General features: G+C 71.7%; 103 protein-coding genes and 3 pseudogenes (2 of these 106 running past the window's edge). 43 read left to right on the forward strand and 63 right to left on the reverse strand.

Translation table 11 applies throughout. The features are described from left to right. The 4 genes from AVL59_RS27925 to AVL59_RS27940 form a co-directional block, all read right to left on the reverse strand. Positions 1–649, reverse strand: partial view of a serine/threonine-protein kinase gene (locus AVL59_RS27925; RefSeq protein WP_067309698.1) — the 5' end (the start) only. The gene continues 1568 nt to the left of window position 1, outside the view; 649 of the gene's 2217 nt are visible here — the first part of the coding sequence; it begins with the start codon at positions 647–649; its stop codon lies off the left edge, out of view. A gap of 121 nt (positions 650–770) precedes the next feature. Further along, the gene (locus tag AVL59_RS27930; protein WP_067309701.1) at positions 771–1613 is read right to left on the reverse strand and encodes an oxygenase MpaB family protein; all 843 of its coding nucleotides are present in this window, start codon (positions 1611–1613) and stop codon (positions 771–773) included. Between the two features lie 9 nt (positions 1614–1622). Then, entirely contained in the window at positions 1623–2801 is a 1179-nt protein-coding gene (locus AVL59_RS27935) for an acyl-CoA dehydrogenase family protein (protein ID WP_067309703.1), read from the reverse strand. 83 nt (positions 2802–2884) lie between these two features. Beyond that, on the reverse strand, positions 2885–3259 hold the full coding sequence (locus AVL59_RS27940) for a four-helix bundle copper-binding protein (RefSeq protein WP_067317857.1): 375 nt from the start codon (positions 3257–3259) through the stop codon (positions 2885–2887). Between the two features lie 144 nt (positions 3260–3403). On the opposite strand from AVL59_RS27940, the gene AVL59_RS27945 reads away from it, so the two are divergent. Further along, complete coding sequence (locus tag AVL59_RS27945) at positions 3404–3769, forward strand: DUF6479 family protein (RefSeq protein ID WP_208870459.1); 366 nt, start codon at positions 3404–3406, stop codon at positions 3767–3769. A gap of 108 nt (positions 3770–3877) precedes the next feature. Here AVL59_RS27945 and AVL59_RS27950 read toward each other — a convergent pair whose 3' ends face one another. The 4 genes from AVL59_RS27950 to AVL59_RS27965 form a co-directional block, all read right to left on the reverse strand. Continuing rightward, the gene (locus AVL59_RS27950; protein WP_067309708.1) at positions 3878–4333 is read right to left on the reverse strand and encodes an RpiB/LacA/LacB family sugar-phosphate isomerase; all 456 of its coding nucleotides are present in this window, start codon (positions 4331–4333) and stop codon (positions 3878–3880) included. 365 nt (positions 4334–4698) lie between these two features. Further along, a complete protein-coding gene (locus tag AVL59_RS27955; protein ID WP_067309710.1) occupies positions 4699–5208 on the reverse strand; it encodes an inclusion body family protein in 510 nt (169 codons plus the stop codon). Between the two features lie 46 nt (positions 5209–5254). Further along, complete coding sequence (locus AVL59_RS27960) at positions 5255–7084, reverse strand: alpha-keto acid decarboxylase family protein (protein ID WP_067309712.1); 1830 nt, start codon at positions 7082–7084, stop codon at positions 5255–5257. Further along, positions 7081–9153 carry a flavin monoamine oxidase family protein gene (locus AVL59_RS27965; RefSeq protein WP_067309715.1) on the reverse strand — a complete coding sequence of 691 codons (2073 nt, stop codon included), beginning with the start codon at positions 9151–9153 and terminating at the stop codon, positions 7081–7083. The genes AVL59_RS27960 and AVL59_RS27965 overlap by 4 nt, the downstream gene beginning before the upstream one ends. Positions 9154–10740: 1587 nt before the next feature. Here AVL59_RS27965 and AVL59_RS27970 point away from each other — a divergent pair. Beyond that, complete coding sequence (locus tag AVL59_RS27970; protein ID WP_237281689.1) at positions 10741–11913, forward strand: globin domain-containing protein; 1173 nt, start codon at positions 10741–10743, stop codon at positions 11911–11913. A gap of 168 nt (positions 11914–12081) precedes the next feature. Continuing rightward, complete coding sequence (locus AVL59_RS27975) at positions 12082–13215, forward strand: nitric oxide synthase oxygenase (RefSeq protein WP_079147024.1); 1134 nt, start codon at positions 12082–12084, stop codon at positions 13213–13215. Positions 13216–13306: 91 nt separating this feature from the next. Here AVL59_RS27975 and AVL59_RS27980 read toward each other — a convergent pair whose 3' ends face one another. Next, entirely contained in the window at positions 13307–13702 is a 396-nt protein-coding gene (locus AVL59_RS27980) for an ArsR/SmtB family transcription factor (RefSeq protein ID WP_237281690.1), read from the reverse strand. A 118-nt stretch (positions 13703–13820) separates the two neighbouring features. Here AVL59_RS27980 and AVL59_RS27985 point away from each other — a divergent pair, with 118 nt between their 5' ends. The 4 genes from AVL59_RS27985 to AVL59_RS28000 all read left to right on the forward strand — a co-directional run bounded on the left by AVL59_RS27985 (position 13821) and on the right by AVL59_RS28000 (position 17429). Further along, entirely contained in the window at positions 13821–15056 is a 1236-nt protein-coding gene (locus tag AVL59_RS27985; protein ID WP_067309718.1) for an MFS transporter, read from the forward strand. A gap of 319 nt (positions 15057–15375) precedes the next feature. After that, positions 15376–16368 (forward strand): dihydroxyacetone kinase subunit DhaK, encoded by a 993-nt coding sequence (gene dhaK, locus AVL59_RS27990; RefSeq protein ID WP_067309721.1) that lies wholly within the window; start codon positions 15376–15378, stop codon positions 16366–16368. A gap of 46 nt (positions 16369–16414) precedes the next feature. After that, positions 16415–17026, forward strand: coding sequence for a dihydroxyacetone kinase subunit DhaL (dhaL, locus tag AVL59_RS27995; protein ID WP_067309724.1), 612 nt, complete (start codon positions 16415–16417; stop codon positions 17024–17026). Then, positions 17019–17429 (forward strand): PTS-dependent dihydroxyacetone kinase phosphotransferase subunit DhaM, encoded by a 411-nt coding sequence (locus AVL59_RS28000; protein WP_067309726.1) that lies wholly within the window; start codon positions 17019–17021, stop codon positions 17427–17429. Before dhaL ends, AVL59_RS28000 begins: the two co-directional genes overlap by 8 nt. A 105-nt stretch (positions 17430–17534) precedes the next feature. On the opposite strand, the gene AVL59_RS28005 is transcribed toward AVL59_RS28000, so the two are convergent. Beyond that, positions 17535–18230, reverse strand: a complete 696-nt coding sequence (locus tag AVL59_RS28005; protein WP_067309729.1) for a glycoside hydrolase family 75 protein — start codon at positions 18228–18230, stop codon at positions 17535–17537. Positions 18231–18606: 376 nt separating this feature from the next. On the opposite strand from AVL59_RS28005, the gene AVL59_RS28010 reads away from it, so the two are divergent. Together AVL59_RS28010 and AVL59_RS28015 are read left to right on the forward strand one after the other, a co-directional pair. Further along, entirely contained in the window at positions 18607–19587 is a 981-nt protein-coding gene (locus AVL59_RS28010) for a fibronectin type III domain-containing protein (RefSeq protein WP_067309732.1), read from the forward strand. 192 nt (positions 19588–19779) lie between these two features. Further along, entirely contained in the window at positions 19780–20331 is a 552-nt protein-coding gene (locus tag AVL59_RS28015) for a hypothetical protein (protein ID WP_067309734.1), read from the forward strand. 79 nt (positions 20332–20410) lie between these two features. Here AVL59_RS28015 and AVL59_RS28020 read toward each other — a convergent pair whose 3' ends face one another. Together AVL59_RS28020 and AVL59_RS28025 are read right to left on the reverse strand one after the other, a co-directional pair. Continuing rightward, the gene (locus tag AVL59_RS28020) at positions 20411–20995 is read right to left on the reverse strand and encodes a PadR family transcriptional regulator (RefSeq protein ID WP_067309737.1); all 585 of its coding nucleotides are present in this window, start codon (positions 20993–20995) and stop codon (positions 20411–20413) included. 30 nt (positions 20996–21025) lie between these two features. After that, a complete protein-coding gene (locus AVL59_RS28025; RefSeq protein ID WP_067309740.1) occupies positions 21026–23041 on the reverse strand; it encodes an NADPH-dependent 2,4-dienoyl-CoA reductase in 2016 nt (671 codons plus the stop codon). Between the two features lie 162 nt (positions 23042–23203). Here AVL59_RS28025 and AVL59_RS28030 point away from each other — a divergent pair, with 162 nt between their 5' ends. Next, the gene (locus AVL59_RS28030; RefSeq protein WP_067309743.1) at positions 23204–23620 is read left to right on the forward strand and encodes a tautomerase family protein; all 417 of its coding nucleotides are present in this window, start codon (positions 23204–23206) and stop codon (positions 23618–23620) included. Between the two features lie 12 nt (positions 23621–23632). On the opposite strand, the gene AVL59_RS28035 is transcribed toward AVL59_RS28030, so the two are convergent. Both AVL59_RS28035 and AVL59_RS28040 read right to left on the reverse strand, forming a co-directional pair. Further along, complete coding sequence (locus tag AVL59_RS28035) at positions 23633–24001, reverse strand: hypothetical protein (protein ID WP_067309745.1); 369 nt, start codon at positions 23999–24001, stop codon at positions 23633–23635. A gap of 125 nt (positions 24002–24126) precedes the next feature. Then, entirely contained in the window at positions 24127–25005 is an 879-nt protein-coding gene (locus AVL59_RS28040) for a hypothetical protein (RefSeq protein ID WP_067309747.1), read from the reverse strand. Between the two features lie 322 nt (positions 25006–25327). On the opposite strand from AVL59_RS28040, the gene AVL59_RS28045 reads away from it, so the two are divergent. Next, positions 25328–27406, forward strand: a complete 2079-nt coding sequence (locus AVL59_RS28045) for a SpoIIE family protein phosphatase (protein ID WP_099053324.1) — start codon at positions 25328–25330, stop codon at positions 27404–27406. 1 nt (position 27407) lies between these two features. Here AVL59_RS28045 and AVL59_RS28050 read toward each other — a convergent pair whose 3' ends face one another. Beyond that, the gene (locus AVL59_RS28050) at positions 27408–28214 is read right to left on the reverse strand and encodes a putative protein N(5)-glutamine methyltransferase (protein WP_067309750.1); all 807 of its coding nucleotides are present in this window, start codon (positions 28212–28214) and stop codon (positions 27408–27410) included. A 346-nt stretch (positions 28215–28560) separates the two neighbouring features. Between AVL59_RS28050 and AVL59_RS28055 the strand changes: the two genes are divergently transcribed. The 3 genes from AVL59_RS28055 (at position 28561) to AVL59_RS28065 (ending at position 32556) form a co-directional block, all read left to right on the forward strand. Continuing rightward, positions 28561–29949 (forward strand): hypothetical protein, encoded by a 1389-nt coding sequence (locus AVL59_RS28055; protein ID WP_067309753.1) that lies wholly within the window; start codon positions 28561–28563, stop codon positions 29947–29949. A 103-nt stretch (positions 29950–30052) separates the two neighbouring features. Further along, positions 30053–31306, forward strand: coding sequence for an AAA family ATPase (locus tag AVL59_RS28060; protein WP_067309755.1), 1254 nt, complete (start codon positions 30053–30055; stop codon positions 31304–31306). Then, complete coding sequence (locus AVL59_RS28065) at positions 31303–32556, forward strand: vWA domain-containing protein (protein WP_067309758.1); 1254 nt, start codon at positions 31303–31305, stop codon at positions 32554–32556. The genes AVL59_RS28060 and AVL59_RS28065 overlap by 4 nt, the downstream gene beginning before the upstream one ends. 227 nt (positions 32557–32783) lie before the next feature. Here AVL59_RS28065 and AVL59_RS28070 read toward each other — a convergent pair whose 3' ends face one another. Further along, on the reverse strand, positions 32784–33911 hold the full coding sequence (locus tag AVL59_RS28070) for an ABC-2 transporter permease (protein WP_067309761.1): 1128 nt from the start codon (positions 33909–33911) through the stop codon (positions 32784–32786). 181 nt (positions 33912–34092) lie between these two features. Between AVL59_RS28070 and AVL59_RS28075 the strand changes: the two genes are divergently transcribed. Continuing rightward, positions 34093–34491, forward strand: a complete 399-nt coding sequence (locus AVL59_RS28075) for a MarR family winged helix-turn-helix transcriptional regulator (protein ID WP_245382843.1) — start codon at positions 34093–34095, stop codon at positions 34489–34491. 40 nt (positions 34492–34531) lie between these two features. On the opposite strand, the gene AVL59_RS28080 is transcribed toward AVL59_RS28075, so the two are convergent. Together AVL59_RS28080 and AVL59_RS28085 are read right to left on the reverse strand one after the other, a co-directional pair. Further along, positions 34532–35260: a GNAT family N-acetyltransferase gene (locus AVL59_RS28080; RefSeq protein WP_067309766.1), complete on the reverse strand. Its 729-nt coding sequence runs from the start codon at positions 35258–35260 to the stop codon at positions 34532–34534. Continuing rightward, on the reverse strand, positions 35257–36183 hold the full coding sequence (locus AVL59_RS28085) for an NADP-dependent oxidoreductase (RefSeq protein WP_067309769.1): 927 nt from the start codon (positions 36181–36183) through the stop codon (positions 35257–35259). The genes AVL59_RS28080 and AVL59_RS28085 overlap by 4 nt, the downstream gene beginning before the upstream one ends. Positions 36184–36361: 178 nt before the next feature. On the opposite strand from AVL59_RS28085, the gene AVL59_RS28090 reads away from it, so the two are divergent. From AVL59_RS28090 to AVL59_RS28110, 5 genes are all read left to right on the forward strand, one after another. Further along, positions 36362–36967 carry a sulfite oxidase-like oxidoreductase gene (locus AVL59_RS28090; RefSeq protein WP_067309772.1) on the forward strand — a complete coding sequence of 202 codons (606 nt, stop codon included), beginning with the start codon at positions 36362–36364 and terminating at the stop codon, positions 36965–36967. Next, entirely contained in the window at positions 36960–37727 is a 768-nt protein-coding gene (locus AVL59_RS28095) for a ferredoxin reductase (protein ID WP_067309777.1), read from the forward strand. The genes AVL59_RS28090 and AVL59_RS28095 overlap by 8 nt, the downstream gene beginning before the upstream one ends. A 215-nt stretch (positions 37728–37942) precedes the next feature. Next, entirely contained in the window at positions 37943–38527 is a 585-nt protein-coding gene (locus AVL59_RS28100) for an Rv1733c family protein (protein WP_067317867.1), read from the forward strand. Between the two features lie 158 nt (positions 38528–38685). Continuing rightward, positions 38686–39654: an acetylxylan esterase gene (locus tag AVL59_RS28105; RefSeq protein ID WP_067309780.1), complete on the forward strand. Its 969-nt coding sequence runs from the start codon at positions 38686–38688 to the stop codon at positions 39652–39654. A gap of 406 nt (positions 39655–40060) precedes the next feature. Then, positions 40061–40804, forward strand: a complete 744-nt coding sequence (locus AVL59_RS28110; protein ID WP_067309783.1) for a GntR family transcriptional regulator — start codon at positions 40061–40063, stop codon at positions 40802–40804. On the opposite strand, the gene AVL59_RS28115 is transcribed toward AVL59_RS28110, so the two are convergent. Next, on the reverse strand, positions 40782–41558 hold the full coding sequence (locus AVL59_RS28115; RefSeq protein ID WP_067309786.1) for a class I SAM-dependent methyltransferase: 777 nt from the start codon (positions 41556–41558) through the stop codon (positions 40782–40784). The genes AVL59_RS28110 and AVL59_RS28115 overlap by 23 nt on opposite strands. Positions 41559–41562: 4 nt before the next feature. After that, on the reverse strand, positions 41563–42126 hold the full coding sequence (locus AVL59_RS28120; protein WP_067309789.1) for a PadR family transcriptional regulator: 564 nt from the start codon (positions 42124–42126) through the stop codon (positions 41563–41565). Between the two features lie 72 nt (positions 42127–42198). Between AVL59_RS28120 and AVL59_RS28125 the strand changes: the two genes are divergently transcribed. After that, on the forward strand, positions 42199–42615 hold the full coding sequence (locus AVL59_RS28125; RefSeq protein ID WP_067309792.1) for a nuclear transport factor 2 family protein: 417 nt from the start codon (positions 42199–42201) through the stop codon (positions 42613–42615). On the opposite strand, the gene AVL59_RS28130 is transcribed toward AVL59_RS28125, so the two are convergent. Together AVL59_RS28130 and AVL59_RS28135 are read right to left on the reverse strand one after the other, a co-directional pair. After that, positions 42605–43471, reverse strand: a complete 867-nt coding sequence (locus tag AVL59_RS28130) for a hypothetical protein (RefSeq protein ID WP_237281691.1) — start codon at positions 43469–43471, stop codon at positions 42605–42607. The two genes, AVL59_RS28125 and AVL59_RS28130, sit on opposite strands and share 11 nt — an antisense overlap. Positions 43472–43523: 52 nt before the next feature. Then, complete coding sequence (locus AVL59_RS28135) at positions 43524–44780, reverse strand: cytochrome P450 family protein (protein WP_208870622.1); 1257 nt, start codon at positions 44778–44780, stop codon at positions 43524–43526. 447 nt (positions 44781–45227) lie between these two features. On the opposite strand from AVL59_RS28135, the gene rho reads away from it, so the two are divergent. Beyond that, complete coding sequence (gene rho / locus AVL59_RS28140; protein WP_067309798.1) at positions 45228–46376, forward strand: transcription termination factor Rho; 1149 nt, start codon at positions 45228–45230, stop codon at positions 46374–46376. Positions 46377–46477: 101 nt separating this feature from the next. Next, positions 46478–47311: pseudogene (locus AVL59_RS49475) on the forward strand (D-alanyl-D-alanine carboxypeptidase family protein); the annotation flags it as partial. 59 nt (positions 47312–47370) lie between these two features. On the opposite strand, the gene AVL59_RS56165 reads toward AVL59_RS49475, so the two are convergent. From AVL59_RS56165 to AVL59_RS28160, 3 genes are all read right to left on the reverse strand, one after another. After that, positions 47371–48762, reverse strand: coding sequence for a glycosyltransferase family 87 protein (locus AVL59_RS56165; protein ID WP_067309804.1), 1392 nt, complete (start codon positions 48760–48762; stop codon positions 47371–47373). Beyond that, on the reverse strand, positions 48759–50153 hold the full coding sequence (gene mptB / locus AVL59_RS28155; RefSeq protein ID WP_067309807.1) for a polyprenol phosphomannose-dependent alpha 1,6 mannosyltransferase MptB: 1395 nt from the start codon (positions 50151–50153) through the stop codon (positions 48759–48761). The genes AVL59_RS56165 and mptB overlap by 4 nt, the downstream gene beginning before the upstream one ends. Positions 50154–50369: 216 nt before the next feature. Next, positions 50370–51299 carry a glutaminase gene (locus AVL59_RS28160; RefSeq protein WP_372450304.1) on the reverse strand — a complete coding sequence of 310 codons (930 nt, stop codon included), beginning with the start codon at positions 51297–51299 and terminating at the stop codon, positions 50370–50372. A 194-nt stretch (positions 51300–51493) separates the two neighbouring features. Between AVL59_RS28160 and AVL59_RS28165 the strand changes: the two genes are divergently transcribed. Continuing rightward, positions 51494–53164 carry a right-handed parallel beta-helix repeat-containing protein gene (locus tag AVL59_RS28165; RefSeq protein WP_237281692.1) on the forward strand — a complete coding sequence of 557 codons (1671 nt, stop codon included), beginning with the start codon at positions 51494–51496 and terminating at the stop codon, positions 53162–53164. Here AVL59_RS28165 and AVL59_RS28170 read toward each other — a convergent pair. The 16 genes and pseudogenes from AVL59_RS28170 to AVL59_RS28240 all read right to left on the reverse strand — a co-directional run bounded on the left by AVL59_RS28170 (position 53098) and on the right by AVL59_RS28240 (position 67802). After that, positions 53098–54525, reverse strand: coding sequence for a UDP-glucose dehydrogenase family protein (locus tag AVL59_RS28170; RefSeq protein WP_067309810.1), 1428 nt, complete (start codon positions 54523–54525; stop codon positions 53098–53100). The genes AVL59_RS28165 and AVL59_RS28170 overlap by 67 nt on opposite strands. Continuing rightward, the gene (galE, locus tag AVL59_RS28175; RefSeq protein WP_067309813.1) at positions 54516–55586 is read right to left on the reverse strand and encodes a UDP-glucose 4-epimerase GalE; all 1071 of its coding nucleotides are present in this window, start codon (positions 55584–55586) and stop codon (positions 54516–54518) included. Before galE ends, AVL59_RS28170 begins: the two co-directional genes overlap by 10 nt. A gap of 32 nt (positions 55587–55618) precedes the next feature. Next, positions 55619–57484, reverse strand: coding sequence for a glycosyltransferase (locus AVL59_RS28180; protein WP_372450305.1), 1866 nt, complete (start codon positions 57482–57484; stop codon positions 55619–55621). Next, positions 57481–58509, reverse strand: a complete 1029-nt coding sequence (locus AVL59_RS28185) for a UDP-glucuronic acid decarboxylase family protein (RefSeq protein ID WP_079147027.1) — start codon at positions 58507–58509, stop codon at positions 57481–57483. The genes AVL59_RS28180 and AVL59_RS28185 overlap by 4 nt, the downstream gene beginning before the upstream one ends. 321 nt (positions 58510–58830) lie before the next feature. Then, entirely contained in the window at positions 58831–60243 is a 1413-nt protein-coding gene (aspA, locus tag AVL59_RS28190; RefSeq protein ID WP_067309822.1) for an aspartate ammonia-lyase, read from the reverse strand. A gap of 141 nt (positions 60244–60384) precedes the next feature. Then, positions 60385–61401, reverse strand: coding sequence for an asparaginase (locus AVL59_RS28195; RefSeq protein ID WP_067317874.1), 1017 nt, complete (start codon positions 61399–61401; stop codon positions 60385–60387). A 32-nt stretch (positions 61402–61433) separates the two neighbouring features. Further along, the gene (locus AVL59_RS28200; protein WP_067309825.1) at positions 61434–62876 is read right to left on the reverse strand and encodes an amino acid permease; all 1443 of its coding nucleotides are present in this window, start codon (positions 62874–62876) and stop codon (positions 61434–61436) included. Next, entirely contained in the window at positions 62873–63550 is a 678-nt protein-coding gene (locus AVL59_RS28205) for a FadR/GntR family transcriptional regulator (protein WP_067309828.1), read from the reverse strand. Before AVL59_RS28205 ends, AVL59_RS28200 begins: the two co-directional genes overlap by 4 nt. Before the next feature lie 171 nt (positions 63551–63721). Next, complete coding sequence (locus AVL59_RS28210) at positions 63722–64558, reverse strand: undecaprenyl-diphosphate phosphatase (RefSeq protein WP_067309830.1); 837 nt, start codon at positions 64556–64558, stop codon at positions 63722–63724. A gap of 75 nt (positions 64559–64633) precedes the next feature. Further along, a complete protein-coding gene (crcB, locus tag AVL59_RS28215; protein WP_067309833.1) occupies positions 64634–65008 on the reverse strand; it encodes a fluoride efflux transporter CrcB in 375 nt (124 codons plus the stop codon). Then, entirely contained in the window at positions 65005–65385 is a 381-nt protein-coding gene (locus AVL59_RS28220) for a DUF190 domain-containing protein (RefSeq protein WP_067309836.1), read from the reverse strand. Before AVL59_RS28220 ends, crcB (AVL59_RS28215) begins: the two co-directional genes overlap by 4 nt. Next, positions 65382–65843 carry a fluoride efflux transporter CrcB gene (crcB, locus tag AVL59_RS28225; protein ID WP_067309839.1) on the reverse strand — a complete coding sequence of 154 codons (462 nt, stop codon included), beginning with the start codon at positions 65841–65843 and terminating at the stop codon, positions 65382–65384. The genes AVL59_RS28220 and crcB (AVL59_RS28225) overlap by 4 nt, the downstream gene beginning before the upstream one ends. Before the next feature lie 162 nt (positions 65844–66005). Continuing rightward, entirely contained in the window at positions 66006–66296 is a 291-nt protein-coding gene (locus tag AVL59_RS28230; protein ID WP_067309842.1) for a helix-turn-helix domain-containing protein, read from the reverse strand. Between the two features lie 180 nt (positions 66297–66476). Beyond that, a pseudogene (locus tag AVL59_RS56675) lies at positions 66477–66743 on the reverse strand (glycosyl hydrolase 53 family protein); the annotation flags it as partial. An 87-nt stretch (positions 66744–66830) separates the two neighbouring features. Continuing rightward, positions 66831–66977: pseudogene (locus AVL59_RS56680) on the reverse strand (beta-galactosidase); the annotation flags it as partial. A gap of 42 nt (positions 66978–67019) precedes the next feature. After that, positions 67020–67802 carry a LuxR C-terminal-related transcriptional regulator gene (locus AVL59_RS28240; RefSeq protein WP_237281693.1) on the reverse strand — a complete coding sequence of 261 codons (783 nt, stop codon included), beginning with the start codon at positions 67800–67802 and terminating at the stop codon, positions 67020–67022. A gap of 10 nt (positions 67803–67812) precedes the next feature. Here AVL59_RS28240 and AVL59_RS49480 point away from each other — a divergent pair, with 10 nt between their 5' ends. The 3 genes from AVL59_RS49480 to AVL59_RS28255 all read left to right on the forward strand — a co-directional run bounded on the left by AVL59_RS49480 (position 67813) and on the right by AVL59_RS28255 (position 69817). Next, entirely contained in the window at positions 67813–68850 is a 1038-nt protein-coding gene (locus AVL59_RS49480) for an ABC transporter permease (protein WP_237281694.1), read from the forward strand. Between the two features lie 147 nt (positions 68851–68997). Further along, a complete protein-coding gene (locus tag AVL59_RS28250; protein ID WP_067309848.1) occupies positions 68998–69348 on the forward strand; it encodes a VOC family protein in 351 nt (116 codons plus the stop codon). 70 nt (positions 69349–69418) lie between these two features. Next, positions 69419–69817 (forward strand): MarR family winged helix-turn-helix transcriptional regulator, encoded by a 399-nt coding sequence (locus AVL59_RS28255; RefSeq protein WP_067309851.1) that lies wholly within the window; start codon positions 69419–69421, stop codon positions 69815–69817. Here the strand turns inward: AVL59_RS28255 and pqqB are convergent. From pqqB to AVL59_RS28290, 8 genes are all read right to left on the reverse strand, one after another. After that, a complete protein-coding gene (pqqB, locus tag AVL59_RS28260) occupies positions 69814–70704 on the reverse strand; it encodes a pyrroloquinoline quinone biosynthesis protein PqqB (protein WP_067317878.1) in 891 nt (296 codons plus the stop codon). The two genes, AVL59_RS28255 and pqqB, sit on opposite strands and share 4 nt — an antisense overlap. 65 nt (positions 70705–70769) lie before the next feature. Beyond that, positions 70770–71882, reverse strand: a complete 1113-nt coding sequence (locus AVL59_RS28265) for a hypothetical protein (RefSeq protein ID WP_067309854.1) — start codon at positions 71880–71882, stop codon at positions 70770–70772. Between the two features lie 106 nt (positions 71883–71988). Further along, positions 71989–72390, reverse strand: a complete 402-nt coding sequence (locus AVL59_RS28270) for an SseB family protein (protein ID WP_067309857.1) — start codon at positions 72388–72390, stop codon at positions 71989–71991. Continuing rightward, positions 72321–72740, reverse strand: coding sequence for a UTRA domain-containing protein (locus AVL59_RS55045; protein WP_237281695.1), 420 nt, complete (start codon positions 72738–72740; stop codon positions 72321–72323). The genes AVL59_RS28270 and AVL59_RS55045 overlap by 70 nt, the downstream gene beginning before the upstream one ends. Before the next feature lie 15 nt (positions 72741–72755). Then, positions 72756–73106 (reverse strand): GntR family transcriptional regulator, encoded by a 351-nt coding sequence (locus AVL59_RS55050; protein WP_237281696.1) that lies wholly within the window; start codon positions 73104–73106, stop codon positions 72756–72758. Further along, positions 73103–73669, reverse strand: a complete 567-nt coding sequence (locus AVL59_RS28280; RefSeq protein WP_067317879.1) for a cysteine hydrolase family protein — start codon at positions 73667–73669, stop codon at positions 73103–73105. The genes AVL59_RS55050 and AVL59_RS28280 overlap by 4 nt, the downstream gene beginning before the upstream one ends. Further along, the gene (locus AVL59_RS28285; RefSeq protein WP_067309860.1) at positions 73666–75189 is read right to left on the reverse strand and encodes a purine-cytosine permease family protein; all 1524 of its coding nucleotides are present in this window, start codon (positions 75187–75189) and stop codon (positions 73666–73668) included. Before AVL59_RS28285 ends, AVL59_RS28280 begins: the two co-directional genes overlap by 4 nt. A 136-nt stretch (positions 75190–75325) precedes the next feature. After that, a complete protein-coding gene (locus AVL59_RS28290; RefSeq protein ID WP_067309862.1) occupies positions 75326–76294 on the reverse strand; it encodes a pyridoxal-phosphate dependent enzyme in 969 nt (322 codons plus the stop codon). A 138-nt stretch (positions 76295–76432) separates the two neighbouring features. On the opposite strand from AVL59_RS28290, the gene AVL59_RS28295 reads away from it, so the two are divergent. Together AVL59_RS28295 and AVL59_RS28300 are read left to right on the forward strand one after the other, a co-directional pair. Then, entirely contained in the window at positions 76433–77134 is a 702-nt protein-coding gene (locus AVL59_RS28295; protein ID WP_067309865.1) for a helix-turn-helix transcriptional regulator, read from the forward strand. A 348-nt stretch (positions 77135–77482) separates the two neighbouring features. Beyond that, positions 77483–78247 carry an NPP1 family protein gene (locus AVL59_RS28300; RefSeq protein ID WP_067309867.1) on the forward strand — a complete coding sequence of 255 codons (765 nt, stop codon included), beginning with the start codon at positions 77483–77485 and terminating at the stop codon, positions 78245–78247. 53 nt (positions 78248–78300) lie between these two features. On the opposite strand, the gene AVL59_RS28305 is transcribed toward AVL59_RS28300, so the two are convergent. After that, positions 78301–79116, reverse strand: coding sequence for a nucleotidyltransferase domain-containing protein (locus AVL59_RS28305; protein ID WP_067309869.1), 816 nt, complete (start codon positions 79114–79116; stop codon positions 78301–78303). Between the two features lie 308 nt (positions 79117–79424). Between AVL59_RS28305 and AVL59_RS28310 the strand changes: the two genes are divergently transcribed. Beyond that, positions 79425–80261 carry an SDR family NAD(P)-dependent oxidoreductase gene (locus AVL59_RS28310; RefSeq protein WP_067309872.1) on the forward strand — a complete coding sequence of 279 codons (837 nt, stop codon included), beginning with the start codon at positions 79425–79427 and terminating at the stop codon, positions 80259–80261. 194 nt (positions 80262–80455) lie between these two features. Here the strand turns inward: AVL59_RS28310 and AVL59_RS28315 are convergent, their stop codons facing one another. From AVL59_RS28315 to AVL59_RS28325, 3 genes are all read right to left on the reverse strand, one after another. Further along, positions 80456–81175 (reverse strand): FAD binding domain-containing protein, encoded by a 720-nt coding sequence (locus AVL59_RS28315; protein ID WP_067309875.1) that lies wholly within the window; start codon positions 81173–81175, stop codon positions 80456–80458. Positions 81176–81309: 134 nt separating this feature from the next. Continuing rightward, the gene (locus AVL59_RS28320) at positions 81310–82113 is read right to left on the reverse strand and encodes an IclR family transcriptional regulator domain-containing protein (protein WP_067317881.1); all 804 of its coding nucleotides are present in this window, start codon (positions 82111–82113) and stop codon (positions 81310–81312) included. 93 nt (positions 82114–82206) lie between these two features. Beyond that, complete coding sequence (locus AVL59_RS28325) at positions 82207–83142, reverse strand: quinone oxidoreductase family protein (protein ID WP_208870460.1); 936 nt, start codon at positions 83140–83142, stop codon at positions 82207–82209. Positions 83143–84032: 890 nt separating this feature from the next. On the opposite strand from AVL59_RS28325, the gene AVL59_RS28330 reads away from it, so the two are divergent. Then, the gene (locus AVL59_RS28330; protein WP_067309881.1) at positions 84033–85310 is read left to right on the forward strand and encodes a hypothetical protein; all 1278 of its coding nucleotides are present in this window, start codon (positions 84033–84035) and stop codon (positions 85308–85310) included. 53 nt (positions 85311–85363) lie between these two features. Here the strand turns inward: AVL59_RS28330 and AVL59_RS28335 are convergent, their stop codons facing one another. Beyond that, complete coding sequence (locus tag AVL59_RS28335; RefSeq protein WP_067309884.1) at positions 85364–86311, reverse strand: helix-turn-helix domain-containing protein; 948 nt, start codon at positions 86309–86311, stop codon at positions 85364–85366. A gap of 131 nt (positions 86312–86442) precedes the next feature. Between AVL59_RS28335 and AVL59_RS28340 the strand changes: the two genes are divergently transcribed. Continuing rightward, positions 86443–86943: a peptidoglycan-binding domain-containing protein gene (locus AVL59_RS28340; protein ID WP_079147030.1), complete on the forward strand. Its 501-nt coding sequence runs from the start codon at positions 86443–86445 to the stop codon at positions 86941–86943. Here AVL59_RS28340 and AVL59_RS28345 read toward each other — a convergent pair. Further along, positions 86927–87850: a helix-turn-helix domain-containing protein gene (locus AVL59_RS28345; protein WP_067309890.1), complete on the reverse strand. Its 924-nt coding sequence runs from the start codon at positions 87848–87850 to the stop codon at positions 86927–86929. The two genes, AVL59_RS28340 and AVL59_RS28345, sit on opposite strands and share 17 nt — an antisense overlap. Before the next feature lie 364 nt (positions 87851–88214). On the opposite strand from AVL59_RS28345, the gene AVL59_RS28350 reads away from it, so the two are divergent. Further along, on the forward strand, positions 88215–89321 hold the full coding sequence (locus AVL59_RS28350) for an AraC family transcriptional regulator (protein WP_067309892.1): 1107 nt from the start codon (positions 88215–88217) through the stop codon (positions 89319–89321). A 24-nt stretch (positions 89322–89345) separates the two neighbouring features. On the opposite strand, the gene AVL59_RS28355 is transcribed toward AVL59_RS28350, so the two are convergent. The 4 genes from AVL59_RS28355 to AVL59_RS28370 form a co-directional block, all read right to left on the reverse strand. Then, complete coding sequence (locus AVL59_RS28355) at positions 89346–91010, reverse strand: serine/threonine-protein kinase (RefSeq protein WP_067309895.1); 1665 nt, start codon at positions 91008–91010, stop codon at positions 89346–89348. Positions 91011–91039: 29 nt separating this feature from the next. Next, positions 91040–91318: a hypothetical protein gene (locus AVL59_RS51705; RefSeq protein ID WP_067309898.1), complete on the reverse strand. Its 279-nt coding sequence runs from the start codon at positions 91316–91318 to the stop codon at positions 91040–91042. A 236-nt stretch (positions 91319–91554) separates the two neighbouring features. Continuing rightward, positions 91555–91845, reverse strand: a complete 291-nt coding sequence (locus AVL59_RS28365) for a hypothetical protein (protein ID WP_067309901.1) — start codon at positions 91843–91845, stop codon at positions 91555–91557. 105 nt (positions 91846–91950) lie between these two features. Continuing rightward, positions 91951–96219 carry an FtsK/SpoIIIE domain-containing protein gene (locus AVL59_RS28370; RefSeq protein ID WP_067309904.1) on the reverse strand — a complete coding sequence of 1423 codons (4269 nt, stop codon included), beginning with the start codon at positions 96217–96219 and terminating at the stop codon, positions 91951–91953. Between the two features lie 290 nt (positions 96220–96509). Here AVL59_RS28370 and AVL59_RS28375 point away from each other — a divergent pair, with 290 nt between their 5' ends. The 8 genes from AVL59_RS28375 (at position 96510) to AVL59_RS28410 (ending at position 104154) form a co-directional block, all read left to right on the forward strand. Next, positions 96510–96956, forward strand: a complete 447-nt coding sequence (locus AVL59_RS28375; protein WP_159400102.1) for a hypothetical protein — start codon at positions 96510–96512, stop codon at positions 96954–96956. A 28-nt stretch (positions 96957–96984) separates the two neighbouring features. Beyond that, entirely contained in the window at positions 96985–98049 is a 1065-nt protein-coding gene (locus tag AVL59_RS28380; protein WP_067309909.1) for a hypothetical protein, read from the forward strand. 221 nt (positions 98050–98270) lie between these two features. Then, entirely contained in the window at positions 98271–99233 is a 963-nt protein-coding gene (locus AVL59_RS28385; RefSeq protein WP_167549303.1) for an alpha/beta fold hydrolase, read from the forward strand. 179 nt (positions 99234–99412) lie between these two features. Next, a complete protein-coding gene (locus AVL59_RS28390) occupies positions 99413–99919 on the forward strand; it encodes a hypothetical protein (protein ID WP_159400103.1) in 507 nt (168 codons plus the stop codon). A gap of 43 nt (positions 99920–99962) precedes the next feature. Then, positions 99963–100559, forward strand: a complete 597-nt coding sequence (locus AVL59_RS28395) for a cupin domain-containing protein (protein ID WP_067309917.1) — start codon at positions 99963–99965, stop codon at positions 100557–100559. Between the two features lie 176 nt (positions 100560–100735). Next, positions 100736–102070: an MFS transporter gene (locus AVL59_RS28400; protein ID WP_079147031.1), complete on the forward strand. Its 1335-nt coding sequence runs from the start codon at positions 100736–100738 to the stop codon at positions 102068–102070. Beyond that, complete coding sequence (locus AVL59_RS28405; RefSeq protein ID WP_067309920.1) at positions 102067–103254, forward strand: ATP-grasp domain-containing protein; 1188 nt, start codon at positions 102067–102069, stop codon at positions 103252–103254. The genes AVL59_RS28400 and AVL59_RS28405 overlap by 4 nt, the downstream gene beginning before the upstream one ends. Positions 103255–103332: 78 nt before the next feature. Beyond that, on the forward strand, positions 103333–104154 hold the full coding sequence (locus AVL59_RS28410) for an SDR family NAD(P)-dependent oxidoreductase (protein ID WP_067309922.1): 822 nt from the start codon (positions 103333–103335) through the stop codon (positions 104152–104154). 71 nt (positions 104155–104225) lie between these two features. Here the strand turns inward: AVL59_RS28410 and AVL59_RS28415 are convergent, their stop codons facing one another. The 4 genes from AVL59_RS28415 to valS form a co-directional block, all read right to left on the reverse strand. Beyond that, positions 104226–105026, reverse strand: a complete 801-nt coding sequence (locus AVL59_RS28415; protein ID WP_067309924.1) for a thioesterase family protein — start codon at positions 105024–105026, stop codon at positions 104226–104228. Positions 105027–105217: 191 nt separating this feature from the next. Further along, the gene (locus AVL59_RS28420; protein WP_067309926.1) at positions 105218–106360 is read right to left on the reverse strand and encodes a DUF3103 family protein; all 1143 of its coding nucleotides are present in this window, start codon (positions 106358–106360) and stop codon (positions 105218–105220) included. A 209-nt stretch (positions 106361–106569) separates the two neighbouring features. Beyond that, positions 106570–108630 (reverse strand): tetratricopeptide repeat protein, encoded by a 2061-nt coding sequence (locus AVL59_RS28425; RefSeq protein WP_067309929.1) that lies wholly within the window; start codon positions 108628–108630, stop codon positions 106570–106572. A 346-nt stretch (positions 108631–108976) separates the two neighbouring features. Continuing rightward, on the reverse strand, positions 108977–111535 hold the full coding sequence (gene valS / locus AVL59_RS28430; protein WP_067309932.1) for a valine--tRNA ligase: 2559 nt from the start codon (positions 111533–111535) through the stop codon (positions 108977–108979). Positions 111536–111749: 214 nt separating this feature from the next. Here valS and AVL59_RS28435 point away from each other — a divergent pair, with 214 nt between their 5' ends. Next, positions 111750–112973, forward strand: a complete 1224-nt coding sequence (locus AVL59_RS28435; RefSeq protein WP_067309935.1) for a serine hydrolase domain-containing protein — start codon at positions 111750–111752, stop codon at positions 112971–112973. Between the two features lie 273 nt (positions 112974–113246). Then, positions 113247–113531, forward strand: the beginning of a protein-coding gene (locus AVL59_RS28440; RefSeq protein WP_159400104.1) for a CHAT domain-containing protein. Its footprint extends 2808 nt past the window's final position; 285 of the gene's 3093 nt are visible here — the first part of the coding sequence; its start codon is at positions 113247–113249; the stop codon falls past the right edge of the window.

Here is a 113531-nt window from a genome sequence, read left to right on the forward strand (position 1 = left end):
CGGTGGCGATTTCGTAGAGGACGCAGCCCAGCGAGTACAGGTCGCTGCGCTGGTCGACCTCGGTGCCGCCGATCTGCTCCGGGGACATGTAGTGCGGGGTGCCCATCGCGATGCCGGTGCCGGTCAGCCGGGCGGTGAAGCCGATGTCGTGGCCGAGGCGGGCGATGCCGAAGTCGCAGATCTTCACGGTGCCGTCGGTCAGCCGCACGATGTTGGCGGGCTTCAGGTCGCGGTGCACTATGCCCTGCCGGTGGGTGTAGGCGAGGGCGGCGGCGACCTGCTCCGCGATGTCGATCACGTCGGCCACGGGCAGCGGATGCCCTTTGTTGTCCTCCAGCAGACGGCTCAGATCGCGCCCTTCCAGCAGCTCCATGACGAGGTACAGGACGCCGTCGTACTCGCCGAAGTCGTGAACGACGGTCACGCCGCGGTGCGAGAGGGCGGCGGCCACTCTGGCCTCCCGGCGGAACCGTTCCCGCAGGACGCGGGTGAAGGACGGGTCGTGGTGCGGGGCGAGCGGCTTGAGGCACTTCACCGCGACCTGCCGGCCGAGGGACTCGTCGCGGGCCCGCCACACCTCGCCCATGCCGCCCCGCCCGATCAGATCGAGCAGCCGGTAGCGGCCCTGAATCAGCCTGTTCTCCCCCATCGCGCGCCGTCGCCCCCGTCGGTGTCCGCCCCGCCCCCTGGAGGACCTGGCCACGGCACCGCGACCGCGCACCACGCGGTCCGATCCATGACACACCCCCCTGCTCGTCCAGTATGGCGGCCTATCGCCCCAGTTTGTACGGTGCCGGTCGCGCACTCGGACCGAGCCTCGCCATGGCGCGCAGGATGTGTTTGGGCGGCAGCTGCCAGCGCAGACGTGCGGGAACGCGGCGAAGCAGGGCGCCCGTGGCCCGCAGCCGGCGGGTGACGACGGCGGGTGCGGGGGCCGGTCTGCCGTACAGCTCGTGGGCGTACGGAGGCAGGGAGGCGTACGCCAGTTGGGCCACGCGCCGCCACAGCACCTCGCGCGCTGGGACGAGAAGGGGGTGCGTCGGCGGGCGGAGGAGGAAGTCGTCCACCTCGCGTGCCTCGGGACCCGCCGCCAGTTCCGGCCGCACCTCGGCGAAGTACGCGGCCAGCTCCGCGCGGTCGCGGGGTACGGCGTCCGGATCGAGGCCGACCAGGCGGGCGCTGACGCGGTGTTCGGCTATGTAGCGGTCGGCCTGGGCGTCGGTGAGCGGGAAGCCGGAGCGGCGCAGGACGTGCAGATAGGAGTCGATCTCGGCGCAGTGCACCCACAGCAGCAGTGCGGGTTCGTCGATGCCGTAGCGTTCACCGGTGCCGGGGTCGGTCGCCGTCAGCGTGCGGTGGATCTTCCGTACCCGGGCGCCGGCCCGCTCGGCCGCCTCGGTGGTGCCGTACGTCGTCGTGCCGACGAAGTTCGCGGTGCGCATCAGCCGGCCCCAGGCGTCACGACGGAAGTCGGAGTTCTGCATGACGCCCCGGACCGCGCGGGGGTGCAGCGCCTGGAGGTACAGCGCGCGGACGCCGGCGACCCACATCATCGGGTCGCCGTGCATCTGCCAGGTCACGGACTTCGGGGTGAACAGCCCGGGGTCGCCCATGCCCGCAGGCTAACGCCGCACCCGGGGCATCCCCAGACCGATCCAGGAGATGATCTCCCGCTGGATCTCGTTGTTGCCGCCGCCGAAGGTGAAGATCACCGCCGAGCGGTAGCCGCGCTCCAGCTCGCCGTGCAGGACGGCGCCGGCCGAGCCCTCCTTCAGCGGTCCGGCGGCGGCGACGGCCTCCATGAGCCAGGCGTAGGCGTCGCGTCGGGCCTCGGAGCCGTAGACCTTGACCGCGGAGGCGTCCTGCGGGGTCAGGGTGCCCTCCTGGACGGCCGTCACCATCTGCCAGTTGAGGAGCTTCATCGCGTCCAGCCGGGTGTGGGTCCGGGCGAGCAGTCGGCGCACCCAGGGCAGGTCGACCACCCGGCGGCCGTCGGCGAGCTTGGTCTCCATCGCCCAGCGCTGCACGTCGTGCAGGGCGCGGATCGCCATGGTGCCGTGGGCGGCGAGGGTGACCCGCTCGTGGTTGAGCTGGTTGGTGATCAGCCGCCAGCCCTGGTTCTCCTCGCCCACCCGGCGCGCGACGGGGACGCGGATGTCCTCGTAGTAGCTGGCCGTGGTGTCGTGCGAGGCGAGCGTGTTGATGACGGTGCAGGAGTAGCCCGGGTCGGAGGTCGGCACCAGGAGCATGGTGATGCCCTTGTGCGGCGGCGCCGCGGGGTCGGTGCGCACGGCCAGCCACACCCAGTCCGCGGTGTCGCCGTTGGTGGTCCAGATCTTCTGCCCGTTCACGACGTACTCGTCGCCGTCACGTACGGCCCGCGTCTTCAGCGCGGCGAGATCGGTGCCCGCGTCGGGCTCGCTGTAGCCGATCGCGAAGTCGATCTCGCCGGAGAGGATGCGGGGCAGAAAGTACGCCTTCTGCTCCTCGGTGCCGAAGCGCATGAGGGTCGGGCCGACCGTGTTCAGCGCCATCAGGGGCAGCGGTACGCCGGCCTGCGCGGCCTCGTCGAAGAAGATGAACTGCTCCATCGCCGTCAACCCGCGCCCGCCGTACTCCTTCGGCCAGCCCACGCCGAGCCAGCCGTCCGTGCCGAGCCGCCGGATGGTCTCGCGGTAGAACCGCTTCTGCGCGGCCGGGTCGGCGTACCGGGCCTGGGCGCCGGTCGGCACCAGCCGCGCGAAGTAGGTGCGCAGTTCGCTGCGCAGTCGCTGCTGCTCGGGCGTGTGGTCGAGGTGCACGGCGCCTCCAGGGTCCCCAAGGGCGGTCCTGACGGCGCACACCGTAGAACGTGTTCCAGAAATTGGGAATGGCGTGCCACGGCTCAGTTCAGGCTCACCATGAAGTCCGCACACGCCCCGGCGCAGGACCGGCACGCCCCGGCGGCCGATTCGGCGCCGGACTGCCCGTCGAGGGCGTGCGCGCACTGGAGGCAGACCGAGCGGCACCATCGCAGCTGGACCCTGATCCCCTCCTCGTCCTGGCGGTTCTCCTCGGACAGCATCCGGCAGGTCGCCTCGCAGACCTCGGCGCACATGATGCCCAGTCGGCGTACCCGGTCACGGTCCTCGGTGCCGTCCGGGACCAGGAGGCTGGTACGTACCGCACACGCTCTGGCACACTCCGTGCACGCCTGGGCGCACAGGAAGCGGTCCTCCAGGAACCGGTAGACCTGCTGCTGCGAAGTCGGTGGAGTCACGCCGCCCGGGTATCCGGGCCGGGCCGGCGCAAACGCCCGCACCGGGCCCCGAGCCGCGGCGATCGGAGCCAGGTCGCCCCACGTGGACACCCGGCCACCCAGGGTGTCCGGTTCGTCCCGTTCTGGGCGGGGTATTCCTGTCCTATGGATACCGCACAGATGCAGCTGGCCGCGGCAAGCGGCCTGATGGGCCTCGTGTTCTTCGTGGTGGCCATGGGCGTCCTGGCGCTGCTCGCCGGCGGCTTCTGGATGAACTCCCGCATCAAGTACCGCGAGCCGCCCCGGCCGCGTCCCGACGAGCAGCCGCACCTGCCGCCCGGTGGCGCGGTGCACGAGATCCGGGAGAACAGGGAATCCCAGGAGGTTCCCCTGATCCCCAAGGGCGGTCGCGCGCTGACCCCGTACGAGCTCACCAACATGGACACCAGGCCCAGCGACTCGAAGGACCGCCCGCGCTGGAGCAAGGGATCGAGCGGCTCGTTCGGCGGCGGCGGACTCGGCGCCCACTGAACCCCCACCGGACACCCGACACGACGGGACACCCGACACGACGGGACACCGAACTCACGGCATCGAGCGAACGACCCGCCCCGGCCCGCGCCGGACCGCCATGCGCCGCTAGGAAGCCTTCCTGGCGGCGTCGAGGCGGTCGACGCGGGCCACATTGCGCACGTCGTCCGGATCCTCACTGGGCTCGGCCGCGAACCACGCGTCGAGGATCTCCGCCAGCACCGGCGCGGAGGTGAGCCGCAGGCCGAGAGCCAGGACGTTCGCGTCGTTCCAGCGCCGCGCGCCCTCGGCCGTCGCGGCGTCCGTGCACAGCGCCGCACGGACGCCCGGCACCTTGTTCGCCGCGATGGAGGCACCGGTCCCGGTCCAGCAGCACACGACCGCCTGATCGGCCACCCCCTCGGCGACGTCACGGGCGGCCGCTTCCGAGCAGACCGCCCACCGCGGGTCGGCACCGGGCCGCAGCGCACCGTGCGCACGCACCTCGTGGCCACGCCGGCGCAGCTCCTCGACGAGGAGACGGGCCACGGGTTCGTCCATGTCGGAGGAGACGGAGATCTTCATGCGCGGCTCTAGCCTCCCATGCAGGGGAGCCTCGAAGGCTTGGTGACATCTCTTGCGGACATCGGTTTCTTCAGCTCTCGGCAGCGACCCTATCCGACGCCTCACGCTGTGCCTGGAGGGCAGCCGACGGGCCGGTTCCCCGCCCCCGCACGAGGGCCGCCCTCATGGACCGGTTGGCCCGGAACTCGAACCAACCCCCACCCGACAGGAAGAATGTTCCAGCGTGTACTGCGTACGTCGTCGAGAGACGCGTGATTCCCCGCCTGGCGAGCGATGACCCGACGGTACTGCGCAGCGGCGGAAGGCCGTGCACCGTGAAAGGGCGGCGGCGGTGACCGCGCCGCCGCCCTTTCACGACCGGACCGTCAGGAGTCCTCGATGGTGATGAAGGGGTCCCACTGGAAGTACCCCTTCAACTGCCGGTGCCGGTCGAGGATCTGGAAGTAGAAGTGGTACACGACCTTGCCGACGCTCTTCACCGTGGTGCGCCAGTAGTGGTCCTGGTACTTCTGCGTCACGAAATCCGGACTGCCCTCGCTGCCCTCCCGCGGCAGCGGATAGACGCCGTCGACCACCTCGATCTCCGGCGTCCTGATGAGCGTGTGGTCGCGGTCGCTGCTCACGTACCGGTACAGCAGCGCCTTGTAGTCGCTGCCCAGCGACACCGTCGTCTCCCGCCACCGGATGGTGTCCCCGGGCTCGGCCCGCAGATTCAGCTCGGCGCCCGACGTGCCGACGATGTGGTCGTGCCGCGTCGTCATGTAGATCAGGCTCTGGTCGACGTAGGTCGGCGCGTCGGGATTCCGCGACGCGCCCGGATTCTGCTCGACGATCGTGGCCGCGTCGAAGGCGATCAATACGTTCAGATCAGCCATTTCATTCCCCCTCGGGTTTCGACATTTTCTGATACGAGAGTTTCGGTCACGAGGTTTTCGGCACCTTGTACGCCATGGCTCGCGGATAGTCGTGCCGGTCAAGGCGGACGCGGACCAGGAGGGGTCCGGCGTTGACCGGGTCGCGCGGGTCGCCGAGGCGGGCCAGCAGGTCGTCCAGCTCCGCGGGGCGGGCGACGCTGAGGCCGCTCGCCGGGGTGTCCTGGCCGGCGAAGACGGCCGCGAGGCGGTCGTAGTGCCAGGGGTGCAGGACGTTGTAGAAGTCCGGCTCGGCGGGGTCCTGTCCGGCGTAGTAGGCCGGGTGCACAAGCATCTGCTCGATGCCGTAGAAAGACCCGTTGTCCAGGACGAACACCACCGAGCGCAGCCCGAGCCGGGTGTGCGTGGAGATCTCCTGGCAGGTCTCCTGGAAGGCGCCGTCGCCGACGAACACCATCGGGCGGGCGCCCTCGCGTTCCGGGGCGAGCGCGGCGCCGGTGGCCGCACCGACCGACCAGCCGATGGACAGCCAGCTGATCTGGGACAGGAAGCCGCCCGCGGACAGGGACAGGTTCATCGAGCCGATGAGGGAGAACGCGGCGTCGGACACGACCGTCCAGTCGTCCGTGGTCTCCTGGCCCAGGAAGTGGTTGACCCGGTCGAACACGCCGTCGTACGTGAGCCGTTCGGCGTCCCGGGTCCGCGCACCGCTGACGCTCAGCGAGGCGCGGTACTGCGCCAGGCCGGCGGGGCGGTCGTCCCGCGCTCCCCGGTAGCTGTAGGACTCGGCGTAGTAGTCCGCGGACAGGCCCTCGAAGCCGTAGGCCTTCACCAGCGCATCCTGGACGGCGGGCAGCAACTGGGCGAGCTGGACGTCGGGGAAGTAGGAGGTGCCGACGCTGACGCCGCCGTGCGCCGCCATCACCCAGTCGGTGCCGACGCTCTGCTCGCCGTTGAGGTTCTTCGACGTGGACCAGGCGCCGAGCCCGATCCGGCAGGTGGCCCAGTCCTTGAAGATCGCGTACACGTCCGGGTGACTGGCCTTGCCGTTGTAGACGCCGTGGAACTGCGGCAGGTCCTCGTCGACGACGGCCTTGGCGCCGACGGTCGTGCAGAACGGTACGCCCGTGGCCTCCACCAGGTCGATGAGTTCCCCGCCGAGCCGGTACCGGTCGATCTCCTCGCCGGCCCACACGATCGGGCGGGGCCTGCCGTCCGGGCCGGGGTGCTCCTCGATCAGGGTGAGGATCGCCTGCACGGCCTGGTCCAGCATGCTCTGGTTGCGCTCGCTGAAAGGCCGTTCGCGGCGGACGATCGGCTCCGTCGGCTCAGGGCAGGGCTCGTCCCACAGGTCTTCCATGACCTCCAGATAGACCGGCCGGCGCTCGGAGACGCACGCGGTGAGCGCGGTGTCGATCTGTGCGGGCGCCAGGCCCGGGTGGGAGATGACCTGTGCGTCCACGGTGACCTGCCGGTAGACGTCCAGGTTGCTCTCGGCGCGGGGGCTCATGTGCGAGGTGAGCAGCCCGACGGCGCGGAAGTTCTGCCACTGCTCGTAGGGCGGGCAGGCGTTGACGGCGATGAGCGGGACCTGCTCGACGTACGCGCCGCCGCAGGCATTGAGCAGGTTGAACGCGCCCACGCTGTACGTCACCGCCGCCGCGCCCACGCCGTGGATGCGGGCGTAGGCGTCGGCGGCCTGGCCCGCGCCGCCCTCGGTCGGAGTGCCGACCCACTCGATGTCGCCCTCGGCCCGCAGGGTGGTGAGGAACGGGCCGAGGTGGTTGCCGGGGACGCCGAACAGATGGGTGATGCCCAACTCGGCCAGCCGCAGGGCGAGATAGCGGGCGACCGTGCAAGCAGGGGTGATCGCGCTCACGAGGTCTCCCCTTCCCGGTCCGCACCCGAGACGTCCTGCTCCGAAACTTTCCTGTCGGTGACCGGTGGGGCCTGATGGACGGCGAGGGCGGCGCGGACGGCGCTCTCCAGGGCGCCCTCGATCCAGGCGTGCTTGAGGGACGTGTGCTCGCCGGCGAAGTGCACCGGGCCCTCGGGCCGGGAGACGTCCAGGTGGAAGCTGGTCATCTGGTGCGCGGTGTAGATGGCGGCCTCGCCGAAGGCGTACGGGTCGCGGGCCCAGCTCTGGGTGGCGCCCCGGCCGGTGAAGAACACCTCGATGCGCCGGCCGTGCACGGCCTGGAGGTTGCGCAGGGCGTAGAGGTAGCGCTCCGCCTTCGGCATGGAGTCCCAGCGTGCGGCGTCGTCGGACCAGGAATACGAGGCGAGGACGACGCCGCCGCCCATGCTGTCCGCGATCGGGTGCGAGGGGTAGTACATGAACCGGTTGGGGTTGTCGGCGGCGGAGCCCCCGCCGAAGCAGTGGGTGGCGGGCCGGACGGCGGGGCCGCGCAGCGGCAGACCGCCGTCGATCCGCCGCATCTCCTCGGTGACGAGGCTGTCCTTGACGGCGGCGCCGAGCAGTCCGGCCTCCGGCTCGGGCAGCGTGGGCACGGACAGGGTCTCGGTGTCCGCCTCGGGCCCCCGCCGGTAGTACTCGTACAGGCCGGGCGCGATGCCGTCCAGCGTGTCGCGCCAGTCGTCCTCGGTGAACTCCCACCAGCGGTGGCTGAATTCGAGCAGCACCTTGGTGGCCTGGTCATAGTGGGTCTCGATGATGGCGCGGCGCTTCTTGTACGACATCGAGGGGACGATCTCCACGAAGCGCAGCGAGGAGAACGGGATGGTGACGACCGCCAGGTCCGCCGTCCACAGACGGGGCAGCTCCTTCGGGTCCTCCTCGTCGACGGTCTGTACGGCCACGCCCCACCCGTCGGGTCCGACCGCCCCGGTGCCGTCGGGGTCGGTGTCGCGGCTGGGGTCGTGGTATTCGAGGCGGATCATGCGCTGGCCGAGCCGCACCTCGTCGCGCAGGCCCTGGTACAGGGCGTGCGGCAGGCGCCAGCTGCCGCCGGGGATCTCCCAGTAGCGGACGTCGGGGTTGATGTCGCTGCGGCTCAGGAAGCTGTGGAAGAAGGAGAGGTAGAGCCGCGAGGACATGTTCTCCAGGGTTCCGAGGGCCTCGACGGCCTCGTCGCTGAGCCCGGCGCGGTCGCGCAGGAAGGAGCCCATCGAGTAGCCGTCGAAGTCGCGGATCACCCGCGCCCAGCCCTCGACCCACTCGTCGAAGGGTTTGTTGACCCGCTTGCCGTCGACGACGTCGGAGTAGTAGTCGCGCACGCTCTCCAGCGCCTCGTCCACCATCCGCGCGACGGGGGCGCGGACCTCGTCGTCGGTGAGGTGGAAGCCCTCGTTGATCCGCTCGGGACCGGCGGCGTAGTCGGCGCGCCGCACCTGGACGCGGTTGGTGCGGATCCAGGAGTTGCCGCGCTTGTCGGGTTCGGCGAAGTCCGGGCTGTCGTCGCCGTACGTCCACGTCCGGCCGGTGAAGGAGGTGTACGTCACCGGAGGGACGGGCACGTCGGGACCGCTGCCGGTGTGGGGATCGACGTCCACGTTGTAGAACTGGCGTCGGCCGAGCCCCAGTTTGTCGACCAGGGCGAGGACGAGCGGGTGGAAGTCGGGCAGCCGCATGGCCCCGGCCTCGGCGTACTGGGCCGGGTCGGCGAAAGGCTGTTGGTGCTTGGTGGTGCGGAAGGTCTTGATGCGCCCGCCGACGCGGTTGGCGTTCGCCTCGAGGATGGTGACGTCGTGCCCGGCGTCCTTGAGCAGCCGGCCGACGACGAGGCCGGTGATGCCGGCGCCGATGACGAGGACCTTCTTGCGGGGGTGACGGGTGGTACCGAGGCGGCCCGTGTCTATCAGAGCGTGCAGATATTCGAGCTTGAGGTCTTTGCCGTCGGGTCCGACGAGGAGGAGTTCACGGGCGAGCCTGAGACAGGTCTGCCAGCGGGCACGGGTGGCGGAGTTTTCCCGTGGAGTGTCGGTCATAGCCTGCGATCGTAGATATGCCGAAACGGTTTCGCGGTTCACCCCGAACACAAAGTCCTGAAACTACCGACAGGAATGGGTGGCGCGATTTCTACTTGCCGGAATTCTCGGCGAGAAGGCGGGAGATCCCAGAGGGACGGAAGGGAAGCCGGATGCGAATGAAATAACAATTCACTCATGGAATGTGAAGCCCATGAGGCGAGGATGCGCCGACCCCGCCCACCGATCCGACACAAAAACCGTCACCCCACCGCCTCAACTGACCGACCGATCAGCGACGTTCGCATGTGCATCCGGCCAACGTGTGCTTGACCGGCGCCACGTCACCGCCGGGCGGTCAGCACCCCAGCCACCGAAGGTGCATTCATCGAACGTGAATTCGACGACCCTGAATGCCGGCTGCCGCCCTGTGACAGGGCGCGATTGTCTGCGAGTCGCCGGAAGGAGCGCCGGTCCGGCTCGCATGCACCGACCGCAAGATCACACAGCTGGTACGGCGGCGGACCGAACAGGAGCACGACCGACGCGTGAAGCCGCGACCACTTGCCACGCCACCGCCCCAAGGCCCGCACGGGCCAGAATCCGGACCGTTCCCGGGCCGACCACTCCGACGAGGTGCCCTGGGCCGCCAAGAGCTCCTAACACGACAGGCCGGCGGATGACCGGCTGTGCCAGGGAACCCGGCGGCGCGATGCATCCGGCCGAGGCGGCGGCGCCGGGACGCCGGTCCGCCAGAGGGCGCGGACTTCCCAGGGCGGGACCGCAGCCCAGGAACCCGAGTGCCCCGGTTATCCGGATTTACCGACAGAGATCACGTTCAGCTCGGTGAATTCACCCGGTATTACGCTGTCATGAGTCATGCCTTCTGAATCTACCGCAGTCCCCGAAACCGACTGGCTTCGGGTGACAATGCGGAGCGGGCTTCGACACCCCACAGGCAGAAATGGACGCGGATTCCCGGGAGTCTCCGGCAGCCGCACCGGGGTCTGATTCCGGCCGGTTCCACACGCTTCCTCCGGTCCGTTTCGCGTCGATTCCCCCTTCTCGGCGCCACACATACGCGTCACAGGCCGGCCTGTGGGGCGAAAGCGCGCGAGCGGCGGTGAGGTCGTGCCTGCCCTTTGGTTGACGGGTGAAGATTGTGTATTAGGGTGAATGCGTTCCTGCCGATCGCCACCGAACGGCAGGACGTCCCAGGGAGTTCCGCCCCGTCCGTTCCCAAGTCGCCCGTGTGCGGCCGAGTTGATCCGTGGCGTCGTATCGTGACGGCACCACAGCCGAATGGCGGACCCTTTCTGGGTGCTGGACGGGCATCCGGCACAGCGGAACCCTGTGCCGGCCATCGGCCTGTCCCCGGCAGTCGCGACCGGTTGTGCAGCGGTCGCGGCGGTCCCGCTCCCTACTGTTCTGACACTGAATTTCCCTCATGGTGATGACGATTCAATCTGAAGCGGGAGGCGCCCGGTGATATTCTCCCGTGCGTCGCGAGGACGCCGTGACGCAGCGGATGCCACGGCGCAGTCACCGGAATCAGCAGCGCCTCCTTCCAGTCCCTCACCCCCGGCGCCGAGTCCGCTGCCGGACCTCGTGCCGCTGACCGCGGAGGAAATCGCCCTGATGCGCGCGAGCGTGGCCGTGGTCGGCCCGCACGCAGCGGACATGACGGTGTATTTCTACGCCATTCTGTTCGCTCGCTACCCCGAGGTGCGCGGGCTCTTCCCGGACAACCTGGACGTCCAGCGCGACCGGTTGCTGCGCGGGCTGCTGCGGATCGTCGACCTCGTCGACGATCCGGAGAACCTGATCCGGTTCTGCGGCCGGCTCGGTCGCGACCACCGCAAGTTCGGGGCGCTGGACGGCCACTACCCCGCGGTGGGCGAGTGCCTGCTCGCGTCCCTGGCCCGCTACGCCGGCCCGGCGTGGAGCCCGGAGCTGGCCGCCGCATGGACGCACGGATACGGCGTCGTCGCGCAGGTGATGATGCACGCCGCGAGGGAGGACGCCCGCACGGCGCCCGCGGTGTGGGAGGCGGAGATCATCCACCACGTGCACCGCGGCCATGGCATCGCGGAAATCACCGTGCGGCCCGACGCGCCCTACCCGTACACGGCGGGCCAGTACGCGAGCGTGGAGACGCCCTGGCACCCCAAGGCGTGGCGCTACTACTCACCCGCGCACGCGCCGCGACCGGACAACACCGTGACCTTCCACGTGCGTGCGGTCGCCCAGGGCCAGGTCAGCCAGGGCCTGGTCTACAGCGCCAGGCCCGGGGACGTGGTGCGGCTCGGACCCACTCAGGGCGACATGACGCTCGACCCGCGCACCGACCGGGATCTGGTGTGCGTAGCCGGTGGAACCGGCATGGCCCCCATCAAGGCCCTGGTCGAGGACGCGGTCCGCACCGGGAAGGAGCGCTACGTCGACGTCTTCGTCGGCGCGCGGACCGCCGAGGAGCTCTACGGCCTGGACGACATGCTCAGGATGTCCCAGCGGCACCACTGGCTCTCTGTGCGGGCCGCGGTGTCGAACGAACGCATCGCGGGGCTGGAGGGCACCCTGCCGAGGGTGCTGAACGAGTTCGGGCCGTGGTACCGGCACGAGGCGTTCCTCTCCGGGCCGGTGGACATGGTCACGCAGGCCAGCGCCACCCTGGCCCGGCAGGGTATCCCGCAGGAGCGGATCCATTTCGACCCCTTCGACGTGCCCGCACTCGAGGCCGCTTTACTGCCCCGGCAGTTGCGGGAACCGCCCGAGGACTGAGCGTCCGGCCCGATCCGGCCGACCCGCCCCGGCCGTGCGGTGACTCGCGTGCCGCGCCCGCCCGCCGGACTCGGCTTCGCCCCGTCCGCTCCCGGCCGAGCGGCCGCCGGACCACCGCCGACGCGCCGGGCCCGTGTGAGCACCAGACCCCGAGCAGGAGAGAACCCGGTGCAACTCCCCCCTTCGTCCGAACCAGCTCGGCGCCGCCCGTCGGCGCACGAGGCCGTACTGGCGGCCGCCGAGGTGTTCATCCGCCAGTACGCCGCCGAGAACCCGGGCGACGGCGATCCGCGCCGGCGGCTCGCGGAGGTCACCGCGGAGGTGGAGCGTTTCGGCACGTACGAACACACCCCGGCGGAGGTGGCGTTCGGCGCGCGGGTGGCCTGGCGCAACGCGGCACGCTGCATAGGCCGGCTCTACTGGAACAACCTGATCGTGCGGGACCTGCGCCACGTCACGCATCCCGACGACATCGCCCGTGAGTGCTTCGAGCATCTGCGGATCGCGACCAACGGAGGCCGCATCCGGCCGGTCATCAGCGTCTTCGCCCCCGATCGCCCCGGCCGTCCCGCCGCCACGCTGCTGGGCGAGCAGTTGGTGCGCTATGCGGACGACCCGCGCAGCGCCCACCGGGTGGCGCTGGCCAGGTACTTGGGCTGGAAGGGCGGCGAGGCCCCCTTCGAGGTGTTGCCGTTGCTGGTGCAGCCCTCCTCCGGCCTGACCCCGGAGTTCTACGAGGTGCCCGAGGACGCCGTGCTGGAGGTGCCGTTGACGCATCCGCGCCATCCCGGGTTCGCCGGCCTCGGTCTGCGCTGGTACTCGGTGCCGGCCGTCAGCGACATGTCGCTGGAGATCGGCGGGGTCACGTACCCGGCCGCGCCCTTCAACGGCTGGTACATGGGCACCGAGATCGGCTCGCGCAACCTCGCCGACGCCGACCGCTACAACCTGCTGCCCGCCGTCGCCGAACTGTTCGGCCTCGACACCCGCAACGAGCGCACCCTGTGGCGGGACCGCGCCCTGGTCGAGCTCAACCTGGCGGTCCTGCATTCCTACGAGCAGGCGGGGGTGACCATGGCCGACCACCACACGGAGTCGCAGCGGTTCCTCGCCCACGTGGACCGCGAGAGGCGGCACGGGCGCCCGGTGCCGACCGACTGGAGCTGGATCGTCCCGCCCCTGTCCGGAGGGGCGACCGCGGTGTTCCACCGCTACTACGACCCCGAGGATCCCGACCTGCGGCCGGCCTTCGTGCACCGGACCACAGGGGCGCCGGAGGGATGCCCCTACGGCGCGGCCTGAGAGGGCACTCGGCGGCGTCAGCGCAGTTCACGCCGACGCGCGCCAGAAACGGGGAGCCGCATGTCCCGGGGCTTCGCCGAGCTCCCGGCCCTCAGGTCCCGTCCGGCGGCGTCCAGGCCGCGACCAGATCCAGGAGGCCGGGGAAGCGGGCGTTCAGGTCCGTGACGCGGACCTGGCTGCGGCGCTCGAGGCCGTACTGACGCTGCCGGGTGACGCCCGCCTCGCGCAGCGCCTTGAAGTGGTGGGTGAGCGAGGACTTGGGGCGGTCGAGGCCGAACCAGCCGCAGGTGTGGTCGAACCGCTCCGACTCCAGCAGGAGTTTGCGCACGATGAACAGGCGCAGCGGATCGCTCAGCGCGGCCAGCACGCTCTCCAGACGCAGGTCCTCCACCGCCGGTTCCGGCAGGGGCTCGGGCAGCCCTTCGGGTTCCGGCAGCACCTTGGCGGCCGGTGCCTGCGCCCGCACGGTGCGCATCGTCGACGGCATGGGCAACTCCTCGTGACCCGAAATCCCTTGTACGACTTCGATCGTACATGATGCTATGTTCGAGAAAACTCGTACTGCAGAGCGTGTGCTCACACCGCACACGCGGAGGGGATCTGTCATGCCCGAGAGCCGAACGGCACCCGTGAGCGCGAGGAGCGCGCCGCACCGCACCGCCGCCCCCACCTGGTGGGTGTGGCTGGCCGCCTGGCCGGTGACCGCGGTCTTCGTCCTGTCCAACGCGGCGACACCGCTGTACGTGCTGTGGCAGCGCGACATCGGGTTCTCCAAGGGCACCCTGACGGTCGTCTTCGCCTTCTACATCGTCGGTCTGATCGGATCCCTGCTCGTCTGCGGCGTGCTCTCCGACCGGATCGGCCGCAAGCCCGTCCTGCTGCCCGCGCTCGGGCTCGCCCTGGCCGCCTGCCTGACCTTCGCGACCGCGTCCAGCGTGCCGGCCCTGATCGTCGCCCGGCTGTTCACGGGGGTCGCCGTGGGCGCCGTGGTCTCCGCGGGCATGGCGGCGGTGACCGACGTGGCCGGTCCCGCGCGCAGGCGGCTCGCGGCTCTGCTCGCCTCCTGCGCGATGGTCTTCGGAGCCGGTCTCGGACCACTTGTCGCCGGCATCCTGTCCGAGACCCTGCCCGCCCCCACCGTCACCGTCTTCGTCGTGGAAACGGCACTGCTCGCCACCGCGGTCCTCGTCGTGCTGCGCATGCCCCTGCCGCGCCCCGCCGCGCCGGAATCGGGCGCCTGGATCCGCGTACCAGGCGTGCCCCGCGGCAACGGAACGCAACTCACCTTCGGCATCGCCGTGTTCGCCCCCGGCATCACCGCGACGTCCTTCGTGCTCTCGCTCGGCCCCTCCCTGCTGTCCGGTCTGCTCGGCACCAGCAGCCGGATCGTCGCCGGCGCCATGGCGTTCACCATGTTCCTGACCGCCACCGGGGTGCAGTTCGCCGCGCAGCGGCTGCGCAGGCGCACGATCCTGACCACCGGAGCGGCCTGCACCGCCCTCGGCATGGCCGCGCTCGTCACAGCGGTGCGCGGCGCGTCCGCCCCCGCGCTCCTCGCCTCCGCGCTGCTGGCCGGAGCCGGTCAGGGCCTGGGTCAGCTGGGCGGCCTCTCCCTGCTCAACTCCGCCGTCCCCGCACAGCGGCTCGCCGAGGCCAACGCCGCCCTCAACGTGGGCGGTTACCTCCCCGCGGGTCTGCTGCCGGTCTCGGCGGGCTATCTCAGCGACGCCATCGGCCTGACCGACGGCGCGACCGTTTTCGGGACCGTCCTGCTGACCCTCGCCGTCATCGGCGGCGTGCTGGTCGTCGCCTGCCGTGACCGGGTTCCGGAGGCCCTGTGACACGAACCGGTGCCGCCGCAGCGATCTCGCAGCACGGCCGGGACCGCCTCGCCCTCCCTGCACACGGCTCCTGCGGGACACGGCACCGACTCTCGCCTGCGGCGGAGGATGACCTTCGCCGCCGCAGGGCCGATACTGAGGAACAGGACTCCCTTCGTCTGTCATCAAGCGGACCCCGAGATGCCTGATGACCCGTCAGTAAGGTCGGCGTTCTTGGTTCAGCATCAGTCGTACCGCCGGGGTCAATGACCGGCCGAACCCGGCTTGACCAGGGAAGACACAGGTCAGAGATGCACTGCTAGCTTCTTAGGAGACACAGATGAGGATGCTGATCAACGTCCCGGAGACCGTGGTCGCGGATGGGCTGCGCGGTATGGCGGCCGCTCATCCTGAGCTGAACGTGGACGTGGAGAACCGCGTGATCGTCCGCCGGGACGCTCCCGTGGCCGGACAGGTCGCACTCGTCTCCGGCGGCGGGTCGGGGCACGAGCCGCTGCACGGCGGATTCGTCGGTCCGGGCATGCTCTCGGCCGCCTGCCCCGGAGAGGTGTTCACCTCGCCGGTGCCGGACCAGATGGCCCGGGCCGCGGCCGCCGTCGACAGCGGGGCCGGCGTGCTGTTCGTCGTGAAGAACTACACGGGGGACGTGCTCAACTTCGACATGGCGGCCGAACTCGCCGAGGACGAGGGCATCCAGGTCGCGAAGGTGCTGGTCAACGACGACGTGGCGGTCACCGACAGCCTCTACACGGCCGGGCGCCGCGGCACCGGTGCCACCCTGTTCGTGGAGAAGATCGCGGGGGCCGCCGCGGCCGAGGGGCAGCCGCTGGAGCGGGTGGAGGCCGTCGGCCGCCAGGTGAACGAGAACTCCCGCAGCTTCGGTGTCGCGCTGAGCGCCGTCACCACCCCGGCCAAGGGCTCCCCCACCTTCGACCTGCCCTCCGGCGAGCTGGAGTTGGGCATCGGCATCCACGGCGAACCGGGCCGGGAGCGGCGGGCCATGATGACCTCCGGGGAGATCGCCGACTTCGCCGTGCACGCCATCCTGGAGGACATGCCCCCGCGCAACCCCGTGCTCGTCCTGGTCAACGGCATGGGCGCCACCCCGCTGCTGGAGCTGTACGGCTTCAACGCCGAGGTGCAGCGGGTGCTCGGCGAGCGGGGCGTGACCGTGGCCCGCACGCTCGTCGGCAACTACGTCACCTCCCTCGACATGGCGGGCGCCTCGGTCACGCTGTGCCAGGTCGACGAGGAACTGCTGCGGTTGTGGGACGCACCGGTGAAGACCCCGGCGCTGCGCTGGGGGATGTGATACGGCGGACGAAGCGGCCGACACCTCTACCATGCAAGGAGATCCAGTGCTCGACGCCGATTTCTTCCGCCGTTGGATGACGGCGACCGCCACGTCCATGAACCGGGAGGCGGAGCGGCTCACCGCGCTCGACTCGGCCATCGGGGACGCCGACCACGGCAGCAACATGCAGCGCGGGTTCTCCGCGGTCCGGGCCGCCCTGGAGGAAGAGGCGCCGGACACGCCGGGGGCCGTGCTGACCCTGGCCGGGCGGCGGCTGATCTCGACGGTCGGCGGAGCGTCCGGGCCGCTGTACGGCACGCTGCTGCGCCGGGCCGGCAAGGCGTTCGGGGACGCCGCCGAGGTCAGCGAGAAGCAGCTGGCCGAGGCGTTGCGAGCGGGCGTGGACGGCGTGATGGCGCTGGGCGGTGCGGCGCCCGGCGACAAGACCATGATCGACGCCCTGGTGCCGGCCGTGGACGCGCTCGGCGACGGCTTCGCCGCGGCGCGGGCGGCCGCCGAGGAGGGTGCGGTGGCCACCACCCCCCTGCAGGCGCGCAAGGGCCGGGCCAGCTATCTCGGCGAGCGCAGCATCGGCCACCAGGATCCGGGGGCCACCTCCTCGGCCCTGTTGATCGCCGGACTCGCCGAAGCGGCTACGGGGGCCTCGGGTGAGTGACGACAAGTTCGTCGGGATCGTGCTGGTCTCGCACAGCGCGGAGGTCGCGGCCTCCGTCGGCGCGCTGGCGAAGGGGCTGGCGGGTGGGGCCGAGGCGGTGCTGGTCGCCCCGGCGGGCGGCACCGAGGACGGCGGGCTCGGCACCAGCGCCGAGCTGATCTCCGCAGCGGCGGCCTCCGTGGACCGGGGAGTCGGGGTCGCCCTCATCGCCGACCTCGGCAGCGCGGTGCTCACCGTGAAGGCGCTGCTCGCCGAAGAGGGGGAACTTCCGGACGGCGCACGGCTGGTGGACGCGCCGTTCCTCGAGGGTGCGGTGGCCGCGGTCGTGACGGCGGCCACGGGGGCGGACCTGGACACGGTGGAGGCCGCGGCCGTGGAGGCGTACGGCTACCGGAAGGTGTGAGGCGACCACCCCAGGGGGCCGCGGCCCCCTGGACCCGCGCTCTTCACCTCGGTGGGCCGAGGGTGCGGCCCGGTGGCCCGACGGGGCGCACGACCGCCCCGGGTGTCACCCGGCCCCCAGGAATTGCCGGGCCAGCCGCTCCCCTTCCGCCTCGGCCGCCCGGCGGTCCTCGACGGGTGTGACCCGCGGGCCCTTGAAGACGATGTACGTGACGCCGGAGGCCGCTCCGCCGAGGCTCGGGTCGGGGCGGATGCCGAGGCCCCGGGCCGTGGCGTAGGAGGCCTCGCCGATGAGTCCGCGGGGGCCGGTGTCGCCGACGACGGCGAACTGCACCCGGCCCCGGTAGATCACGGCCGCCACGGAGCCGCCCCCGATGCCGTGTGCCCGGTGGTCCCAGATGCCGCTCGGTGCCGGGATCACGATGTAGGGCACGAACTCGGCGCTCAGGTGGCGGTCGTCGGGCTGCTGGAACGCGGTGGCGGCCGTGAAGGACGGGTCGGTGCGGGGGTTGCAGCGGGCAGTGGGCCGTCCGTCGCAGTCGACGTCCAGGTCGGCCTTCCAGAACACCGCCTCGCGGGTGCCGCAGACGCGGACGTTCGCGGGAGCGCCGTCGTCCGTGCGGTACCGGCCCCGGGAGACCTGGGCACATGTGTGCATCCGGGCCAGCAGGTCGGCGGCGGTCACGGCACCCTCGTTGTGGGCGAACGGTCCCTCCGGGGGCGGGACCGCGGCGGCGGAAAGCGCGGCGGGGGCGAGCAGGGCGGCGCTGGCCGCGACCAGCGTCAGCGACTGGACACGCACTCTGGGAAACCCTCTCTTTGGGTACATTCCGGAACCATGCCCAATGTGGTGCGGACCTGCGCGTACGGCCACCCCCGATGGGGCCGGATGGAGCATCATCCTGACGCCCTATGAGATGACAACAGGGGCCGGGGGCCTGAGCCTGTGTCGGCCCGGGCCTCCCGGCCACCCGTGTCGGCGCGGGTCCGGCGACGACAGCGTTTCCGCGCCTCGGGCACGAACTCCTCGGTCTTCCCGGGGAGTTCAGCCTCAGGGAGACCTCAGCATACGTAACTCTTCCGCGCGGCGACCAACACGGCCCCCTTGCCCCGGACGTACCAGCCGGGCATATTGGTCCGGACCTTTGCCGTGATGCCGTCCCCCGGGAGGCAGAGCCGTGCGACGCGTTCCCCTGCCGCCGTTCCTGATCTGCGCGGCTCTGACACTGGTCGCGTCCTGCGGCTGGAGCGGCGCGACCGATGGCGACGGCGGCCGCGCGCCCGGGGCTCCGACGGGCGTCACCGCGGCGGCCGGAAGCGCCACCACCGTGCACGTGATGTGGAACGCGGTCGCCGACGATCCCGGGGTCCGCACCTATGAGGTGTATCGCGGCTCGACAAAGGTCACGGAAGTACCGGGCTCGCAACACATGGTGGACGTCACCAGGCTCAGGCCGTCCACCGTGTATGTCTTCACCGTGCGGGCCCGGGACTCGGACGGCCGGCTGGGGCCGCCGAGCCGAGAGGTGCGGGCGCGGACGCCCGTCGAAGTGGCGGCGGACCGCTCGGCCCCGACCCGCCCGCTGGAGCCGGCCGGGCGGGCGGTCGGCAGCCGGGCGGTCCAGCTGTCCTGGGCCGCCTCCCGGGACGACCGGGGCGTGGTGTCGTACGACGTCTACCAGGGCGGTGCGAAGATCCACAGTGTCGGCGGGAACCAGACCGCGACCGTGATCACCGGGCTGCGGCCCGGCAGCCACTACGTCTTCACCGTGCGGGCGAGGGACGCGGCCGACAACCTCTCGCCCGCGAGCGCGCCCGTCCGCCTCGCCACGCCGGGCTCCGACGACGGCCGGGACACCGCCCCGACCGCCTTCACGGCGACGACCCACCGGTCGGCGGGGGCGTACTACCTGGATCTCTCCTGGGATCCGCCGCGCGTGGACGGGGTGATCACGGAGTACCAGATCCAGCTCGACGGCGCCGCGGCCACCTCCTTGGTGTGGGGCGGCGACCCGCCGCGCGGCCGGGCCCGCTACAGCTTCTACGTCGGGCAGGACGCGGAGTCCGAACACCGGGTGCGGCTGCGGGCGCGGCTGCCGGACGGCACCTGGGGCGGGTTCTCGGCGGAGCGCACGGTGACCACGGGCGCGGGCGGCTGACAGCGGGCGGCGGGCACGGGCCCCGGCGGCGGGCCCACCTGCACCGGACGGAGGAATCCGTCACCCGGTCGGCCGCACCCCGGGTGCGGCCCGGAGCGCGGACGCTTTTGCTGCGATGGAGGCGCACGGACGCTTCCCGACCCTCGGCGGCGCATGGGACGTACCGCCAACCGTGCCGCCGGAGGGCAGCCAATGCGAAACTCCCGACTCCTCCTCCGCTCCGGCCTGACTCTGGCGGCCGCCGCCGCACTCCCGGCCCCGCTCGCCGGGCCGTCCGCCGCGGCCTCGGGAATCTCGGTCAGCACGACCGGGTCCACGGTCTCGGTCGTCACCAGCTCATGCACGCTGAACAACGGCAGCTGGGGCAATGCCTCACTCCTGGGCGGCAGCCAGACGAGCTTCGCCCAGGGCCGGCAGACGGCCCTGTCGGGCACGACGATCAGCCAGTCCGCGGCCTGGTCGGGAGTGAGCCCGGGGACGTACACGGTCGTCGTGGTCTGCTCCAACGGCTCCACCGCCGGTTCCCAGTCCGTGATCGTCTCCGCCACGCCCGCCGTGCCCGCCGCCCCCACGATCGCCTCGACGTCCAAGGCCGCGCCCGCGCGAGGCGTGATGGGCGGCGTCGGCGGCACGACCCGCGACTACGGCCCGCTCACCCTGGGCGTCGGCGCGGCCCTGGTGGGCACCGGCATCATCGCCACGGCCTGGTTCCTGCGCCGCCGTTCGAAGCCGTACCGGCTCTGAGGCGACGGCGGCGGGCCGCCGGGTGCGGCGATCCGCCAAAGGCGCGCGACGGGATCCGGGCCCGGACGGGCTCCGGCCCTCAGTCGGACGTACCCCTCGCCGCCTCCGGTCCCGGTTCCCGTGTTCCGCCCGGCAGTTCGGCGAACTCCTTCAGGGCGTGGGTGAGCCACTGCGTCCAGAAGGTCTCCAGATCGATGCCCGCCCGCAGCACCAGATGACGCAGCCGGTCCTGCGGAGCGTCCCGGTCCGGCGGGAAGTCGCGCCGCTCGATCTCCTCGTACTCGGTCAACTGGCGCTGGTGCAGCTCCAGATGGCGGCGCAGGTCGGCCGCGAGGCCCGCCGTGCCGACCACCGCCGCGGCGCGCAGCCGCAGCAGCAGCACGTCCCGCTGCGGTTTGGGGTCCTGCGCGGCGGCGGTCCAGCGGGCCAGCTCGGCACGGCCCGCGGACAGGACCTCGTAGCGCTTCTTCTGCCCGCGGGCCGGCTGTTCGGCCGGCAGGGTACGGATGTGGCCCTCGGCCTCCAGCTTGCCCAGCTCGCGGTAGATCTGCTGGTGCGTCGCGGACCAGAAGTAGCCGATCGACTTGTCGAACCGGCGGGTCAGCTCCAGGCCCGACGACGGCTTCTCCAGCAGGGCGGTGAGGATGGCGTGCGGGAGTGACATGAACTCATCCTAGGGACGCGCCCACGACCCCTACAGCGCCGCCGCCAGCTCGGTGCCCTGCTTGATGGCCCGCTTGGCGTCCAGTTCGGCCGCGACGTCGGCGCCGCCGATCAGGTGCGCGCTGCGGCCGGCGGCCACCAGCTCCTCGTACAGACCGCGGCGCGGCTCCTGGCCGGTGCACAGCACGACGGTGTCGACCTCCAGGACCGTGCTCTCCTCGCCCACGGTGATGTGCAGGCCCGCGTCGTCGATCCGGTCGTAGCGCACGCCCGGGACCATGGTCACGCCGCGGTGCTTCAGCTCGGTGCGGTGGATCCAGCCGGTCGTCTTGCCGAGTCCGGCGCCGACCTTGGTGGTCTTGCGCTGCAGCAGGTGGACCGTGCGCGGCGGGGCGGGCCGCTCCGGGGCCGCGAGGCCGCCGGGTGCCGCGTAGTCCATGTCGACGCCCCAGTTCCGGAAGTACGTCTTCGGGTCCTCGCTCGCCTTGTCACCGCCGTCGGTGAGGTACTCGGCGACGTCGAAGCCGATGCCGCCGGCGCCGAGGATGGCGACGCGGTCGCCGACCGGGGCGCCGTCGCGCAGGACGTCGAGATAACCGAGGACACGCGGGTGGTCGACGCCGGGGATGTCGGGGGTGCGCGGGGTGACGCCGGTGGCGACGACGACCTCGTCGTAGTCGGCCAGGTCCGCGCCGGTGACCCAGGTGTCCAGGCGTACGGCCACGCCGTGCGCGTCGAGCTGGTGGCGGAAGTAGCGCAGCGTCTCGTCGAACTCCTGCTTGCCGGGGACCTTGCGAGCCACGTTCAGCTGGCCGCCGATCTCGCTCGCGGCGTCGAACAGGGTGACCTCGTGGCCGCGTTCGGCCGCGCTGACGGCGCAGGCGAGTCCGGCCGGGCCCGCGCCCACGACGGCGACGCGCTTGCGCCGCCGCGTCGGGGTGAGCACCAGTTCCGTCTCGTGGCAGGCGCGCGGGTTGACCAGGCAGGAGGTGATCTGGCCGCTGAAGGTGTGGTCCAGACAGGCCTGGTTGCAGCCGATGCACGTATTGATGGCTTCCGGCTGCCCGGCGGCGGCCTTGGCGACGAAGTCGGGGTCGGCGAGCATCGGGCGGGCCATGGACACCATGTCCGCGTGTCCGCCGGCGAGCAGTTCCTCGGCCACCTCGGGGGTGTTGATGCGGTTGGTGGTCACCAGGGGCACGGAGACCTCGCCCATGAGCCTCTTGGTGACCCAGGTGTACGCGCCGCGCGGCACGGAGGTGGCGATGGTGGGGATACGGGCCTCGTGCCAGCCGATGCCGGTGTTGATGATCGTCGCCCCGGCGGCCTCCACGGCCTTGGCAAGGGTGACGACCTCCTCCAGAGAGGACCCGCCCGGGACCAGGTCCAGCATGGAGAGCCGGTAGACGATGATGAAGTCCTCGCCGACGGCCTCGCGCACCCGCCGGACGATCTCGACGGGCAGGCGCATCCGGTTCTCGTACGAGCCGCCCCAGCGGTCCTCGCGCCGGTTGGTCTGCGCGGCGATGAACTCGTTGATGAGGTAGCCCTCGGAGCCCATGATCTCGACACCGTCGTAGCCGGCCTGCCGGGCGAGGCGGGCGGCGCGGGCGTAGTCGTCGATGGTCCGCTCGATGTCGGCGTCGGTGAGTTCGCGGGGTACGAAGGGGCTGATCGGGGCCTGCAGGGCGCTCGGGGCGACCAGGTCCTGGTGATAGGCGTACCGGCCGAAGTGCAGGATCTGCATCGCGATCCGGCCGCCCTCGCGGTGCACGGCCTCGGTGACGACCCGGTGCCGCTCGGCCTCCGCCTCGGTGGTGAGCTTGGCACCGCCCTCGTACGGCCGGCCCTCGTCGTTGGGCGCGATACCGCCGGTGACGATGAGACCCACTCCCCCGCGTGCCCGGGCCGCGTAGAACGCCGCCATGCGCTCGAAGCCGCGCTCGGCCTCCTCCAGACCGACGTGCATGGAACCCATGAGCACGCGGTTGGGCAGCGTGGTGAAGCCCAGGTCGAGCGGGGACATCAGGTGCGGGTATCGGCTCATCGGGCCCTCCGTGCGCGGTGTGGTCGTCTCTGTTGTAGAGGACCCCGAACTCATTGTGCAACTAGTTGCATAACCGCATCGAGGTGAGCCCCATCACTCTGTAACTACTAGTATGTACAATGTCCGTCCAACCGCAGAGCCGCTTCACAGGGGGACTCCGACATGCCTTTCGTCCGCATCGACGCGCTGGGCACCGACAGCGGCCGTCTCGACGCTCTGGGCCGCGCCGTACAGGACGCCCTGGTGGAGACGATCGGCGTGCCGCCGAGCGACCGCTTCCAGGTCCTGGTGGGTCACGACGGCGGCGGCACCCTGCGTCACGGCGACTACCTGGGCGTGCGCCGGGACGACGGGATCGTCTACGTGGCGATCACGATGCGCTCGGGGCGTACGCCCGATCAGAAGCGGGCGATGTACCGGCGGATCGCCGAACTCGCGTACGAGTACGCGGGCACCGAACCGCGCAACGTGTTCGTCACGGTCACCGAGAACGAGTCGGTGGACTGGTCGCTCGGCAACGGCGAAGCACAGTACGCCCCGGCCGCCGGCGGCGATGCGCGGGCGGCCGGAGCGGTGTAGACCGGGGCGGTGTCAGCGGCTTTCGAGCAGGACGTGCAGTTCCCTCTCCTGGTCGCCCGAGGCCGAGGAGAGGTTGCGCACCGCGAAGAGGGAGTCCAGCGTCCTGTGGAGCCGGTTGATCGCCCAGTAGCCGCCCTGCGCGTCGGCCTCGACACTGGCCGAGAGCCGGGCGGGCGGCTTGCAGGTGTGGGCGTCGGTGACTTCGAACGTGCCGATCCACACCATGGGGCGTGTCTCGTGGAGCTGCTGCGGCACGTCCTCGGCGGACCGGTCGGACTCGAAGCACTCGCACAGCGCGTCGAACACGATCCGGGCGTCTTCCTTGCTGCATCCGCTGATCTCGAGGGAGACGGGCTCCTCGTGCGTTCGCTCACGGGCCATCGTGATCGCTCCTCTCATGGCGGTGGCACGACCGAGCGGGTTCCCCGCGCACCGCGCCACCTCCCAAGAAAACCACCAATTTCCCGAAACGCACCACCTGTCGCGCCACCGCGGGCGGCCGGGGCTCAGCCGCGCGAGAACTTGTACGTCTTGCTGTCCGTGAGCACGCAGAACCCCGGCGACATGACGATCACGCGCAGAATGCCGGTGCGGCGGTCGTAGTCGATGCCCTCCGCCTCGTAGGAGCCCGAGCAGGAGCTGCGCAACGGCAGCTGGCGCAGGGCCGTGACATGACCCGTGACGTCCGAACTGCCCGGGGCCGCCGACAGGTCGATCTGGAGCAGCGGCTTGGTCATGCCGAACAGGGAGCCGTCCGGGTCGTCGGAGGAGCACAACAGGGTCGTCGGGCCGGAGAAGTCGCAGCCCTGGACGTCGCGCACGGCGTGGTCGAGCCGGACGTCGGAGGCCTGCGGGAGGTTCCGCGAGGGCGAGGTGCTCGGATTGATGCCGGGGGTCGGGAAGACCAGCAGGCGGTTCATGGTGCCCCACTCGCCCGCGAGCATCCACTGGCCGTCCGGCGAGATCGCGTCCCAGGAGTTGTTCAGGGCCTCGCCGGGACTCAGCGTGTGGACGTACTCCGACCAGGCACCGTCCGGCGCCTGCACGCGGAACATCTTCGAATTGCCCGAGTCCTGCTGGTAGGGCTCGATGTAGTAGCCGTTGTACGAGGCGTCGGGGTCGCCGACGTGATTCCAGCCGCGCACGGAGACGCCGAGCGGGATGGTGCCGATACCGGTGTACCGGTTGGGACTGTTCGCGGGAACCTCCACCGAGGTCAGACCCTGGCTCTCGGTCAGCGGTTCGGCACGGTCGGAACCGGTCTCGGTCCAGTTGTCGGCCGCGGAGGCCGGGGCGGGTGCGGCTAGGGACACGACGGCGGCGGTGGCCAGGGTGACGAGTCCGGCGAGGACTGCGTGACAACGTTGCCGGGCGGGCGCGGGCATGGCCGACTCCTCGGAAACGGGCGGTGGGGGCACTCGGTCGGCGGACAGTCTGGCCCGATTGGGTAGTCATGTACAGGCCAATAGAGCAACATGACAGTGAACTCTCACGGCCCTCTCGGACCCGCCCCGCGCGGCCACCGCGGGCGGCGCCCGGACCGCGGGCGCCGCGCCGTGACGGCTTCGGCGGACGTCGGCCGTCGTGTTGAGAGATGGTGGAGATTGACGGCGACGGCGTCGGAGAGTCGAGTGTGAGCGCGGTAGAACAAGGGGAGTCGGCACGGGGGACGACGTGCCGTTCGGACGGGCGAAGGCGGTGCGTGGCATGAGTGCAGCCGAGGCTCCGGTGACGGAGGGCGACGAGCCCCCGCGCGGGCCGGTGGGGCCGAGCGGGCTGCTCGACGTCCTGGGGGTGGCCTCGGTCGTGCTGGACTCCGAGGGCCGCATCGTGCTGTGGAGCCCCCAGGCCGAGGAGCTGTTCGGCTACTCGGCGGGCGAGGCGCTGGGGCAGTACGCCGCCCGGCTGATGGTGCACGAGCAGCACTTCCAGCTGATCGGCAAGCTGTTCGCCGATGTGATGCGGACCGGTCAGAGCTGGGCCGGGGCGTTCCCCGTCCGGGTCAAGGACGGCGGCACGCGTCTGGTGGAGTTCCGCAACATGCGCCTGCTGGACGACCGGGGCGCCGCGTACGCGCTGGGGCTCGCGGCCGACCGGTCCACGGTGCGCCGCCTGGAACAGGACGTGGCCCTGTCCGAGCGGATGGTGCAGCAGTCGCCGATCGGGTTCGCCGTGTTCGACACGGACCTGCGGTACGTCTCGGTCAACCCCTCCCTGGCGCGGATCAACGGCGTTCCCGCCGAGGAGCACGTCGGGCGGACACTCGGCGACGTGCTGCCGCTGCTGGACGTCGACGCCCTGGAGAACGCGGCCCGCCGGGTCCTGGAGTCCGGCCTGCCGTTCGTGGGCCGGTCCACCGTCGGCCGGACCCCGGCGGACCCGGACGAAGACCATGCCTGGTCGGTGTCGCTCTACCGGCTGGAGGACGCCGGGGGCACGGTGCTGGGGGTCGCAGCCTCCGTGGTGGACATCACCGAGCAGTACCGTTCGCGCATCGAGACCGAGGCCGCCCGACGACGGCTCGCGGTCATCGCCGACGCCTCGGCGCGGATCGGTACGACGCTGGAGCTGGAGCGCACCGCGCTCGAACTGGCCGAGGTCGCCGTGCCCGAGCTGGCCGACGTGGCCGCCGTCGATCTGCTGGACGCGGTCGTGGAGGGGCGGCCCAGCACCCTCGGCCCGTCGGAGCCCGCGGTGATCCGGGCCCTGGCGCTGCGCGCCGAGCAGGAGTCGGACGCCGTACGGGCCGCCGACACGCCGGGCAAGATCGCCCAGTACGCGCCCGACCGCCTGGTCACCGAGTGCGTCCGTACGGGTGAGGCGGTGCTGGTGCAGCAGGTCAAGGACGAGGACCTGCCGCGCATCGCCCGCTCCGCCGAGGCGGCCGTACTGCTGGGCCGGGCGGGCCTGCACTCGTATCTCGCCGTGCCGCTGATCGCCCGCGGCGAGGTGCTCGGTGCCCTCGACCTCAAGCGCACCCGCAATCAGGCTCCTTTCGACGAGGACGACGTCCTGCTGGCCCGCGAGCTGGCGGCCCGCGCGGCCGTGCAGATCGACAACGCCCGCTGGTACCAGAACGCCCGCAACACCGCGCTCACCCTCCAGCGCAGCCTGCTGCCCAGCCACCCGCCCGTGACGACCGGCCTGGAAGTGGCCTCCCGCTACCAGCCGGCGGGCGCCACCAGCGAGGTCGGCGGCGACTGGTTCGACGTCATCCCGCTGGAGGGCGGCAGGACCGCGCTGGTGGTCGGCGACGTGATGGGCAGCGGCATCAGCGCCGCCGCCACCATGGGCCGGCTGCGCACCGCGACCACCACGCTCGCCTCGCTCGGCCTCGACCCCGCGGTGCTGCTGGAGCACCTGGACAAGACGACCTCGGCGCTGGACCACTCCATCGCCACCTGTGTGTACGCCGTCCACGATCCGCATCTGCGCCAGTGCCGGATCGCCAACGCCGGCCACCTGCCGCCGGCCCGGGTCCGCCCCGGACGGCCGCCGGAGCTGCTCGACCTGCCCACCGGGGTGCCGCTGGGCGTGGGCGGGGTCGAGTTCTCCACCGTGACCTTCGACTTCGAGCCGGGCGACGTGCTGGTCTTCTACACCGACGGGCTGGTCGAGACCCGCCGCCATTCACTGGACGAGCGCCTGGACTTCCTGCTGTCCCTGCTCGACGACCCCGGCCGTCCGCTGGAGGATGCCTGCGACCTGCTCCTGCGCACACTGCACCATCCGGACAACCACGACGACGTGGCCCTGCTCATCGCCCGGGCGCAGGAGCTGCCGTAGGTCACCGCTCCCGGACGCCGATCACCACGTGCGCGAACAGCTCCTCCGGCACCGCCAGACGGGTCGTCAGACCGGCGTCGGCGAACGCCTGCACGGCCGCCCGGGCCTGGTGTTCGCCGGTCTCGGTCAGCAGGCAGCCGCCGGGCGCGAGCCATTCGGGTGCCCCGGCGGCCACCCGGCGCAGGACGTCGAGGCCGTCCGCGCCGCCGTCGAGGGCGGTCAGTGGCTCGTGGTCCCGGGCCTCCGCCGGCAGCAGCGCCACCTCGGAGCTCGGGACGTAGGGCACGTTGGCCGTGAGGATGCCGACCCGGCCCCGCAGAGCGGCGGGCAGGGCGTCGAACAGGTCGCCCGCGTGGACCCGCCCGTCGTAGCGGGCGAGGTTGCGGCGGGCGCAGCGTACAGCGGCTGGGTCGATGTCGGCGGCGTGCACCTCGACGGGACCGAGCGCGTCGGCCAGGGCCGCGCCGAGCGCACCGGACCCGCAGCACAGGTCGACGACCACCCGTGCTCCGGGCGCCTCGGCCAGGGCCTGGTCGATCAGGAACTCGGTACGGCGGCGGGGGACGAAGACGCCGGGTTCCACCTCGATGCGCAGACCGTGGAAACCGGCCCAGCCGAGGACGTGTTCGAGCGGGAGCCCGGCGACGCGCCGGTCCACCATGGCGGACAGTTCGTCGGGGGTACGGGCGGTGGCGAGGAGCAACTCCGCCTCGTCCTCGGCGAAGACGCACCCGGCGGCGCGCAGTGCGCAGACGACGGCGGACGGAGCGGAAGAGGGCAGGGAGGGCGAAGGGGGCAGGGAGGGCATGGAAGCCGAGAGCCTTTCGGGAACCTGGGGCCGAAGGGCGCTCTCGCGGTCACCGGCGCCGGTGTTCCGCGCGGTCACGACAAGACGTCACAAGGAGAGAGCACCCCAGCTGACACAGCGGTAATGGGTCTCACCTCCTCGGCGGTGTGCGGCCGCGAACCCTCCGCGGCCGGACGGTCACCATACCCCAGCGCCCGGATCCGGCGCCGACTGCGCTCTGTTCGACCCGTTCGACCCGTTCGTACAAACTCCCTGGCGCGGCGATGCGGGTGCCCGCTACGATCGCGGCGATGACCACTCACTCTGCTGACAGATTGGGGGTCCCGTCCGCGCAAGGTGAGTGCTGATGCTCACTCAGACCGCGTACGGTGATTCCCGGCTTTCCTTGTGGCTGCGCGTGCGTGAGTTCGCCGTGCCGCCGTCCATGATCGAGACCGCGACCGCCCGACGCCGCGCCGGGGACTGGGCGGGGGCGTGCGCCGCCGCCGGTGTCGACGTCGACCTCGATCTGCGTTCCGTCGCCCGCGTCCATGGCCGAGAACTCGCGGCCCGGGTCCGCGCCGACCTCCGCCGTCTCGCTCCCGACCTGCTGCGCTGGCACATGCCGAGGATCGCGCCCGACGGGCTGCTGCGCCCGGGCCTGACCCTCACGCTCGCCCGGTACCGGGAGCGCGCCGACGCCCACCCGGTGCACCTCGTGGCCCGGACCCCGCCCGCCTGGGCGGACGCCGGCCAGCGGATCGGCCTCGCGCTGTGGGACGGGTCCGGCCCGGCCACGGCCCGTCATCCGCATCCGCACCCCAGTCGGCGGTACCGGCTCGATCTGCACCGGCATCTGTGGGATGCGCACCGGGCCGATGAGCTGAGGGTGCGGGCGGGGGCCGACCAGCCCGTGCCGGACCCGGAGCCGCCGGACCCGGTACCGCCTGACCTGGTACCACCGGAACCCGGCTGTGCCACGGGCCGGTGGGCGGCCGAGGCACGGATCCTGCTGGGCTCGCAGGGACGGACCGGCGGCGCCTTCGCCGTACGGTGCGGCGGCCGGCGCCGGCTCGTCCTGGAACTGGCAGACGGCGCGGACGGCCCGCGCCCCGCCCTGCGGGTCGCCGCGCGGCCCCCGGACGGCGGCTTTCACGCACTGCCCGTCCTGCCCGACGCCGCGACCTGGGTCCTGCCCGATCTGGACCTGATGCGCGCCGATCTGCTCGAACCCGGGCGGCTGCACCCCTTGGTCGCCGCCGCTCTGGTCCCGGATCACATCCCGTCCGGGCCGCCCCGGCCCATCGGTCCGCCGGGAGAGCCGCGCCTGGTGGAGTGCCGGGGCGCCCGGCACCGGATCGGTCTGGTCGACGGCGTACTGGTCCCGCTGGACCACGGCCCGGACGAGATCCGGCGCGAGGACCTGCTGGTCGCGCTCGGCGGGCCACCGCTGCCGTGCCTGCAGGCCATCGACGAGGCGCACCGGCGTCCGGACTGCCTCACCGGGGTCCGCGAACGCCTCGACCACGGCGACACCGCCGGTGCGCTGACCGTCGTCGAGGGCCTGCTGGGTCCCGAGGCGCTGCTGCGCGACGGCGCCTTGCGGGACGCGCTGGAGAGGGCCGCCGAACGCCGGATCGCCTACGGGCTCTACCGGGCCGGTCTCACCGGCCCCGGCAGCACCCCACCCGATCCGACCCCCCGGCCCACCCGGCGACGGCGCCGCGACCCGCGTCGCGCGACCTCCCGCCGCTGATCCGGCTTCTCCTTCCACTTCTCCTGCCACTTTTCCTTCCACTTCTTCTGCCACTTTTCCTGTCACTTCTCCTTCCACCGACTTCACACCCAGGTGACCCCTTATGCCTTCGCAGACTTCCCTCGTCACGCCCGCATCCCCGTCCGGCACCTCTCAACTCGACCTCGCCGCCGACCTGTTGACCCTGCTGCGCGAGGCGAGCACCGAACCCCGCGCCGACACCCAGCTGGAGGCGCTGACCCTGGCCGTCGCCGCCGACCTCCCCGTGCTCCTGTGGGGTGAGCCCGGCATCGGCAAGACCGCGGCCCTCACCCAGCTCGCGACCGCACTCGACCTGCCGCTGACCACCGTGATCGCCAGCGTGCACGAGCCGTCCGACTTCTCGGGGCTGCCCGTCGTGGGAGACGATCCCGCGGCACAGGGTGTCCCGATGGCCCCGCCGGACTGGGCGGTACGGCTGGTGCGGGCCGGCCGCGGGCTGCTGTTCCTGGACGAGCTGTCCACCGCTCCCCCGGCCGTCCAGGCGGCGCTGCTGCGGCTCGTGCTGGAGCGGCGGATCGGTGCGCTGCGGCTGCCGCCCGGCGTGCGGATCGTGGCCGCCGCCAACCCGCGCTCCTCGGCCGCCGACGGCTGGGAACTGAGCCCTCCTCTGGCCAACCGCTTCGTGCACCTGCAGTGGACGCACGACCACGACGTCGTCGTACGCGGCCTCGGCGGTGTCTGGCCCCGGGCCACCCTGCCCCGGCTCGATGCGGAGAAGCTGCCGGAGGCCGTGGCCTTCGCGCGGCGCGCCGTGTGCGGCTTCCTCTCCGCGCGGCCGGGACTCGCGCACCGCCTGCCCAGCGGTGAGACCCGCAGGGGCGGTGCCTGGCCGTCGCCGCGCAGCTGGGAGATGACGCTGCGTCTGATCGCCTTCGTGACGGCCGCGGACTCCTCCCGCGATGTGCTGTCCCTGCTGGTCCGGGGGACGGTGGGAGACGGACCGGGCCTCGAACTTCTGGCGAGCCTGGACCGGATGGACCTGCCCGATCCCGAGGCGCTGCTGGCCGATGCGGCAGGTGCCGTCCTGCCCGAGCGCGGGGATCTGCGGCAGGCCGTGCTGGACGGCGTGGTGGACGCGGTCCGCAAGCGGCCGGAGCGGGACCGCTGGGACGCGGCGTGGACCCTGCTGGTGCGCGCGCTGGAGACCGGAGCCCCGGACGTGGTGGTCGTGCCCGCCACCACGCTGGCGTCCCTGCGCCGCGAGGGCTGGGACGTACCGGCGGCGATCGAACGGCTCGCCGGTGTGGTGTCCCTGTCCCGGCGCGCCGACGACGCCACCCGCCGGGCCGCCGTCGCGACCGGGGTCCGCCGATGACGACGGGCACACCGGGGGCGCTGGACCTCGGCAAGCTCTTCGCCGCCCGGCTGCAAGCGGCCCGGGTGCGGCCCTACTTGGCGACGGCGCTGTTCGCGCTGCACCCCGTCGAGTCGCGGCAGGTGCCGACGATGGGCGTCGACCGGTACTGGCGGTGCTATGTCTCGCCGGTCTTCGTGGACCGGACGCCCGTGGAGGAGCTGGCCGCGGTGTGGGTGCACGAGGTGTCCCACCTGCTGCGCGACCATCACGGGCGCAGCGACCGCGTCGCCCGGGAGCGCGGGCTGACCGGCCCCGGGGAGCGGCTGCGGATGAACATCGCCGCGGACCTCGAGATCAACGACGACGTGTACGGCGACGGGCTGGTCCGGCCCGAAGGCGCGGTCCAGCCGGATCGGTTGGGGCTGCCGGTGGGACTCCTCATGGAGGACTATCTGCGGCGCTTCCGGCTGGGGGCGATCACGCAGCGGCTGGCCTGGCTGGACTGCGGCAGCGGGGCCGACGGGCTGGACCGCGGGTGGGAGCTGGGACCGGACGGCGCGCACGGCCTGAGCGACCAGGAGCGGGACTTGGTCCGCTTCCGGGTGGCGCAGGGCATCAACGGCCGTCCCGGGACCGCGCCCGAGGGATGGCGGCGGTGGGCCGAGGAGGTGCTCCATCCGCCGCAGCCCTGGCGTGAGTTGCTGGGCGCGGCGGTCCGCTCGGCGACCTCCGGCGCGGGCTCGGGTGACGACTACAGTTACGGCCGTCCGGCGCGCCGCTCGGCCGGGGTGCCCCGCGCGATCCTGCCGGGTCTGCGGCGCAGGCCCCCTCGGGTGTGTGTGGTCGTCGACACCTCCGGGTCGGTCAGCGACACCGAACTGGGCAGCGCGCTCCTGGAGGTCGCCGCGATCTCCCGTTCTGTGGGCGGCCGGCGCGACCTGGTCACCGTGGTGTCGTGCGATGCGGCGGCCCGGACCGTGCAGCCGCTGTGCCGGGCCGAAGGGATCGAGCTGGTGGGCGGCGGCGGGACGGATCTGCGGGCGGGCTTCGACCGGGCGCTGCGGACGCGGCCGGGGCCCGACGTCGTCGTGGTCCTGACGGACGGACAGACGCCTTGGCCGGCCGCGCGACCGGCGTGCCGGACGGTGGTGGGCCTGTTCCCGCGGCAGCGGTCGAGCGGGTCCTCGATCGAGCACGACCCCCACTACCGGCCGGACACACCGCCCGAGTGGGCTCGGGTGGTGACGATCGGGTCGTCAGGGGGGTGAGCCGACGAGCGGGGAGCAGCCGCTGCCCGGCGCACGTCCGCGGGCGGCCGAGGACGGCGGCCCGGGACAGCGGCCCGGAACGGCTGCCGGGGACGGCTGCCTGGGCGGGGCCGGTACGGCGTCCGGGAGGGACGCCGCCCGTCGCGGGCCGTGAGCTCCCTCCCCGGCGACACGAGCCCCGGTGACCGGTGTCCCGCATCCGGTCCGGTCCTCCAGCACGGCGCTCCTCAGACGCCGACCGTCTCCTCGACCTCTTCCGCGAGCTCTTCCTCGACTGCCTGCTCCGCCTCCGCCTCGAACTGCCGATGCGTCCTCGGCCCGGCGCCCTGCGCGCTCGGTGCGCCCTCCACGCTCGGTGCGCTCGGCGCGGGCTCGGGAAGAGCCGTCGTCGGCCGGGACGCACGGGCCCGTTCGCAGGCGGCCGCGATCGCGGTCACCGCGAGGCCGACGAACAGCCAGACCACGAGCGTCCACACGTTGCGCGCCAGGCCGTCGTCGCCGAAGTACAGCAGGCTGCGGATGCCCTCGACGAACCCGGCGCCGTTCCAGAAGGCGTGCAGGGTGCCGAAGAACCCGTTCTGCAGCTCGGGCCGGAACAAACCGCCGGAGCTGGTGAAGTTGAGCATCACGAACAGCACCATCATGGTCAGCGTCGTCCACCGCTTGAGGAAGGTGTGCAGGCCCACGCCGATGAAGAGGATGCCCGCGGAGTACAGCGACGCCATCCCCCACAGGCTCGCGAGCCCGTGGTGCGCGAGGTGGAACACCGGCCCGGCGAGCAGGGTGCCGATGGCGCCGACCACGGCGGAGACACCGAGCGCGAGCAGCGCCCGTACCCGCATCGGGAGCCCGGCACCCGCGGCACCGAGGGCGGCCACCGAGGCGTAGGAACCGATGCTGACCGCGATCAGCAGGAAGAACAGGCCCTGTCCGGTGGGGTCGTCGGCCACCGGCGCGGCCACGTCGGTGACCTTCAGCGGGACGCCCTCCTTGGCGGCGACCGGCGTGAAGACCTTTTCGACGGCCGTCGCGCCCATGTCGGACGCGGCGGTGGCCACCAGCAGCTCGGGCGCCTTGGCGCTCGGCACATAGGCGCCGGTCACATCCCGGGACTTCAGCAGATCCACGGCGGCGGCGCGGGTGGCGACGGTGCGGACGTCCAGCTTGTCCCCCGCGGTGTCCTTGACGGTCTGGGCGAACACCTTCGCCCGGGGTCCGGCGCCCACGACGGCCACGGGCAGGTGGTTCGGCTCCGGGGTCACGAAGGCCCCCATGTACGCGAGCCCCATGCCTATGCACATCAGCAGCGGGGTGATCAGGTGCGTGAGCACATGGCGCAGTACCGGTGACCTCATCGCGGGCGACCTCCAATAGTTGGCTTATACAACTTCTTGTTCAAGTTGTACTATACAACTAGATCGGCGGAGGAGGTATTCCCGTGAAGGAACCCACGGAGAAGGAGCCCACGGAGAAGGAGCCCGAGGAGGTGTTCCCGTGACAACGGCGGAAACGGCCGTGGAGACGATCCAGCGCGAGATGACGGTCTTCGCCCGCCGGGCCCGCGCCTCGGCGGGGCGCATGCACCCCGAGCTGTCGCTGGTGTCGTACACCCTGCTCAGCCATCTGGAGGAGTGCGGCGGATGCCGGGCGACCGACCTGGCCGCCCACTACGCGCTGGACAAGTCGACGGTGAGCCGCCAGGTGGCGGCGCTGGAGCTGTCGGGGCTGATCGAACGGCGCCTGGATGCCGAGGACCACCGGGTCCAGGTGCTGCATCTGACGGAGGCGGGCCAGGAGATCCTCGCCCAGGTCACCCGCAGCCGCCGGGCCGCCTTCCGGGAGCGGCTCGCGCACTGGCCGGAGGAGGACCTGATCCGCTTCGCGGCCTACCTGGAGCGCTACAACGCCGGACCGTCCGGCACCGAGTCCGGCTGATACGCCGGTCACGGCGCCGCTACGGCCGAGCCGTGGCCGGTCAGGGCACCGCTATGGCAGCCCGGTCGTCGGCCAGGCGTTCGGGGGCCCGGGCCGCGAGGAAGGCCGTGCGCAGACGCAGCCGGAAGCCGAGGGACTCGTAGAGCCGGATGGCCCCGGCGTTGTGGGCGCCGGTATGCAGGAACGGGGTCTCGCCGCGCTCCCGGATGCCGTGCGCGACCGCGCGGATCAGCCGGGTGCCCAGGCCCTGGCCGCGGAAGGCCGGGTCGGTGCAGACCGCGCTGATCTCGGTCCAGCCCGGCGGGTGCAACCGCTCCCCGGCCATGGCGATCAGGGCGCCCTCGCGGCGGATGCCCAGGTAGGTGCCGAGTTCGATGGTGCGCGGCAGGAACGGGCCGGGCTGGGTGCGCGCCACCAGGTCCAGCATCTCGGGTACGTCGGCCGGGCCCAGGCGGACCGCCTCCGCGTCCGGCGCCGTGGCGAGGCCGTCGTCCACGAGCTGGACTCCCTCCACGTGGAAGGTCACCTCCCAGCCGGGCGGCACCTGACCGCGAAAGCCGGGCAGCGGCACCTCGGATCCGGGCCCGGCCAGTGCGGCGAGGTCCGCCCAGTCGTCCGCGTCCGGCTCGGCGGGCAGCGCCAGCCACGGAGAGACGTCGACCGGGTAGCGCAGCACTCGGCCGCGCCGCTCGGCGAAGCGGGCGTGCGGGCCGGCCAGGGAGGCGAGGGCGGGGTTGTCGAGGACGTGCGACGCCTCCGGGTCGCTCATCCGGCCACCTCGATCACGATCTTGCCCCGGGCGTGCCCGCCCTCGACGGCGCGCAGAGCCTCCTCGGCGCGCTCCAGCGGGAAGGCGCTGGTGACGTGAGGGTTCAGGGCGCCGCGCAGGACGAGGTCCGCCAACGCGTCCAGGACGGCCGCGGTGCGGGCGCGGACGACCCGGGAGCCGCCCAGTTCGGCGACGGTCGCGGGTGGTGCACCCGCGGTGATCAGCCTGGTCCGGTCGGCGAGCAGGGTGGCCGCCTCGGCGAGCGTCCGGTCGCCCACCAGGTCGAACACGGCGTCGACGCCCTCGGGTGCGGCGGCACGTACGCGCTCGGCAAGACCGGGGCCGCTCGGCACATGGACCGCGCCGAGCGACTCGACGAAGTCCTTCTTGCTCTCGCTCGCCACGCCCACGACCCGCACGCCGAAGGCACGGGCGATCTGCACGGCCGCCGCGCCGACTCCCCCGCCCGCACCCGTCACCAGCAGGGTCGCTCCCTCGGGCAGATCCAGCTGGCGGACGCCGTCGTAGGCGGTGGCCGCGGCGACCGGCAGGGTGGCGGCGTCGGTGAAGGACAGCCCGGCGGGCTTGTGCGCGCTCACCGCGGCAGGCAACAGGGCGTACTCGGCATACCCGCCGTCCACGGTGTTGCCGAACACCTCGTCGCCGACGGCGAACCCGCTGACGCCCTCGCCGACCGCCACGACGACACCGGCGGCCTCGCTGCCGAAGACCGCGGGAAAGACGCGCTCGCCGCTCTCGCCGGGGCGGCGGAATCCGCCCCGCAGTTTCCAGTCGACCGGGTTCACCCCCGCCGCCCGTACCGCGACCAGGATCTTTCCGGGGCCGGCGCCGGGCCGTTCCACCTCGGTCAGCGCCTCGGTCTCGGGGCCGCCGTACCGCGTGAAGACGTAGGCCTTGGGCATCCGCTTCCCTCCCTTTCCTTCGCTTCCGTCGTGCGCCCACCGGCGCACCGGCCGGCACTCTGCGCCAATGAGGAGCGCGCCGCGGCTATTCCCGGTCCCGCCCGGAGTTCGTACGACCGCAACAATCGGGGCACTGACCTGGAACGGAGCATCCCCGGCGACCACGTACGGTTGAAACATGAACGTCACCCGAGGCTTCACGGGCCGCCCGCGCGTCGACAACCCGGGGCTGCCGCCCGGGCAGTACGACGCGCGGGACGACTGGCCCGTCCTGTCCGCCGAGGTCACCCCCGACCTGGCACCCGCCGACTGGTCCTTCCGCATCGACGGACTCGTGGAGCGGCCGCACACCTGGGACTGGGACGCGGCGCGGGCCCTGCCCGGCTCGTCGTACGAGGGCGACATCCACTGCGTGACCGGCTGGTCGAAGTTCGGGGTGAGGTTCGGCGGCGTCTCGCTGGACGCGTTCTTCCATGTGGTGCGGCCCCATGGGTCCGCCACCCATGCGATCGCCTACTCCCACACCGGTTACACCGCGAACCTGCCGCTCGCGGACCTCGTGGGCGGACGGGCCTGGATCGCCTGGGAGTACGACGGCAGGCCGCTCGCACCCGAACACGGGGGCCCGGCGCGGCTGCTGGTGCCGCACCTGTACTTCTGGAAGAGCGCCAAGTGGATCGCCGGCATCACGCTCCTCGACCACGACGAGCCGGGTTTCTGGGAGCGCAACGGCTACCACGAGCGGGGCAATCCCTGGGAGGAGCAGCGGTACTCCGGTGACTGAGACCCCGGCCAAGGCCTTCACTCCCCCGACGCGCTTCGCCGTGCCCGGGCGCATCCCGGTGGCCGACCAGACGGCGGCACTGTGGCAGACGGCCACGCTGACCGAGATCCGGCGCGAGACACCGCACGCGGCCACCTTCCGCCTCGCGGTGCCCGGCTGGACGGGGCATCTGCCCGGTCAGCATCTGATGCTGCGGCTGACCGCGGCAGACGGCTACGCGGCGCAGCGCCACTACTCGATCGCCTCCGCACCGGACGACTCCGGCCATATCGAGCTGACCTTGGACCATGTGCCGGACGGGGAGGTCTCGGGCTGGTTCCACACGGTGGCCAGGCCCGGTGACACGGTCGAGGTGCGTGGCCCGCTGAGCGGCTTCTTCGCCTGGGCGGGCGACCGGCCCGCCCTGCTGCTCGGGGCCGGTTCCGGGGTCGTACCGCTGATGTCGATGGTGCGACACCACCGGGCGCGGGACCTGGCCGTGCCGCTGCGGATGCTGGTGTCGGCGCGCGGCCCCGAGGAGCTGATCTACGCGCGGGAGCTGGGCACGGAGACGACGGCCGTGTTCACGCGCAGCGCCCCCACCGGCGTACCGGTGGGTCGTATGGCGGCCGCACATGTGGCGCCGCTCCTCGCCGAGCAGCCCCCGAATGGGTGGGAGGCCTATGTGTGCGGCTCCAACGGCTTCGCCGAGCATGCCTCACGGCTGCTGGTCGAGGCGGGCCAGCCGGTCGAGCGCATCCGCATCGAACGCTTCGGGTGAGCGCGCGGGTCGCACGCACACGGCCGCTCGCGCGATCTCGGGGCGCGTGCCGCGTGCCGTGCTCCATGTGGGCTTGAAGTCGCGGTTGGCGGCGTGAGGCGAGGTGCGCCGTACGGGGTACGAGACGGATGTGGACGCTCGTGTGCAGCGGGGGCGGACGACCGAAGACCCGGCTCGCCCGGTCCTCCGGCTCCGCCGGCGGCGAGGAGGTGGACATGCGTACCCAGGTGCGTGGCTGGCGCTGGCGGCGCAATCCGCTGCGGCGCCGTTCGGACGTCGTGGAGGCGTGGACGGTACTGATCGTCGCCGTGCTGCTGTTCGTGGTCGCGCCCCTGACCGGAGTGGCGGCGGGCCTGCACGCCCATGACCGGGCGCGGACGCTCGCCACGGCCCAGCGGGCCGAGCGACACCCGGTGCGTGCCGTAGTGCTCGCCGGCACGTCCGGGCACACGCGCACGGTCCAGGGCGACCGTGGGCACGCCTATCGCGCAACGGTCCGCTGGACCGAGCCGGGCAAGGGGACCCGCACCGCGCAGGCCCGCGTTCCCGCGGGGAGCCGGGCCGGTGACGTGGTGACCGTGTGGTTCGACACCCGGGGCCGCAGTGTCGCCCCGCCCCCGGACGATGTCGCCGTCTGGCAGCACACGGTGACCATCGGCGTGTGCGCGGCGGGCGGCGCCGCGGCGGTGGTCCTTCTCGGGCACGCCCTGGAGCGCCGGATCGCGCTGCGCCACCGGCTGGCGGAGTGGGAGCGGGCATGGGCACGCACCGGCCCGAAGTGGACCCGGCCGAGGACCTGAGCGGCGGTGACCCGAGCAGCGGGCCTCAGCGGACCTCCGGGATCACCGGGGATCACGCCGCCCCACGGGTGCAGCAAGCGCTTTCCCCCCCATCTGGTCAGCCATCCCGCCACCACGTACGGTGAGATCCCGGGACCTCTCCGTAAAGGCGGTTGTTCATGGCTCTGTTCGACCTCCCCCTCGCCGAACTCCGCGAGTACCGCAGCGCGTCCACCGCACCCGACGACTTCGACGCCTTCTGGGGCAAGACGCTGCAGGAGGCGCGCGAGCACGACCTGGACGCCCGCTTCGAACCGGTGGACACGGGGCTGTCCACCGTGCGGGTGTACGACGTGACCTTCGCCGGGTTCGGCGGTCACCCCGTCAAGGGCTGGCTGCGGCTGCCGGCCGGCGCCGCGGAGCCGCTCCCGCTGGTCGTGGAGTTCATCGGTTACGGCGGCGGGCGCGGGCTCGCCCACGAGAAGCTGCTGTGGGCGTCGACGGGCCGGGCGCACTTCGTGATGGACACGCGCGGACAGGGCAGCGCCTGGGGCGGCGGGGGCGGCACGCCGGACCCGGTGGGCGCCGCGCCGGCCTACCCCGGGTTCATGACACGCGGCATCGACGCACCGGAGAACTACTACTACCGCCGGGTGTTCACGGACGCCGTGCGCGCGGTCGAGGCGGCCCGCACGCACCCGCTCACGGACGCGACGCGGACCGCGGTGATCGGAGAGAGCCAGGGCGGCGGCATCACCCTCGCCGTCGGCGCGCTGGTCCCCGATCTGGCCGCGGTCGCCCCGGACGTGCCGTTCCTGTGCGACTACCCGCGCGCGGCCACGGTGACGGACCGTCACCCGTACCGTGAGATAGGCCTGTTCCTCAAGACGCATCGCGGCCGCGCGGCCGACGTGCTGCACACCCTCTCCTACTTCGACGGGGTGCACTTCGCGGCCCGCGGCCGGGCCCCGGCGCTCTTCTCGGCGGCCCTGGAGGACCAGACCTGCCCGCCGTCTACCGTGTTCGCCGCGTTCAACGCCTGGGCGCACGAGGACAAGGCGATCGAGGTGTACGACTTCAACGACCACGAGGGCGGCGGCCCGTTCCAGGAGGCACACAAGCTCCGCTGGCTGCGGTCGTACGCCTGAGGGGCCACAGGATCCATTCTCGCCGATCCGACGCGTGAGGCCATCACCCGCCGGCCTACGACTCCCTGCGCCTTTGCGCCAGTTGTCGCCGGCCGCGCCCGCCGACGCATCCGGCGGCGGGCGCGGCGGTGGTGAACCGGCCCGGGTGACGCGCGGCGGAGATCCCGGCGGCTGGCGGGCACGGCACCGCACGGGCGGGGCCGGGCGGTACGGCGCCTTCGCCGGGCGCGGCTCTTACGGTGCGATGCCGGTGGACGCCCTCCGCAGCGCCCTATGGCTCCAGGTCGTCCGGGCGGGTTTCGGCCGAACCGGCGGACCGCTCTTCCCTCGTGGTTTAGACCAATGCTAGATGTGGTCGCGCAATGAGCCCGTTCGGCTACGTCTTGTCACCAACAGGAGGCGCGGCATGGCCCGCACCACCCCGCTCGATCCCCCGCAGACCGACGACCGGCCCCGGTACTGGCAGGTCGCGTCGCTGCTCCTCGACGAACTGCGCGACGGCACCGTTCCGCCCGGCGAACGGCTGCCGGGCGAGCGGCACCTGGCCCGGCACTTCGGCGTCAGCCGGGAGACCGTCCGGCAGGCGCTGAAGGTGCTGCGCCGCAGCGGTCTGGTAGCCACCGACCGGCGGGGCAGCCACGCCACGCTGGACGGCCGTCCGGTCGAGGAACCGGTCTCCCTCCACTTCCCGGTCGGTGCCCGGCCTGCGGATCCGTGCGCGGTGGACCGGGCGACGGTGACCTGGGAGGCGCCGTCACCGGAGCATGCCGAGGCGCTGGGCCTGGCCCCGCACCGGCCGACGCTGGTGCACCGCTACCAGTCGGCCACGCCGGACGGGCGGGCGCTGCGTACGGCGGTTACGTCGTTCTCGGCCGTGGCGCTCGCGGAGGTCGCGGAGCTGGCCCGCTACCGCGACCGGGCCGACGGCGCCACGCCCGCGCAGCTGCGCCGGGCCTACGACTGGATGCGCAAGGCCGGTCTGACCCTGCACCACCGGGACGCCATCACCCAGGTCGGCGACGCCGCCTCGGTCCGGGTGACCCGGCGGGTGCACGACCAGTACGCCCGCCCGCTGGAGATCACGGACCTGCTGGTGAACGCCGGACGGGACGCGCTGGTCTACGAGTTCACGCTGCCGGCGGCGGGGTAGCGCCGTCCGGCCGGCGCGCCACGACCAGCCGGGCGCGAGGGCTGCCGCCGTCCCGCCGCCCGAACTCGGGCAGGGCCCGCAGGTCGACCGTGAACCCGGCGCGCGTCAGCTCCTCCAGCACCTGGCCGAGCCGGAAGGCCCGGTAGTACATGACGAACGGCGGCCGCCACACGGCGTTGCGCACCCGCATCACCGCGTCGAAGCCGAGCAGCATCCAGAACGCCGGGCTCGCCGGGCGGGGCGGAGCGAGGACCGGGAAGGCGAACCGGCCGCCCGGCCGCAGCACCGAGTGGACCTGGGTGAACAGCCCGGGCAGTTCCCGGGGCAGGAAGTGACCGAACGCCCCGAAGCTGACCACGAGGTCGAACGCGGCCGTGAACGGCAGGGCCCGGGCGTCGCCGCGCACCCAGGCGACGCCCGGCGTCCCGGGCCCCGCCGGAACTCGCTCGACCGGACCCGTCGCCCGGCGCCGGGCGACGTCGAGCATGCCGGCGCTGAAGTCGACGCCGGTGACGCTCCGGTGGCACAGCCCGGCCAGGACGTCCGTCCCGGCACCAGTGCCGCAGCACAGGTCGAGACCGTCCTCGAACGGACCGAGCGGGCCGAGCGCCTTCGCCACGGACTCCAGCACCGTGTCCGGCGTCCGGAAGGGCGTGTGGTCGAACTTCGGGGCCAGCAGGTCGTATCCGTGCTCGACGGACGACAGCGCCTGCACGGCGAGTTCGCGCAGTGTGGGGCCTTCGGGGCTGAACATCCCGTCAGCCTAGGGGGATCCGCTGCTTCAGCACCCCGAGAACGCGCTCGCACCAGCGCAGGTTCTCCTCCTCGAAGGCGATCCCGGCCATGAGGGTGAGGTAGGGGCCGATCCGGTCGGCCGTGCGCAGGTACTCCTCCTCGTTCCGGCCGTCGAGGAGGCGTTCACGCACCCGCTGGTAGCGGTCGAGCTTGCCGCGCGCCCAGCCTCCGCGCTCCTCGACGAGCGCCCGGGTCACCTCAGGGTCACCGCCGTCCATGGCCTGGATCTTGATGAGGAGTTCGTCGCGGACGGCGGTGGGCCGCTTCGGCGGCTGGGCGGCGAAGGCGGCGAGCTGGGTCCGGCCGGCCTCGGTGAGGGTGAACATCCGCTTGGTGGGCCGACGTTCCTGCGGCACCGTCCGGGCCTCGACCAGCCCGTCCTGCGCCAGCCGCTCCAGCTCCCGGTAGAGCTGCTGGGGTGTGGCGGGCCAGAAGTTCGCGAGCGAGACGTCGAACACCTTCGACAGCTCGTAACCCGAGGCCTCGCCCTCCAGCAGGGCGGCCAGGACGGCGTATTTGAGCGACATGTGGACACGCTAGCAGCAGCTGATTACTCTCATCCGCACCTATTCAATAAATTGACTATGCGAGGTGATCGGATGCGCGCGTTCCGCGAGGCGGTCGAGGCGGGCGACATGGACGCCGTCGAGGCGCTGCTGGCCGAGGACGTCGTCTTCAGCAGCCCGGTCGTCTTCAAGCCCTATCCGGGCAAGGCGATCACCGCGGCGATCCTGCACGCGGTCTCCCAGGTCTTCGAGGACTTCCGGTACAAGCGCGAGCTCGCCGGCGCCGACGGCCGCGACCACGCGCTCGTCTTCCGCGCCCGCGTGGACGACCGGGAGCTGACCGGCTGCGACTTCCTGCATGTGAACGAGGAGGGCCTGATCGACGAGTTCACAGTGATGGTGCGCCCGCTGTCGGGCGCCCAGGCACTGGCCACGGCCATGGGCGCCCGGTTCGACCGGATCCTCGAGGACGCGCGGGCCCGCTCGGCAGGTACGGGCGTCAGCCCTTGAGCTTCTCCAGCGTGGACTTGGTGTCCGCCTTCAGCCAGTCGGACACCTCGGTGAGCCGGGGCGGGTTCTTGTCCTGGTCGTAGGAGGTGAGATAGGCGCTGTAGCTCATCGTGTACGTCACCCAGCCTTCGCGCACGGCGAGCGTGGCGTAGCGGGAACCGCTGGTGGTGTCCTGGCTGACCAGGTAGGCCTCGTCGCCGATGCCCTTGACCGGGTCGACGTCGTAACCGGTGTGGCTGGCGCCGTAGTTCTTCCAGGTGGCGGTGAACTCCGGCGCCGGGTCGGTCTTGCGGTGCAGGTCCACCTGCGTGGTCAGATAGGCGTCCGCGTACGAGGACCCCGTCTTCTTCAGGCCCATGCTGCAGTAACTCTCGTCCAGCGCCTTGTCCTCCAGGGAGCTGTGCGTCGGCTTGGAGTCCTCCTCGGGGTACTCGTCCTTGAACGAGGAGTAGTCCACTTCCGAGCACATGTTGGAAGGTGCCGCGAAGCCCCGCAGGTCCGCGCCGTCGCCCTTGCCGCCGATCAGGAACACCCCGGCCGCCCATGCCCCGGAGGCGACGACCGCGCCGACGACCGCCCACAACACGGCCCGCCCGGCGCCACCGCCGCCACCGGAGGGCGGGACCGGCACGGGACCGTACGGCTGCGGCTGCGGCTGCGCATACGGGTTCCCCGGCTGAGGCTGACCCGGCAGGGGCTGGGCGGGCAGGCTCACCTGCGTGGGCTGGGCATAGAAGTTCCCCGGCGCAGGAGACTGCGCGCCCGGGTAGGGGTAGGCCGTCGGCTGCGGCGGGACCGCCGGTCGCTGTGCGGGAGGCTGGTCGGCCGGCTGCTGAGGCTGGGGTGGCGTGGACATGTCCTGACGATAGTGCAGGGTTGGCGGTCAAGTCCCCTGACGTCCGGAATAGTTATGGTTTGGGGATGGCTGATTCGGCATCATGCCGCCCGGCTCGGTCGCCCAGGCGCACGGGAAGCGTCCGGACGCTGTTGCCGACGAAACTGGAGTGACGGGTCAGCTCGTCCTCGGCCACCGCGAGGTCCAGCCGCGGGAAGCGGGCGAACAGCCGCTCCAGTGCGACGGTGGCCTCCAGCCGGGCCAGCGGGGCGCCCAGGCAGTAGTGGGCGCCGTGCCCGAGGGAGAGGTGGCGCACCCCGTCGGCGCGGGCGGGCCGGGTGACGTCGAAGCGGTCGGCGTCGGGGCCGTGTGCGGCCGGGTCGCGGCCGGCTGCGGAGTAGCCGGCGAGGACGGGTGTACCCGCGGGTATGAGCGTGCCGTCCACGGTCAGGTCCCGGACGGGATAGCGGAACGGGAAGTAGCTGACCGGCGCGTCCCAGCGCAGCGTCTCCTCCACCACGTCGGCCCAGCTCGCCTTCCCCGCGCGCACCAGCTCCAGCTGGCCGCGATGGCCGCACAGGGCGCGGACGGCGTTGGTGATGAGGTTCAGCGTGGTCTCGTGGCCGGCGATGATCATCAGGACCAGGGTGCCGATGAGCTCCTGCCCGCCGAGCCGGTCGCCGTCCTCGTCGCGGGCGGCGATCAGGGCGCTGGTGAGGTCGTCACCGGGTCCTTCGGCCTTCGCGGCGGCGATCGCGGCCAGGACGGCGACGAGCTCCCGGTTGGCGGCGACCGCCTCGTCCGGTTCGATGTCGGTGGCCACGACCTGGTTGGACAGATGGTGCAGCCGGTCGCGGAACTCGGCGTCGACGCCCAGGAGTTCGCTGATGACGCTCATGGGCAGGGGCAGCGCGAAGTGCTCCCGCAGATCGGCGACCCCGCCGCCCGCCTCGGCCGCCCGCTCCAGACCGTCGAGCAGCGAGGCCGTCAACTCCTCGATCCGGGGCCGGAGTTCCTCGACCCTCCGGGGCGTGAACGCCCGGCTCACCAGCGACCGCAGCCTGCGGTGGTCGTCTCCGTCGGCGGTGGTCATGCCCTGCACGGTGGCGAAGGTCAGCAGCGGCCAGCCGGCGCCGATCCGGCCCTCCCGCAACGCCCTGAAGTGGCGTGCGTCCTTTGCGACATCGGGGTGCTGCAGGAAGTCCCTGAGTGCGTCGTGCCCGAGTACGGCCATCCCCTCGATGCCGCCCGGCAGCAGGACCGGGGCGACGGCACCGCGGGCCAGCAGCCGGGCGTTGGCGGCGTGCGGGCAGCCGCCGGAGGGATCCATGCGGTGCGGCGCGGTGGCGGGAGTGGGCTCCACCTGTTCTCCTGACGGCCGTAGGACGGGATCGAGCCCGATCGTAAGCTCGGACGGGCGCTCGGCGGAGCGGCCTCGCACGCCACGTCACGTCCAGGACCGCCGTACCGGCCTGTCGGGCCGCTCTCCTTCATGGCGGGAACAGGTGGCACACCGGATGTGTTGACCTGATCGCGCTCGTGCCGCGCCATCGAGTGGTACGGTGCTCTCGGCACATGAGTACGCCCCCTCGTGGGCGCCGGTGCCGGTTTCTCCTCTCCGCGCTGATCCGCCCGTCGTTTTCCGGCCCAGGCGCGTCGGCTTCTCAGCACCACCTCGGTCCGAGGTGACGTTTCCGCCGCCCGGAGGCACATACGCCCTCCCGTTCCGCGGCTCCTCCCCCCCTTCCTCATGTCTTCCGTCCGCGAAAGGACCCCGATGACCACCACACTCGAACCCCCTCACGTACAGCAGCAGGCCCCGGCCGCCCGGCCCGTCACCGGCGTCCTCGACATCGACGCGCACGGGAAGGGGCATCTGCGAGCCCTGAACTGCCTGTCCTCCCCCGCAGACCCCCAGGTCTCCCCGGCCCTGATCCGCCGCCACGGCCTGCGCAAGGGCGACCTCGTCGAGGGCGTCCGCGGGGCTCAGCGCGCCCTGACCGAGGTCGCCCGCGTCAACGGGCGCGAACCGGACGGGCTCCGGGCCCGGCGCCACTTCCGGGACCTCACCCCGCTTCACCCGCAGGAGCGGATCCGCCTCGAACACCCGGCAGCCGGCCTGGCCGGGCGCGTCGCCGACCTCTTCGCGCCGGTCGGCAAGGGCCAGCGCGGACTGATCGTGGCCCCGCCCAAGAGCGGCAAGACCGTGCTGCTCCAGCAGCTCGCCGCGGCCGTGGCCGGCAACCACCCCGCATGCCGGCTGATGGTCCTCCTTCTGGACGAGCGTCCCGAGGAAGTCACCGAGATGCGCCGCTCCGTGCGCGGCGAGGTGTACGCTTCCACCTTCGACCGGACGCCCAAGGAGCACATCGCCCTCGCGGACCTGGTCGTCGAGCGGGCCAAGCGGCTCGTCGAGGACGGCGAGGACGTCGTCATCCTGCTGGACTCCCTGACCCGGCTGTGCCGGGCCCACAACAACGCCTCGGCCGCCGGCGGACGCACGCTCAGCGGCGGTGTCGACGCGGGCGCGCTGGTGGGTCCCAAGCGGTTCTTCGGCGCCGCCCGCCGGGCCGAGGAGGGCGGCTCGCTCACCATCCTCGCCACCGTCCTGGTGGACACCGGCTCCCGCGCCGACGGCTACTTCTTCGAGGAGCTGAAGAGCACGGGCAACATGGAACTGCGGATGGACCGCGAACTCGCCGCCCGCCGCCTCTTCCCGGCCGTGGACATCGACACCACGGGCACCCGCCGCGAGGAACTCCTGCTCACCCAGGCCGAGTTGACGGTCACCCGGGGGCTGCGCCGGGCCCTGCGCTCCCGGGACGGCGGACCGGCCGCCCTGGAGACGCTGCTGGAGCGGATGCGGGACACCCCCGACAACGCCACGTTCCTGCGTCGCGTCCAGCCGACGCTCCCCACGGGCTGAGTGGCGCCGTACCCCCTCGCGGTGCGTCATCCGGGTTGCTCCCGTAGGCCGTCCGGCCCGGGCAGCGAGCCGCGCCCCCCTCCCCTTCCTACGTTGATCATATGATCACCGGATTCTCTCGTCGGACGGCCGTATCAGCCTGTTCCCTGTGTGCGGCGGGCGCGCTGGCGCTCGCGCCGGCCGCCGCCGCGACCGGACACCGTGCGGGGGATCCCGCACCACCCGGGCCGCGGGCGGCGGTGCCCCAGCCGTCCCTGCTCTACCGCTCCGGCACACAGGTGCGGCCGCGTCACGGGGCGCCGGGGGTGCCGGAGGTCTCCGCGCTGTCCTGGCTGGTCGCCGACGCCGACAGCGGCGAGGTGCTGGCCGCGGCCGACGCGCACCGCGGGCTGCCGCCCGCGAGCACCCTGAAGACCCTGTTCGCCCTCACCGTGCTGCCCTCGCTGCCCGCGAACAAGCAGCACACCGTCCGGTACGAGGAGCTGGCGGACGTCGGCGAGGGCAGCAGTCTGGTCGGCGTCGAGGAGGGCCACAGCTACCAGGTGTCCGATCTGTGGCGCGGGGTCTTCCTCAGCTCCGGCAACGACGCCGTGCATGTGCTCGCCTCCCTGGGCGGGGGCTGGCGCGCCACGGCCGTCCGGATGCAGTCCATGGCCCGCTCGCTCGGCGCCCTGGACACCCACGTCGTCTCCCCGGACGGCTACGACACCCCCGGCCAGGTGTCCTCGGCGTTCGACCTGGCGGTGTTCGGCAGGGCCGGGCTGCGCAATCCGGACTTCGCGCGGTACTGCTCCACGGCCGTGGCCCAGTTCCCCGGTGACGGGTCGACGTACCCGATCGAGAACACCAACCGGCTGCTGACCGGCGAGGACGGCGTGGCCCCGTACCCGGGGCTGATCGGCATCAAGAACGGCTACACGAGCAACGCGGGCAACACCCTCGTCGCCGCGGCGCGCCGGAGCGGCCGCACCCTCGTGGTGACGGTGATGAACCCTCAGGCGGGCGGCGGGTTGACCGTGTACGAGGAGGCCCGCGAGCTGCTCGACTGGGGTTTCGCCGCGGCCGGTCTGGTGGATCCGGTGGGCTCCCTGGACGCGCTGCGCACCGGGTCGAAGTCCGCGTCGTCCACCGCACCCGTCGCGGCGGCCTCCTCCCCGGCACCGGACGACGACTCGGACTGGCCGCGGACCGCGGCCGTCGCGGGTCTCGCCGCCCTCGGCGCGGGAGCCGTGTCGGTGGCGCTGCGGGCCAAGGGCGGCCGGGCCGCGGGCGACTGACCTGCCGGCAGGATCAGCAGCAGGCCCAGCGTGATCCAGGTGTAGATGTTGCTGCCGAGGAAGCCGTCGATGCCGGAGGCGTCCTCGAACCAGAGCCACACCACGCTGGTGCACAGCACCGCGTACAGGGCGCCCGCGATCCGCCGGTGACCGGCGCGCGCCAGCACCGCGAAGGACGGCAGCAGCCACACCAGGTGGTGCACCCAGGTGATCGGGCTGACCAGGCAGGCCGTGATCCCGGTGAGGGCGAAGGCCGCCGCCCAGTCACCGGCCGCCACCGCCCGACGGGTCCGCACCGCCCACACGCACAGCACCAGCAGGACCGCGGCGGCCCACAGCGCGCGGTCCGGCTCGCCGAGCCTAGCCAGGATGCCCTGCAGCGACTGGTTCGAGACGTAGTCGAGACGGCCGATGCGGCTGGTGTCCCACAAGGCCTCGGTCCAGTAGTAGCGGGACGCGCGCGGATCCGCGCAGGCGGCGAGACCGGTCGCCGCGAGGGCCACGGCGGTCGCCACCCCGGCCGCCCGCCGGCGCCCGGCGAGCAGCAGCAGGCCGATGAAGAGGGCGGGCGTGAGCTTCACCGCGGCGGCGAGCCCGATGCCGACGCCCGCCCAGCGGCCCCTGCCGGTCGCGAGGAGCCGGCAGTCGCCGAGGACCAGGGCGAGCAGCACCAGGTTCACCTGGCCGAAGCTGAAGGTGTCGCGCAGCGGTTCGAACAGCGCGAGCACGCACAGGGCCAGCGACCAGCGGAACCAGCCGTGACGCCGCCAGCCGGGTCCGGCCAGGATCCGCAGCACCACCGCGAGCGCGGCCAGGTTCACCAGCAGGGAGGCGGCGATCGCGGTGTCCCGGCCCATCGCCGCCAGCGGCAGCATGGCGAGCGCGGCGAACGGCGGATACGTGAAGCCGTACTCCGTCCCCGGCACGTGGTAGTCGTAGATCCGGCCGCCGTGGTGCACCCAGGTGTGCACGGTCCCGTAGTAGACGCGCAGGTCGAAGAAGTCCCGCAGCAGCGGCACGGTCGCCGTGAACGCGGTCACCGCCGCGGCCAGGGCCAGCACGAGCAGGACTCGGCCGCGCTCGGTGCGCGGCAGCGACAGACCGGTCATGCCGTACGTCCCGGTGCCGGGGCCTGGGCGGCGAGGTGCGCCTGCCACAGGACGACCACGCCGAGCACCCCGCCGCACACCGCGAGGATCAGCTGGCCGACGTCCGCCGAGCCCCCGCTGGGCAGTACGGCGAGGGCGAGGACGCCGGCCAGGGCGGCCACCCGGTGCCGTACGGAAGTGCTGGGCGCCGCGGCCGCGATGAGGAACAGGCCCCACAGGATGTACCAGGGGCGGATCGCCGGGCCGAAGACGGCCACGACCAGCAGGCTCAGGCCGAGGGCGTACACCGGCCGCGGTCGCAGCCGGAGCCATATCAGCAGCACGGCCGCGGCGGTGGCCGTGAGTCCGAGCACATGCCAGGCCGGTACCGCCAGCGGGGCCAGATCGCTGCCGAGGTGGTCCAGCAGGGCGCCGGTGGCGCGGCCCAGCAGGCTGGTCAGGGCCCAGTTGTGCGGGGAGACGGGCGTGTCCAGGGCGCGGATCCAGCCGTACCCCGTACCGGCCAGGGCGGTCGCGGCGACCGTGGTCACGGCGGAGGCGGCCGCCGTCGTCACGGTGGCCCGCAGCGGGCGGCGGCCGGAGCGTACCTGCAGGACCACGACCGCGAGCAGGCCGAGCGCGGCGGGCGCCTTGACGAGGGCGGCCAGCGTGACGAGCACCGCCCCGAGCAGGGGCCACCGGCCGAGTGCGGCGACCAGCCCGAGCCCCAGCAGGCCGAGCATGATCGCGTCGTTGTGGGCGCCCGCGACCAGGTGCAGCAGGACGAGCGGGTTGAGCGCGCCGAGCCACAGCGCGGCGGCCGGGTCGGCGCCGCTGTGCCGGGCCAGGCGGGGCAGCGCCGCCGCCATCAGGGCCACACCGAACAGGGCGACCAGACGCATGCCGAGCAGCCCGGCGGGCAGCTGACCGCGGGTCAGTCCCGACAGCACGGAGGCCAGGGCCAGAAAGGCGGGCCCGTACGGGGCCGCCGTGTGCTGCCACACCGGGGCCACCTCGTCCGCCAGCGGGCCGCCGAGCTGGGCGGGGCCGTGGGTGTACACGTCCATGTGGGCGTCGACCATGGCGCCCTGGGCGAGGTAGCTGTAGACGTCCCGGCTGAACAGCGGGGGCGCGAGCAGCAGCGGCGTCGCCCAGACGGCCAGGACCAGCAGCAGGGAGCGCGGGGTCGGCGGATGCGCACCGCGCACCAGGCGCCCGAGGAGCACCCAGGCCGCTATCAGCAGCACCACACCGAAGTAGACCCCGACCAGCCCCAGCGCGGCCTGCACGGACGCGGGGGCGAAGAGATCCTGCACCGGCAGGGCACCAGCCGTCTCACCGCCCAGCGCGAGAAAGGCGGTACCGGCCAGGCCCAGAACCTGGCAGCGGCGGAGATCGACGGGAAAAGCCATGGCCAACACTGGGTCAGCGTGTCAACGTCGGGTGGCCGGAAAGCGACGCGAAGTCCTCCGGGGGGCGGCCGGTGTGTGGCCGGCGCGTGGTCGGTGACGGTCGTTCTGCACACCGCGGGTGCGTTGTGGCCGGTCGCGCCCGCGCGGCGGAGCCCCATGCCGACCTGGCCGCGCACCCCTTGAGCGCGTTGCCCGGCCGTGCTCGCGAAGTCACCCTCAGAACACGGACAGGCCCGTCAGTGTCGTGAACCGGTCCAGGGCCGCCACCCCCGCCACCGAGTTGCCGCGCTCGTCCAGCCCGGGGCTCCACACACACAGCGTGCAGCGGCCCGGGACGACCGCGATGATGCCGCCGCCGACGCCGCTCTTGCCGGGCAGGCCGACGCGGTAGGCGAAGTCACCGGCCGCGTCGTAGGTGCCGCAGGTCAGCATCACGGCGTTGATCTGCTTGGCCTGGCTGCGGGTGAGCAGCCGGGTGCCGTCGGCGCGGATGCCGTGCCGGGCCAGGAAGGAGGCGGCGAGCGCCAGGTCGGCACAGGAGGCCTCGATGGAGCACTGCCGGAAGTACTGGTCGAGCAGGACCGGTACGGGGTTGTCGATGTTGCCGTAGGAGGCCATGAAATGGGCGAGGGCGGCGTTGCGGTCGCCGTGCGCGGTCTCGGAGGCGGCGACCTCCTCGTCGAAGTCCAGGGACGAGTTGCCGCTCTCGGTGCGCAGGAAGGCCAGCAACTCCCCGGCCGCGTCCCCGGTACGGGTCTGGAACCGGTCGGTGACCACGAGCGCGCCCGCGTTGATGAAAGGATTCCTCGGAATGCCGTTCTCGTACTCCAGCTGCACCAGGGAGTTGAACGGGTTGCCGGAGGGCTCACGCCCCACGTACTCCCAGAGTTCGTCGCCCTCGCGGGCCAGGTCCAGGGCGAGCGTGAAGACCTTGGTGATGGACTGCGCGGAGAAGGGCTGCCGCCAGTCCCCCACTCCGTACACCGTGCCGTCGAGCTCGGCCACGGCCATGCCGAAGCTGCGGGGATCACGGGCCGCGAGCGCCGGGATGTAGTCGGCGCTGCGGCCGCGTCCGGGAGTGCGATCGATCTCCGCCATGATGCGGTCGAGGATCGGCTGGAACTGCGAGGACATGACCGTCATCATGCCGCACTCCTGTCCCCGGGGCGCCCGGGGGTCGCCGCCCGGCCTCCGTTCGCGGCAGCGGCAGGACGCCAATCAGGCATGACTTGTGCCGAACTGCGCGTGCTGGCCCACCGATCGCGGGTCCGCACGTCAGGGTGACTTCCGCGGTCTCCACGGATCCGAGGCCGTGCGGTCATCGAAAGACAGGAGTGAACTTGCGCCGGCGGAACGACTACCGGGTGGTCCTGTGCGCATCGGCGTTGCTGCTGGCCGGATGCAGCATGCCCGCCCCGCATGTCCCCGTGCTGGAGAACCCGCGGGGAGGACGAACGTTCTATCTCAGTCCGGACGGTTCCGACAAGGACGACGGCCGGACCCCGCAGACCGCCTGGCGTACGCTGCGGCGCGCCGACGCCGTGCGGCTGAAGCCGGGCGACCGTCTGCTGCTGAAGGGCGGGGCGCGGTTCCCCGGCACCCTGAGCATCGGCCCGGGCGACGCCGGGAACGCCCGCAAGCCCGTCGTGATCGATTCCTACGGAGACGGCCGCGCGGTGATCACGGCCGTCGGCACCCGCGGAATCGAGGTGTACAACACGAGCGGGATCGTCATCCGCAATCTGGTCCTCGCGGGCGACGCCACGTCCTACCGGTCGCAGGACGGCATCGGCTTCGTCAGCGATCTGCCGGGACAGCGGAAGCTGCCGTACGTCCGGGTCACGGGCGTCGACGTGTCGGGGTTCCGCAACGGCATCCGGCTGCACGGCGGCCGCGCGGGGTCCGGCTTCCGGGACGTGGTGATCGACGACTGCGCGGTGCACGGCAACAAGGACGCGGGGCTCGTGTCGGACGGCCCCGCCTTCGACACGCAGGCACCCGTGTACGCGCACGAGCAGATGACGGTCTCGAAGGTGATGGCGTTCAAGAACGACGGGGACCCGAAGGCCGGCGACCACAACACCGGCAGCGGCATCGTCCTCGGCAGCGTCCGCCACGCGGTGGTGGAGGGATCGGACGCCCACGACAACGGGGCGCTGTCCGACCCGAACGCCATGGAGGGCCCGGAGGGCATCTGGACGTACGACTCGACACGGGTCGTCTTCCAGCGCAACGTCGCCTACAGCAACCACACGGGTTCCCAGGCGGACGGCGGCGGGTTCGGTCTGGACAACAACGTGTCCTACTCGCTGATGCAGTACAACCTGTCCTACGGCAACGACGGCGCGGGCTTCCTGGCGTACTCCGCCGTCCCGAACAAGGCCCACAAGGACAACGCGATCCGCTACAACATCAGCGAGGACAACGCCCGCAAGCTCCAGGACTACGGCGGCATCGTGGCGCTCGGAACCCGGGTCAGCAACCTCGCGATCTACCAGAACACGGTGCTGGCCAGGGCGAACGGCACCGCCCGGGCGCCCGCGCTGCGGCTGCAGCCCAACCTCGGCGCGGTCTCGGTGCGCAACAACGTGTTCGTCACCGACGGCTCCCCCGTGGTGTCGGTACAGGGCACCTTCGACACCACGGAGGTGGAGATGCAGGGCAACGACTACCACAGCCCGAAGGGCCTGAGCCTGCAGTGGGGCCAGAGCCTGTACTCCGATCTGGCCGCCTGGCGGGGCGAGACGGGCCAGGAGATGCAGGGATCGCGGGCCACCGGGACCGGCGCCGACCCGTGTCTGGCCGAGGTCCCGCTGCCCGCGAACGGTCCCGACCTGCGCGGCAGCGGCCCGATGCGGGGCGCACTGGCCTCCCAGTGCGCCCAGGCGCTGGCCGGGGCCGCGGTGGACCTGCGGACCGTGTCCGTCGACCCCGGTCCGGTGGACTACGTGGGAGCGCCGCTGAGCGGATCCCCCGGCTTGGGTGCCGTGCAGGTCGCGACGAGGACCTGAGGGATCGTCGCCCGGAAGGCGTCGCCGTGGCCCGGCTGCGGCACGTGCGCGGGACGTCCGAGAGCGCGCACGTGCCAGCCGGCCGCATGCCAGGCCGCCCGGTCCAGCGCGTTGCGCGCGTCGAGCACGCGGGGCGCCCGGACCACCGCCGCCAGCTCCGCCGGGTCCAGTGCGCGGTACTGACGCCACTCGGTCAGGTGCAGGACCAGGTCCGCGTCCCGGCAGGCGGCCATGACGTCGGTGCAGTACTCCGGACCGGGCAGCGCCGTCCGTGCGTTGTCGAGGCCCTGCGGGTCGTGCACACGGACGTGCGCGCCCTCGGCGACGACGTCCGCGGTGACGGCCAGCGCCGGTGAGTCGCGCACGTCGTCGCTGTCCGGCTTGAAGGTGGCGCCCAGCACGGCGACGCGCCGCCCGGCGAACCAGCCGCCCACCAGATGACGGGCGAGGTCGACCGTCCTTCGGCGCTGGCGGTCGTTGATCCCGTCGATCTGGTGCAGGAACGACACCGCCTCCCCGACCTGGAGTTCCTCGGCCCGGGCGAGGAAGGCACGGATGTCCTTGGGCAGGCACCCACCGCCGAAGCCGAGGCCGGCCGACAGGAACCGGCGTCCGATGCGCTCGTCGTGGCCGAGGGCGTCGGCGAGGGTCACCACATCGGCGCCCGAGGCGTCGCACACCTCGGCCATGGCGTTGATGAACGAGATCTTCGTCGCCAGGAAGGAGTTGGCGGCGACCTTCACCAGTTCCGCGGTGGCGGGATCGGTGCCGACATAGGCGACACCGGCCCGCAGCATCGGCTCGTACACGGTGCGCAGCAGCTGATCGGCGTGGGGCGCGGCGGACCCCACCACCAGCCGGTCGGGGCGCAATGTGTCCTGGACGGCGAATCCCTCGCGCAGGAACTCCGGGTTCCAGGCGACCTGGGCCTCCACGCCGGGCCGGACCCGCGCGGCCACCCTGCGGCTGAGCAAGCGGGTGGTGCCGACCGGTACGGTCGACTTTCCGACGATCAGGCTGTCACGGGTGAGCAGCGGTGCCAGACCGTCGAAGACCGCCTCGACATGGCTCAGGTCGGCGGCCAGGGAGTCGGGGCGCTGTGGTGTGCCGACGCACACGAAGTGCAGGTCGGCGAAGTCGGCCGCCTCCTTGAGTGAGGTGCTGAAGCGCAGCCGGCCGGCCTCGGTGTTCCGGGCGAGGATCTCCGGAAGGCCCGGTTCGAAGAACGGTGCCCTGCCCGCCGCCAGGGCTTCGATCTTGCCGGCGTCGGTGTCGACGCCGAGGACCTCGTGTCCGATCTCCGCCATGCACGCGGCGTGCACGGCTCCGAGGTATCCCGTACCGATGACGGTCAGCCGCATGGGGATTCTCCTGTCGTGGGGCCGCCGACGTGGCGAGGCCGGCGGGAGTAGCCGTCGGGGTTGAGCTCCTGGAACCGCCAGGCGTCACGGCACATGGCGGTGAGGTCACGGGTGGTGGTCCAGTCCCAGGCCTCGGCCACCGCGCTCGCGTCGGCGACGAGCGCGGCGACGTCGCCCGGTCGCCGGTCGACGACCCGGTGGGGCACCGGGCGCCCGCTCACCTCGGCGAAGGCACCGACCAGTTCGAGCACGGAGGTGCCGGTGCCCGTGCCGAGGTTGAACACCCGCATGCCGGCACGGTCGTCCAGGTGCTCGAGGGCCACCCGGTGTCCCTCGGCGACGTCCACGACGTGGATGTAGTCCCGCACCCCGGTGCCGTCGGGTGTGGGGTAGTCGTCGCCGAAGACGCTCAGCCGCTCACGGCGGCCCACGGCGACCTGAGCGACGTAGGGCATGAGGTTGCCGGGGACGCCGCGCGGGTCCTCGCCGAGCAGACCGCTCGGGTGGGCTCCGACCGGGTTGAAGTAGCGCAGCGCGAGCACCTTCATCCGCGGGAGGCGTGCGCACACGTCCTCGAGGATCCGCTCGCACATCAGCTTGGTGCGGGCGTACGGGTTCGTGGGCGCCACCGGGCTCCGCTCGGTCAGCGGCACCGTCCTGGCGTCGCCGTAGACGGAGCAGGACGAGGAGAACACCAGGCGGTCGACCTGGTACTCGTGCATGACCGACAGCAGGGCGCAGGTGCCGCCGACGTTCGTGTCGTAGTACTCGACCGGCCGGGCCACCGACTCCCCGACCGCCTTGTGCGCCGCGAAGTGGATGACGGCGTCCACCGGATGCGAGGCGAACACCTCGGACATGGCCCTGCGATCGCGCACGTCGACCCGGTGGGCGGCGGCGAGCGGCCGTCCCGCGATCTTGGCGATACGGTCGAGGGCCTCGGGGGAGCTGTTGACGTGGTTGTCCACGACGACGACTTCGTAGCCGTGGTCGAGCAGTTCGACACAGGTGTGGCTGCCGATGAAGCCGGCTCCGCCGGTCACCAGAACCGTTTCGGGCATGGGGACACTCGATTCGTCAGATGGGACGGGCGTCAGCCCGCGATGAATCCGCGTACGTAGGTGGGGAACAGCAGCAGCGCCCAGGCCAGCGGAAGGAGTGCCGCCAGCCCGGTGCCCAGCGGCAGCGCGGCGGTGCGCAGGGCCCGGCGGACTCCGACGCCGGCCGACCGGGCGCTCTCGCGAATGTGCAGGACGCCCACCGCGAGCGTCACCATCGCGTAGGACAGGGACCCCAGGATGCAGAGGAACACATAGCCGACCGCGGGCCCGTTCAGCTCCCCGATGACGGCCGCGCCGGAGAGCACGACCGTGATCAGGAGGTAGGGAAGCACCAGGCGCAGTGGCAGCGTCTCCAGGCCGTCACGGGCCTTGGGTGTCACCTTGAAGACGACCTTCTTCGGCCGCAGGCGCCGCACCACCGCGGCCGTGACTCCCCCAGCCACGTACGGCCAACGGGCCAGCCCGAACAGCCACCCCTCCCAGCTCAGCAGCGGCGCGTCGGCGGGCCGCAGCAGTCCGCGCCGCCGCAGCAGCGTCGTGAGCAGGACCAGGAAGAACGACATGGACCAGAAGTGCAGAAGGAACGCCGCGTAGTTGACGTTGATCCACGGGATGCCGGTGATCGCGGCGACCGGGGGCAGCAGCAGGGCTCCGGTCGTGGTCAGGGCGAGCAGCGGATAGTAGGAGAGGGCGAAGGCGAAGCGCAGCCGAAGCCGGCCGGGCATCCGCCCCAGATGCTTGGGGAGCATGCCGAGCAGCATCACCATCAGGCTCCGCGACCACTGGAACTCCTGGGTCACCATCGCGGCGAAGGTGAGCGGGCCGTCGCCGTGCGCCTCGGCGTCGATGGCGAACGCACCCTGCCAGCCGGCCGAGTTCAGCAGGAAGGTGGTCGAGAAGTCCTCGGCCAGCTCGGGTCCGAGCCCGCCGATGTCCCGCAGGGCACCGGTGCGTACGGCGTAGTGGGAGCCGATGCACAGCGGTGCCAGGCCGTCGCAGTGGCCGAGCTGCATCGGGCCGTGGAACGTGGCCTCGCGGTGCAGCCGTCCGCGGGCCGACCACGACGTGCCGGCGTTGGCGTCGCACACGCTGGGGGCGGCCACATAGCCGACCGCCGGATCGGCGAACGGCCGGACCATCTCTCCCAGATATCCGGACCGGGGCACATGGTCGACGTCGAGCTGGGCCACCACGTCGTAGGCGCGGTAACCCCAGTTGTCGTAGAAGTACGTGAGGTTGCCCTCCTTGCACCGGGTGCGGCGGGGCCAGGCGTCCCGGTGGTAGGCGGCGAGACCGCGGCGGCAGGAGACGCGCACGCCGTGGGCCGCGCACCAGTCCAGGATCCGCTGGTCCGGGTCCTCGTCGCACAGCCAGACGTCGTAGGGGTGCGGGAAGTCCTGGCGCAGCATCGCGCTCAGGGTGGTGCGCGCGACCTCGAAGGGCTCGGAGGGGGCCCGGGTCACCACGAAAGCCGTGCGCAGCCGGGGCACTTCCACGGCGGGGTCGAAGACGCGCAGGCGCAGCACCACGACGACGAAGTACATCGGCAGCAGGGACAGATACAGCAGCAGCGCGCTGTTCACCGCGAAGCCCGTCCAGCCGACCCGGTGCTCCGGACGCACCCACCACACCCAGAAGCCCACGAGGGCCGTCAGCCAGCACACCGCGAGCAGCGCCACCGTGATCCGGTCCGCCGTGCGCAGCCGGGGAATCCAGGACTGGGGCGCCGATACGAGCGATCTGCGCGGATTGCCGAACACGGGTCCGTCGGCCGGCAGGCCGACGACATTGCCCGAGGACAGGATCCGCATGTGGGTTCTCAGCGCCGCTTCGGTGTCCGGCGGCGGACCCGAGTCGAGGGCGACGGCTGCCGGGGGACGGGGATCCGTCTGGGTCACGACGCCACGGGGGTCGCACCGGACGGACGGGGCCTAGCGGCGACCACGCCGTCCTGCTGCCCGCCCCGGATCGCCGCGAGCGCGGCGGCGACATCATCGGGCCGGCCGGCGAACCAGCGCACCGTGCGGCGCAGGCCGTCCTCGACGGTCACTTCGGGGACCCAGCCGAGACGTTCCGAGGCGCGGGCGATCACCGGCCGCCGGCGGGTGGGGTCGTCGACGGGCAGCGGATGGAACTGCACCTCGGCGCCGGATCCCGTGAGGCCGATGACGAGATCGGCCAGTTCGAGCACGGTCAGTTCGACGGGATTTCCGAGATTCACCGGTCCGGGTTCGTCACAGTCCAGCATGGCGATGATTCCGCGCACCAGGTCGTCGACATAGCAGAAACTGCGTGTCTGCTTTCCGTCGCCGTAGACGGTCAGGGGCTCACCGGCGAGGGCCTGGACCACGAAACTGGAGACGACCCGCCCGTCGTGCGGACGCATCCGCGGACCGTAGGTGTTGAAGATGCGGACGATTCCGGTGTTCGTTCCGCGATGCGTCCGGTAGGCCTGGGTCAGTGCCTCGGCGAATCTCTTCGCCTCGTCGTAGACGCTGCGCGGCCCGATCGGATTCACATGCCCCCAGTAACTCTCGTCCTGGGGATGCACCTCGGGGTCCCCGTACACCTCGCTCGTGGAAGCGAGCACGAAGCGCGCGTCGTGCCGGGCGGCGAGCCGGAGCGCGTTCTCCGTGCCGCGGCTGCCCACGGCGAGCGTCTCCAGGGGGCGTCTGAGGTAGTCGGGAGGCGAGGCGGGGCTCGCCAAGTGGGCCACCGCGTCCACGGTGCCGCGCACGTCGGTCGACCGGCTGACGTCCCCGCGGATGAGTTCGAAGCCCGGATTCCCGAGAAATGCGGCGATGTTCGCCGGGTCGCCGGTGGAGAAGTCGTCGAGACACACGACCTCGTCACCGCGTCGAAGGAGGGCTTCGCAAAGATGCGAGCCGAGAAATCCGCCGCCACCTGTCACGGCCACACGCATGGATTCTCCTGGATTCACCGAAGGATTCCGTCGCTCCGCCCGGCACAGGGTGGGGAGGGCCGTTTGCCAGGACAGGAGACGGCCTTTACCAAGGCCGCGAATTCACCATATGTGCGTTAGTAGCACTACCCGGAGAACGGCGACTTGTACTGCGCCGATCAGCCGGTAGCGCCCGGCGGGGGAATCGTGTTGCGCGGTCCCTCAAGAGCCAGGAGGGGGCGGGTGCGGGGTGTCCGCGGGGTTTCATCCCTGGGTATGACGGCACCCGCGTGTCGGCCCGGCCCGGAGCACCGGAGCGGGCGGCACGCGGGTGGCGTCGCGTCAGATCGCGGGCGCCGCCTGGCTGCCCGCGAGCACCTCCGGCCGGAGCAGGTCCGTCAGCCGTTCGGCCGGCAGCAGACCCTTCTCCAGGACCAGTTCCGCCACGCCCCGGCCGGTGGCGAGGGCCTCCTTGGCGATGTCGGTGGCAGCCGTGTACCCGATGTGCGGGTTGAGCGCGGTGACCAGCCCGATGGAGTTCTCGACGGTGGCGCGCAGCCGCTCGGTGTTGGCGGTGATGCCGTCCACGCACCGCTCGGCGAGGGTGAGGCAGGCGCTCTGCAGGTGCGTGATGCTCTCCGACAGGGAGTGCAGGATGATCGGCTCGAAGGCGTTGAGCTGGAGCTGTCCGGCCTCGGCCGCCATGGTGATGGCGACGTCGTTGCCGATCACCTCGAAGGCGACCTGGTTGACGACCTCGGGGATCACCGGGTTGACCTTGCCCGGCATGATCGACGAGCCGGCCTGCACCGGCGGCAGGTTGATCTCGCCGAGGCCCGCGCGCGGGCCGGAGGAGAGCAGCCGCAGGTCGTTGCAGCTCTTGGAGAGCTTGACCGCGATCCGCTTGAGCACGCCGGACATCTGGACGAAGGCACCGCAGTCCTGGGTGGCCTCGACGAGGTTGGCCGCGGTGACCAGGGGCAGCCCGGTGATGGCGGCGAGGTGCCGACGGGCGGCCTCGGCGTATCCGGCCGGGGCGTTGAGGCTGGTGCCGATGGCCGTGGCGCCCAGGTTGATCTCGTGGATCAGCTCGACGGCCTCGGCGAGGCGGCTGCGGTCCTCCTCGATCATGACGGCGAACGCGGAGAACTCTTGACCGAGCGTCATCGGCACCGCGTCCTGCAACTGTGTACGGCCCATCTTGAGCACGTCACGGAACTCGAAGGCCTTACGGGCGAAGGCGTCCTGCAGTACGGACATCGCCTTGAGCAGTCCACGTACGGCGAACACCGTCGCTACCTTGACGGCGGTCGGGTAGACGTCGTTGGTCGACTGACCCAGGTTGACGTCCTCGTTCGGGTGCAGATGGGTGTACTCGCCCTTGCCGTGGCCGAGCAGCTCCAGCGCGCGGTTGGCCACGACCTCGTTGGCGTTCATGTTGGTGGACGTGCCGGCGCCGCCCTGGATGACGTCCACGACGAACTGGTCGTGCAGCTTGCCGGCGCGTATCTCCCGGCAGGCGGCGACGATCGCGTCCGCCTTCCGCCGCTCCAGCAGGCCGAGCTCCGCATTGGCGAGGGCCGCGGCCTCCTTGACGGCGGCCAGGGCGTCGATCAGGTGCGGGTACGCGGAGATCGGGGTGCCGGTGATGGGGAAGTTCTCCGTCGCGCGCAGGGTGTGGACTCCCCAGTACGCGTCGGCGGGTACGTCACGGTCACCGAGCAGGTCGTGTTCGCTTCGGGTGGCGGCGGTCATGAGGGTGCGGCCTCTTTCTGAAGTACAGAGGTGGTGGCGCCCCTGAAAGGGGCGCGGGGCGTTGTCGATGTGCGGCTGCCGCCGCGCGGGCGCGGTCGACCACAGTGGACCCGCCGGTCGAAGGCGGCCGATCCGACGGAGCTACGCGCAGGCGGTGAACGCGACCGGGTCCAGCGCGCGTACCGGCCGTACGCACCCCACCGGCTCCCCGCCACCGAGCAGCGGCTCACCCGCGAACCGAGTGAGAAGCTCCGGGTCGACGCCCGCGCGGGCGAGCGCCGCCGCGGCGACCGGAATACGCGCCCGGTTCGCCCCGTCGGCGATCTTGACGGCGATCGCACGGCCGTCGGGCAGCGCGGCCACCTGAACGCCCTCGAAGCCGTCCTTGGCGAGCAGCCCGGGCACGGACCGCATCAGCGCGGCGACATCGCGGCCGGAGCCGGAAGCCATCTCCGCGTGCTCACGCATGGCGTCGGCCACCCGGGCCTCGGGGGTCCCCGGTACGGCGGTGGTGATGCGGGCGACGGCCCGCGCGAGGCCGTGCAGGGAGATGGAGAACAGCGGCGCGCCGCAGCCGTCCACGGTCACGCGGGCGACCCGCTGTCCCGTCAGGTCCTCGACGATCTCGGCGATGGCCTGCTGGAGCGGGTGCGCCGGGTCGAGGTAGTCCGCCAGGGACCAGTTGTTGAGCTTGGCGGTCCACAGCATCGCCGCGTGCTTGCCGGAGCAGTTCTGGGCGAGGCGGGAGGGCAGCCGGCCCTCGCGGACCCAGGCGTCCCGCACAACGGGGTCGTACGGCATGTCGGGGACGTTGCGCAGGTCGTCCTCGGCGAGCCCGGCCAGTTCGAGGATCCGCCGGGTGCCGGCGAGGTGGCGCTCCTCGCCGGAGTGGCTCGCGGCGGCCAGCGAGAGCAGGTCGCCGTCGAGCGGGAGCCCGGCCCGCAGCATGGCCACGGCCTGGACGGGCTTGAGGGCCGAGCGCGGGTAGAACGCGGCCTCGATGTCGCCGAGCTGGAACTGGACCTGGCCGTCGGCGCCGAGGACGACGACGGAGCCGTAGTGGATGCCCTCGACGACCCCGCCGCGGATGAGGTGGGCGACGGGGGCGTGGAGGGGCTCACGGACGATGGGTGCGTCCGCCGGGGAACTGCTGTACATCACTGCCTGCTTGTCAGGGAGCCCTGCGTGGGTCACGCGTCGGCTCCGGTGGTGGACGAGCGCGCTATTCGGCCGCGGATGGCGTACCAGCCCGCGACCAGCGCTGCGACGATCAGCGGCAGGCACAGCACGGTCGTGCGTCCGGCGCCGCCGTCGGCGTACATGAGGACCAGGACGGAGGCGAGGAACGCCAGCGTCACGACTTCGGTCCAGGGGGAGCCCGGCAGCCGGTAGGAGGGCCGGGCCAGTTCGCCGTTCTGGGTCTTCCGCCAGAACAGCAGGTGACAGATCATGATCATGCCCCAGGTGGCGAGGATGCCGATCGCGGCGAAGTTCAGGACGATCTCGAAGGCGTCCGCCGGGACGACGTAGTTCAGGCCGACGCCGAGGACACAGATACCGCTGGTGAGCAGGATCCCGCCGTACGGGACCTGGCTGCGGCTCATCCTCGCGGTGAATTTCGGGGCCGAGCCGCTCACGGCCATGGAGCGCAGGATGCGGCCGGTGGAGTACAGGCCGGAGTTGAGCGAGGACATGGCCGCGGTGAGCACGACCAGGTTCATCACGTCGCCGGCCGCGGGGACGCCGATGTGGGACAGAACCGTCACGAAGGGGCTCTCGCCGGCCTTGTACACGTTCCAGGGCAGGAGCATCGAGAGCAGGACGACCGAGCCGACGTAGAACAGGCCCACGCGCCACATGATCGAGTTGATCGCCTTCGGCATGATCTTCTCGGGGTTCTCGGTCTCGCCCGCCGCGACGCCGACCAGCTCGACGGAGGCGTAGGCGAAGACGACGCCCTGGATGATCAGCAGCATGGGCAGCAGGCCGTTCGGGAAGACGCCGCCGTTGTCGGTGATCAGGGACGGGCCCGGGTGGTGGCCGTCGACCGGGTGCTGGGTGGCCAGCAGGTAGATGCCGATGCACATGAAGATCACCAGCGCGCTGACCTTGACGATCGCGAACCAGAACTCCAGTTCGCCGAAGATCTTCACCGAGATCAGGTTCACGGTGAGGACCACGGCCAGGGCGATCAGTGCGATCACCCACTGCGGGATGTCGGAGAACATGCCCCAGTAGTGGGTGTAGGTGGCCACCGCCGTGATGTCGGCGATGCCGGTGGTCGCCCAGTTGAGGAAGTACATCCAGCCCGCGGTGTAGGCGCCCCTCTCGCCGAGGAACTCCCGGGCGTAGGACACGAAGGCGCCGGAGGAGGGGCGGTAGAGGACCAGCTCGCCGAGGGCGCGGACGACGAGGAAGGCGAAGACGCCGCAGACGGCGTACGCCACGAACAGGGAGGGTCCGGCGTCGGCGAGCCGGCCGCCCGCGCCGAGGAAGAGGCCGGTGCCGATGGCACCGCCGATGGCGATCATGTTGACGTGCCGGTGCTTCAGCGACTTGCTGTACCCGGCGTCTCCGGCGTCGACATGACCGGACGAGGGGCGCGTCTCGTCTTTGAGGTGCTGCTCGCTCACGCCTCGGGTCCGCCTTCCGTGGGGAGGTCCGTGCGCCCGGGGCGCACGATGTCGGTGAGGGTCGTCTCGACGCGGTCGAGGTGATGGCTCATGGCCTCGACGGCGTCGTGCTCGGAACCGTCGATCAGCGCTTCGACGATCGCGCGGTGCTCCCGGTTGGACTGCTCACGGCGCCCGCCCAGCTCGTTGAGGAAGGCCGACTGACGCGCCAGTGCGTCGCGGATCTCCTCGATGACCCGGCGGAAGACCGGGTTCTGGGCGGCCTCGGCCACGGCGAGGTGGAAGAGGGTGTCCATCGCGACCCATGCGGTGGTGTCCGTCTCCCTTTCCATGCGGTCCAGGAGGTGGGCCAGGTGGTCCAGGTCCTCCGGGGTGCGGCGCGCGGCCGCGTAGCCGGCGACCGGGATCTCGATGTGACGGCGCACTTCGAGCAGGTCGCTGGCCGCGTAGTCGCCGAAGGTGGGATCCTCTACGGCGCTGGCGACGACGAAGGTGCCCTTTCCGGTCCGGGAGACCGTCAGGCCCATCGTCTGCAGCGCGCGCAGCGCCTCGCGGAGCACGGGCCGGGACACCTCGAGGGTGCGGCACAGCTCGGCCTCGGAGGGGAGCTTGTCGCCTATGGCGTACTCGCCGCGTTCGATGGCGCCGCGGAGGTGGCCGAGGACCGCTTCCATGGCACTGACGCGCCGCGGAGCCGGGCCACCTGTCTGGCTGTCTGACAGGTTCACGGGAGCGATCCTGCGGGTTGCATCAGGGAACTGTCAAGGCGTCGCGGAAGGAAACATTCACGGGGTGCGGCGCCTGAATACAGGCATCCGCACCCCGTGGGTGACGAGAGGCTCGGCTCAGCTGTTGAGCGTGCCGGTCGCGAGCAGGCCGATCAGGCCCGCGCCGATGACGATCCGGTAGATCACGAAGGCGTTGAAGGAGTGCTTGGCGACGAACTTCAGCAGCCAGGCGATGGAGGCGTAGGCGACGACGAAGGAGACGATCGTGCCGACGGCCAGCGGGGCGGCGCCGACGCCCGCGCCGAGGGCGTCCTTCAGCTCGTAGATGCCCGCGCCGGTCAGGGCCGGGATGCCGAGGAAGAAGGACAGCCGGGTGGCGGCGACGCGGTCCAGGTCCAGGATGAGCGCGGTGGACATGGTGGCGCCGGAGCGGGAGAAGCCGGGGAAGAGCAGGGCGAGGATCTGCGAGCAGCCGACCAGCATCGCGTCCTTGAAGGAGGTGTCGTCCTCACCACGCTTGTGCCGGCCCATCTGGTCCGCGCACCACATCACCACGGAGCCGGCGATCAGCGAGCCGGCGACCACCCACAGCGAGGCGAGCGGACCGTCGATCAACGGCTTGGCGGCAAGACCGACCAGGACGATCGGGATGGTCGCGTAGATCACCCACCAGGCGAACTTGTAGTCGTGGTGGTAGCGCTCCTCGCGGTTGGTCACACCGCGGAACCAGGCGGAGACGATCCGCTTGATGTCCTTGAAGAAGTACACGAGCACGGCGGCGATCGCGCCGACCTGGATGACGGCGGAGAATCCGACGACCGACTTGTCGTCGACGGGAATGTCCATGAGCCCCTCGGCGATCTTGAGGTGGCCGGTGGAGGACACGGGGAGGAACTCGGTCACCCCCTCGACCACTCCGAGGACGACCGCTTGACCGACGGTGATGGCGCTCATGGGATCCAGTTCTGAGGAAAGTTGGTCGACAGTGCTGTAGACAGTACTTGCTGCGGGCGGCCGTACGCCACGCTCCTAGGCCCACAGGGCTCCGGCCAGGGACACTCCGGCGAAGGCCGCTCCGAGCCCCGCCACCACGCTCGCGACGACGTTGGCGGCAGCGTAGAGCCCGGAGCCGGCCTCGGTCAGCCGCAGGGTCTCGTAGGAGAAGGTCGAGTATGTCGTCAGGGCGCCGCACAGTCCGGTGCCCAGCAGCAGCTGAAGGTGCGAGCCGGCGGCACCTGCCGAGACGGCGCCGGTCAGCAGGCCCAGAATCAGACAGCCGAAGACATTCACCACGAACGTACCCCAGGGGAAGAGAGAGTCGTGGCGGGCCTGAATGGCCCGGTCGGTGAGATATCGCATGGGTGCGCCGACCACGGCCCCCAGCACGACCAGCAGCCAGTTCACAACGACTTCTTACCCTTCGGATCGGCTTCGTCCGGGCCCGATCCGCGGCCCACGTACCGAACGACCTCGCACTCCTCCAGGGTCACGAGCCCCTCGCCGACGAGTTCGTCCAGCTGCGGCAGGAACGCCCGGATCCGCTCCGTGGTGTCCACGACGACGATCGCCACCGGCAGGTCCTCGCTCAGGGACAGCAGCCGGGAGGTGTGGATGCGGGAGGAGGCGCCGAAGCCCTCGATGCCCCGGAAGACGCTGGCGCCGGCGAGTCCGGCGGCGTGCGCGCGGTGCACGATCTCGGAGTAGAGGGGCTTGTGGTGCCAGGTGTCGTCCTCGCCGATGTAGACGGTCAGCCGCAGGGCCGGGCCGGTGAGTGCCGTCATCGCTGCCTCCGGGTGAGCACCAGGCGGGCGGCGGCCGAGGCCAGCCACACCGCCGCGAGGGCCGCGAAGAGGGTCGCGGCGAGGTAGGCCAGCCCGGTGCGGGGATGGCCGGCGTCGACCAGTCTGCGGATGTCGACGGCGTAGGTGGAGAACGTGGTGAAGCCGCCGAGCACTCCGGTGCCGAAGAACGGGCGGACGAGACGGTGGGCGGCCCACACGTCGGTGATCAGCACCATGAACACGCCGATCACGGCGCAGCCGATGACGTTGGTCCAGAAGGTCGCCCACGGGAAGCCGCCCACCGGGCTGGGCCAGGCCAGGGTGAGCGCGTAGCGGGCCGTCGCTCCCAGGGCGCCGCCCACGGCGACCACGGCGACGATGGGGGCCTGGGAGCGCCATTCGGACCGCCGCGGGGGTCCGGGGCGGACGCGGACGCTCTCGGCTTCCGGGGCTGTCATGCTCGTACGTCTCCTGTTCGGGCCTGCCCCGACGGGTGATCACGGCCGGGCACCAGGGTACCGTCGCGTCGTCTGAGGGAGGACCGCGGGCGGACCTCGACGCCCGGCTCCGGGAGGGTGCGCGAAGCCTCACGTGTGTCCAGAGGGGCGGGCGAGCCCCCTTCACCAGCCCTTCTCGAACATCCGGGCCACCTCGGCGATGCGGATCTCGTCGCGCCGGTAGTGCGTGCGCCAGCGGATCCGGCGGGTGTGCAGCAGGCCCAAGGCGCTGAGGAAGTCGAGATGGGCGGCGGCCGTCCGGCGGGGGACGCCGAGCTTGGCCGCCACCGCCCGTGCGGTGACTCCGGTCTCGGCGGGGTCGCCGTGACAACGCCCGGCCGGGAAGTGGGCCGCCGGATCCTTGAGCCAGTTCAGGATGGTCTGCCGTATGCGGCCCGAGGGGGTCCCCATCATCTGTCTCGCCTCCGTCCCCGGCCTCCTCGTGCGTATTCCCACTCTCGCGCAGCGGTCACCCTCCCGTACCGGACTCTCCCGCCCTTGTCCGGTACCGAACGGCCGCTCGCGCCGGACCCGTTCACGGGAACGGGACGGGGCCCGGCCGTCCCCTTACGGCCGGGCCCCGTCAGAGGTGGTTCAGCGGTGGCCGAACCACGTCATGGTGGAGAGCGCCTTGTCGTCGTAGCCGAACAGGGCCTGGTTCTCCCGGCCGTTGCCGGAGGAGGCGTCGGCCGGGTCCCGGCCGCTGCCGGCGACGGCGGTCCACGTCGCCTCCCAGTTGAAGACGCCGAGACCGCGGCCGTTCGGGACCGCCTCCACGATGCTCGCCACGTCGCTCATCCACCTGGTCTGTCCGGCCACGGTCGCGGGGTGGCCGGAGACCAGCTCACCGGTGGTGTCGATCTGGTGCGGCGAGAACTCCTCCACGGTGAGGCCGAGGAGCTCGCGCAGCGCCGCCCGGATGGGCGCCCTCGTGGACGGCGTCGTGCTCATCGCGCCTTCGGAGCCGCGAGCCACGTGCGCGAGGGAGTTGCGGGCCATCTGGCCGGGAGTCTTGGCGGGGTTGCGGGGCTGCCGGTTGACACCCGAGGTGGAGTGCTCCAGCAGCAGCCAGGGGGCGCCGTGGTGCGGCGTGCGTCCGCGTGAGCCGGGCGCCTCACGGGGTGCCTGGAAAGGCCGTCAGTCGTCTGCCGCGCCGTTGTGGCCGGTCGCGCCCGTGCGGCGGGGCCGCATGTGCAACACGGCCCCACGCTCCTTCGGGCGCTGGCGCGCCCCGGGGCGGACCAGCCCGGTCTCATAGGCGAGGACGACCACCTGGGCTCGATCGCGTAGGCCCAGCTTGGCGAAGATGCGGGCCACGTGGGACTTGACCGTGGCCTCGCTGAGCGTCAGCTCGGCGGCCAGCTCCATGTTGGACAGGCCGCGGCCCATCAGGGTCAGCACCTCCCGCTCGCGAGGGGTGAGCGCGGCCAGGCCTGCGGGCACGGCCTCGGCCGTCCGCTCGGCCTCGGCCGCGTACCGCTCGACCAGGCGCCGGGTGATCTGCGGCGCGAGCAGGGCGTCGCCGGTGTCGACGAGCCTTACGGCCGCCGCCAGGTGCTCCGGGGTGACGTCCTTGAGCAGGAAGCCGCTGGCCCCGATGGCGAGCGCCTCGTACACATACCGGTCCAGGTCGAACGTGGTCAGCATGAGAACCCGGCAGCCGGGGTCCTCGGCCAGGATGCGCCGGGTGGCCTCCAGGCCGTCCATGCCCGCGGCATGCCGCTCGTCTGTGTGCTGGCCGCGCTCGGCCCCTCGATCCGTGCCCGGCGGCTGTCGGCGGCGCGGGCGATCAGCGCGGGCAGCGCCCCGCGTGCCGGGCGGGCGCTCGGCGTCCAACGGCGGCTCGCGGGGCTGCGGTTGCCGCGGTCGGTGAGCCTCGGGGCGGCTGCCGTTCGCCCGGCCCGCGCGCAGCGCGCTCACGCTGGCCGCGGTGATCCTGGGGGTGACGACGGTGACGTTCGCGACGGGGCTGGCGACGACGATGACCCGGTTCGGGGACGCCGGCAAGGAGGCGTTCGACGTCACCGCGTACGCCGGCAACTACGTGAACGGCAAGGAGGTGTGGCCGGTCCAGGGCGACCGTCGGCTCCAGTCCCGGCTGGGCTCGTTGCCGGGCGCGATCCGGGTGACGGCCCGCGCGGACGAGGACGCACAGCTCGTGGGCACCACGCAGAAGGTCATGTTCGAGGGCAGGCGCGGGGCGGACCTGCGGCTGAGCGACGTTCTCGTCCGGGGCCGGTGGATGCGCCGCCCCGGAGAGGTCGTGGTCGGCTCGGCCTTCCTGCGCCGCAACGGGGTGAGCATCGGCGATCACCTGAGGGTGCGCGCGATCGGCCACGAGGAGGACATCACCGTGGTCGGCGAGGTGATGGGGCAGAACGACCGGGTGTTCTCCGGCACCTGGCCCACCTTCACCGCGTTGATCCCCGAGGGAAGGCCGATCGCCTGTCACGTCAAACTGCGCGAGGGCACGGAGGCGTACGCGCGCGCCGCCCGAGCCCTCGACAGGGGACTCAGTACGCAACTGACCGGCCCGAACAGCGTGACCCGGACCATCGTCGGCGCCGCGGCCGCCCTCACCCTGATGCTGGCCCTGGTCGCCTCCCTCGGCGTGTTCGACACGGCCGTGCTCAACACCCACGACCGCCGTCGCGACCTGGGCATGCTGAAGTCGATCGGCATGACCCCGCGCCAGGTCACGGTGATGACGGTGACCTCGATGGCGGTGCTCGGCGCGCCGGGGTCCGTCCTCGGCATCCCGGTGGGCATCGCCGCCTACGAGGTGGTCGTGCCCCGCATGGCGGCCGGGGTCGACATCACCCTGCCGGCGTACATGACGGATGTCTGGCACGCGCCGCGGCTCGCGGGACTGGCCCTGGCGGGCCTGGTGATCGCCGTCGTGGGGACCCTGGTCCCCGCCCGGCGCGCGGCCCGCCTGACCGTCGCGGAGGTGCTGCACAGCGAATGACGCCGACCGTCCGGGGAGCCCGCAACCGATCAGGATCGAAGAAGCCGGGGCGGGCTCTCCGGCCCTAGCGTGAAGTGTGTCGACGGGATTCCCCGTCGGGACCCGGCGGAGGATCCGCCGGGCCACGCACCTCAGAGGGAGACTCCCATGACCGCAGGCCTGCAGACGATCATCTACCCCGTCAAGGACAAGGACCGGGCCAAGGCCCTGTTCACCGTCCTGCTGGGTGTCGAGCCGTACGCGGACCAGCCCTACTACGTCGGTTTCAAGGCCGAGGGACAGGACGTCGGCCTCGACCCGAACGGACACGCGCAGGGCCTGACAGGACCGGTGCCGTTCTGGCATGTCACCGACCTCCGGGAGCGCCTCGCGGCCCTGCTGGCGGCGGGCGCGGACGTGGTCCAGGACGTGCGGGACGTCGGCAACGGCCGGCTGATCGCCTCCGTGAAGGACGCCGACGGCAATCTGATCGGCCTCCTCCAGGACCCGGCCGCCTGAGCCCCGGCCCGCTTGCACCTGCACTAGTTGCACACTCAACGATTGGCCGGATCGGTGCTACGGTGCGGGTATGGCAGTCAAGACGGCCGACGCCCGGCTCGAGGAACGCTGGCGGGACATCCTCACGGTGCACGCGCACACGATGTGCGAGATAGACCGGGCCCTGCACCCGCACGGGCTCGGCGCCAGCGACTTCGAGGTGCTGGACCTGCTGGCGACCGAGTCGCCCGGGGAGAGCGACCAGTGCAGGGTGCAGAACCTGGTCGGACGGGTCCATCTCAGCCAGAGCGCACTGTCCCGGCTGATCGGCCGGCTGGAGAAGGAGGGCCTGGTCGAGCGCTCGGTGTGCGCGGAGGACCGGCGCGGAGTGTGGGTGGCGCTCACTCGCAAGGGCCGCGATCTGTACGCCGAGGTACTGCCCCTGCAGCGGGCGGTGCTGGCGCGCATGCTGGCCGAACGGGCCGGCTAGAGGACCAGCTCCGTCCCGTCCGGCAGTACTTCCACCCCCTGCTCGGCCACACGCGCGCGTGCCGGTGAGGCCGGGTCGAGCAGCGGGTTGGTGTTGTTGAGGTGGGTGTAGACCCGGCGCGGCCCGGGATGGCGGGCCAGGGCCGCCAGTGAGCCCTTGGGGCCCATGACCGGCAGGTGCCCCATCGCCGCCTGCCCCGCAGCGCTCCGCACCGCCGTGCCCATCTCGTCGGCGGCGAGGAAGGTGCCGTCCAGCAGCACGCAGTCGGCCTCCGCGCACAGCTCCTCCAGGACGGGACTCCAGGCCCCGACGCAAGGCGCGTACACCAGCACTCCCCCGCTGGCCAGGTCCTCCACGCGGTACGCCGTCACCCAGGCGGCGTCGGGCGGCGGTGTCTGGGCCGGTACGTACTTCGGGATCTTGGTGCCCACGGGGTGGGCGGTGACGACGAGTCCGCCGGCCAGCACGAAGCCGCCGTCGGCCAGGCTGTCGGCCCACTCCCAGGGCGCGTAGCGGTCCAGGGCGGCGTGTGCGGGGGCGAGGACGGCGCGGACCGGCGGGGCCGCGTAGACCTTCAGGCCCGCGGCTCCGCGCAGCTCGGCGAGGCCGGTGACGTGGTCGGCCTCCGCGTCGGTGAGCAGCACGCCCCGCAGCGGGGTGTCCCGGGGCCCGGGGCCGGGCCACAGGGCCGGCGTGGCGGCGAGCTGGGTGCGCAGGTCGGGCGAGGCGTTGAGCAGCCACCAGTCGCGTCCATTGCCGGTGACGGCGGCGCACTCCTGGGTGCGGGAGGGCAGTTTGCCGTCCCGGGCGGCCGCGCACAGCGCGCAGGCGCAGTTCCACTGCGGGAAGCCGCCTCCGGCGGCGGTGCCCAGCAGAACGATCCTCACGATCATCGGCTCCTTCGCGCGCACCGGACCTTTCGCTGGGATCTTCCCGCCGGAAGGCGGGGTGACTACTCGGAGACGGGGGGCAGTTCCGGCCGTCCTGCGCCCGGCCGCCGGTCCACCGGGCGGTCCGGCGGGATGGGCCTGCCGGGGAAGTCGCGGGGTCCGGTCCACAGTCCGGGCACCGCGTCGCAGCGGCGGCACAGCTCGTAGGCGACGGCCTCGTAGTTGACCCGCCAGCCCTGGAAGTGCGGCCAGGCTTCCTTCGAGGTCCGCTCCGCCCGGAAGCCGGCCGCCGACAGCATGGCCACCGCCGCGTCGAACTCGGCGATGGTCAGCCGGATCGGACTGCCGGGCGACGGGTCCTCGTCGAAGGGGATGCGCAGCGCGCGGGCGATGTCGCGCAGGGCGGTGAATCCCGCCCGCAGCACCAGACGGGCCTCCGGCGGGGCCAGGCGCGGATCGAGCGCGAGCTGCAGGGCGGCCGCGTCCATGACGGCGATCAGGCCGACCAGCCAGCTGCGGTGCGGGCGGGGCGAGCGGAAGGTCAGCAGGATCGGGTACGTGGAGTGGCTCTCGCCCATGTCCGAGGCCAGCCGCTCCCAGGCACGGTACAGCTCGGGCAGTGCGGTCTCGGTGTCGACCAGCCACTGCCGCGCGAGGATCTCCGGTCCCCAGGCGGGCTCGCCGGCCCGGGCCTGGAGCAGGGTGACCTCCAGTTCACGGCGGTTGTAGGCGCTGTAGAGGGTGGGCAGGTAGGCGATCTGGAGGGCGATCACGACGGGTCCGGTGGCCGCGGCGAGGAAGTCGAGCACGGACAGTTTCAGCCGGGCGCCGCTGGCGAACCCGAGCGTGAACAGGCTGGAGCCCGCCTCTCGGAAGGCGGCGGTCCAGGACAGCGGGGACGCCGCGTACAGCATGAGGCCGAAGCCGAGCAGGGCGCCGCCGAGCCAGCAGGCGAGCATGCCGATCAGCATCAGCGGGGCGAGCCAGGTCTGAGCGCGGTCGATGGCGCCGTAGCCGCCGCGCAGGGCGGTGAGGCGCAGGAGTCTGCGCAGCAGCCACCACAGGCGGAAGACCAGCACGGAGTAGAGGCCTCGGGGTACGACGAGGGTGCGGATGATGCTGCTGAGGACCAGCACTAGTACCAGGCAGCCTGCCGCGCCGGAGATCCATTGCATGTGGATATTTTGTCGCCCAAGGGGGTGGGGCTTCAGTTTTGTCTGCGGCCGCGGGTGCGTTGTGGTGATGCGCGCAGTTCCCGGCGCTCCCTGGGTTGGCTGCGGCTCACCTTGCCAGCAAGGTGCGGACTCCCTGGGAGGTGAGCGTCAGGCCGTGCTGTGAGCTGCCGTCTATCGCCAGGGAGAGGTCTTCGTCGGGCCACTGTGCGGCGAGGGCGCCCAGCGGTACCAGGCGGTAGCGGGAGACGAACGGGAGCTGCTCGGCCATCGTCCCTTCCGAGGTGAACACGGGGACGACCGGATCACCGTCGGCCTGTTCGAGGACGGGCAGGGCGAGCATCGAGGTGTCGGCGCCCTCCCCGTCCACCTCGTCGTCCGGCACCGGGACGAGCACGTCACTGTGGGCGAGGGTGTCCAGGGCCGCCTGGTCCTCGGTGTTCACGGCCAGCGCGTCGAGCGCGCGCTGGGCCGGCGTCGGAGGGTGGTGGTCGTGTGCGGGTGTGTCCATGGCAGATCCCCAGGTAGTGGCGTTCGTACGGCCACGCCCACGGTCAGGTGCCCGGGCGTGCTCCGCCTCGCGTACCCACAGCGGCCCGGGGCATGCGTGAGGATTCCGTGGCAGGTCGGCCGAAGGTGAGCCCGGTGCAGCAGCTCCGCCTCGTGGGCGTCGATCCGCCTTCCCCGGATCCGCTGCTCGCCGTGGTCGGGCCGCAGTCCGGCGCGCAGCAGCACCTCGGTGAGCGTCTCCTGGCCGAGACCGCGGACGGGCAGCTCCCGGATCACGGGCGTGGGCGGCAGGAAGCAGCGCTCGTACGACACCACGGTGCCGTCGGCGACCAGCTCGCGGCTCCGCTCCACGCAGACGAACGCGGCTTAGTCCAGGCCGAGTTCGGCGGCGAGGCCGTGGTCGTGCGTCCCGTGGACGGCGAGGGTCCGCAGCCTGCTCCCGACGCCGTGGACGGCCACGGCGCGGGCCCGGCCGGGCCGGTCGTCCAGCCGGCGTGCGTCGGAGAGGACGTAGGAGCCCTTGCCGGTGCGGGTGGCGATCAGACCTGCCTCGGACAGTTCGGCGAGGGCGGCGCGGACGGTCGTACGGCCGACGGCGAACCGCTGGGCGAGGGCGTGTTCGCCGGGCAGCCGCTCCCCTGCCGGGCGGCTGCCGCCGCGGATCTCCTCGGCGAGGATCCGGCTGATCCGCTGGTGCTTGAGCGGGACACCGGTCATGGCCGGGCCTCTGCGAGCAGGTCGTCGATGGTGGTGACCCGGATCAGTGGCCGGTAGAGGTCCAACACCTGCAAGGTCTTGATGTGGGAGTCGTCGTCCACACCCGCGCAGGCGTCCGCCACGACCAGTACCTCGGTGCCGGCGTCGGCGGCGGCCAGCGCGGTGGACAGGACGCAGCAGTCGGTGCTGACCCCGGCCAGGACCAGACGGCCGTCCGGGCCTACCCGGCCGGCCAGTTCCGGGGTCCATTTGCCGAAGGTGGCTGTGTCGATGACGTGGGCGGCCCTGTCGGCGAACTCGTCCGTCAGCTCCCACAGCTCCGCTTCCGGGGGCTGGAGCGCGAAGGGCCACCGGGCGTAGTAGGCGCGCCAGGCTCCGGTGGGCTCCCGGGGCGCCAGGAAACGGGTGAAGGCGACGCGGTCACCGAAGGCCGGCAGCAGGCGTCGTACCCCGGCGGCCGCGTCGGCGCACCGGGGGGTGGCCCAGGGGCTCGCGGGGTCGGCGAAGACGCGCTGCATGTCGATGACGGCGAGCAGACCGGGGACGGTGCCGGACGAGGTCATGCGCTGCACACCCCCTCGTTGCTGCACACCCCCTCGTTCGGTGCCGGGCTCGGTGCCCGCTCCTCCTGCGCGCGCACCCGGCTCCGGCCCGGCAAAAGCGTGCCGAGGAAGGCGAGCGCGAGAGCGGCGAGGACGCCGAGGTTGGCGTACGCCCAGGCACCGCTCTTGCCGCCGAGGCCGAACGGCTCCAGGAGGTAGCCCTGCCAGGTGAGCCAGTCGGCGGCGGTGTTGGTGACCAGTCCCCAGCCGACGGCGGTGGCGCCGAGGGTGAGCAGGAGCGGGGGCAGGGGTACGTCGCCGTAGCGGCCGCTCGGGCGGTACAGGTCGCCCTCGTCGTAGTCGCGGCGGCGCAGGGCGAGGTCGGCGAGCATGATGCCGCACCAGGCGGCGACGGGGACGCCGAGCGTGGTGAGGAAGCCCATGAACTGGGCGAGGAAGCTGTCGGCGAAGAAGACGATGTAGACGGAGCCCGCGATCATCAGGGCGCCGTCGAACAGCGCGGCCGAGTAGCGCGGGACGCGCACGCCCGCGGAGAGCAGGGCCAGGCCGGAGGAGTAGATGTCGAGTACGGCGCCGCCGACCAGGCCGAGGACGGCGACGACGGCGAACGGGACCAGGAACCAGGTGGGCAGGAGCGTGGTCAGCGCGCCGATCGGGTCGGCCGCGATCGCCTTGCTCAGGGTCGTGGAGGAACCGGCCAGCAACAGGCCGAAGACCAGCAGGAGCAGCGGGGCCACGGATGCCCCGAAGGTGGTCCAGCCGATCACGCCCCGGCCGGAGGAACCTCGGGGCAGATAGCGGGAGTAGTCGGCGGCGGCGTTGACCCAGCCGAGGCCGAAGCCCGTCATCATGAACACCAGCGCGCCGATGAACTGCTGGGCGGAGCCCGCCGGGAGGGCGCCGACCGTGCTCCAGTGGATGTGGCCGGCGACCAGGCCGACGTAGACGACGGTGAGCACGCCCGTGATCACGGTGATCGCGGTCTGCAGCCGCATGATCAGGTCGAAGCCCATGACCCCGCCGACGACCGTCAGCGCGGCCACGACGATGAGGGCGACCGCTTCGGTCGCCGTGCCGCCGCCCCAGCCCAGCCGGCTGAGGACGGTCGCGGTGGCCAGGGTGGCGAGCGAGGTGAGGACCGTCTCCCAGCCGACGGTGAGCACCCACGAGATCACGGACGGCAGCCGGTTGCCCCGCACGCCGTAGGCGGCCCGGCTGAGCACCATCGTGGGTGCCGAGCCGCGCTTTCCGGCGACCGCGATGAAGCCGCACAGCAGGAAGGAGACGATGATGCCCAGCACGCCGGCGGCGAGGGCCTGCCAGAAGGAGATGCCGAAGCCCAGGGCGAAGGCGCCGTAGCTGAGGCCGAGGACGGAGACGTTCGCCCCGAACCAGGGCCAGAACAGGGTGCGCGGGGTGCCTTTGCGCTCCGCGTCCCCGATCACGTCGAGGCCGTGTGTCTCCAGCTGGATCTGACGGCCGGTGGATCTGCTGCCGAGGGAGTCCTGCGGATGCGCCATCGCCGACCTGCCTGCTCCACCTGTCCAGACGTGTCCGGTCGAGGCTAGGCCGGTGCGCAGGGGGCGTCAAGGAAGGGCACTCAGCCGGTACGCCCCTCCGTGCGCCCTCCTCACGGCCCCGCTCACCGGCGGGGCTTCAGCCCTTGACCAGCTCGGCGAACCGTTCGGCGCTCACGTTGCCGCCGGACAGGATGACGCCGATCCGGCGCGGGAGCGGATCGACCCGGTGCGCGAGCAGGGCGGCCAGGGCGCTGGCGCCGCTCGGTTCCACCACCGTCTTCAGACGCTCGAAGGCGAACCGCATCGCGTCCCGGATCTGGTCGTCACCGACCAGTGAAATGCCGTCCAGCAGACGCTTGTTGAGGGAGAAGGTGAGTTCGCCGGGGATGTCGGCGGCCTGCCCGTCGGCGATGGTGCGCGGCACCGGGACGGAGACCCGGTGGCCCGCCTCCAGGGACCGCTTGGTGTCGTCGCCGGCCTCCGGTTCGACGCCGATGACACGGATGCCCGGCAGCAGCCCCTTGGCTGCGACCGCGCTGCCGGCGATCAGCCCGCCGCCCCCGACGGGCACGACCAGGGCGTCCAACTCGCCCGCCTCCTCGATGAGTTCCAGGGCGGCCGTGCCCTGCCCCGCGATGATGTGCGGGTGCTCGTACGGGGGCACGAGGGTGAGACCCCGGTCGGCGGCGAGTGCCTCGCCGATGGCCACCCGGTCGCCGGTGTAACGGTCGTAGGTGACGATCTCGGCGCCGTAGCCGGCGGTGGCCTCCAGCTTGGAGCGTGGTGTGTCCTCCGGCATCACGATCACGGCGGTGGTGCCGAGTTCGCGGGCGGCGAGGGCGACGGCCTGCGCGTGGTTGCCGGAGGAGTAGGCGGCGACGCCCTTGGCCAGTCGCCCGGCGGACAGCCGGGAGACGGCGTTGTAGGCGCCGCGGAACTTGAACGCGCCGACGCGCTGCAGGTTCTCGCACTTGAGGTGGACCTCGGCGCCGACGAGTTCGTCGAGGGTGCGCGAGCGCAGGACGGGGGTGCGGTGGGCGACGCCCCTGATGCGCTGCGCGGCCTCCTGGACGTCCTGGAGCGTGACGGGCTGGCTTTCAGGCATCTGTGTACTCCGTTCTGGCCACGACCGGCCTCCCGCTGGGAGCCGTCGGCCGCTGGACCGCCGGGAACCATTCTGGAATCATTGTCTATCACGTAGACGACATGTCCAGAGGCACTGGTCGAGAGCGGAGGCGGGCGGATGACGGACGCGCGCGCAACGGCGGCTGTACCGGTCCCGGCCGGCCGGGCCATCGACGAGCGGGACGCGGTGGTCGCCGCCCTCACGCCGGTGATCGACGGAATCGCCGCCACCTTCGGGTCCTGCTGCGAGGTGGTGATCCACGATTTCCGCCGCCCGGAACACTCCATCGTGGCCCTCGCCGGGTCGGTGACCGGGCGCGGCGTGGGCGGGTCGATGAGCGAGATCGGCATGAAGCTCCTGGCGCGCGGTGACGAGGCACACGACGAGCTGAACTACCTCACGCGCACGCAGGACGGAAAGCTGATCAAGTCCTCCACGATGCCGCTGCGCGATTCCACCGGCGCGGTGTTCGGCGCCCTGTGCGTCAATCTCGACGTCACCGCGATCAGTCAGGCGCATGCGCTGATCGGGGAGCTGGCCGGGGTCGCCGCCGTCCCGGCGGGCGTGCCGACCACCACGTTCGGCGACGACATCGGCACGGTCGTCGACTCCATCGTGGACGCCCGCCAGCTCAGCAGCGCCAAGACATGGACGCACCTCGGCCGCGCCGAGCGGCTGGACCTGTTCCGCGACCTGGACCGGCGCGGTGTGTTCGCCGTACGCGGCGCGGTCCAGCAGGTTGCCGCCCGGCTCGGCATCTCACGGGCCTCCGCCTACAACTACCTCGCGGCGGCCCGGAACACCGACGGCGACGGCTGACGGGGGCGGACCTGACCGCCCAGGGGGACCGCGCGGCACGTCAACCGGTCGGTCGAACGGGCATTCCGTCCAAGGCGACGGGCATCCGTCCGCCCACCCGACGCGTGCCCCCGGGGACCGCACGAGACCGGCCCCCCGCCCACGGCGCCGACCCGGCAGGACGGCACCAAGACGGCCTTCGAGTGACCGCACCCTGCGCCTTCGGCCGTACACCGGGTTCTCACGCGACGGACCGACGGTCGTCGGCTCACGGTCTCGTACCAGTAACTCACTCCCCCGGACACTTACTTCACTACTTGACGAAAGCGGATACGGGCCTCTACGTTCGCCCGGGAGCGAGGAGTTGACATGCGCATACCGTTGTCCACCGCCAGGCTGACAGCCGCCCTGGGCGCGTTGGCCCTCGTCGTGGCGCTCCCGGCCCAGGCGAAGGCCGACGTCCTGCAGTTGCTGCCGCAGAACGCCGACGGGCTGGAACAGACCTTCTCCCCTGCCTACGACTACGACGGCGACGGCTGCTACGCCACCGCGGCCATCGGCGCGGACGGCAGACTCAACCCCGGTCTGAAACTCGGCGGCGACGTCAACGGCCACTGCCACGACTACGCCCAGCTCGCCAACGCCAACACCTACTCGCGCGAGAAGTGCAACAACGGCTGGTGCGCGGTGATGTACGCCAGCTACTTCGAGAAGGACCAGGCCACGCTCGGCCCCGCCGCCATCGGCCACACCCACGACTGGGAGCACGTCGTGGTGTGGATCAACAACAACGAGGTCCAGTACGTCTCGGTGTCCCAGCACACCAGCTACCAGGTGGCCGCCCGTTCCTCGGTCCGCTTCGACGGCACACACCCGAAGATCGTTTACCACAAGGACGGGGTGTCCACCCATGACTTCCGGTTCGCCAACACCAACGACGAGCCTCCGGAGAACGTGACCGGCGGCTGGTTCTACCCGCGTCTGGTGGGCTGGAACGGTTACCCCGCCGGCTACCGGGACAAGCTCATGAACGCCGACTTCGGCGCGGCCACCATCAAGGTCAAGGACGGCGACTTCGCCTACGCCCTCGCGCACTCGATGCCTTCCGGCATCCCCTTCGACCCGAACGTCTGACGCCCGGCGCCGCATCCGCCCGCCACACGGCTCGCCCCTGCGGCCGATCCGCGTCAGGACATGAGCCGTCCGCACACCTCGGCGGCCAGCCCTTCGGCCGCGTCGAGCGCGGCCGTGAGCGCGTCCGGGTCCGTGCCGGACAGGGCGAACAGCTCGTGTGCCCGTGCGGCGAAGTCCGGTGGAGCACCGGGCAGTTCCCCCGCCGCCCGAACAGCCCCCTTCTCGTTCAGCGCCCAGCAGGCTGCCTGAGCATGCAGGGCGTGCACCAGCAGCCCGACCGCACGGAAGAGGCAGCCGGCGACGTAGAAGGCGTCGCCCCGAGCCGCTCCCTTGCGGGCACAGGCCAGGATGAAGGGAGCCTCCCAACGGGCGTTGGCGATCAGCGCCTCGCGCAGCGCGTCCGGATAGTGGCAAGTCTCCTGCCGAAGGGCACGCAGCTCACCACCGGGATCGGCCAGGACACGCCCGAGGGCGACCTCGCCGACATACGCGTGGGAATACACCCCGAGCGGGTGGCCTGCCTGCGCGCCCACCTCGAATCGCCCCGCCCGGCACTCTTCCCAGATCCCGTACACCCGGTCGAGATCGCGGTAGATCCAGTCGACGTGGGCGCCGTCCACCGTCAGCCACGCGCCACCGTTCACCCACGGCCCCCAGCCGCCCGGCTCCGTCACGTCCACCGCTTCGCCGGTCAGTTCCGCCGCCAGCGAGCGCAGCGCCGCGGTGTCCAGCGGCGGCCGGTAGTACAGGCCCAGATCGAAATCGGAGTCGGGACGATGCGCTCCCCTCGCCCGGCTGCCGCCCAGACACACTCCGACGATGCCGCCGACACCGGTCAGCCGATCCGCGATCTCCTGCAAACGGTCCACGACCCGAAGTCTGCGCAACCGGCCCGCCCACGGCGACCGAATTTCTCCATCCCTGCGAACATCACGCCTCGCCTGCCTGCGGGCCATCGGCTCTCCCGGCTCCCTCCCCTGCCGCCGGGCCGATCTGTTCCTCGCCCGCACAAAGGCGCGTGATGAACGCGCTGACAGGACGGGAACGTCGTCGGAGCCACGGCCGGGCTGCCGGCCACCGCGGCCGGGCCCCGGGCATGTCACAGCTCGCCGGGCTGTCTCGTCCCAGAGGTGACTCCTCACCGAGGTGTCTGTCCCGAAAGAAACGGAAGGACATCATGAACAAGGTCTGGTTCGTCACCGGTTCGGCCCGCGGCCTGGGCCGCGCCTTCGTCGAGGCCGCCCTGTCCCGCGGCGACAAGGTGGTCGCGACCGCCCGCAATCCCCGGCGCCTCGATGATCTGGTCGCCGCCCATGGCGACACGGTGCTTCCGCTGGAGCTGGACGTGGCCGACAGGGCCGCCGTGCACGAGAGCGTGCGCGCGGCGAAGGAGCACTTCGGCCGTCTCGACGTCATCGTGAACAACGCGGGCTACGGCCTGTTCGGCGCCGTCGAGGAGCTGACCGAGCGGCAATTGCGGGACCAGCTGGCGACCAACCTGTTCGGAGCGGTGTGGGTCGTCCAGGCCGCGCTGCCCCACCTGCGAGAGCAGGGCGCAGGGCGCATCATCCAGATCTCCTCGGCGGGTGGCGTCGGCGCTTGGCCGCTCGGCGGTGGATACCACGCGTCCAAGTGGGCGCTCGAAGGCCTGAGCGAATCCCTCGCCCAGGAGGTCGCCGGCTTCGGCATCAAGGTGACCCTGGTCGAGCCCGGTTCCTACGCCACCGACGCGATCGCCGGTGCCACCCGGGCCACGCCGAACCCGCTCTACGACGGTTTCCGCGCATCCTTCGCCGCCTTCGCGCAGACCCTCGACGTGGGCGACCCGGCCGCGGCGGGCCGGGCACTGCTCAAGCTCGCCGACTGCGACAACCCGCCTCTGCGGGTCTTCTTCGGCGCCCAGAACAACGAGATGCTCCAACAGGTCTACGCCGACCGGCTCAAGACCTGGGCAGACTGGCAGGACCTGGCGCTGGAGGCCCATGGACACAACCCCTCGGCCCCGGCGGTCTGACGCGGCGACCGGACCGCGGGACAGCGCACATGGCCCTTCGACGCCTTCCGCGGGCCCCTGGAGCTCGGCCTCAAGGAGCGGATGCCGTACCGGACGGATCGCGGGGACCCGTCGCGAGGGCAACCTCACCGGCATCGCGCGCGCCGTGCTGCCGACCGGGACGAGGGGTTGGGTGTGCCGGCCCGTCCGCGGACTCAGTCCGCGCCGCGGCCGTCCAGAAGACCGGTGACCTGTGAGCGGACGACGTCCCACGCGGCGGCCGGCAGGTCGCCGAGGTCAGTCCCCCGCAGCGCGTCCAGGGTCGCCGCGGCGTCGGTGTCGCACGTGGCGCTGCCGCTGAGCACGTCGTAACCGTCGCGGACGGCGACCCGCAGACGGTCGCCGCCCTCGTCGGCGTGCACCGCCGAGGCGGCCACGAGGGGCGGCGGGCCGCCCGCCTCGCCCGTCAGCTTGCGGTAGTCGCAGGCGATGGGCGTACGCCAGCGGAGGCCGAGCAGGACGGGGCGCTTGGCCACCACCTCGGCCAGGTCCGTCTCATGGACGCCGTCGGATTCCAGCACCGTCGCCCGGGCGTCCAGGACGAGCGCCGCGGGCAGCAGGCAGCGCAGCGAGCTGCCGACGAGGTTGCCGCCGACCGTCGCCGCCCGCCGCACGGCCCCGGTGCCCACCGTGGCGGCCGCCAGGCGCAGTACGTCCGGCACCCGGTCGTCGATCCGGTGCAGGACCACGGCGCCGCCCACGGTCTCCCGGTCCAGCACGTTGGCCTCCGGCAACTCGCGCAGCGACATCGCCAGTTCGGGAAAGCCGTCGCGCTGCCAAGTGGCCCACACGAGTGTCGCCCCGCCGATCGGCACGGCTCCCTCGGCCAGACACTCCTGCGCTTCGGACACGGATGTGGGCAGACGCAACAGCACAGCGACCGACCTGCCTTCCTGAACGTCGTACGAAGGCGGTGGGTGATGCTCTGGCCACCAGCCTGTGGGCAGGCAGTCTTCTCGCCCGGGAGGGGGCGCGTGCAGGGCTCACACGAGCACGCGGCGTGCTTTCGTCAGTCGGCCGGCCAGGCTCCGCCGAGCTGGCTGAGCCTGGCCGCCGCCGTGATCGTGGCGTAGATGTAGTGCTGGGGAGCCTGCGGCATGATGTCCATGGGCTTGAGCAGCAGGACCGCGCCCCAGATCGCGCCGTCCCAGATGACGGGGGCGGCGACGGAGTTCCACCCCGCCATGCACTCCTGGTATCCCAGGGCGTGACCCTGGTCACGGATGTCGACGAGGGAGGAGAGCAGCTCGTCGCCGTCGCGGATGACGCCGGGACCGGCTTCCTCGGGAACCGGGTCGGCGGCCACCCGCTGCTGGATCTGTTCGGGCAGGTAGGCGAGGATCGTCCGGCCCGAGGCACCGGTGCGCAGCGACCGCGTGACCGAGAGGACGTCACGCGGCGTCATGCCGAGCTCGACGAGATCGGAGTCCCCCACCGCCATGTCCAGGCACTGCCTGCCCGCTATGCCGAACGGGGCTCTCATGTACAGGAAGACCAGGCCGCTGTCGGTCGCGGTGCGCAGGCCCTGCAGGACGTGTGAGGCCTCGCCGCCGGAGAGGTTGTCCTCGGAGAGCGCGTGGAGGCCCAGGTCGGCGACCGTGCTGCCGAGCTGGTACAGGCCTCGGTCGATGCGCACGAAGGTGCTGTTGTAGGTTCCGGCGGTGAGCATGCGGCCGGTGGTGGAGTCGTCGAGATCGGCGGTCTTGGCGATCTCGGACAGCCGGTGGGCACCGGGGCCCAGCGTGATGAACGCCTGCTGCACCCGCATGAAGCGCTCGGCGTAACTGGTCCCGGTTCCACGCTGTCCGCTCATCAGCCGTATCCCCTCCATCGTGCCCGCACCCCTCCTGCTGGAGCACGGTGGTACGCGGCGCTGGTCCACCGCGTACGGTCAGGCACAAGACTATTACTTGGAGGTATCGAGACTGAACTTGCCCATGCCGGTGCGGTTGTTGAGCACTTGGTGCGCCTTGGCCGCGTCGGCGAGCGGGTAGGTCCCGCCGGTCACGATCTTGAGCGTGCCGTTGCCGACGGCGTCGAAGAGCTGCCTCATGGACGCCGCGAGCGGGAGCGTCCGGTCGGAGTACAGGTGCGGAAGCCAGAAGCCGGAGACGGTGATGGACTTCTGGAGCAGCGTGTGCACGGGGACGTCGGCGAGCTGCCCTCCGGCGAAGCCGTACACGACGAGCCTGCCGCGCGGGCCGACGGCTTCGAGGGTCTGCCGCAGCGTGGTGCCGCCGGTCATCTCCAGCGCGGCGTTCACGGGCCCTCCTGCCGCGTCGAGGATCCGCTCCGTCAGGCCGTCCTCGTCGGAGGAGTCGACGACCTCCGTCGCCCCGAGCTCCAGGGCCAGCCGGCGCTTCTCGTCCGTGCCGGCGAGAGCGATGACCCGGGCGCCGGCCCGGTGTGCCAGCTGAACGGCCAGCGAGCCGACGCCGCCGGCCGCGGCGGGAATGACGACGGTCTGCCCCTTGGTGATCTGGGCGACCGTGAAGAGGAGGTGGTACGCGCTGTTCCCCTGCAGAGCCAGCGGCGCGGCCTGTTCGTCGCTGACCTCGTCGGGGATCTCCCATTGCAGTCTGCGGTGAACGGCCGCCTTCTGCGCGTAGCCGCCGCCCCGGGTCAGCGCCACGACACGCCTGCCGTCCGGGGTGGTGCCGACGACCTCGTTGCCGGGGATGTACGGCAGTTCGACCGGTGCCAGGTAGGTATTTCCGCGAACATGGACATCCGCGTAGTTCACACCCGCCAGCCGCACGTCCAGCAGAATTTGTCCGCGCGCGGGCTCGGGCTCGGGAACGTCTTCCAGCCGCAAAACCTCAGGGCCGCCGAATTCCCTCATGACAATGGCGCGCACAGTACTCCAATCGAAGCGGGCCGGATGTGTACCCCGACAGGCTAGGGCATGCCCTCAACGCCTCCGACCTGGGCACCTTGCCGCATACATCTTTCTCACGAGGTGAGAAAGGGCGTGCCATTTCTCACTCCACGAGAAGGTTTAACGTTGAACTTCTCACGAGATGAGAATTGAAAAACGCGGGTTGCATTTGCCCTTTCGGAGAGACATAGTGATGCAGCCTCGCTCCACGAGGCGTACGGGGGACGGGTGGAGGACACGGAATGAACGACCGAGTGCCGCAGTTGACGCCGCGACGAAGCCCCCATGGGGCTGCCCGGCTCTTCCCTGTCTCGCCTGAAGAGAGCGCTCGCCGGGCCTGAGGTACCACGCCAGTCATCGAACCGACCCAAGCCCTTGGGTGCTCTTGCGGCGTGCGCCGGCACGCCGCGCACAGGACGGGCCACCGCGTCCGCCGTCGCGGGCACGGGCCGTCAGGCCCTGCGCCGGAGCTCCCAGCACCTCACGCGGGAGGCTGCTGTGCCCCTTTCCCTTCGTTCCCGGATCACCACAGCGACATCTCCTGCCGTACCTCTCAAGGCTTCCGTCGCAACGTCCGAGCAGCCATGCCGTCGGCTCTGCGACCCGGTGGTGTCCCGACGCCGGCGGCCCTCCGGCCTTGACGCGGCGCCGTCACCGGGGACACGCCGCACGGACGCGGTCACGCCTCCCGCGACCTCGCCCGTCACTTCAACACCGTCCGGCCCGACCACGTCCGAAGCCAACTGGCCCGGACATGCGCGCATCTGGTCCTCCTAGCCGTCGACGCCCCGCGGCCGCGCGTTGCCACGGCCGCCTGTCGCCCTGACACCTCTTCCGTCCTGGAGCCCGTTCCCATGGCCTTCACCTCCGCCGCACCCGTCGTCGCGCCCCGGTACGAAGCTGCCGACGGCACCGTGGCGATCGTCGCTCCCTACGGCGGTTCTGACCACGCGGTGGCCTTCGCCCGGCAGGGCCGCAGAACCGTGGCCGTAGAGCTGGACGACCGGCACCGGCCGTCGGCGCTCGCACCGGCGGGCGGGGCGGTCGCCTTCTCCGAATCGGTGGAGCATTGCGGGTCCCTGCGGCAGACCGTCAAGAAGCTGCGGGGGCTGGGGGTGTCGGCCGTCGTCGCCGGGAGCGCGGCGGGTGTCGAGTTGGCCGAGCGGATCGCCTGGCACCTGGGCCTGCCCCAGGGCGACCCCGAGACCTCACGGTTGCGCTTCGACCGCGGCGTACAGGCGGCCGTCCTGGCGAGCGCCGGCATACAGGCACCGCGCGGCATCCGCAGCGCGCATCTGGCCGAGGTCCTGGCCTGGGCCGAGGCCTGCCCTCTTCCCGGCTACACGCTGGCTCCGGCTGCGGCCGGGGTACCGGTCGAGCCGGTGGTCTGCGCGGGAGCGGGACAGATCAACACCGCCTGGCCCGCCATGAAACGAGCGGCAGCCCGCTACTCCGACGACCCGCTCCTGGTCCTCACCGAGCGGCTGTCCGCCCGGCAGTTCCTCGTCAACAGTGTCAGCCGTCCCGGTGCGGACGGGCGGACGGACCATGTCGTCACCGACATGTGGGCCGAGACCCGTGCCCTCGACGGATCGCTGGACCGCACCGATCTGTTGCACCCTGACGAACCGCCGGCACCGGTCCTGTCGGCGTACATGCCGCGCGTGCTCGACGCCCTGGGTGTGATGTGCGGTCCGGTCACCGCGCGCGTCGCGTACGACGAGGACCGGGGCCCGCTCCTCGTCTCGGCACTGGCGGTGCCCGGGATCTCGCCCGCGGACGAGGCGCTGCGCACGGCGACCGGCTACGACCGCGTGACGGACGCACTGGACACCTGGATACCGCCTTCGCCCGTGCCGCTCGTTCCCGGCCGGGCGGGTCACCGGGTCGTCCGGGTGCACCTGCCCCGGCGCCGGGGCACCGCCGTCGGCCCACGCCTCGGGCGCATCCTGCGCCGGCTGCCGACGGTGGTCGCGGTCAGCGCGGACCTCCTGGGGCACGGCCCGGTCATCGATACGGCCCGGTGCACCGAGGTCGTCCTCAGCAGCGACCGGCCGGAGGCCGTCGAGGCGGACTACCGGATCATCCGGTCCCTGGAGTGCGGGGGCGTCCACGACGGAGAACGTCCCTGAGCGGTCCGCGAGCCATCATCGTCCGGGCGGGGCAGCGGCAGGCGGCTTGTCCGTCACCTCGTCCGGGAGTCGGTCGCCGAGGGTGTGGTGGCGGACGGGTGCGTCCTGGGCGGGTTCGGGGGCTCGGTGAGGTGCTGGGTACCGCCCTGGGAAGTGCAGGCGTGCACCCCGGAGGTGAGCAGAACACAGGCCTTCGCCGTTGAGGGGCTGGGGGCGGCGACCATCGCGCTGAACGTGTCGGTTTCGTAGTGGACCTTGTTCTGGTACGTACGGCCCCCCTCGCCGACGACCCGGGCGATGTCGCCGGGATGTCCCCAGCTGATGCGGGACCAGGCGGCCTTGCAGGCGTCGCTGTAGCGCAGTTCCACATACACCCCGGCGACCTTGTACAGAGCCGCGGTCCACGCGTCGCCCCCGCAGCCGGCCTGTTTGGGGTCCTTGCCGACGCAGCTGTCCGCGAAGCAGTTGACGTCGAGTTGCCTGGTCGTCGCGACCGTCCCGGAGGTGCCGCCCCGGTCGGCGCGCGCGGTGGAATGCCGGCTCGACGTGATGAACAGGGCGGCACTCGTCGCGACGACGACGGCCAGAGCGACCAGGGCCCAGACCAGCGGCCGCCCGCGGAGGCGGCGGCGTGCGGGCGGCTCCGTCGCTTGTGCGGCCGGGGCGGGTTCCGGCACGGGGGCGGGTGCCTGGGGCTGCCGGTCCCGGACCTCGCGGACGGCGTGCGCTTCGCCGTCGTGCCAAGCGGTGTTCGCCAGTTCCCACAGCGCCACGAGCCGAGCGGGATCGGCGTCGGCCAGCTTGCCGAGAGACGTCACCGCGTGCTGGGGCGGCAGCGCCTTGCCGTTGAGATAGCGCTCCCAGGAAGACCTGCTGTGCGGGGTGCGCCCGGCGAGTGCGGCAAGGCTCAGCCCGGCTCGGTCCTTCAACGCCCGCAGTTCGGCCACGAGATGGCGGACGTCCGAGGCGAGATCGTCGGGTAACGGCTTCCAGTCAGTCAAGAACGTCCTCCGGAACCCAGTACGTTCTGTTCGTCATATGCTTCCTCACCGTATCCATCACACAGGACCGAAAGCCGTGGTTTCGGCCCAAGTGGCCATCAGGGCAACCAACTTGACGTTATGACGGTGTCATGGGCCGAGGGAATGCGGCGCGCGCCGCGCTGTGCGTACTGGTTCTGGGAATGGTGTGCGCGGGGGCCGCGGGCCCGAGGGAGCACCGGTCCGGCGACCGACGTGACGGCGTGATCGTCGCGGGCGGGCTGCCCGCGACGGAACAGCTGATCGTCGGCCACACCCGGCGCAGCGATCTGGTCGGACTGTGGCAGAGCGTGCTGTGGGCCGACGGATACTCCACGCGCTCGGGAATCACCTGCACCTACGACGAGGCGACCGCCGACGCCACCCGGGTCTGGCAGAGCAACCACCATCTGTCCGCGGACGGGATCGTCGGGTCCGTCACCTGGGGCGCGGCGGCGCAGCGTATCGCCTTCTCGGGCCAGTGGATCGTCTACCAGGGCGAACGCTTCGGTCTTCCGCTGCGCCTGGACGGGGACGACGTGTACGAGGTCTGGGACACCGGACGGTTCCGCCGGCTGCGGACGGACGCCGTGACACTCACGCGCTGCCGGTGACGGCGTCGATCCAGCTGTCGTAGCGTCCGACGCCGAGCTGGTGGCCGTCCACGACGACCGTGGCACGCGCGGCGTCCGGCCCGCTTCCCACCATCGCCGTGTACGCACCGCCCTTGCCTGCCACTTCCTGGTCACCGCCGGTCGTGGCGATCCTCAACCGCCCCGTCGCCGCCGGAATGTCGACCTCCGCCCAGCTCGCCAGGCAGGCCGGGCTGTACTGAAGCGTCAGGACGTGGCCGTACGCGCGCAGCCGGTGGACGACGACGCCGTCGCGATCGCACCTCTCACGGTAAGGGTCCAGGCCCCGGCAGCCGGCCCCCCGGCACGCGGCGGCCGCCCGGTCCGTCCCGTTGTGCAGCGGCCAGGGCCAGGCCGGTGCCCCTGGGGGAGCGCCGGCCGGCGGGCGGTCGGCATCGGTCTCCGTATCCCAGGGCCGGGCGAACAGCACGGCCCCCAGCAGCGAGCAGGCCACGACGACAGCGGCCAGTACGCCCGCACGGGGCAGCCGGGCGCTCCGCCGGTGCGGCCGGTCCACCACCGGTGACGCGCCGGTGACCGGAGTGTCCGGGTCCGGGTCCCGCGGGCGTCCCGCCCGACGACGCGGGGCGGGCGGTGGGCCGCTCTCACCCGCCGGGCCCTCCCCCGACCAGGCGTGGGCCGCCGACTCCCACAACACGCGCAGGTACTCGGCATCAGCCTGCGCCAGCTGTCCCAGCCCCGCCACCGCCGACCAGGGAGGCAGCCTGCGGCCGTTGAGATAGCGCAGCCAGGAACTGCCGCTGTAGCCGGTCTTCGCGGCGACGGTCGCGGTGTTCATCTCGCACCGGTCCACGTACTGGCGCAGTTCTCGCACCAGCCGGACCACCTCGGCGGGCAGGTCATCTCGCAGCGGCTGCCAGCGGCCCACGACGGCATCCCCCTTCCCCGCGCGTCCCACTATCTCACGGCCGTCCCGCTCCGCCACCCGGAAGCCAAATGTCTTCGCAGGTCAGAGGCATGGTCGTCCCGCTTTTGAGGCTTCTGCCGGGCAGCGCTGGCCGGTGCGGTGCGGGCCGATCCAGACTCGGTCCCAGCACCGGTGGAACGGCCTGGCACCAGGCTGCCGTGCGGGCCTTCGGGGGGGGCAGGAAGCCGGGGCGGCGGAACGGAACACCTCGCACCTGAAAGCCCCTGGCCCATACGGCGGGTTCTGCCCGTCCGCCGGTCTCGGCGCCCGGGGTGCGCACGGGACTTCGGGCAAGTACGCCAAGTTGCACAGGGGGATTCAGAACATGACGGCTGACGGCAGCTCATCCGGCTCCGACGAACGCGAGATCGCGAACGCCACGGCGGCCGCCATCGGCAGGCGCCGTCGGCAGCCCGCCGTCACAAGGCCCGGTATGCGCGCGGTGCGGCGGTCCCGTGCTGCCGCCGACCACCCGGCAGCAGCGGACGCCGCCCCGAGCGGCGATGCTCCGCTCCGGGCCCGCACGGGGGTGGCCGGAGGGACGGACCATCGGCACGTCGACCTGGGGCCGGTGCGGCTGTCGCTGCTCAGCCCGCCGGCGCCGCCCGCCGGCGTGGAGCTGGAGGGCCGGTACGACGAGGGCCTGCCGCGCACCTGGCACCTGGTCTTCGCGACCCGCGGGCCACTGGTCCTTGGGCGCGATCAGCGGCTCGTCCGGGTGGAGTCCGGCAGCGTGCTGCTGTGGGAGCCTTCCGAGTGCTTCCGGCTCTCCGCCGTCACACCCGGGCGCCGGGGCCGGGCCGTGGTCCTGCACATGCCCGAGGCCGCCCTACCGCTGCCCGGCGAGGCGCTGCACGACGTGTCCGGGCGCCCCACACCGACCGGGTCGGGACCGGCGGCCCTCCTCGCGTCCTTCGTGCACGGGCTCGCCGCACAAGCGCCGTCCGCCGAGACCCGGCACACCGCGTGGCTGGGCAGCGCCGCGGTCAACCTGGCGACGGCCTTCCTGGACAGCGAGACCGCGAACCGTCACGGCGAGAGCGTCCCGCATCCGGCCGAACCGGTGCCCGCCGCGCCGGAACCCGCCCGGACGGGAACCGACTTGCTGTTGCGCGACATCAAGGCGTACATCGAACACCACCTGCACGACGCCGACATGTCGCCGACCGCCATCGCCACCGCCAACCACATCTCGCTGCGCTACCTGCACCATCTCTTCCAGCGGGACGGGCTCACCGTCGGCTCGTTCCTGCGCGGACGCCGCTTGGAGCACTGCAGGGCGGACCTGGCCGATCCGGCCCAGTCGCAGCGCAGCGTGTGCGAGATCGCGAGGCGATGGGGCTTCCGTGACCCCGCGGTGTTCAACCGGACGTTCAAGTCGGCCTACGGGGTCACGCCGGGCACGTACCGCGGACAGCGGCCGCGGCGGTGAGTCCGGGGTCCGCCGGCAGGTCGGTCACGACCGCAACGCCGCCCAGGTCCGAATGCCGACCTGACCGTCGACCCGGAGGTGGTGATCGCTCTGGAACCTCTTGACCTCGGCCAGCGTGTCGTAGCCGAAGATGCCGTCCACGCCGCTGGGGCCGATGTTGTAGCCGCGGGCCTTGAGGATGCACTGCACCTCTTTCACGGGCGCCCCTTGGTCGCCGGACTGTGTGAGCCGGGTACCGGAGTAGTAGGTGCAGGACTTCCAGGGCTTGGCGGGAGCGGGGTGCGGGGCGGGTTTCGTGGTCCCGCCGGACGTGGCCGGCGGGGGATCGTTCGGCTGCCGCGGCTGGGCGGGGTCCGTGGCGCCGCCGGCGGGCGGGTTCCCGTCCGGCGGTGGAACCGTGACGGTGACGGAGGGCGCCGCCGTGTGCCGGGGCCCCTTCCGCGGAGAGGCGGGCGTGGCGTGCGGGGACCTCGTGGCGGAGGCGGAGGTGTGTGATCCGGCGTGCGAGGCCGAGGTCTCCTGGCGTGCGGAGTCTCCTCCGGAAGCCGCCACGGCGACTGCCGCCGCCGCGATCGCGGCCACTGCCGCCGCGCCCACGGCCAGGGGCCACCGGCGCCGGGCGGCCCTCTCCTCCCCCGGGTCCTCGGGCTTGGTGCGGCGCAGGACGGTCAGCTGGTCCATGGGCCGCACCGCCACCGCTGTCCCGTGCCAGCCCGCCCGCGCCGCGACGGCCTCGGCGACCGCCCCCGGCCATTGCCCGTCGGCGGCGTGCCCACGCGTGGCCTCGACGACGTCCTGCGGGCTCGGGCGCCGACGCGGGTCCTTGTCCAGGCACCGGCCGATCAGTTCGGCGAGGTCGGGATCGCGCCGGGCGACCTCGGCGAGCACCTGCTCGCTCGGCGGCGAGTAGATGATCCGGTGGATGACGTCACCCGTGGTTCCCTCGCCGAAGGGAGCCGAGCCCGTGACCGCCATGGCGAGGACCGAGCCGAGCGAGAAGACGTCCGAGGCCGTGCCCACCTCGTGGCCGTCCGCCTGCTCCGGAGACATGAAGGCCGGTGTCCCCAGGTGCTGGCCGGTCATGGTGAGGGAACTGGCGTCCGCGGTGTGGGCGACCCCGAAGTCGATGATGCGCGCACCGTCCGGCCCCAGCAGGACGTTGGACGGCTTGAGGTCCCGGTGGACGATGCCCACGGCGGCGATCGCGGTGAGCGCCTGTCCGATCTCGTGCACAAGGCGCCGGACGACCGGCACGGGCAGGGGCCCGCACCGCACGATGGCGTCGGCCAGGCTGAGCCCGGGCACATAGGCGGTCGCCATCCACAGGAGCTCGTCGCGGTCGAAGCCGGAGTCGAGCAGTTCGGCGGTGTACGTCCCGTGCACCCGGCGTACCGCCTCGACCTCGCGCTCGAAGCGGCGGCGGAACCGCTCGTCCTCCGCGTACTCCGAGCGGATCACCTTGACCGCGACGAGCGCCCCGGCTCCGTAGGTCCCTTCGGTGTCGGACTCCCGCCCGAGGTACAGCCGGCCCATCCCCCCGCCGCCCAGCCGGGCGAGCACCCGGTAGGGGCCGATGTCCGACGGGTCGGACCGACGCGGCGGCTCGGCGTCGAACAGCGCCAGGTCTTCCGCGGAGAGTTCGGCCGCGGCCGGCTGACCGGCGTCGGCGGCGGGGTTCGTCTCGGGCATGCGGGGTCCTCGGGTCCTCTCCGTGGCCTCTACTCGCCGCCGGCGTGCGAGATCCTGGTGAGGATCGTCTGTACCTGCTTCTGCAGCTGCTCCAACGCCCCCCTCATCCTGTCCAGGTCCTGCCGTGCCTGCGGCCACACCTCGCCCCTGAACTGCCGGGCCAGCGGACCGTCCCAGTGGTTCGGGTCGCTCAACTGCTGACCGTGGCTGTTCAGTTTCCCGATGACGGCGGGAAGCTCACTGGTGATGATGCCGAGCATCTTGGTTGCCTGATCGTGCGCGAAATCCGTCTTCTTGACGGTTCCCATGGTGTCTCCTTCGCAATGATTTCCGAGTTGGTGCCGGTCTTGGCCTGGCCCCAGATATCCTCGCTCCCCCACCTGATCGGCGATCAGGCCGTCGATGTGCACCTTGCCCGGCCCGTCCGAGCGACGGCTGAGCCGAATCCAACCCATCCCCGGTACGTAGGCCTTTGTGTTTCCGGGAGAAATCGGATCGCGGATGGGCTCCACGTTCCCGAGCTCTTCCCCATGCGTCCTGACACCTATCCCTCGTGCTTCTTCTGAGCCGCGTGGGCGGCTTCTGTCGCGCTCGAGATGCTCGCCTGCAATGTGCTGGCCGTCTCTCTGAGATGGGCGAAGGCCGCCTGTTGACGTGCGTACTCCTTCTCGAATTCTCTCCGCTTCGCTCCTTGCCAGTTGTCGCTGTGCGGGGTTCCGAGAAGAGCCTTGCGCCGGGTTGTGCGCAGCCAGATGAACCAGTCGAGCTTCGCGATGAGTCGAGACAGTTCCCTACTGATCCGATCCGCGGCCGCAAAATCGTACTCACGTGACATCAGTCGAACTCCCCACGAATCACATGAGAATTCTCCGATTCGTGTCCCCCGGTGTCATTGACCTCTGGCGCACAAGGCTTGGCATTCCGCGCAAGGCCGGTTCCGTCACCGTGCCACCTGCACTCCGCCCGCGACGCCGTCGATGACCAGATAGCCGCGGCCCGGGAGGGGTGCCAGGCGGTCGTGGCGGGGCAAAGTGGTGCCGAGCAGGTCGCCGTCGAGGTCGTGGTCGGGGGCGAGCAGGATGCCGCAGCGGCTGTCGCGGGCGCCCTGGGTCCAGTGGCCGTAGGTGCGGCGCAGGGCGTCGGCGCGGGCGGCGGCGACGAGGTGGCGTCCGGGCGGGGACGCGGACAGCCAGCGGTCCAGGACGCCGAGGTCGTCCTCCACCGTGTCCGCGTCGTCGACGAGGAGGAGGGTGGGGCCCGGGTGGGGCGCGAGGGCCGCTTCGAGGTCGCCGTACTCGGTGACGAGCGCGGCCGCCCCGGCAAGTTCGCGCAGCGGCGAGCGGCGGGGTGCGAACACCACGACGGCCGGCGGGTCCGCCGCGGCGATCACCTGGCGGGCGACGGTACACAGGGCGGTGGAGCGGCCGGACCGCTGCGGTCCGGCGATCAGCGCGTGCTCCTGCTCGTACAGCCGCAGGCCCGTGGCGCCGAGGGTGTCCCCGTCCAGACCGACGGCGATGTGCCAGGGCTCGGCGGTCACCACGGCCGGTGCCGTGAGGGCGCCGAGCGTGATCTCGGCGGGCAGCAGGCCGACTTGGGGCGCGGAGGTGACGGCGCCGGGCCGGCGGGCGGCGCAGGCGGCCACCGCGGTGGCGAGGTCCTCGGCGGGCAGGCCGATCTGGATCACCTGGCGGGTCGCGGCCACCAGTGCGCGCCCGGGCACATAGGCGGGAACCGCACCGCGTGGTACGTCGAAGTAGCTGTACTCGCCCGGGTCGGCAAGGCGCATCAGCAGCTTCTGCTGGGTCAGTGCCGCCCACGCGGACGGCACCGCGCCGGACCGGTCCGCGGTGACGGCGAAGCGGATGCCGACGGCCGGCCCGTCCGCGTAGACCCGGGCGAGTTCGTCGATGAGGTTCATCCCGGCGACGTCCTTGTCGAAGTCCGACAGCAGCGCCCCGAGGTTGTCCAGGAGGACCAGCCAGTCGGGGGCCGGTGCCCCGTGGCCGGTCCCCGCGACGCCGCGTGCCTTGCGCTCGTCGAGTTCCCGGCGCAGCAGCCGGATGAGGCGGATCTGCCGCTCGCGTTCGGCCGGCCCGATGTGGGCACCCGTGTGCGGCAGGCCGGTCAGCGGCGCGAGGCCGCCCGCGCCCATGTCGAGGGCGAAGATGTGGCACCGCTCGGGCGGGTGGGCTCCGGCGGAGGCCAAAGCCAGGGCTGCCAGGGCGGTGGACGTCCCCGATCCGCCGCTGCCGTAGATCAGGACGTTGCCCGCCGTGGGATCCCAGCCGACCGGGTACTGCCGCTGCCGATCGGGGTCGTCGGCGAGGGCGTACGCGGGCAGGCCCACGGCCTCCGTCTGCAGACCGCGTTCCGCCACGGGCGGCAGATCGGCGGCGTGTACGACCGTGGGCAGGGGGTCGGGCCAGGGTCGGCGTGGCTCGGCGAAGCCGGCGAGCCCCGACGCCTGCCCGGCGGCGGCGACCAGGCGCTGCAGGTCGGTCTTGCCGTCGGTTCCCGCTGTGCCCGGTTCGGCGGCGGGCAGGCTCAGCAGGAAGGGGGCCGCGGTCACCGGGGCCGTCACAGCCGTTTCGGGGGTGACGCCGGTGGACAGGGCCGTCTGTACGGGCACGACTTCACGGGCGCTGAGCCGGTAGAAGGCGCGGCCCCACTGCCGGCTGCCGATCGCCGCGGCGGCCGGGTCGTCGATGACGTCCTGTGAGTCTCCGGTCGATTCCAGCCGGAGTGCGATGCGCAGCTTGACGTTGTTCTTGATCGCGTCGTTGACCGAGCCGGCGGGCCGCTGGGTCGCCATGATCAGATGGACGCCCAGGCTGCGGCCGCGCTGCGCGATGCCGACGAGGGAGTCCACGAAGTCCGGGAGCGCCTTCACCAGCGTGGCGAACTCGTCGATGACCACGGCCAGTCGCGGCATCGGCTCCAGTTCGGTCCGCCCGGTGTCACGCAGACGCTGATAGTCGCGTACGTGGCTGAGGCCCGTCCGGCGCAACAGCGCTTCGCGGTGGCGCAGTTCGGCCTCCAGGCAGCGCAGCGCGCGTTCGCTGAGCTGCTCGTCGAGGTCGGTGACCAGGCCGACGGTGTGCGGCAGGGCGGCGCACTCGTCCAGCGCTCCGCCGCCTTTGTAATCCACGAGTGCGAAGGTGAGATGCTCCGGGTCGGCGTCGACCGCCATGCTCGCGATGAGCGTGCGGAGCAGCTCGCTCTTGCCCGAACCGGTGGTTCCGGCGATGAGCGCATGCGGGCCGTCGTCGTCGAGGTCCACGGTGAACAGGTCTCGTTCGGTGACCCCCAGCACCGCCCGGACCCTGAGTCGGGGCACCCGTTTCCTCCAGTGGTCGGCCACCGCGGCGCCGTCCACGCTCTCCAGGTCCAGCAGGGGAAGCAGTGAGATCCGGTCGGGCAGGCCCGCGCCCTCGATCCGCAGTTCCGGGTCCTCGAAGCGGGCCAGCGCCCTGGCCGTGTCCCGCGCCTCGACCGCGCGCATTCCGTCCAGCAGCACCTGCTGCACGGTGACACCCAAGGCCACGTCACGGACCTTTCCCACGCCCTCCGGCGATGCGGTGACCACGGAGGTGCACAGGGCCGGCAGGCGGGTGGTCAGCACCAGCGCCCCGCAGCGCAGGGAGGTGCTCGCGATCAGGTCCCGAAGCCGGTTGGGCCGTCCCTCCAGCAAGGTGGCGCCGTCCACCACCACGAGCAGCACGGGACCGGCGGACCGCTGCGCACCGCCGTCCTGCGGGACACCACCGGCTTCTCGGGGCGGCGCCGCGGCGAGCAGGTGCTGAGCCAGTGTGTCCGCCTGCTCGGAGCCGACCGCCACCAGGCGGGTCGTCCCGGATCGTACGTCGGCCCCGTGCGGCAGCCACTTCGTCCAGTCCCAGTCGGCCAGCCGTTCGGCGTCGGTGAACACCGCCACCGTGACGTCCGCGGGCCCGCTGCCCACCACGGCCTGGCACAGCAGGGAACGGGCGACGGCCAGGCACGCCTTCCGGTTGCCCTCGAAGCCCACGGCCTCGCCCGCCGAGACTCCCACCACGACGGGCACCTGTGGCAGGACGGACTTGCGCGCGAGCACGGCCGCCGGTTCCGGTGCCGGCTCGGCGGAGCCTCGTTCCAGCGGCGGTTCCCAGGGCAGGTCGGCCGTGCCGACCACGAGTCGGAGGAAGTCCTCCGCTGCCGGACGCCGCTCCCAGAGTGCGGTCCCGGGAGCCGTCGCCCGGTACAGCGCCTCAGCCGGGTCGCAGTGGGCGGCACGACGGAATCGGATCTCGTCGGTGCGCCGCCGCTCCACCGCCGCCTCGAACTCCGCGATCCGGGCGCGGTATTCACGACTGCCCCGGCGCGACGAGGATCTGCCGCGCAGGCGTTCCTCGGCGAAGTTGGCCACGAACATGATCGGGGTGAGCGCCGCGATGGCCGCATAGCGCGGGTCGCCGGTCAGCACAACCGTCGCTGCGGCCATGGCCAGCGGGCCGAGCAGCGCAGCGACGCTGAAGGGAGCCTTGTGCGTACGAGTCGGCGGTGCGGGGACGGCGATCGGCGACGTGTCGACGGGACGGCCGCCCCGCGGCGGGCGGTTGAAGGGCAGCGTCCCGCCGGGCCCGGCCTCACGGACCGCGTTGATCCGCTGCACCGGCCCGAACCGGTCGGCGGGCACTGCGCGGAGCATCAGTTCACCGCCGAGCGACACCAGGTCGCCGGCCTGGACCGGGACCGTCTCATGGGTCCTGACGCCGTTGACATCCGTGCCGTTCGCCGAGCCGAGGTCGGTCACGGTGACCCGGCCGCCGGGCAGGACGTCGAAGACGGCATGGAGCCGTGACACACCCGTGGCCACGACACGGACGTCCGCTTCCGCTCCGCGCCCGACGACCGTGCGGCCCACCGCCAGTGGCACGCTGCGGCCCGCCTCCAGCCCTCCCACCAGCCGCAGGACGACCGCCGGCTTCCGTAGCGCGCCGGCCATGAGCCCACCGGCCACACGCCCGCGGGCGTCGGCCACCTTCGACCCGTGCACCAGGCCGGACTCGTTCACGACCGTCTCGGGGGGCAACACCCGGCCGTCGACGGCAAGCACCCGCCCTGGCATCCCCACGGCCGCGGCCAGATCGGCGAGTGCGGCGTCCGGCCGGCCGAAGCGCACCTCCACGTCCCACTCGCGACCAGCCTCGACACAGACGATCCGCACCGCGCGCCACCTCCTGATCGCTCCGGATGACGGGGCGTCCACTCTTCCGCGGCTCGCCGGAGAGGTCATCGGCACGGCGTGCACACCGATTGACCGAGCGTGCAATGGCACCACACCGCGCGCCGCCCGCGGCCGGTCGCTCACACGACGTCAATGACATTGCGTCCCGTGCCAATGACGCCTCCGCCGAGGGGCTGGACGATGTCGAGCAAGCGGCGGTCGGCACCAGTGCTCGGCACCCGACCCCGCGGATGTGGCACTACGCCGAGAAAGGACGGGGAGAACCGATCATGCGACACAACATCAGCAGCGGCAAACGGCTGGCCGGTCGGCTGGCGGGGGTTGCGGTCTTGGCCGCGGTGGTCGCGGGCGTCACACCATCGACCGCGTCGGCCAGCGACACCTGGTGCGGCAACTGGCTGAAGGACCCGGCGTACGCGTACGGCGTCAAGGCGGTCTCCGGCACCCGGATCTATCACGGGCCCGGTTATGCGCAGGTGAATCAGGGCTACTACGGGCCTCACTGGTATGCGTGGGCATACGAGGCGAACGCCGGACTCGGCCCCGCGCTGAACTGGCGCTACCGGGACAACAACGCCCTTTACACCTGCTATCCCCAGACCGAGGGCGGCTACTACACCCCCGGCGTTCCCGACTACCAGGCGTACAAGGTCCAGGTCGAGCTCGAAAGCTACCCCGGCAACATCTATGGACAGGCCGTCTACTGGGGCGGATGACCGGCGCTCCTGCGGCGCCGGACTACCGGTGCCGCAGGAGCTCGTGGCGGGCTCGACAACCGCGGGCGTCGAGCCGAAGTACGGTGCGGAACCAGAGGGGACGTTCATGATGCGCAGGGTCGCGGCCTCGCTCGTCGCGGTGGTGGCCACCGTGACGACGGCGGCCGGTTGTACGGCGGATACGACAAGGGCGGCTGATGGCACCGCGGCCGGACGACAATCCGCGCCGCGCATCGTGTCCACCCCGGGTCCTGGTGCCGATCTGCTGTTGCTGCTGGACTCCTATGACCTGTCCCTCCAGCAGCATGTGGAGATCCAGAACGCCGAAAACCTCTTTCTCCGCCGGTGCATGAAGAACTTCGGATTCTCCTTGCGGACGCCGGCCACCCGACCACTGCCCTACCCACGGAACATGCCGCTGCTGGGTCAGCTCGATGTGCTCCAGGTATCGCGATACGGGTACCAGGGGCCCCCGGGCGTGGCGGCCGACCTGATCGCGGTGTCCAAGAACGGCTCGTGGGACATCACCGTGCAGAACGCCATGCTCCCCGTGTTCGAGGGCCGGATCAGCAGTTCGCACGGCAGGCCGGTACCCACCGGAGGGTGCTTCGGCGCGCTGCAACGGCGACTCGACGCGGGCGCGGCGACGGTTCATTTCAAGGCAGGAACGCCGCCGGTGGTTCCGGAGCGTGGGATCAGGATGTTCAAGTCCCAGGTGTACGACCAGGCCACCCATGACAGCCGGTTCCACCGGGTCGTTGCCGACTGGCGCCGATGCATGAGCCGGAAAGGGCTGCGCTACGACAGCCCGGCGCAGGCTCAGGGAGATCCACGGTGGAGCGATGCCGTCGCGGACGCGCGCCCCGGTACGACTCAGATCCGAACGGCGGTGGCCGACGAGCAGTGCCGACGGACGGTGAACTACACAGGGACTCTCTACAGTCTGATGCACGCCTACGAGCAACCCCTGATCAAGACTCAGCGCCACGTACTGCAAGAGATCCACGGCCTGCTCGAGGCAAGGCTACGGAACGCCCTTTCCCTGACGGCCGAGCCGGAGGTGTCCACAGCCGTGACCGGCGCAGGCAGCTGATCGCCTCGGCCATGGGCGTGCTCGCCCTCCTCTTCCAGGCCCATCGTGGCAGGTCACCGGGTCGGGCCGCTCGTTGCCGGAGCAACCGCGGACACCGAGCGCTGCCCGATGGATCACGCCCGAGTCCGCGGCGGGTCACCATAAGACGGACGGGGCGGATTCACGCCAGGCACCGGACCGGCACCCGCCGCACGAAGATCACGGCGCGTACGCTCAAGCACATGGTTGAGCATCGCATGATCGACGTGAACGGCGTCCGGCTGCACATCGCCGAGCAGGGCGAGGGCCCCCTGGTGGTGCTGCTGCACGGCTTCCCCGAGTCGTGGCACTCCTGGCAGCACCAGTTCGGCCCGCTGGCCGACGCGGGCTTCCGGGTGGTCGCCCCCGACCAGCGTGGATACGGACGCAGCGACCGTCCCGACGACGTCAACGCCTACACCATCTTCCATCTGGTCGGCGATGTCATCGGACTGATCCACGCCTTGGGCGAGGAGAAGGCGTATGTCGTCGGGCACGACTGGGGCGCGCCGGTCGCCTGGCACACGGCACTGCTGCGACCGGACATGGTGCTCGGGGTGGCAGGACTGAGCGTGCCACCCCCCTTCCGGGGAACGGAGCCTCCGCTGGCCGCCATGGACAAGCGGTTCGGCGGCCGCTTCTACTGGAACTACTTCAACCGCCCGGGTGTGGCCGACGCCGAGTTCGCGAAGGACACGCGGACCGCTTTGCGAAAGTTCTTCTACTGGGCCTCCGGTGACGCTCCGGACGCCGGCAAGGGCAACCAGCCGCTGGTCGATCCCGAGCGCGGCTGGCTCGCGGACATGCCGGACCCCGACGTACTGCCGGAGTGGTTCACCGAGGACGACCTCGACGCGCTCACGGAGAGTTTTTCCAAGGGCTTCACCGGGGCTCTCAACTGGTATCGCAACCTCGACCGCAACTGGGAACTGACCGCTCCCTGGCACGGCACGGTCGTCTCGCGGCCCGCCCTGTACATCTACGGCGACCGCGACGTCGTCCCCGCCTTCCCCGGCACACCCGAACTCATCGGGAAACTCCCCGCCCTGATGCCCAGTCTGTGGCGCGAGCCCATCAAACTGGCGGGCTGCGGACACTGGACTCAGCAGGAACGCCCGGCCGAGGTGAGCGCGGCACTCATCGAATTCCTGAGGGCCTGTCCCTGAGATTCCTTGGACCCGGCCTGCCGGATCGGCGTCGGCGTGATCGCCCCTCCGGTGAATCCGGTCGCCCACCGGGGTGAGACGGCCGCGGGGAGCCTCGAACCGTCGGGACTTCGACGATTACGGTGCGCGCATCATCCGCGTCTCGCGGGCCTGCGTGCTTCGTGGGCCGAAGGAGGACCGTGTTGTTCCCCGTGTCCACTCGTGGTGGGGTCGCCGCCGGTGCGGCGGCCCTGCTCCTGGCGGCGGCCGGCCCGGCACCGGCCGTTGCCGCCGACGTCGCCCGCGCCCGCACCGCGGCGGTCATCAGCTGCGCCGGCGCGATCGTCGTCAACGTCCATCCCCTCAACGGCGCCGTCGACGGCAGAAGCGGCACCAACTTCCGTTGCGCGACGCCTGACCGGTCCTTCGCGGCCGAACTGACGATCTCCGGCTCGCTGAGGAGCGGCGGTGAGCTCTCCTACGAGGCCAGGACCACCGACAGCCTCAGGCTGACGGACACGGGAGAGGTCTTCCGGTTCACGGTCGACCGCCGCTTCGACCGGGACACCACCGCGGCGACCGGCAACGCCGCCGAACGCGGCTCCAGCAGCCAGGCCCGCGATTCCGGGACCGGCACCTTCGGTACGGGGACGGGCCTGGTGACGTTCCTCGTCACCAACGGCTACACCCTCGATGTGAGCGGATGACGTCGGCTGGGTGACGGGGCGCGGCGCCCTCTAGGATGCGGTCATGGCTGCCCCGGACTCCCCTGTGCCGTCCGCCGCTCCGCGGGATCCGGAACTCGGTTTCCCGCCGCCCGGCGAGGTGCTCCACCGACTCCGTACTCAAAAGGGCATGTCACTGCGTCAAGTGGCGGCGGAGTGCGGGCTGTCCGTGTCCTTCCTGGCCGCTCTGGAGCGGGGCGAGACCGACATCGCGCTGGAACGGCTCGGGCGCCTGGCCAAGGTGTTCGGTCACGATGTCGGCTCGTTCCTCGGTTTTTCAAGGGGCCGGGCCACCCCGTCCGTCTTCCCCAGGGACGAGCAGGACGTCCTGGACCGCGCACCGGGGGTCGTCTACCGCGTCCTGCGCTCCCCCGAGCTCGGATACCAGGTGGTCACAGGGGATTTCTCCCCCCACAGCGGCCTCACCGAGGAGCTCCAGCACGAGGGGTCCGACCTCATCATGGTGACCCGGGGCACTCTGGTGGCCCGCTACAACGGGGTGGAGCACGTGCTGTCGGCCGGCGACTGCATCCGGTGGACCGCGGGCTATCCGCACAGCTTCCGCAACGACACCGACGAGCCGGCCCAGATGGTGGGAGTCCTCTTCTCCAGTCTCTACTGACACCTGCGCACTGCTCCAAAGCCCCACGGAATCCACGTCCGTGGGGCTTTTCGCTGCCTGTGGCGGCGGATCGCGTCCGAGCGGAGCCCGGTCGGGGTGGTGGGTCTCCCCTCCTCGCCATGAGCGATATTTTGCTCTACAGTGCTTTTTACTGCACAGAGAAGGGTCAACGCACGATGCCGAACTCTCCTGTAGAGGGCTCCGAACGAGCCCCCGCCCTCAGTCACTTACGGGTCACCCTGGATTCCGGCCGGCGTCGACCGGCCACGGGCGGGCTGCCGGTGGCCCGGCTGCGCTGGGCGATCAGCCTCTTCTTCGCCCTCGACGGCTTCGTGTTCGCCGGATGGGTCGTCCGCATCCCCGCGGTCAAGGAACGGATCGACGCCTCGCCCGGCATGCTCGGACTGTCCCTCCTGGGCGTGTCGGTGGGATCGGTGACCGCGATGCTGCCCGCCGGGCGGCTGTGCCGGCGGTACGGCAACCACCCCGTCACCGTCGTCACCGCGGCCCTGCTGTCGCTGTCGGCCGCGCTGCCCCCGTTCGCCCACGACGCCGTCCAACTCGGCCTCGCCCTTGTGCTGTTCGGCGCGGCCTACGGCGGCCTCAACGTCGCCTTCAACGCGGCGGCCGTGGATCTGGCAGAGGCGATCGGGCGCCCCATCCTCCCCTCCTTCCACGCGGCGTTCAGCGCGGGCGGACTGGCCGGAGCCGGGCTGGGCGGTCTGCTCGCCCCGCACCTCGGCCCGCGGCCACATCTGTTTCTGCTGACCGTCATCGGGCTCCTGGTCACCGCCTGCGCGGGCCGGGTCCTGCTCCGCGCCCCCGTACCCCGCCGCCCGGGCTCCCTCTCCAGGGACCACCCCGAGGGCGTGCGGACCCGCGGCACGGACAGCGCCGCCGGCCTTCGTCCGCTCATCGCGGTCTACGGACTGATCACCCTGTGCACGGCCTACGGCGAGGGCGCGCTCGCCGACTGGGGCGCGCTGCACCTCTCCGACGACCTGCGTACCGGACCGGGCGTCGCGGCAGCCGGGTACGCCGTCTTCGCGCTGACGATGACGGTTTCCCGGGCGTCGGGCACCCGGCTCCTGGAACGGCTGGGGGACACGACCGTCCTGGTGGCAGGGGGCCTCCTCGCCGCCGTGGGCATGCTGACCGGAGCCCTGGCACCCCAGACGTGGCTGGTCTTCCTCGGCTACGCGCTGACCGGGACGGGCCTTGCCAACGTCTTCCCCGTCGCCGTCGGCAACGCCGGTGCGTCCGGTGGATCCCAGGGGGTCGCCGTGGCGTCCGCCCTCGGCTACACCGGCATCTTGCTCGGCCCGCCGTCCATCGGCTTCCTCAGCGAGGCGTTCGGACTGCCGACGGCCATGACCACCATCGCGGTGCTCGCCGCGCTGGCCGCTCTGCTCGGCCGCCTGGCGCACCGCGCCCACGACAGTCCCCGGAACCCGCCGCCACCGACCGACCGCACACCCCGGCACCACCTGATGCGAGGCCAACACCCATGACCAACATCGCAGTGATCAACTACGGCCCCTGTCTGGACTATCCCGCCATGTTTCCCGAAGTGGCCGACCGACTCCATGTGTTCAGCCACCACGAGCTGGCCAACACGCAGGGCCTGGGCGGATACGAACACGTGACGGACTGCGAGGCCGTGCCCTACCCGGAACTGATGATCCGCCGGATGGCCCGGCAACGGCCGTTCACCCACATCATCACGGACAACGAGTACGACCTGGAACGGGTCGCGCGCATACGCGAGGACCTCGGCGTCCCCGGCCAGTCCGCGGCCGGCGCACTGTCGTTCCGCGACAAGGTGGTCATGAAGCGGGTCGCGCGGCGTACCGTCCCCACGGCCCGCTTCGCCCGCCTCGTCACGTTCACCGACCTGACGGACTTCACCGCGGTGCACGGGTTCCCGGTCGCCGTCAAGCCGGTCAAACAGGGCGGCGCGCGCGACATCACCGTCCTGCGCGGCGACGACGAACTCGTCGCCTTCAGCCGCAGGCCCTGGCGGGAAGACCTGATGGTGGAGGAGTTCGTCCAGGGCCCGATGTACCACGTGGACGCCGTCCTGGCACCCGGCTACCGCTTCGTGGCCTCCTCCCGCTATCTGCGCAGCTGTCTGGGCGTCTTCTCCGGGCTCAACAACGGCTCGGTCCAGCTGCTGCCCGACGACCCGTTCGCCCGGCGGCTGGAGGACTTCCTCGACCGCGTGCTCGAAGCCTTCGACACGCCCGAGGCCGGCGCCTACCACCTGGAGGTCTTCCACACACCCGACGACCGATTGCTGATGTGCGAGATCGCCGCTCGCGTGGGCGGGGACCGCATTCCCGCGCTCACCCGGGCCACCTACGGGGTGGACCTGCACACCGTTTCCCTGCGCCTGTCCTGCGGGCTGCCCTGCGAGCCGCCGCCCACCGGCCCGCCGGCCGAGGTGCACGGCTCGGTCTCCGTCCTTCCGCAGGGCCGCCCGGTACGGCTGCCGGGAAGGCCTCCGTTCCCGTGGGTGCGGCACTACGAGGTGAACGAACGGATCCCACCCGACGCGGTCACCCTCCACAGCGCTTCCCACCTGTGCTTCGTCATCGTGAGCGGCGTCGATGCCGTCGAGGTGGAGCAACGGCTGCTCCGGGCCGAGTCCTGGCTGATGGAGCGCATGGACCCTGCCCCGCGCCCTCTGCCGTGAGGGCCACGCGACGGGCGACCGTACGGACCCCTCTACGATCGGATCACTTGTGATCTCGGAACAGAAGGCTGAACTGCTGTGACAGACAAGCGTGTTGTCATCGTGACCGGCGCCGGTTCCGGCATCGGCGAGGCCACTGCCCGGCTGCTGTGCGAAGAGGGGCACCATGTGGTCGCCTCCGGGCGTCGGGCCGAACCGTTGCGGCGCCTGGAGGAGGAGACCGGCGCACTGGCGTATCCGGCCGACGCGGGCGATCCCGCTGCCGCGGAAGGTCTCGTCCGCGCGGCCCTCGACGCCCATGGGCGACTCGACGGTCTCGTGCTCAATGCGGGCATCGGACGCGGCGGCACCGTCGCCGACCTGTCACTGGCGGACTGGGACGACGTCATGCGTACCAATGTCACCGGTCCGCTGCTGCTCCTGCGCGCGGCGATCCCCCATCTGCTCCGGGCGCGAGGAGCGGTCGTCGCCGTCGCGTCGGTCTCCGCCCTGCGCAACGGCCGGAGCAACGCCCCGTACGCCGCGTCCAAGGCCGCCCTGCTGCAGCTGTGCCGTTCCGTGGCCGTCGACTACGGGCGTCAGGGGGTGCGCTCCAATGTCGTGTGCCCCAGCTGGGTGCGGACCGAGATGGCCGACCGGCGCATGGCACGTTTCGCCGAGGAAGCGGACCTGAAGGACGGCAGCGTGGAGTCCGCCTACGAGGAGGCGACCAGGCTCCTGCCCATGGGGCGGCCGGGCGAACCACGTGAGGTCGCCGAGACCATCAGCTGGTTGATCTCCCCGGCGGCGTCCTATGTCAACGGCGCGGTGCTCACCGTGGACGGCGGGGCGACGGCCCTGGATCCCGGCACCCTCGCGTTCGACCACCACATCACACCGCGCGGCGGCACGGACCTCTGACAGGGGAAGGACGAACACCCGCCGCATCCCATACGGGTATCGCCGTCGTCCGGGGCACGCCGCCGGCCGGCTCAGCCGCGCGCGGCCACGTACAGGGTCTGGGTGCTGCGCCCGAGCGGGCCCTTCTCGTCGTGGAGGGCGGATTCGGCGAGGCCGATGCCCGCCCCGTCCACCATCGACCGGGCGTCCAGGCAGACCCACTCGCCCTCGGGGTGGCGGTGCAGGCTGACGGTGAGGTCGGTGTTGATGAAGACGTATCGGTGGTAGTCCAGCTCGGTGCTGACTCCGTTGCCCGAGTCGGCGGCTGTCAGCACCCGGCTGAGCGGCGTGATCTCCTCGCCCGCGACCAGGGGGACCCTCATGCGCATCCACGCCGTCGCCGGGCCGGGTTCGAGGAACGAGCCGGCGGTGAAGCGGACTTCCATGGCGGTGTGGTAGCCCTGGTCCCATGGGACCGGGAAGAACGGTTTCAGGTCTCCGGTCCCGGGACCGGGCACCTGCCGGCCCGGCGTCACCTCGGGCACCGCGTCCTGCGCCGTCTTCATCAGCAGGACCGTCGCCCGCATGACTTCCTCGCCGCCGTCGGGCGTCAGACCGACCTCCACGAGCTCGACGCTGCGCCCGGACCGCAGCACACGCGTGGTCACGGTCAGCGGCCGGATCGGGACAGGCCGCATGATCTCGTAGGTGAGCCGGGCGACCCGCATCTCCGGGCGTCCGTCCGGCCGCTGCTCCACGGCCAGTCCGAGCAGAGCGGCCGGCGGGCCGGCGTGCTGGGAGTCGGCGTCCCAGGGGCCGCGGGTGTACGCGGTGGGGAGAAACCGGCCGGGCGCTTCACGCTCGTAGAAGGCCTCGACCTGCGACGTCGGCATAGCTGTCCTTCTCTGTCGCGCGGACTGTCCACCGACCATGTTACTAAGCGCTTGCTCGCTACCAGGAAATCTCGATGTCGACACCCTCGCGGGAGACGGGCACCGCGATCACACACCTCGCGACTCCCGGCAATCCCGCCAGGCGCAGTCGCCCCTCCCCCGCACAAGGACCCGTTCGGCGCGCGCGAGGGTCAGAACTGCTCGACGAAGTACGGTTCGACGGTCATCCAGCCGTTGCCCGAAGCACCGTTCAGCCGGCCGGTGGAGTTCTTGGACAGGGTGTACCAGGACTCCACGTAGTCGGGGTCGTCGGTGAACCAGGAGTCGGGCACAGCGCTCAGGACCGCGTTCACCAGCGGGATGTAGGCCCCCTGGTCCGCGACGGTGAGCAGGGCCGTGGTGAGCGCCTGGGCCAGCGCCTTGTAGTTGGTGCCGTCGTCGTCTTCCATCATGACGACGTCGGCGAGGTTGTACTTGTAGTTCGACCAGTTGACCAGGATCTGGTTCGGGTAGTAGACAGTGTTGTCGTAGTCCAGGTACGGCATGTCGACCGAGTCGACCCGCGCCTTGCCGTCCGGCCCGAAGCCGGTCACCAGCGAGAACATCTCGGCCGCGCCCTTGAACCAGGGCTCCTCGTCGTCCTTCACCTCGACGGCCGTGACCTTGGTGGCCCACCAGCCCTCCGTGTCGGGGGTGTTCGCGGACTTCGGCGTATCGAGATCTTTGCCGGCGAGGGCTTTGTGGAGCACCGCGAGTCCGGCCCGGTGGGCCTTGGAGACGTCGATGTCCAGGATGTACAGGGGACGCTCGGGCACCCGGGCGGTGTCCACGGCATGAGCGCGACCCCGGCTGTCGTATGCCGTCAGGGCCTTGGCGTGGCCGTCGGCTGCCGCGACGGCGACCCACGGGGTGATGCCGGCCCTCAGTCGAGGGCGCATGGCGGGCGCGCCCAAGCGCATACGCAGCAGCGATCCGGTCGAGGCGGGTAGGCCTTTCAGGCCCACGATGCGGCGGTTCGCGGCGGCGACGGCGGTGTGCAGGCGCCTCCCCGTCGGGTCGCCGGCGGCTCTGCCGGCCAGGTTCTGCAGGTCCACGTCTTGTGCGCCGAGCACGGCCTCGCGCACCCGCTCCCTCCACCGCGAATGACGGAGCGAGGAGGCCAGTGACCGTGCGATCCCCCGCTCGGCCTCGTGGACCGGGGATGCCCGAAAGGCCGCGGCCCGGCCGCTCGCATCCGCCGCCGTCGAGGCGATCGCGGGCTGGGCAGTGCCGACGACGACGCACAGCATCATGCCGATCAGGGTGCCGCGCCGCTTGACTGTTCTGCTCACCATGCTCCTTCGGTATGGGTGGCGGCCGCACCCTCATGGAGGACGGCCACCCTCGACTTGATGCGTTCATGACATTATGTGGCTCAGTGGATGAGCCACTGAGGCAGTGAAGCAGTCCCCGAAGGAAGCGTCAACTGCCCGAGAAGGCAGGCTCGTTGCCGCTCAGGTCGACCGCGAGGCGCCATGGAGAACCTTGCTGTGAGAGGCTCTCTTCATCGCTGTCGCAGCTCGTCGAGCATGGTCCTTGCGAGATTGATGTGGCGATGTTCCGGCTCGAGAACGCGCTGCGCGTCGCGGAGGACCTGCGTGAGCTCCTCGCCCGCCTCCCCGGTGCGGCCTTCGGCAATCAACGCCTGGCACCTTTGCAGGCGCGTGTGTACGACGTGCGGATGGTCGGCGCCGAGGACACGGCTGCGGTCGATCACCAGCTGGGTGAAAGCGGCCGCCGCTTCGGCCGTTCGGCCTGCCCGGGCGGCGAATGCCGCCTGAGTGCTGACGATGGCGAGCGTGTGCGGGTCGTCCGGCCCGAGGCATCGTCGCGCGTCCCGCAGAAGCCGCCGCAGCTCCAGTTGGGCCTCGGCGAGATCTTCGTGAAGACTGGAGAACCAGATGAGACTGCGCCGGGTGGCCAGGACTTGAGGATGGTCCGGTCCCTCCACCCGTAATCGGTCCGCCAGGAGAGCCCGCAACTGCCGGACCGCGGCCTGGGTGTCACCCGCCTCTCCGGTGAAGTAGGCCTGCTGGTGCAGGGCGGCCAGCGTGTCGGTGTGCGTCGGTCCCAGGGTCGCCGTCGTATCCACCACCAGTTCACTGAATGCGGCCCTGGCCGCACGGGTGTCCCCGGCCTCCCCCTTGAAGAACGCCAGCTGATGCCGGGCGGCGAGCGTTTCGGGATGGCGGGGACCGAGTTCGGAACGCCTGCGTCGTACGACGTCCTCGAGATTCCGGACCGCCTGGCGCGGCCGGCCGTGATCTCCGACGGCGATCGCCAGCAGGAAGTCGGCGCCGGCCGCTCCTCCCGCCCGGGCCCGTTCGAGAGCCGCGACCGCACGCGAGAGCCGGCTCGCCTGATGGGCGACCAGCCCCATGTCGTAGGCATCAGCGGGCTCGACTCGTGTCAGCAGCGCCTCCCACAGATGGTCCGGCACCGGAGGCAGTCCTGGCGTGTTCAGCAGATAGTCGAACGCCAGGTACCCCTGGCTGTAATTGCCGACCAGCAGCCCACTCGTCGCGTAGGCGGCCTTGCAGGCCCATTGCATCGCTTCTTCGAAAGGCTCGGGCTGCAGATCCGGCCCTCCGCGCTCGGCGAGATACGGCGGATGGAGCTCTTGGAGCCACTGTCTGCTCACCGGGCGCCGCAGTCCCGACCGGCGGCAGTCGACGGCCACGGCCACGACGGCCGCGCCACGCGGGTTGGCTCCGGGCGCCCAGGCGTTCTCCCAGGCAGCGAGCAGTTCAGGGCCGGCTGCGACGACCTCCGCGACCCCGAACCGGTCGCAGCTCTGCAGAGCGAGTCTGATCCGGGGGTCGGCCTGATGTGCCGCGGCACGTCGCTGTTCCGCCGGCGACCAGTGGCGAGCGAGGCGGATCTTCCTCGCCCGGTCCAGCACCTCCCGCTGAACCCGCCATGCGTCCCGGTCGGATCCGGTGAGCCTGCTCTCCTCTCGGGCGTCATAACGGCGGTACTCCTGCGACCGCATCGTCGCCAGCACCACGGCACGGCCGGAGCGTCCCTGGAGCAGCCCGGCCAGCATGGAAGTGGTCACGCCGTCGGCGCCCAGATAGTTTTCGAGATCGTCCAGCCACAGGACAGCGCGTCTGCGGCGCCGGGCCACCTCGATGGCGGCGGCGAGAGCGCTCCTGGTCAGGGGGCGCACGAAGGCGTGCCGGGGGAAGAGCGACCGGGCGACCTCGTAGGCCAGACGCGTCTTTCCGGCGGTGGACTCGCCCACGATGAGCACGAAGCCACCCTGCGCCAGCGCTTCCCGCAGCAGCGGCTCGGCGTCACGTTCCACATACGGGGGTGCCGACCGAGCGTGCTGTCCGTCCGCGAAGTGCACGCCCGCCAGTTCGGGACGGTCCAACTGGTGGAATCTGGGGATGCGTCCCGACGCGGTCCGCAGCAGGGCCGCAGCCTGCGGACCGGACCGCTGCGGCCGCAGATGGTCCGCCACGAGGCTGTACACAGCGGTGACGGCCGCACCGATTCCGGTGGCGAGCGGACCGGTCGTCCAGGTGGCGGCGAGTCCCAGTGCGCAGGCTCCGATCCCCACAGCCGTCAGGTACTTCAGCCAGCCCCGACGCCGACCACCTTCTCGGTGAAGATATGGCAACACGCTGCCCCCATTGCGTGATGTGGCTATCCATTGTCATCACCACGTCGGCCATGTCGACACTCCGTCCGTGCCCGCCCCGGATGCGGGTTCCGGAACGACCTCGCAGATCCACCGCCGCCCGTGGCGATGACGAACGTGTCGCATCCCAGGCGATGATGTGCGGCTGTTCTACGCCGATCCACCGAGTACGACTACCTGGACGACGATGTGGTCGATGACGGACGACGGGGTCGGCCGGGGGCCTGCCGCGGCCGACCCCGGTGAGGGTTCGGGAACGGCGCGGTCACAACCTGACCGCTACCGCCAGTCCGGCGGCCTCGCGGACGGCGGGCTTCATCTCGGCGATCCGGCCGGCCGCCCGCAGATCACCCGCTGCCAGCTTCACCCGCTCCCACACGGCCGGCGAGGCGCTGATCGTGGCAGCGGCCACCTCGGTACGCATGGACGCCCGCGCCTCGGACTTGGCTTTGCGCACCGCGGCGATCACCTCCGAGGCCACGTCGAGCACCGACCGGTCGGCTGCCCCGGCCTGCTCGCGCAGCTGCGCCGCGTCGGGCCAGGGCGCGCGGTGCACCGAGCCGTCCTGCCACCAGGACCACACCTCTTCGGTGGCGAACGGCAGAAACGGCGCGAACAGGCGCACCAGCACCGAGAGCGCGGTGCGCAGCGCGACCCGGGCCGAGTCGGCGCCCTCCGGGGAGCGCTCACCGTAGGCGCGGATCTTGACCAGCTCCAGGTAGTCGTCGCAGAAGCGCCAGAAGAACGCCTCTGTCCGCTCCAGCGCCCGCGCGTAGTCGAACTCCTCGAAGGCGTCGGTGGCGTCCTGGACGGCGTCGGCAAGCTGGGCGAGCATCGCCCGGTCGAGCGGCTCGTCAACCGTGCTCGCGTCCGCGTCGGGCTCACCACTGCCCAGCACGAACCTGCTCGCGTTGAGGAGTTTGATGGCCAGTCGGCGGCCGATGCGCATCTGCCCGGTGTCGAAGGCCGTGTCCGTGCCGGGCCGGGCGCCGACCGCCCAGTAGCGGACCGCGTCGGAGCCGTGCTGCGCGAGCAGGTCGGACGGGGTGACCACATTGCCCTTGGACTTGGACATCTTCTTGCGGTCCGGGTCCAGGATCCAACCGGAGATCGCCGCATGGCGCCATGGCAGCAGGCCGTGCTCGCTGTCCGCGCGCACCACGGTGGAGAACAGCCAGGTCCGGATGATCTCGTGGGCCTGGGGCCGCAGGTCCATCGGGAAGACCCGCTGGAACAGGTCGTCGTCCCGTCCCCAACGCCCGGCGATCTGCGGGGTGAGTGAGGAGGTGGCCCAGGTGTCCAGCACATCGGTGTCGCCGAGGAACCCGCCCGGCACCCCGCGCTGCTCAGGGGTGTAGCCGTCGGGGGTGTCGGTGCCGGGGTCGATCGGCAGCCGGTCCTCGGAGGGCACCAGTGGCCGATCCCAGCGCGGGTTGCCGGTGTCGTCCAGCGTGTACCAGACGGGGATCGGCACACCGAAGTAGCGCTGCCGGCTCACCAGCCAGTCGCCGTTGAGGCCGCTCACCCAGCTGTCGTACCGGGCCTTCATATGCGGAGGGTGCCAGAGCAGCTCCGTACCGCGTTCCAGCAGCTTGTCGCGCAGCTGCTGGTCCCGGCCGCCGTTGCGGAGGTACCACTGGCGGGTGGTGACGATCTCCAGGGGCTTGTCGCCCTTCTCGTAGAACTTCACGGCGTGGACGATCGGCCTGGGCTCGCCCAGCAGCTCCCCGCGTTCCCGCAGAAGCGGGACGATCCGCTCCCGAGCCGTGTGCGGAGTGGCACCCGTCAACCGCTCGTACGCCGAGCGGGCGGCATCGCCGTCCAGGCCGGGCGGTGGCTCGGCCCTGAACCGGCCGTCCCAGCCGATCACCGGCCGGGTGGCCAGCCGGAGTTCGCGCCACCACACCACATCGGTGGTGTCGCCGAAGGTGCACACCATGGCCAGGCCGGTGCCCTTCTCCGGGTCGGCCAGCCGGTGTGCCACCACCGGCACTCGGACGCCGAAGAGCGGGGTGGTTGCGGTCCGCCCGAAGAGGGCCTGGTAGCGCTGGTCGTCCGGGTGAGCGACCAGCGCCACGCAGGCCGGCAGCAGCTCCGGGCGGGTGGTGGCGATCTCCAGGTCCTGCCCGTCCGGGCCGTGGAAGACCAGATGGTGGTAGGCGCCGGGACGTTCCCGGTCCTCCAGCTCGGCCTGGGCGACAGCGGTGCGGAAGGTGACGTCCCACAGGGTGGGGGCCTCGGCGAGGTACGCCTCGCCGCGGGCCAGGTTGCGCAGGAAGGCCCGCTGCGCGGTGGCGCGCGCCGCGTCGTCGACGGTCTGGTAGGTCATCGACCAGTCCACGGAGAGGCCGAGCCTGCGCCACAGCTCTTCGAAGGCCTGCTCGTCCCGCGCTGTCAGCCGCTCGCAAAGCTCGATGAAGGTACGGCGGGAGACGGCGATCTGCTGCTTGCCGGGGTGCTCGGGCGGGGTGAAGTGCGGGTCGTAGGGCAGCGAGGGGTCGCAGCGCACCCCGAAGTAGTTCTGCACCCGCCGCTCGGTGGGCAGGCCGTTGTCGTCCCACCCCATGGGATAGAAGACGGCCTTCCCGCGCATCCGCTGGTAGCGGGCGACGGCGTCGGTATGCGTGTACGAGAAGACGTGACCGACGTGCAGCGAGCCGCTGACCGTGGGCGGCGGAGTGTCGATGGAGAAGACCTGCTCGCGCGGCCGGCTCCGGTCGAAGGCGTATACGCCGGTCTCGTCCCAGCGCCGCGACCACTTCTCTTCCAGCCCGTCGAGGGAGGGCTTCTCGGGCACGTCGGAACGACGAGGCGTGTGCGTCATGCCACGACATGCTAAGGACGGGTCGTCCTCGAAGCGCGCCCTTTTTGTCTGCGCCGTCACGAGCAGCTGCTCTCGCGACTCGGGTGGTGGTGATGGGCGGTGCCTGCTCCGGGGGGTTTGCCCCCCGCCGGCCCCGGTGGCCTGCGCCATGTCGGCGAACACGATCGCCCGATTGACTGTGGTCTCGTACTCACGACGACGGGGAGGGCGTTCCATGACCATGCGTGCGAGGACGTTCGGGGGTGTCGTGCTGGCCGGTGCCCTGCTGGCCGCGGGCTCGACGGCGGCGGCCGTCGTACCCCACACGCCGCCGCGGCAGCACATGGCCGCAGACTCGGCCTACTCCGCGGCTGAGCTGCGGCGGGACGTGGCCCGGGTTCGGCAGGCGGGCGGCGGGGACGTGAACGTGGTGGCCCGGGTCGACAGGCCGGGTGGAGCGCTCCAAGCCCGCAGCGGTACCGCAGCCGCGGGCTCGGCGGCGCCCGTGCCATGGGGCGCCGAGTTCCGCATCGCCAGTACGACCAAGACGTTCGTGGCCGTCGTCGTGCTCCAGCTCGCCGCCGAGAAACGGCTCTCACTGGACGACACCGTCGAGCACTGGCTGCCCGGCACCGTGTCCGGTCATGGCAACGACGGACGGCGGATCACCGTGCGGGACCTGCTGCGGCAGACCAGTGGGCTGTTCAACTACACGGAAGATCCCGGCATCCAACGGCTGCTGCAGCACCCGGACGCCAACCGGTACAACGACACCCCGCCCGCCGAACTCGTCGCCATCGCGATGAAGCATCCGCCCCTGTTCACCCCGCGGCCTGGTGGCCGTCCGCGCTGGGCCTACTCCAACACCAACTACCTGCTGGCGGCGATGATCGCGGAGAAGGCCGGCCGAACGGACTGGCGGGAGCTGGTCGAACACCGCGTCATCGCCGGGCTCGGACTGCGCCACACGTCGATACCGGGAGCGAACCCGTTCCTCCCCGAACCGCACGCGCGGGTCTACCTCACTACCGCCGACGGTGCACGGCTCGACATCACCGACCACAGCTTCCAGCACACGGCTGACTCCGGCATCGTCAGCACCACCGCAGACCTCGACACATTCTTCCGGGGGCTGGCCGACGGCAAGCTCCTGCCGGCCGCGCAATGGCACGAGATGCGGCAGACCGTCCGCCGCACCGACGACCCCGAGGACATCAAGGAGCAGCCCTTGGGTGACTACGGCCTCGGCCTGCGCACGATCCCTCTCTCGTGCGCAGGCTCGTACTACACGCACGAGGGCGACGGCCCGGGTGTCTACACCCGTCCCGCCGTCACCGCCGACGGGCGGCGCGCCGTGACCGTCTCCATCACCACCACGTCCGCTCCGGCGGACCTGCCGACCCTCAACAGGGCCACCAACACCCTGATCGACCACGCCCTGTGCGGCGACACCGACTGATCCGGACCTGACCTGCCTTTCGCCCGACAGGCACGATCCGGCGGAATACATCAATATCTCACTTCGGACTCCGGGTGCTTCAAGGTCAGGAACACTCGAACCATGTCGCGGGCGAAGGCAACCGGCTCTCTGAACATCGGGCCGCCATTCGACGATCTGCTCTTCTTGGCGAGGAGGGTTGCCAACAGAAGCGTGTCGGAGCAGGCCGCTCTTGCACATGTACGCGAGGAGTCTTTCCCGGATTTCCCCGCGAACGCCTTGGACGAATGCCTGGTGGCCGCCATCAGCGTGATGGACGGAAATCCCGATCTTGCCTACCACTGGTGGCGGTTGGTTGTGGCCATGACCGAGGCGAAGTGGGGGCGGGACCGCTGGTCCCCGTGGTGGGACGCGGCGGACCGGTTCGTCGAGATCACCCGCAGAACCCTGCTCCCCCGGCCGTGGGGCAGCCGTCTGCGCCAGGCACTGCACACCGCCGACCTGCAAGCGGAAATCCTGGAACGCACGCTCACCGAGTTCGCCCGGCACAACGGTCCGCACTCCGGGCGACGCAGCAGG

The organism is Streptomyces griseochromogenes (assembly GCF_001542625.1).
In the GTDB taxonomy this organism is placed as follows: Bacteria; Actinomycetota; Actinomycetes; order Streptomycetales; family Streptomycetaceae; genus Streptomyces; species Streptomyces griseochromogenes.

What these genes read in the sequence shown, in the direction of transcription:
- AVL59_RS27930 (WP_067309701.1), bottom strand. Translation starts at nt 1,613, where the DNA reads ATGGGCGACCCCGGGCTGTTCACCCCGAAGTCCGTGACCTGGCAGATG.
- AVL59_RS27945 (WP_208870459.1), top strand. Translation starts at nt 3,404, where the DNA reads ATGGATACCGCACAGATGCAGCTGGCCGCGGCAAGCGGCCTGATGGGC.
- AVL59_RS27950 (WP_067309708.1), bottom strand. Translation starts at nt 4,333, where the DNA reads ATGAAGATCTCCGTCTCCTCCGACATGGACGAACCCGTGGCCCGTCTC.
- AVL59_RS27955 (WP_067309710.1), bottom strand. Translation starts at nt 5,208, where the DNA reads ATGGCTGATCTGAACGTATTGATCGCCTTCGACGCGGCCACGATCGTC.
- AVL59_RS27965 (WP_067309715.1), bottom strand. Translation starts at nt 9,153, where the DNA reads ATGACCGACACTCCACGGGAAAACTCCGCCACCCGTGCCCGCTGGCAG.
- AVL59_RS27980 (WP_237281690.1), bottom strand. Translation starts at nt 13,702, where the DNA reads ATGCCGTCGACGATGCGCACCGTGCGGGCGCAGGCACCGGCCGCCAAG.
- AVL59_RS27985 (WP_067309718.1), top strand. Translation starts at nt 13,821, where the DNA reads ATGCCCGAGAGCCGAACGGCACCCGTGAGCGCGAGGAGCGCGCCGCAC.
- dhaK (WP_067309721.1), top strand. Translation starts at nt 15,376, where the DNA reads ATGAGGATGCTGATCAACGTCCCGGAGACCGTGGTCGCGGATGGGCTG.
- AVL59_RS28015 (WP_067309734.1), top strand. Translation starts at nt 19,780, where the DNA reads ATGCGAAACTCCCGACTCCTCCTCCGCTCCGGCCTGACTCTGGCGGCC.
- AVL59_RS28020 (WP_067309737.1), bottom strand. Translation starts at nt 20,995, where the DNA reads ATGTCACTCCCGCACGCCATCCTCACCGCCCTGCTGGAGAAGCCGTCG.
- AVL59_RS28025 (WP_067309740.1), bottom strand. Translation starts at nt 23,041, where the DNA reads ATGAGCCGATACCCGCACCTGATGTCCCCGCTCGACCTGGGCTTCACC.
- AVL59_RS28030 (WP_067309743.1), top strand. Translation starts at nt 23,204, where the DNA reads ATGCCTTTCGTCCGCATCGACGCGCTGGGCACCGACAGCGGCCGTCTC.
- AVL59_RS28035 (WP_067309745.1), bottom strand. Translation starts at nt 24,001, where the DNA reads ATGGCCCGTGAGCGAACGCACGAGGAGCCCGTCTCCCTCGAGATCAGC.
- AVL59_RS28040 (WP_067309747.1), bottom strand. Translation starts at nt 25,005, where the DNA reads ATGCCCGCGCCCGCCCGGCAACGTTGTCACGCAGTCCTCGCCGGACTC.
- AVL59_RS28045 (WP_099053324.1), top strand. Translation starts at nt 25,328, where the DNA reads ATGAGTGCAGCCGAGGCTCCGGTGACGGAGGGCGACGAGCCCCCGCGC.
- AVL59_RS28050 (WP_067309750.1), bottom strand. Translation starts at nt 28,214, where the DNA reads ATGCCCTCCCTGCCCCCTTCGCCCTCCCTGCCCTCTTCCGCTCCGTCC.
- AVL59_RS28055 (WP_067309753.1), top strand. Translation starts at nt 28,561, where the DNA reads ATGCTCACTCAGACCGCGTACGGTGATTCCCGGCTTTCCTTGTGGCTG.
- AVL59_RS28060 (WP_067309755.1), top strand. Translation starts at nt 30,053, where the DNA reads ATGCCTTCGCAGACTTCCCTCGTCACGCCCGCATCCCCGTCCGGCACC.
- AVL59_RS28065 (WP_067309758.1), top strand. Translation starts at nt 31,303, where the DNA reads ATGACGACGGGCACACCGGGGGCGCTGGACCTCGGCAAGCTCTTCGCC.
- AVL59_RS28070 (WP_067309761.1), bottom strand. Translation starts at nt 33,911, where the DNA reads ATGAGGTCACCGGTACTGCGCCATGTGCTCACGCACCTGATCACCCCG.
- AVL59_RS28075 (WP_245382843.1), top strand. Translation starts at nt 34,093, where the DNA reads ATGACGGTCTTCGCCCGCCGGGCCCGCGCCTCGGCGGGGCGCATGCAC.
- AVL59_RS28080 (WP_067309766.1), bottom strand. Translation starts at nt 35,260, where the DNA reads ATGAGCGACCCGGAGGCGTCGCACGTCCTCGACAACCCCGCCCTCGCC.
- AVL59_RS28085 (WP_067309769.1), bottom strand. Translation starts at nt 36,183, where the DNA reads ATGCCCAAGGCCTACGTCTTCACGCGGTACGGCGGCCCCGAGACCGAG.
- AVL59_RS28090 (WP_067309772.1), top strand. Translation starts at nt 36,362, where the DNA reads ATGAACGTCACCCGAGGCTTCACGGGCCGCCCGCGCGTCGACAACCCG.
- AVL59_RS28100 (WP_067317867.1), top strand. Translation starts at nt 37,943, where the DNA reads ATGCGTACCCAGGTGCGTGGCTGGCGCTGGCGGCGCAATCCGCTGCGG.
- AVL59_RS28105 (WP_067309780.1), top strand. Translation starts at nt 38,686, where the DNA reads ATGGCTCTGTTCGACCTCCCCCTCGCCGAACTCCGCGAGTACCGCAGC.
- AVL59_RS28110 (WP_067309783.1), top strand. Translation starts at nt 40,061, where the DNA reads ATGGCCCGCACCACCCCGCTCGATCCCCCGCAGACCGACGACCGGCCC.
- AVL59_RS28115 (WP_067309786.1), bottom strand. Translation starts at nt 41,558, where the DNA reads ATGTTCAGCCCCGAAGGCCCCACACTGCGCGAACTCGCCGTGCAGGCG.
- AVL59_RS28120 (WP_067309789.1), bottom strand. Translation starts at nt 42,126, where the DNA reads ATGTCGCTCAAATACGCCGTCCTGGCCGCCCTGCTGGAGGGCGAGGCC.
- AVL59_RS28125 (WP_067309792.1), top strand. Translation starts at nt 42,199, where the DNA reads ATGCGCGCGTTCCGCGAGGCGGTCGAGGCGGGCGACATGGACGCCGTC.
- AVL59_RS28130 (WP_237281691.1), bottom strand. Translation starts at nt 43,471, where the DNA reads ATGTCCACGCCACCCCAGCCTCAGCAGCCGGCCGACCAGCCTCCCGCA.
- AVL59_RS28135 (WP_208870622.1), bottom strand. Translation starts at nt 44,780, where the DNA reads ATGGATCCCTCCGGCGGCTGCCCGCACGCCGCCAACGCCCGGCTGCTG.
- rho (WP_067309798.1), top strand. Translation starts at nt 45,228, where the DNA reads ATGACCACCACACTCGAACCCCCTCACGTACAGCAGCAGGCCCCGGCC.
- AVL59_RS56165 (WP_067309804.1), bottom strand. Translation starts at nt 48,762, where the DNA reads ATGACCGGTCTGTCGCTGCCGCGCACCGAGCGCGGCCGAGTCCTGCTC.
- mptB (WP_067309807.1), bottom strand. Translation starts at nt 50,153, where the DNA reads ATGGCTTTTCCCGTCGATCTCCGCCGCTGCCAGGTTCTGGGCCTGGCC.
- AVL59_RS28160 (WP_372450304.1), bottom strand. Translation starts at nt 51,299, where the DNA reads ATGATGACGGTCATGTCCTCGCAGTTCCAGCCGATCCTCGACCGCATC.
- AVL59_RS28170 (WP_067309810.1), bottom strand. Translation starts at nt 54,525, where the DNA reads ATGCGGCTGACCGTCATCGGTACGGGATACCTCGGAGCCGTGCACGCC.
- galE (WP_067309813.1), bottom strand. Translation starts at nt 55,586, where the DNA reads ATGCCCGAAACGGTTCTGGTGACCGGCGGAGCCGGCTTCATCGGCAGC.
- AVL59_RS28185 (WP_079147027.1), bottom strand. Translation starts at nt 58,509, where the DNA reads ATGCGTGTGGCCGTGACAGGTGGCGGCGGATTTCTCGGCTCGCATCTT.
- aspA (WP_067309822.1), bottom strand. Translation starts at nt 60,243, where the DNA reads ATGACCGCCGCCACCCGAAGCGAACACGACCTGCTCGGTGACCGTGAC.
- AVL59_RS28195 (WP_067317874.1), bottom strand. Translation starts at nt 61,401, where the DNA reads ATGTACAGCAGTTCCCCGGCGGACGCACCCATCGTCCGTGAGCCCCTC.
- AVL59_RS28205 (WP_067309828.1), bottom strand. Translation starts at nt 63,550, where the DNA reads ATGGAAGCGGTCCTCGGCCACCTCCGCGGCGCCATCGAACGCGGCGAG.
- AVL59_RS28210 (WP_067309830.1), bottom strand. Translation starts at nt 64,558, where the DNA reads ATGAGCGCCATCACCGTCGGTCAAGCGGTCGTCCTCGGAGTGGTCGAG.
- AVL59_RS28220 (WP_067309836.1), bottom strand. Translation starts at nt 65,385, where the DNA reads ATGACGGCACTCACCGGCCCGGCCCTGCGGCTGACCGTCTACATCGGC.
- crcB (WP_067309839.1), bottom strand. Translation starts at nt 65,843, where the DNA reads ATGACAGCCCCGGAAGCCGAGAGCGTCCGCGTCCGCCCCGGACCCCCG.
- AVL59_RS28230 (WP_067309842.1), bottom strand. Translation starts at nt 66,296, where the DNA reads ATGATGGGGACCCCCTCGGGCCGCATACGGCAGACCATCCTGAACTGG.
- AVL59_RS28250 (WP_067309848.1), top strand. Translation starts at nt 68,998, where the DNA reads ATGACCGCAGGCCTGCAGACGATCATCTACCCCGTCAAGGACAAGGAC.
- AVL59_RS28255 (WP_067309851.1), top strand. Translation starts at nt 69,419, where the DNA reads ATGGCAGTCAAGACGGCCGACGCCCGGCTCGAGGAACGCTGGCGGGAC.
- AVL59_RS28265 (WP_067309854.1), bottom strand. Translation starts at nt 71,882, where the DNA reads ATGCAATGGATCTCCGGCGCGGCAGGCTGCCTGGTACTAGTGCTGGTC.
- AVL59_RS28270 (WP_067309857.1), bottom strand. Translation starts at nt 72,390, where the DNA reads ATGGACACACCCGCACACGACCACCACCCTCCGACGCCGGCCCAGCGC.
- AVL59_RS55050 (WP_237281696.1), bottom strand. Translation starts at nt 73,106, where the DNA reads ATGACCGGTGTCCCGCTCAAGCACCAGCGGATCAGCCGGATCCTCGCC.
- AVL59_RS28280 (WP_067317879.1), bottom strand. Translation starts at nt 73,669, where the DNA reads ATGACCTCGTCCGGCACCGTCCCCGGTCTGCTCGCCGTCATCGACATG.
- AVL59_RS28285 (WP_067309860.1), bottom strand. Translation starts at nt 75,189, where the DNA reads ATGGCGCATCCGCAGGACTCCCTCGGCAGCAGATCCACCGGCCGTCAG.
- AVL59_RS28290 (WP_067309862.1), bottom strand. Translation starts at nt 76,294, where the DNA reads ATGCCTGAAAGCCAGCCCGTCACGCTCCAGGACGTCCAGGAGGCCGCG.
- AVL59_RS28295 (WP_067309865.1), top strand. Translation starts at nt 76,433, where the DNA reads ATGACGGACGCGCGCGCAACGGCGGCTGTACCGGTCCCGGCCGGCCGG.
- AVL59_RS28300 (WP_067309867.1), top strand. Translation starts at nt 77,483, where the DNA reads ATGCGCATACCGTTGTCCACCGCCAGGCTGACAGCCGCCCTGGGCGCG.
- AVL59_RS28310 (WP_067309872.1), top strand. Translation starts at nt 79,425, where the DNA reads ATGAACAAGGTCTGGTTCGTCACCGGTTCGGCCCGCGGCCTGGGCCGC.
- AVL59_RS28320 (WP_067317881.1), bottom strand. Translation starts at nt 82,113, where the DNA reads ATGAGCGGACAGCGTGGAACCGGGACCAGTTACGCCGAGCGCTTCATG.
- AVL59_RS28325 (WP_208870460.1), bottom strand. Translation starts at nt 83,142, where the DNA reads ATGAGGGAATTCGGCGGCCCTGAGGTTTTGCGGCTGGAAGACGTTCCC.
- AVL59_RS28330 (WP_067309881.1), top strand. Translation starts at nt 84,033, where the DNA reads ATGGCCTTCACCTCCGCCGCACCCGTCGTCGCGCCCCGGTACGAAGCT.
- AVL59_RS28340 (WP_079147030.1), top strand. Translation starts at nt 86,443, where the DNA reads ATGGGCCGAGGGAATGCGGCGCGCGCCGCGCTGTGCGTACTGGTTCTG.
- AVL59_RS28350 (WP_067309892.1), top strand. Translation starts at nt 88,215, where the DNA reads ATGACGGCTGACGGCAGCTCATCCGGCTCCGACGAACGCGAGATCGCG.
- AVL59_RS28355 (WP_067309895.1), bottom strand. Translation starts at nt 91,010, where the DNA reads ATGCCCGAGACGAACCCCGCCGCCGACGCCGGTCAGCCGGCCGCGGCC.
- AVL59_RS51705 (WP_067309898.1), bottom strand. Translation starts at nt 91,318, where the DNA reads ATGGGAACCGTCAAGAAGACGGATTTCGCGCACGATCAGGCAACCAAG.
- AVL59_RS28365 (WP_067309901.1), bottom strand. Translation starts at nt 91,845, where the DNA reads ATGTCACGTGAGTACGATTTTGCGGCCGCGGATCGGATCAGTAGGGAA.
- AVL59_RS28375 (WP_159400102.1), top strand. Translation starts at nt 96,510, where the DNA reads ATGCGACACAACATCAGCAGCGGCAAACGGCTGGCCGGTCGGCTGGCG.
- AVL59_RS28385 (WP_167549303.1), top strand. Translation starts at nt 98,271, where the DNA reads ATGGTTGAGCATCGCATGATCGACGTGAACGGCGTCCGGCTGCACATC.
- AVL59_RS28395 (WP_067309917.1), top strand. Translation starts at nt 99,963, where the DNA reads ATGGCTGCCCCGGACTCCCCTGTGCCGTCCGCCGCTCCGCGGGATCCG.
- AVL59_RS28400 (WP_079147031.1), top strand. Translation starts at nt 100,736, where the DNA reads ATGCCGAACTCTCCTGTAGAGGGCTCCGAACGAGCCCCCGCCCTCAGT.
- AVL59_RS28405 (WP_067309920.1), top strand. Translation starts at nt 102,067, where the DNA reads ATGACCAACATCGCAGTGATCAACTACGGCCCCTGTCTGGACTATCCC.
- AVL59_RS28415 (WP_067309924.1), bottom strand. Translation starts at nt 105,026, where the DNA reads ATGCCGACGTCGCAGGTCGAGGCCTTCTACGAGCGTGAAGCGCCCGGC.
- AVL59_RS28420 (WP_067309926.1), bottom strand. Translation starts at nt 106,360, where the DNA reads ATGGTGAGCAGAACAGTCAAGCGGCGCGGCACCCTGATCGGCATGATG.
- valS (WP_067309932.1), bottom strand. Translation starts at nt 111,535, where the DNA reads ATGACGCACACGCCTCGTCGTTCCGACGTGCCCGAGAAGCCCTCCCTC.
- AVL59_RS28435 (WP_067309935.1), top strand. Translation starts at nt 111,750, where the DNA reads ATGACCATGCGTGCGAGGACGTTCGGGGGTGTCGTGCTGGCCGGTGCC.